The 110,215-nt window shown below is 67.2% G+C and carries 107 protein-coding genes; 44 read left to right on the top strand and 63 right to left on the bottom strand.

The genetic code is table 11. From position 1 onward, the window contains the following. Positions 1–72 precede the first annotated feature (72 nt). The 8 genes from L6D89_RS29265 to L6D89_RS29230 all read left to right on the top strand — a co-directional run bounded on the left by L6D89_RS29265 (position 73) and on the right by L6D89_RS29230 (position 8,895). Positions 73–501, top strand: coding sequence for a TOBE domain-containing protein (locus L6D89_RS29265; protein ID WP_236175125.1), 429 nt, complete (start codon positions 73–75; stop codon positions 499–501). Between the two features lie 278 nt (positions 502–779). Further along, entirely contained in the window at positions 780–1,055 is a 276-nt protein-coding gene (locus L6D89_RS29260; RefSeq protein WP_236175124.1) for a PepSY domain-containing protein, read from the top strand. After that, the gene (locus L6D89_RS29255; RefSeq protein WP_236201974.1) at positions 1,052–2,326 is read left to right on the top strand and encodes a sialidase family protein; all 1,275 of its coding nucleotides are present in this window, start codon (positions 1,052–1,054) and stop codon (positions 2,324–2,326) included. Before L6D89_RS29260 ends, L6D89_RS29255 begins: the two co-directional genes overlap by 4 nt. Next, a complete protein-coding gene (locus L6D89_RS29250) occupies positions 2,323–2,964 on the top strand; it encodes a hypothetical protein (protein WP_236201973.1) in 642 nt (213 codons plus the stop codon). Before L6D89_RS29255 ends, L6D89_RS29250 begins: the two co-directional genes overlap by 4 nt. Further along, positions 2,961–4,997 carry an LTA synthase family protein gene (locus L6D89_RS29245; RefSeq protein ID WP_236201972.1) on the top strand — a complete coding sequence of 679 codons (2,037 nt, stop codon included), beginning with the start codon at positions 2,961–2,963 and terminating at the stop codon, positions 4,995–4,997. Before L6D89_RS29250 ends, L6D89_RS29245 begins: the two co-directional genes overlap by 4 nt. A gap of 375 nt (positions 4,998–5,372) precedes the next feature. Further along, positions 5,373–5,588 carry a hypothetical protein gene (locus L6D89_RS29240; RefSeq protein ID WP_236201971.1) on the top strand — a complete coding sequence of 72 codons (216 nt, stop codon included), beginning with the start codon at positions 5,373–5,375 and terminating at the stop codon, positions 5,586–5,588. Positions 5,589–6,087: 499 nt separating this feature from the next. Next, the gene (locus L6D89_RS29235) at positions 6,088–7,593 is read left to right on the top strand and encodes an APC family permease (RefSeq protein WP_236201970.1); all 1,506 of its coding nucleotides are present in this window, start codon (positions 6,088–6,090) and stop codon (positions 7,591–7,593) included. 120 nt (positions 7,594–7,713) lie between these two features. Beyond that, complete coding sequence (locus L6D89_RS29230; RefSeq protein ID WP_236201969.1) at positions 7,714–8,895, top strand: iron-containing alcohol dehydrogenase; 1,182 nt, start codon at positions 7,714–7,716, stop codon at positions 8,893–8,895. Here L6D89_RS29230 and L6D89_RS29225 read toward each other — a convergent pair. Further along, positions 8,892–9,800: a LysR family transcriptional regulator gene (locus tag L6D89_RS29225; protein WP_236201968.1), complete on the bottom strand. Its 909-nt coding sequence runs from the start codon at positions 9,798–9,800 to the stop codon at positions 8,892–8,894. The two genes, L6D89_RS29230 and L6D89_RS29225, sit on opposite strands and share 4 nt — an antisense overlap. 130 nt (positions 9,801–9,930) lie before the next feature. Between L6D89_RS29225 and L6D89_RS29220 the strand changes: the two genes are divergently transcribed. Next, on the top strand, positions 9,931–10,416 hold the full coding sequence (locus tag L6D89_RS29220) for a GFA family protein (RefSeq protein ID WP_236201967.1): 486 nt from the start codon (positions 9,931–9,933) through the stop codon (positions 10,414–10,416). Between the two features lie 3 nt (positions 10,417–10,419). Here the strand turns inward: L6D89_RS29220 and L6D89_RS29215 are convergent, their stop codons facing one another. After that, positions 10,420–10,635, bottom strand: coding sequence for a DUF1127 domain-containing protein (locus L6D89_RS29215; RefSeq protein ID WP_236201966.1), 216 nt, complete (start codon positions 10,633–10,635; stop codon positions 10,420–10,422). A gap of 106 nt (positions 10,636–10,741) precedes the next feature. On the opposite strand from L6D89_RS29215, the gene L6D89_RS29210 reads away from it, so the two are divergent. Further along, positions 10,742–12,250 (top strand): winged helix-turn-helix domain-containing tetratricopeptide repeat protein, encoded by a 1,509-nt coding sequence (locus L6D89_RS29210; protein WP_236201965.1) that lies wholly within the window; start codon positions 10,742–10,744, stop codon positions 12,248–12,250. Positions 12,251–12,292: 42 nt separating this feature from the next. Here the strand turns inward: L6D89_RS29210 and dmpG are convergent, their stop codons facing one another. The 4 genes from dmpG to L6D89_RS29190 are packed head-to-tail and all read right to left on the bottom strand — an operon-like array spanning position 12,293 to position 15,872. Further along, positions 12,293–13,327 carry a 4-hydroxy-2-oxovalerate aldolase gene (gene dmpG / locus L6D89_RS29205; RefSeq protein ID WP_236201964.1) on the bottom strand — a complete coding sequence of 345 codons (1,035 nt, stop codon included), beginning with the start codon at positions 13,325–13,327 and terminating at the stop codon, positions 12,293–12,295. Next, complete coding sequence (locus L6D89_RS29200) at positions 13,324–14,247, bottom strand: acetaldehyde dehydrogenase (acetylating) (protein ID WP_236201963.1); 924 nt, start codon at positions 14,245–14,247, stop codon at positions 13,324–13,326. The genes dmpG and L6D89_RS29200 overlap by 4 nt, the downstream gene beginning before the upstream one ends. 9 nt (positions 14,248–14,256) lie before the next feature. Continuing rightward, positions 14,257–15,048, bottom strand: a complete 792-nt coding sequence (locus L6D89_RS29195; RefSeq protein ID WP_236201962.1) for a fumarylacetoacetate hydrolase family protein — start codon at positions 15,046–15,048, stop codon at positions 14,257–14,259. After that, complete coding sequence (locus L6D89_RS29190; RefSeq protein ID WP_236201961.1) at positions 15,045–15,872, bottom strand: alpha/beta fold hydrolase; 828 nt, start codon at positions 15,870–15,872, stop codon at positions 15,045–15,047. Before L6D89_RS29190 ends, L6D89_RS29195 begins: the two co-directional genes overlap by 4 nt. 378 nt (positions 15,873–16,250) lie before the next feature. On the opposite strand from L6D89_RS29190, the gene L6D89_RS29185 reads away from it, so the two are divergent. Together L6D89_RS29185 and L6D89_RS29180 are read left to right on the top strand one after the other, a co-directional pair. Then, positions 16,251–17,021: an SDR family oxidoreductase gene (locus tag L6D89_RS29185; RefSeq protein WP_236201960.1), complete on the top strand. Its 771-nt coding sequence runs from the start codon at positions 16,251–16,253 to the stop codon at positions 17,019–17,021. A gap of 4 nt (positions 17,022–17,025) precedes the next feature. Further along, positions 17,026–17,502: an SRPBCC family protein gene (locus L6D89_RS29180; RefSeq protein WP_236201959.1), complete on the top strand. Its 477-nt coding sequence runs from the start codon at positions 17,026–17,028 to the stop codon at positions 17,500–17,502. A 293-nt stretch (positions 17,503–17,795) separates the two neighbouring features. On the opposite strand, the gene L6D89_RS29175 is transcribed toward L6D89_RS29180, so the two are convergent. The 16 genes from L6D89_RS29175 to L6D89_RS29100 form a co-directional block, all read right to left on the bottom strand. Further along, complete coding sequence (locus tag L6D89_RS29175) at positions 17,796–18,179, bottom strand: nuclear transport factor 2 family protein (protein ID WP_236201958.1); 384 nt, start codon at positions 18,177–18,179, stop codon at positions 17,796–17,798. Continuing rightward, positions 18,179–19,381 carry an acetyl-CoA C-acyltransferase gene (locus L6D89_RS29170; RefSeq protein WP_236201957.1) on the bottom strand — a complete coding sequence of 401 codons (1,203 nt, stop codon included), beginning with the start codon at positions 19,379–19,381 and terminating at the stop codon, positions 18,179–18,181. Before L6D89_RS29170 ends, L6D89_RS29175 begins: the two co-directional genes overlap by 1 nt. A 226-nt stretch (positions 19,382–19,607) precedes the next feature. Then, a complete protein-coding gene (locus L6D89_RS29165) occupies positions 19,608–20,066 on the bottom strand; it encodes a MaoC family dehydratase (RefSeq protein ID WP_236201956.1) in 459 nt (152 codons plus the stop codon). Position 20,067: 1 nt separating this feature from the next. Further along, positions 20,068–20,850 carry an SDR family oxidoreductase gene (locus L6D89_RS29160; RefSeq protein ID WP_236201955.1) on the bottom strand — a complete coding sequence of 261 codons (783 nt, stop codon included), beginning with the start codon at positions 20,848–20,850 and terminating at the stop codon, positions 20,068–20,070. A 12-nt stretch (positions 20,851–20,862) separates the two neighbouring features. Next, positions 20,863–22,056 (bottom strand): acyl-CoA dehydrogenase family protein, encoded by a 1,194-nt coding sequence (locus L6D89_RS29155; protein ID WP_236201954.1) that lies wholly within the window; start codon positions 22,054–22,056, stop codon positions 20,863–20,865. After that, positions 22,053–23,219, bottom strand: a complete 1,167-nt coding sequence (locus tag L6D89_RS29150; RefSeq protein ID WP_236201953.1) for an acyl-CoA dehydrogenase family protein — start codon at positions 23,217–23,219, stop codon at positions 22,053–22,055. The genes L6D89_RS29155 and L6D89_RS29150 overlap by 4 nt, the downstream gene beginning before the upstream one ends. A 382-nt stretch (positions 23,220–23,601) precedes the next feature. Then, complete coding sequence (locus L6D89_RS29145) at positions 23,602–24,477, bottom strand: SDR family oxidoreductase (RefSeq protein WP_236201952.1); 876 nt, start codon at positions 24,475–24,477, stop codon at positions 23,602–23,604. Between the two features lie 165 nt (positions 24,478–24,642). After that, entirely contained in the window at positions 24,643–25,791 is a 1,149-nt protein-coding gene (locus tag L6D89_RS29140) for an acetyl-CoA C-acetyltransferase (RefSeq protein WP_236201951.1), read from the bottom strand. 10 nt (positions 25,792–25,801) lie between these two features. Next, on the bottom strand, positions 25,802–26,863 hold the full coding sequence (locus tag L6D89_RS29135) for an acyl-CoA dehydrogenase family protein (RefSeq protein WP_236201950.1): 1,062 nt from the start codon (positions 26,861–26,863) through the stop codon (positions 25,802–25,804). 11 nt (positions 26,864–26,874) lie between these two features. Then, positions 26,875–28,041, bottom strand: coding sequence for an acyl-CoA dehydrogenase (locus L6D89_RS29130; RefSeq protein ID WP_236201949.1), 1,167 nt, complete (start codon positions 28,039–28,041; stop codon positions 26,875–26,877). A 16-nt stretch (positions 28,042–28,057) separates the two neighbouring features. Continuing rightward, positions 28,058–28,810 carry an enoyl-CoA hydratase family protein gene (locus L6D89_RS29125; RefSeq protein ID WP_236201948.1) on the bottom strand — a complete coding sequence of 251 codons (753 nt, stop codon included), beginning with the start codon at positions 28,808–28,810 and terminating at the stop codon, positions 28,058–28,060. Next, positions 28,791–29,891, bottom strand: coding sequence for an NAD(P)H-dependent flavin oxidoreductase (locus tag L6D89_RS29120; protein WP_236201947.1), 1,101 nt, complete (start codon positions 29,889–29,891; stop codon positions 28,791–28,793). Before L6D89_RS29120 ends, L6D89_RS29125 begins: the two co-directional genes overlap by 20 nt. Further along, on the bottom strand, positions 29,888–30,745 hold the full coding sequence (locus L6D89_RS29115) for an enoyl-CoA hydratase (RefSeq protein ID WP_236175095.1): 858 nt from the start codon (positions 30,743–30,745) through the stop codon (positions 29,888–29,890). The genes L6D89_RS29120 and L6D89_RS29115 overlap by 4 nt, the downstream gene beginning before the upstream one ends. Continuing rightward, complete coding sequence (locus L6D89_RS29110; protein ID WP_236175094.1) at positions 30,742–31,557, bottom strand: CoA-transferase subunit beta; 816 nt, start codon at positions 31,555–31,557, stop codon at positions 30,742–30,744. The genes L6D89_RS29115 and L6D89_RS29110 overlap by 4 nt, the downstream gene beginning before the upstream one ends. 2 nt (positions 31,558–31,559) lie before the next feature. Next, positions 31,560–32,441: a CoA transferase subunit A gene (locus L6D89_RS29105; protein ID WP_236175093.1), complete on the bottom strand. Its 882-nt coding sequence runs from the start codon at positions 32,439–32,441 to the stop codon at positions 31,560–31,562. Between the two features lie 10 nt (positions 32,442–32,451). After that, positions 32,452–33,348, bottom strand: coding sequence for a VOC family protein (locus L6D89_RS29100; RefSeq protein ID WP_236201946.1), 897 nt, complete (start codon positions 33,346–33,348; stop codon positions 32,452–32,454). 261 nt (positions 33,349–33,609) lie between these two features. On the opposite strand from L6D89_RS29100, the gene L6D89_RS29095 reads away from it, so the two are divergent. After that, a complete protein-coding gene (locus tag L6D89_RS29095; RefSeq protein WP_236201945.1) occupies positions 33,610–33,861 on the top strand; it encodes a type II toxin-antitoxin system Phd/YefM family antitoxin in 252 nt (83 codons plus the stop codon). A gap of 9 nt (positions 33,862–33,870) precedes the next feature. Continuing rightward, positions 33,871–34,236 carry a type II toxin-antitoxin system RelE/ParE family toxin gene (locus L6D89_RS29090; protein WP_205335200.1) on the top strand — a complete coding sequence of 122 codons (366 nt, stop codon included), beginning with the start codon at positions 33,871–33,873 and terminating at the stop codon, positions 34,234–34,236. A 47-nt stretch (positions 34,237–34,283) separates the two neighbouring features. Here the strand turns inward: L6D89_RS29090 and L6D89_RS29085 are convergent, their stop codons facing one another. The 6 genes from L6D89_RS29085 to L6D89_RS29060 all read right to left on the bottom strand — a co-directional run bounded on the left by L6D89_RS29085 (position 34,284) and on the right by L6D89_RS29060 (position 41,083). Continuing rightward, positions 34,284–35,858: a FadD3 family acyl-CoA ligase gene (locus tag L6D89_RS29085; protein ID WP_236201944.1), complete on the bottom strand. Its 1,575-nt coding sequence runs from the start codon at positions 35,856–35,858 to the stop codon at positions 34,284–34,286. 71 nt (positions 35,859–35,929) lie between these two features. Continuing rightward, on the bottom strand, positions 35,930–36,676 hold the full coding sequence (locus tag L6D89_RS29080) for an SDR family NAD(P)-dependent oxidoreductase (RefSeq protein ID WP_236175089.1): 747 nt from the start codon (positions 36,674–36,676) through the stop codon (positions 35,930–35,932). 375 nt (positions 36,677–37,051) lie between these two features. After that, a complete protein-coding gene (locus L6D89_RS29075) occupies positions 37,052–38,128 on the bottom strand; it encodes a ferredoxin--NADP reductase (RefSeq protein WP_236201943.1) in 1,077 nt (358 codons plus the stop codon). 1 nt (position 38,129) lies between these two features. Continuing rightward, entirely contained in the window at positions 38,130–38,885 is a 756-nt protein-coding gene (locus tag L6D89_RS29070; protein WP_236201942.1) for a glucose 1-dehydrogenase, read from the bottom strand. 12 nt (positions 38,886–38,897) lie between these two features. Beyond that, positions 38,898–40,559: an FAD-binding protein gene (locus L6D89_RS29065; protein WP_236201941.1), complete on the bottom strand. Its 1,662-nt coding sequence runs from the start codon at positions 40,557–40,559 to the stop codon at positions 38,898–38,900. 5 nt (positions 40,560–40,564) lie between these two features. Further along, positions 40,565–41,083: a flavin reductase family protein gene (locus L6D89_RS29060; RefSeq protein ID WP_236201940.1), complete on the bottom strand. Its 519-nt coding sequence runs from the start codon at positions 41,081–41,083 to the stop codon at positions 40,565–40,567. 255 nt (positions 41,084–41,338) lie between these two features. Between L6D89_RS29060 and L6D89_RS29055 the strand changes: the two genes are divergently transcribed. Together L6D89_RS29055 and L6D89_RS29050 are read left to right on the top strand one after the other, a co-directional pair. Continuing rightward, positions 41,339–42,523 carry an acyl-CoA dehydrogenase family protein gene (locus L6D89_RS29055; RefSeq protein ID WP_236201939.1) on the top strand — a complete coding sequence of 395 codons (1,185 nt, stop codon included), beginning with the start codon at positions 41,339–41,341 and terminating at the stop codon, positions 42,521–42,523. A 229-nt stretch (positions 42,524–42,752) separates the two neighbouring features. Further along, on the top strand, positions 42,753–43,886 hold the full coding sequence (locus L6D89_RS29050) for an LLM class flavin-dependent oxidoreductase (RefSeq protein WP_054907172.1): 1,134 nt from the start codon (positions 42,753–42,755) through the stop codon (positions 43,884–43,886). 673 nt (positions 43,887–44,559) lie between these two features. On the opposite strand, the gene L6D89_RS29045 is transcribed toward L6D89_RS29050, so the two are convergent. Beyond that, positions 44,560–45,438, bottom strand: a complete 879-nt coding sequence (locus L6D89_RS29045; protein ID WP_236201938.1) for an SDR family NAD(P)-dependent oxidoreductase — start codon at positions 45,436–45,438, stop codon at positions 44,560–44,562. Continuing rightward, positions 45,431–47,146 (bottom strand): FAD-dependent oxidoreductase, encoded by a 1,716-nt coding sequence (locus L6D89_RS29040; RefSeq protein ID WP_236201937.1) that lies wholly within the window; start codon positions 47,144–47,146, stop codon positions 45,431–45,433. The genes L6D89_RS29045 and L6D89_RS29040 overlap by 8 nt, the downstream gene beginning before the upstream one ends. Before the next feature lie 285 nt (positions 47,147–47,431). Here L6D89_RS29040 and L6D89_RS29035 point away from each other — a divergent pair, with 285 nt between their 5' ends. From L6D89_RS29035 to surE, 3 genes are all read left to right on the top strand, one after another. After that, positions 47,432–49,054, top strand: coding sequence for a DUF1302 domain-containing protein (locus L6D89_RS29035; RefSeq protein WP_236201936.1), 1,623 nt, complete (start codon positions 47,432–47,434; stop codon positions 49,052–49,054). Positions 49,055–49,075: 21 nt separating this feature from the next. Beyond that, positions 49,076–50,452 carry a DUF1329 domain-containing protein gene (locus L6D89_RS29030; protein WP_233297706.1) on the top strand — a complete coding sequence of 459 codons (1,377 nt, stop codon included), beginning with the start codon at positions 49,076–49,078 and terminating at the stop codon, positions 50,450–50,452. A gap of 72 nt (positions 50,453–50,524) precedes the next feature. Further along, the gene (surE, locus tag L6D89_RS29025; RefSeq protein ID WP_236201935.1) at positions 50,525–51,499 is read left to right on the top strand and encodes a 5'/3'-nucleotidase SurE; all 975 of its coding nucleotides are present in this window, start codon (positions 50,525–50,527) and stop codon (positions 51,497–51,499) included. Positions 51,500–52,020: 521 nt separating this feature from the next. Here the strand turns inward: surE and L6D89_RS29020 are convergent. Genes L6D89_RS29020 through L6D89_RS29005 form a run of 4 tightly spaced genes read right to left on the bottom strand, consistent with a single transcriptional unit; the run spans position 52,021 to position 56,105 of the window. Then, positions 52,021–53,244, bottom strand: coding sequence for an NADH:flavin oxidoreductase (locus L6D89_RS29020; protein WP_236201934.1), 1,224 nt, complete (start codon positions 53,242–53,244; stop codon positions 52,021–52,023). 1 nt (position 53,245) lies between these two features. Beyond that, positions 53,246–54,352 carry a 3,4-dihydroxy-2-butanone-4-phosphate synthase gene (locus tag L6D89_RS29015; protein WP_236201933.1) on the bottom strand — a complete coding sequence of 369 codons (1,107 nt, stop codon included), beginning with the start codon at positions 54,350–54,352 and terminating at the stop codon, positions 53,246–53,248. 10 nt (positions 54,353–54,362) lie between these two features. Next, the gene (locus tag L6D89_RS29010; protein WP_236201932.1) at positions 54,363–55,280 is read right to left on the bottom strand and encodes an alpha/beta hydrolase; all 918 of its coding nucleotides are present in this window, start codon (positions 55,278–55,280) and stop codon (positions 54,363–54,365) included. 9 nt (positions 55,281–55,289) lie between these two features. Further along, positions 55,290–56,105 (bottom strand): SDR family NAD(P)-dependent oxidoreductase, encoded by an 816-nt coding sequence (locus L6D89_RS29005; RefSeq protein WP_236201931.1) that lies wholly within the window; start codon positions 56,103–56,105, stop codon positions 55,290–55,292. A gap of 193 nt (positions 56,106–56,298) precedes the next feature. Here L6D89_RS29005 and L6D89_RS29000 point away from each other — a divergent pair, with 193 nt between their 5' ends. The 4 genes from L6D89_RS29000 (at position 56,299) to L6D89_RS28985 (ending at position 60,043) form a co-directional block, all read left to right on the top strand. After that, positions 56,299–57,348: a 3-ketosteroid-9-alpha-monooxygenase, oxygenase component gene (locus L6D89_RS29000; protein WP_236201930.1), complete on the top strand. Its 1,050-nt coding sequence runs from the start codon at positions 56,299–56,301 to the stop codon at positions 57,346–57,348. A gap of 101 nt (positions 57,349–57,449) precedes the next feature. Next, positions 57,450–58,580, top strand: coding sequence for a helix-turn-helix transcriptional regulator (locus tag L6D89_RS28995; protein ID WP_236175073.1), 1,131 nt, complete (start codon positions 57,450–57,452; stop codon positions 58,578–58,580). Between the two features lie 76 nt (positions 58,581–58,656). Then, complete coding sequence (locus tag L6D89_RS28990; RefSeq protein ID WP_236175072.1) at positions 58,657–58,824, top strand: hypothetical protein; 168 nt, start codon at positions 58,657–58,659, stop codon at positions 58,822–58,824. 229 nt (positions 58,825–59,053) lie between these two features. Then, positions 59,054–60,043 carry an AraC family transcriptional regulator gene (locus L6D89_RS28985; protein ID WP_236201929.1) on the top strand — a complete coding sequence of 330 codons (990 nt, stop codon included), beginning with the start codon at positions 59,054–59,056 and terminating at the stop codon, positions 60,041–60,043. A gap of 704 nt (positions 60,044–60,747) precedes the next feature. Here the strand turns inward: L6D89_RS28985 and L6D89_RS28980 are convergent. From L6D89_RS28980 to L6D89_RS28970, 3 genes are all read right to left on the bottom strand, one after another. Then, positions 60,748–62,670 (bottom strand): tyrosine-protein phosphatase, encoded by a 1,923-nt coding sequence (locus L6D89_RS28980; protein ID WP_236201928.1) that lies wholly within the window; start codon positions 62,668–62,670, stop codon positions 60,748–60,750. Positions 62,671–62,811: 141 nt separating this feature from the next. Next, positions 62,812–63,204, bottom strand: a complete 393-nt coding sequence (locus tag L6D89_RS28975; RefSeq protein ID WP_236201927.1) for a GFA family protein — start codon at positions 63,202–63,204, stop codon at positions 62,812–62,814. A 60-nt stretch (positions 63,205–63,264) separates the two neighbouring features. Further along, on the bottom strand, positions 63,265–63,960 hold the full coding sequence (locus tag L6D89_RS28970; RefSeq protein WP_236201926.1) for an alpha/beta fold hydrolase: 696 nt from the start codon (positions 63,958–63,960) through the stop codon (positions 63,265–63,267). Between the two features lie 203 nt (positions 63,961–64,163). Here L6D89_RS28970 and L6D89_RS28965 point away from each other — a divergent pair, with 203 nt between their 5' ends. Then, a complete protein-coding gene (locus L6D89_RS28965; protein ID WP_236175067.1) occupies positions 64,164–65,387 on the top strand; it encodes an MFS transporter in 1,224 nt (407 codons plus the stop codon). A 194-nt stretch (positions 65,388–65,581) separates the two neighbouring features. Next, positions 65,582–67,852, top strand: a complete 2,271-nt coding sequence (locus L6D89_RS28960; protein WP_236201925.1) for a TonB-dependent receptor — start codon at positions 65,582–65,584, stop codon at positions 67,850–67,852. Positions 67,853–68,955: 1,103 nt separating this feature from the next. Here L6D89_RS28960 and L6D89_RS28955 read toward each other — a convergent pair. Together L6D89_RS28955 and L6D89_RS28950 are read right to left on the bottom strand one after the other, a co-directional pair. Beyond that, complete coding sequence (locus tag L6D89_RS28955) at positions 68,956–70,332, bottom strand: ATP-binding protein (RefSeq protein ID WP_236201924.1); 1,377 nt, start codon at positions 70,330–70,332, stop codon at positions 68,956–68,958. Then, a complete protein-coding gene (locus tag L6D89_RS28950) occupies positions 70,332–71,054 on the bottom strand; it encodes a response regulator (RefSeq protein WP_236201923.1) in 723 nt (240 codons plus the stop codon). The genes L6D89_RS28955 and L6D89_RS28950 overlap by 1 nt, the downstream gene beginning before the upstream one ends. Positions 71,055–71,243: 189 nt before the next feature. On the opposite strand from L6D89_RS28950, the gene L6D89_RS28945 reads away from it, so the two are divergent. From L6D89_RS28945 to L6D89_RS28935, 3 genes are read left to right on the top strand one after another with little or no spacing between them, the layout of a single operon-like run. Next, the gene (locus tag L6D89_RS28945) at positions 71,244–72,380 is read left to right on the top strand and encodes an ABC transporter substrate-binding protein (protein ID WP_236201922.1); all 1,137 of its coding nucleotides are present in this window, start codon (positions 71,244–71,246) and stop codon (positions 72,378–72,380) included. Then, on the top strand, positions 72,377–73,441 hold the full coding sequence (locus L6D89_RS28940) for a FecCD family ABC transporter permease (protein WP_236201921.1): 1,065 nt from the start codon (positions 72,377–72,379) through the stop codon (positions 73,439–73,441). Before L6D89_RS28945 ends, L6D89_RS28940 begins: the two co-directional genes overlap by 4 nt. Continuing rightward, positions 73,438–74,217, top strand: coding sequence for an ABC transporter ATP-binding protein (locus L6D89_RS28935; RefSeq protein ID WP_236201920.1), 780 nt, complete (start codon positions 73,438–73,440; stop codon positions 74,215–74,217). The genes L6D89_RS28940 and L6D89_RS28935 overlap by 4 nt, the downstream gene beginning before the upstream one ends. Positions 74,218–74,221: 4 nt before the next feature. On the opposite strand, the gene L6D89_RS28930 is transcribed toward L6D89_RS28935, so the two are convergent. Continuing rightward, the gene (locus tag L6D89_RS28930; protein ID WP_236201919.1) at positions 74,222–74,713 is read right to left on the bottom strand and encodes a DinB family protein; all 492 of its coding nucleotides are present in this window, start codon (positions 74,711–74,713) and stop codon (positions 74,222–74,224) included. A 106-nt stretch (positions 74,714–74,819) separates the two neighbouring features. Between L6D89_RS28930 and L6D89_RS28925 the strand changes: the two genes are divergently transcribed. Continuing rightward, entirely contained in the window at positions 74,820–75,662 is an 843-nt protein-coding gene (locus L6D89_RS28925) for a LysR family transcriptional regulator (RefSeq protein WP_236201918.1), read from the top strand. A gap of 3 nt (positions 75,663–75,665) precedes the next feature. Here the strand turns inward: L6D89_RS28925 and L6D89_RS32670 are convergent, their stop codons facing one another. From L6D89_RS32670 to L6D89_RS28910, 4 genes are all read right to left on the bottom strand, one after another. Then, entirely contained in the window at positions 75,666–75,791 is a 126-nt protein-coding gene (locus tag L6D89_RS32670; protein ID WP_276574850.1) for a hypothetical protein, read from the bottom strand. A gap of 100 nt (positions 75,792–75,891) precedes the next feature. Further along, positions 75,892–76,815 carry a 2-hydroxyacid dehydrogenase gene (locus tag L6D89_RS28920; protein WP_236201917.1) on the bottom strand — a complete coding sequence of 308 codons (924 nt, stop codon included), beginning with the start codon at positions 76,813–76,815 and terminating at the stop codon, positions 75,892–75,894. A 116-nt stretch (positions 76,816–76,931) separates the two neighbouring features. Further along, positions 76,932–77,954 carry a GlxA family transcriptional regulator gene (locus tag L6D89_RS28915; RefSeq protein ID WP_236201916.1) on the bottom strand — a complete coding sequence of 341 codons (1,023 nt, stop codon included), beginning with the start codon at positions 77,952–77,954 and terminating at the stop codon, positions 76,932–76,934. 185 nt (positions 77,955–78,139) lie between these two features. Next, the gene (locus L6D89_RS28910) at positions 78,140–78,433 is read right to left on the bottom strand and encodes a hypothetical protein (protein ID WP_236201915.1); all 294 of its coding nucleotides are present in this window, start codon (positions 78,431–78,433) and stop codon (positions 78,140–78,142) included. 449 nt (positions 78,434–78,882) lie between these two features. Here L6D89_RS28910 and L6D89_RS28905 point away from each other — a divergent pair, with 449 nt between their 5' ends. Further along, positions 78,883–79,290 carry a hypothetical protein gene (locus L6D89_RS28905; protein WP_236201914.1) on the top strand — a complete coding sequence of 136 codons (408 nt, stop codon included), beginning with the start codon at positions 78,883–78,885 and terminating at the stop codon, positions 79,288–79,290. Between the two features lie 72 nt (positions 79,291–79,362). On the opposite strand, the gene L6D89_RS28900 is transcribed toward L6D89_RS28905, so the two are convergent. The 3 genes from L6D89_RS28900 to L6D89_RS28890 form a co-directional block, all read right to left on the bottom strand. Further along, positions 79,363–79,983, bottom strand: coding sequence for a hypothetical protein (locus L6D89_RS28900; RefSeq protein ID WP_236201913.1), 621 nt, complete (start codon positions 79,981–79,983; stop codon positions 79,363–79,365). A 279-nt stretch (positions 79,984–80,262) separates the two neighbouring features. Continuing rightward, positions 80,263–82,284, bottom strand: coding sequence for an alkyl/aryl-sulfatase (locus tag L6D89_RS28895; RefSeq protein WP_236201912.1), 2,022 nt, complete (start codon positions 82,282–82,284; stop codon positions 80,263–80,265). A 124-nt stretch (positions 82,285–82,408) separates the two neighbouring features. After that, positions 82,409–83,077, bottom strand: coding sequence for a DUF3313 domain-containing protein (locus tag L6D89_RS28890; protein ID WP_236201911.1), 669 nt, complete (start codon positions 83,075–83,077; stop codon positions 82,409–82,411). 756 nt (positions 83,078–83,833) lie between these two features. On the opposite strand from L6D89_RS28890, the gene L6D89_RS28885 reads away from it, so the two are divergent. From L6D89_RS28885 to L6D89_RS28865, 5 genes are all read left to right on the top strand, one after another. Beyond that, entirely contained in the window at positions 83,834–84,421 is a 588-nt protein-coding gene (locus tag L6D89_RS28885) for a hypothetical protein (protein WP_236201910.1), read from the top strand. Then, positions 84,418–84,813 (top strand): hypothetical protein, encoded by a 396-nt coding sequence (locus L6D89_RS28880; protein ID WP_236175296.1) that lies wholly within the window; start codon positions 84,418–84,420, stop codon positions 84,811–84,813. Before L6D89_RS28885 ends, L6D89_RS28880 begins: the two co-directional genes overlap by 4 nt. A gap of 34 nt (positions 84,814–84,847) precedes the next feature. Further along, the gene (locus tag L6D89_RS28875) at positions 84,848–85,168 is read left to right on the top strand and encodes a hypothetical protein (RefSeq protein WP_236201909.1); all 321 of its coding nucleotides are present in this window, start codon (positions 84,848–84,850) and stop codon (positions 85,166–85,168) included. Positions 85,169–85,225: 57 nt separating this feature from the next. After that, positions 85,226–85,744 carry a hypothetical protein gene (locus tag L6D89_RS28870; protein WP_236201908.1) on the top strand — a complete coding sequence of 173 codons (519 nt, stop codon included), beginning with the start codon at positions 85,226–85,228 and terminating at the stop codon, positions 85,742–85,744. A gap of 120 nt (positions 85,745–85,864) precedes the next feature. After that, complete coding sequence (locus L6D89_RS28865) at positions 85,865–86,335, top strand: hypothetical protein (RefSeq protein WP_236201907.1); 471 nt, start codon at positions 85,865–85,867, stop codon at positions 86,333–86,335. 28 nt (positions 86,336–86,363) lie between these two features. On the opposite strand, the gene L6D89_RS28860 is transcribed toward L6D89_RS28865, so the two are convergent. Continuing rightward, positions 86,364–87,263 carry a LysR substrate-binding domain-containing protein gene (locus L6D89_RS28860; RefSeq protein WP_236201906.1) on the bottom strand — a complete coding sequence of 300 codons (900 nt, stop codon included), beginning with the start codon at positions 87,261–87,263 and terminating at the stop codon, positions 86,364–86,366. 105 nt (positions 87,264–87,368) lie between these two features. Between L6D89_RS28860 and L6D89_RS28855 the strand changes: the two genes are divergently transcribed. Further along, complete coding sequence (locus L6D89_RS28855; protein WP_236201905.1) at positions 87,369–88,343, top strand: DMT family transporter; 975 nt, start codon at positions 87,369–87,371, stop codon at positions 88,341–88,343. A 28-nt stretch (positions 88,344–88,371) separates the two neighbouring features. Here the strand turns inward: L6D89_RS28855 and L6D89_RS28850 are convergent, their stop codons facing one another. Both L6D89_RS28850 and L6D89_RS28845 read right to left on the bottom strand, forming a co-directional pair. Continuing rightward, positions 88,372–89,130 carry a class I SAM-dependent methyltransferase gene (locus tag L6D89_RS28850; protein WP_236201904.1) on the bottom strand — a complete coding sequence of 253 codons (759 nt, stop codon included), beginning with the start codon at positions 89,128–89,130 and terminating at the stop codon, positions 88,372–88,374. Positions 89,131–89,248: 118 nt separating this feature from the next. After that, entirely contained in the window at positions 89,249–89,998 is a 750-nt protein-coding gene (locus L6D89_RS28845) for an SDR family NAD(P)-dependent oxidoreductase (protein WP_236175289.1), read from the bottom strand. Positions 89,999–90,173: 175 nt separating this feature from the next. On the opposite strand from L6D89_RS28845, the gene L6D89_RS28840 reads away from it, so the two are divergent. Then, entirely contained in the window at positions 90,174–91,079 is a 906-nt protein-coding gene (locus tag L6D89_RS28840; protein WP_236201903.1) for a LysR family transcriptional regulator, read from the top strand. A 22-nt stretch (positions 91,080–91,101) separates the two neighbouring features. On the opposite strand, the gene L6D89_RS28835 is transcribed toward L6D89_RS28840, so the two are convergent. Further along, positions 91,102–92,055 (bottom strand): Dyp-type peroxidase, encoded by a 954-nt coding sequence (locus L6D89_RS28835; RefSeq protein ID WP_236201902.1) that lies wholly within the window; start codon positions 92,053–92,055, stop codon positions 91,102–91,104. A 132-nt stretch (positions 92,056–92,187) separates the two neighbouring features. Next, complete coding sequence (locus L6D89_RS28830) at positions 92,188–92,805, bottom strand: LysE family transporter (protein ID WP_236175286.1); 618 nt, start codon at positions 92,803–92,805, stop codon at positions 92,188–92,190. A gap of 202 nt (positions 92,806–93,007) precedes the next feature. Here L6D89_RS28830 and L6D89_RS28825 point away from each other — a divergent pair, with 202 nt between their 5' ends. From L6D89_RS28825 to L6D89_RS28805, 5 genes are all read left to right on the top strand, one after another. Continuing rightward, positions 93,008–93,697, top strand: coding sequence for a GNAT family N-acetyltransferase (locus L6D89_RS28825; RefSeq protein ID WP_236201901.1), 690 nt, complete (start codon positions 93,008–93,010; stop codon positions 93,695–93,697). Between the two features lie 154 nt (positions 93,698–93,851). Then, complete coding sequence (locus L6D89_RS28820) at positions 93,852–94,085, top strand: hypothetical protein (RefSeq protein WP_236201900.1); 234 nt, start codon at positions 93,852–93,854, stop codon at positions 94,083–94,085. A gap of 3 nt (positions 94,086–94,088) precedes the next feature. Beyond that, positions 94,089–95,429 carry a CHASE2 domain-containing protein gene (locus L6D89_RS28815; RefSeq protein ID WP_236201899.1) on the top strand — a complete coding sequence of 447 codons (1,341 nt, stop codon included), beginning with the start codon at positions 94,089–94,091 and terminating at the stop codon, positions 95,427–95,429. After that, positions 95,414–95,581 (top strand): hypothetical protein, encoded by a 168-nt coding sequence (locus L6D89_RS28810; protein WP_236175283.1) that lies wholly within the window; start codon positions 95,414–95,416, stop codon positions 95,579–95,581. Before L6D89_RS28815 ends, L6D89_RS28810 begins: the two co-directional genes overlap by 16 nt. Further along, the gene (locus tag L6D89_RS28805; RefSeq protein WP_236201898.1) at positions 95,578–97,164 is read left to right on the top strand and encodes a M48 family metallopeptidase; all 1,587 of its coding nucleotides are present in this window, start codon (positions 95,578–95,580) and stop codon (positions 97,162–97,164) included. The genes L6D89_RS28810 and L6D89_RS28805 overlap by 4 nt, the downstream gene beginning before the upstream one ends. Before the next feature lie 95 nt (positions 97,165–97,259). Here L6D89_RS28805 and L6D89_RS28800 read toward each other — a convergent pair whose 3' ends face one another. The 10 genes from L6D89_RS28800 to L6D89_RS28755 form a co-directional block, all read right to left on the bottom strand. Then, positions 97,260–97,910, bottom strand: coding sequence for a TetR/AcrR family transcriptional regulator (locus L6D89_RS28800; RefSeq protein ID WP_236201897.1), 651 nt, complete (start codon positions 97,908–97,910; stop codon positions 97,260–97,262). A gap of 77 nt (positions 97,911–97,987) precedes the next feature. Beyond that, a complete protein-coding gene (locus L6D89_RS28795; protein ID WP_236201896.1) occupies positions 97,988–99,469 on the bottom strand; it encodes an aldehyde dehydrogenase in 1,482 nt (493 codons plus the stop codon). A gap of 27 nt (positions 99,470–99,496) precedes the next feature. Beyond that, on the bottom strand, positions 99,497–101,110 hold the full coding sequence (locus L6D89_RS28790) for an ABC transporter ATP-binding protein (protein WP_236201895.1): 1,614 nt from the start codon (positions 101,108–101,110) through the stop codon (positions 99,497–99,499). A 35-nt stretch (positions 101,111–101,145) separates the two neighbouring features. Next, positions 101,146–101,961 carry an ABC transporter permease gene (locus tag L6D89_RS28785; protein WP_236201894.1) on the bottom strand — a complete coding sequence of 272 codons (816 nt, stop codon included), beginning with the start codon at positions 101,959–101,961 and terminating at the stop codon, positions 101,146–101,148. Positions 101,962–101,971: 10 nt separating this feature from the next. Next, on the bottom strand, positions 101,972–102,928 hold the full coding sequence (locus L6D89_RS28780; RefSeq protein ID WP_236201893.1) for an ABC transporter permease: 957 nt from the start codon (positions 102,926–102,928) through the stop codon (positions 101,972–101,974). 114 nt (positions 102,929–103,042) lie between these two features. Then, complete coding sequence (locus L6D89_RS28775) at positions 103,043–103,822, bottom strand: alpha/beta fold hydrolase (RefSeq protein ID WP_236201892.1); 780 nt, start codon at positions 103,820–103,822, stop codon at positions 103,043–103,045. Between the two features lie 11 nt (positions 103,823–103,833). Continuing rightward, a complete protein-coding gene (locus L6D89_RS28770) occupies positions 103,834–104,043 on the bottom strand; it encodes a tautomerase family protein (protein WP_236201891.1) in 210 nt (69 codons plus the stop codon). Further along, the gene (locus tag L6D89_RS28765) at positions 104,043–105,095 is read right to left on the bottom strand and encodes an LLM class flavin-dependent oxidoreductase (RefSeq protein ID WP_236201890.1); all 1,053 of its coding nucleotides are present in this window, start codon (positions 105,093–105,095) and stop codon (positions 104,043–104,045) included. The genes L6D89_RS28770 and L6D89_RS28765 overlap by 1 nt, the downstream gene beginning before the upstream one ends. Before the next feature lie 21 nt (positions 105,096–105,116). Further along, positions 105,117–106,112, bottom strand: a complete 996-nt coding sequence (locus L6D89_RS28760; RefSeq protein ID WP_236175274.1) for a flavin reductase — start codon at positions 106,110–106,112, stop codon at positions 105,117–105,119. A 14-nt stretch (positions 106,113–106,126) separates the two neighbouring features. Beyond that, positions 106,127–107,707 (bottom strand): ABC transporter substrate-binding protein, encoded by a 1,581-nt coding sequence (locus tag L6D89_RS28755; protein ID WP_236201889.1) that lies wholly within the window; start codon positions 107,705–107,707, stop codon positions 106,127–106,129. 363 nt (positions 107,708–108,070) lie between these two features. On the opposite strand from L6D89_RS28755, the gene L6D89_RS28750 reads away from it, so the two are divergent. Together L6D89_RS28750 and L6D89_RS28745 are read left to right on the top strand one after the other, a co-directional pair. Further along, a complete protein-coding gene (locus L6D89_RS28750; RefSeq protein WP_236175272.1) occupies positions 108,071–108,628 on the top strand; it encodes a helix-turn-helix domain-containing protein in 558 nt (185 codons plus the stop codon). Between the two features lie 90 nt (positions 108,629–108,718). Beyond that, complete coding sequence (locus tag L6D89_RS28745) at positions 108,719–109,285, top strand: HD domain-containing protein (protein ID WP_236201888.1); 567 nt, start codon at positions 108,719–108,721, stop codon at positions 109,283–109,285. On the opposite strand, the gene L6D89_RS28740 is transcribed toward L6D89_RS28745, so the two are convergent. After that, positions 109,282–110,184 (bottom strand): DMT family transporter, encoded by a 903-nt coding sequence (locus tag L6D89_RS28740; protein WP_236201887.1) that lies wholly within the window; start codon positions 110,182–110,184, stop codon positions 109,282–109,284. The genes L6D89_RS28745 and L6D89_RS28740 overlap by 4 nt on opposite strands. Between the last annotated feature and the right edge of the window lie 31 nt (positions 110,185–110,215).

Here is a 110,215-nt window from a genome sequence, read left to right as displayed (position 1 = left end):
TGTGGTGGTAATTCCATAGCGTTTCTTGACATTTTGGTCAGGATTTTTCTGAATCCAACATGGAGAGAAACGATGAAAGTCAGTGCACGCAATGTCTTCCAGGGCAAGGTTCGCGAAGTCCGCGCCGGTGCGGTCAACAGCGAAGTCGTGCTTGAACTGGCCGGCGGCGAAACCCTGGTGGCAGTGGTCACCGTGGAAAGCGTCAACAGCCTGAAGCTGGCTGCTGGCGCCGCAGCCGTCGCCCTGGTCAAGGCGCCCTGGGTCGTGCTGATGACCGAGGCCAGCGACATCCGCCTGTCGGCGCGCAACTGCCTGCCGGGCAAGGTCGTCAGCGTCACTGACGGCGCGGTCAACGCCGAAGTGGTGATCGAGCTGGCCGGCGGCACCCAGGTCTACTCCATCGTCACCCGCGATGCCGTCGAGGAGCTCGGCCTGGTGCCCGGCGCCGCCGCCACGGCGGTGATCAAGGCCTCCCACGTCATCCTCGGCGTACCGGCCTGACCCTCTGCAAGGGAGCGCCGCCCGGCGCTCCCTTGCGCGCGCACGATGCTCGACCGGCCTGCGCGTTGCGCCTCCTCCCGCCAGACGCCCCGCTGCGAAACAGAAAGTCATCAAAAGCGGTTTGGCGCGACGCCGAATCAGCCGTTAGGCTCGCCGGAAAGCAGCCGGAAACACCCGTCCCAGGCCACCAAAAAAGCAGTGTAACTGCTTGTTATATTTAACATTTAATTCACATTTCGGTTTCTAACTTGGCGCCTTCGACCTACCGGACAGGCCCCATGTGGAAGCTCATCCCGCTCGCTGCCGCCCTGGGCAGCACCAACCTCGCCTTCGCCGACGCGCAATGCACCCGCGCGGACCGATCCACCTGGCAACAGGAATCAATCTTCCGCTCGGCCATGAAGCAGCAGGGCTATCGCATCACCAAGTTCCGCGTGACACCGGGCAACTGTTACGAGATCTACGCCTTCAACCCGCAGAGCGATCGTGTCGAACTCTACTTCCACCCCGTCACCTTCGCCCTGGTGAAAGCCGAGCCGGTGCTGCGACGATGAACAGGCTGGCCCTCAGATCCGCAGGCGGCCTGCTGGTCGCCGCCGTCTTCGGCTTTGCCTGGTACCAGTCGCCCTCGTTCGACGTGGCCGATTTCGCTGCCAGCGCACCCGCCGGGGGCGCGGCGCCCGCCGAGTTGAGCCGACGCTTCGCCTCCTCGGACATGCGCGATTTCGTCCACTCCGCCTCCCTGACCGCCCTGCCCGACGGCGCGCTGATGGCGGCGTGGTTCGCCGGCACCCGCGAGGGTTCTGCCGATGTGCAGATTCGCGCCGCGCAATTCGATGCCGGCACCCGGCAATGGTCCAGCGAACGCGTGCTGGCCACGCGCATCGGCACCCAGCAGGCGGTACGCAAGCACATCCGCAAGCTCGGCAACCCGGTCATCGCCCTCTCGCCGGACAACCGCCTGTGGCTGTTCTACGTCTCCGTCTCGGTCGGTGGCTGGGCCGGCAGCGCGATCAATGCCATGCATTCGGACGACCTCGGCCTCACCTGGAGCAAGCCACGCCAACTGGTGACCACGCCCTTCCTCAATCTCAGCACGCTGGTGCGCGGCGCACCGGTGTTTCACCGCGACGGCTCCATCGGCCTGCCGGTCTATCACGAATTCATGGGCAAGTTCGCCGAGTACCTCTACCTCAGCCGCGACGGCGAGGTGCTGGACAAATTCCGCATCAGCAAGGGCAAGCATTCGCTGCAACCGACGGTGGTGGCGCAGGACGGCCGGCAGGCCATTGCCCTGCTGCGCTATGCCGGCGAGCAGCACCATCGCGTGCTGGCCAGCCGCACCACCGACGCCGGGCAGACCTGGAGCGAGCCGCAACCGGTGGAGCCGAGCAACCCCAATTCGTCGCTGGCTGCCGTTGGCCGCGCCAACGGCAACCTGCTGGTGGCGATGAATGACCTGGAGGACGGCCGTTTCCGTCTCACGCTCTACGAAACCGACGCGCAACTGCGCAACTGGCGGCTGGTCTCGCAGATCGACGAATCTCCCGACCCCTGGGGCGACCCGGTGCCGCCGCAAGTCTTCCGCGCGCTGATCGGCGCAACCTGGGACGAGGTCGATGCGCGGCAACAGCAGGCCCTGGAGCAGCACTTCCTCGCCAGCGTCAGCCAGCGCATGTGCGAATCCGGCCAGTGCCGCTTCGAGTACGAGTACCCCTACTTCGCCCGCGATGCCGCCGGTGCCTACCACCTGGTCTATTCGTGGAACGACACCTTCATCAAGCACGTCAGCTTCACCGACGCCTGGGTCGAGGGCAAACCATGACGTTCGGACTCTGGCAGGCGCACCTTGCGCTGGCGCTGTTGCTCTTCCTGCTTGTCGCGCCGTATGGCACCGCACGTCACTGGCAGGCGCTGAAACTGGCGGTGGCAGCCGCCCTGACCTGGCTTCCCGTGGATGGCATGCCGCTGGCCATCCTGGTGCGCAGCTTCACCCACGACCTGTCCAGCAGCCTGCTGGTGCTGCTGGCCGGCTTCAGCCTGGCGCACCTGGCCAGCGTACCGATCCGTGCCAGCCACCTGCGCGACGTGCTGCCGGCCTTCGCCGCGCTGGCGCTGGCGCTCTACCCGGCGTCCCTGGGCCTGAGCTATCTGGACCCGTTCCGCTGGGGCTACGAGCCGACCTGGCTGCTGGCGGCGATGGCCGTGCTGACCCTGCTCTTCCTGCTGCGCGGCAATGGCCTGGGGGCAGCAATGCTGCTGGTCGCGACGCTGATGTATGCCTTGCGCGGGGACGGCTCCGGCAACTACTGGAACTACCTGCTGGACCCGCTACTGGCGCTCTACGCCTGGGTCTACTGCCTCAGGCGGGCCGGCCTTGCGCTGCTGCGGCGCGCCCGCAGGCTGTTCGCCGGTGCGCGCACTGCGCAACGGCCCACGGATTTCGCCGAGATCGAACGATGAGTTGGATTCGCTCCAGACGCCTGCAATACCTCACCGGTGTCGCCGCCGTGCTGTTCTGCCTGTTCGCGCTGCTGCGCGGGGTCTTCCTGTTGGGCTTTTCCGGGCTGTCGTGGCAGGCCCTGGGAGAAAACCACAACATCCTGCGCACCCTCGGCATCGGTCTGCGCTTCGACCTGCGCCTGGCGCTGCTGATCGTCCTGCCGCTGATGCTGCTGGCCTGGCTGCCCCGGCTGAACCTGCTGCGCAGCCGCGCCGTGCGCTGCGTCGCCCGCGCCTACCTGGCGCTGGCCGTGGGCCTGGTGCTGCTGGTGCATATCCTCGACTTCGGCCACTACGCCTACCTCGGCGTACGCATCAATGCCACCGTGCTGCGCTTCATCGAGGACGCGCAGATCTCCACCGGCATGGTCTGGCAGACCTATCCGGTCATCTGGATCAGCCTTGGCTGGCTGGCCTGCCTGATGCTGACGCTCGCCGTGCTCTGGCAACTCGAACGCAGGACACTAAAGCGCCCTGGCACGCCGATCTCGCGTGGGGCGGTCGCCGCCGGTGCGGCGCTGGTCTCCACGCTGGTGTTCCTCGGCCTGCTCGGGCGGCTCGACAACCTCAACCTGGAGAACCCGGTGCCGCTGCGCTGGAGCGACGCCTTCTACAGCGGCGACGCGCAGATCGCCGCGCTCGGGCTGAACCCGGTGGTGTTCCTCTACGACACGCTGCGCGTCGACCCCGTCGCCTATGACGAGGCCGAAGCGCGCAAGCACTACCCGTTGATGGCGAGCTACCTCGGCATCGACAGCCCCGACCAGCAAGCCCTCGACTACCGCCGCCAGCAACCCGCGCAAGCTTCGGCGCTGGCCGGCGGACGCCAGCCGAACGTGATCTTCGTCATGCTGGAATCCCTCGGCACCAGCGCCGTCGGCGCCTACGGCAACCCGCTGAAGCCAACCCCGAACCTCGACCGCATCGCTCGCGAGGGCTGGTTCTTCCGACACTTCTACGTGCCGGTGACCGGCACCGCGAAAACCGTCTGGGCCAGCATCACCGGCGTGCCCGATGTGACCCGCGAACAGACCGCCACGCGCAACCCGCTGATCTCTCGCCAGCACAGCCTGATCAACGCCCTGGACGGCTACGAGAAGTTCTACATGATCGGCGGCAACGCCGGCTGGGCGAACATCAACGCGCTGATCCAGCGCAGCATCGATGGCGTGCGGCTGTACGAGGAGCGCCACTGGAAGGCACCGCTGGTGGACGTCTGGGGCATCTCCGACCTCGACTTCTTCAAGGAAGGCACGGCGATCCTGCGCCAGTTGCCGAGAGAGCAGCCGTTCTTCGCCTACCTGCAGACCTCCGGCAATCACCGGCCCTTTACCATCCCTCGTGACAACGACGGTTTCCGCGCGCTCGACCTGCCGCTGGAGCAGGTGCAGGCCGCAGGCTCGCGCAGCCTGGAGCAGTTCAACGCGGTGCGCCTGCTGGACTTCAACATCGGCAAGCTGCTGGAGATGGCCGAGCGCGATGGCTACCTCGACAATACGATCTTTGTGTTCTTCGGCGACCACAACACGCGCATCAGCCAGATTCCGCACATGGCGCCAGGCTTCGAACAGCTGGGGCTGGAGAGCAACAACGTGCCGCTGATGATCTACGCACCGGGCCTGCTGAAGCCCCGCGAGTTCAATGAAGCTGTAGGCTTGGCGGACCTGCTGCCCACTGTGCTCGGCCTGCTCGGCAAGCCCTACGTCAACGGCGGCATGGGCCGCGACCTGCAGCAACCCGCTCCGGAAGGCGAGCGCGTGGTGCCGCTGGTGCTGCGCGAAGGCACCTTCCCGCTCATCGGCGGCGTGACCCAGCGCTTCCTCCTGCAGATGCAGCACGATGGCAGCGCGCCAACCCTGCATGACATCTACTCGCCGACGCCAATGGACAACGTCGCGGGGCATCATCCGGAAGAATTCCAGCGCCTTGCCGCGCTGACCCGGGCGATGCACGAGACCTCGCGGGCGATGCTCTACCGCAACGTCCGCGAATGACCTGTTCACCCATGCAAAGGGGCCGCGCGATGCGGCCCCTTTTCTGTGCGGATCAACCATGCCGCGAAGGTCCTTGCAGGACAGCTCGCGACTCATTAGGCCGCTTGCATGGATTCGTTAGCCAGCCTTAATGATCGGTGTTTTTTCGATCAGTCCGAACTCAGCCGACTGCGCTCAACACCTGGCTGCAACCCAGAGCCTTCGGCGCATCCACGGATTTACCGGGCAGCACCGGTAGATACCGATGCGCTGGGCGCACGGCGATTCGATCATTTCCAGCAGTTTTCCTCACGGGTTCGCCCGGTGACCCATCAGTAGACTGTGGCCACTCGCGAGCAATCACCCACCAGAACTCCATTACCCGAGAATTTCCGCATGAAACTGCTCACTGCCAGTGCCCTGATCCTCGCCGCCCTGCTCGCCAGCCAGGCTTCCATGGCCGAAGAGTCACCGCTGATGACCAACCGCCTGACCCAAGCCAACTATCAGGCCATGCAGGCCACCCGCGCCAAGACCGATGCCGAGCAGCAGACCGCACAGAATGCCCAGCCCGACGCCGCGAAGAAGGCCGAGCAGGACAAGCACTGCTGATAGCGCTTCACACCGGGAGCGCGCCGCCGCTCCCGGTTCCCCATCCCCAGCATCGACCTGGTTGCCTTGTGCAGGAGCGAGCCTGCTCGCCAACCCGCATCCTTCCCGACGACCCCGGTGTGCGCCTGGCCTTTTCGCGAGCCAGCTCGCTCCTGCAGGTTGACCGCCCGACCGCCCATACCAGCACAGAACGATAGCGCCGACAGCGCGCGCACACAGGACAATCCATTGCGCCCCGGCGCTGCGCTGGCATCATTCCACGCACCAGGCCTTAAACATCAGCCCCAACTGATGTCAGCTCAATCAAATATGAATTTTCCCTGATGCGGCAGCCCCCTACTCTGGCAACGCGCTGCATTGACAGCGCCAGCTACTCAGTCGTCCTCTAGAGACGCGGGTTCTCGATAACAACTCCAACTGCCCCGAGGATCTCCCATGTGCCTTTGCCCGCTCATGCCTGGCCGTGAATCCCCCTTTGCCCAGAACACCGGAGGCCGGCATGTCTGACCTTCGCAACCCCGTGGCCCCCAACAGCAACGGCGACGAAAGCCTGCTCGCCAGCCACGGCTACCGCCAGGAACTGGACCGCGGGCTGAACCTGTGGTCGTCGTTCTCGGTCGGCTTCGCCACCATTTCCCCGGTCGTCGGCATCTACTCGGTAATGTCGCTGGGCGCCATGAGCGTCGGGCCGTCCTGGGTGTGGGTCGTGCCCCTGTGCCTGCTGCTGCAGTTGACCGTGGCCCTGGTGTACGCCGAATTGTCCTCGCAGTTTCCCCTGGCCGGCGGCTGCTACCAGTGGGTGCGCCGCCTCATCGGTGACCGCGCCGCCTGGTTCACCGGCTTCCTCTACCTCGCCTCCGCCCTCGCCTCGCTGACCACCGTGGCCTACCTCGGCGGTTTCTGGCTCGGCCTGCTGCTGACCGGCGAACCGCCGTCGGCCAACGCGCAGGTAGTCTGCGGCGCGGCGCTGCTGGCCCTGGGGCTGGGAGTGAACCTGCTGGGCATCAACCCGCTGAAGTACTTCGTCAACGCCGGCATCTTCGCCGAGGCCATCGCCTCCATCGGCATCGGCGTGCTGTTGCTGCTGTTCTTCCGCAACCACTCCTTCGCGATGCTGTTCAGCAGCCTCAACGCCCTGGAAGTTTCCGGCGGCACCTACTGGAGCGGTTTCCTTACCGCGCTGGCCGTGGGTGGCTGGGCCTTCCTCGGCTTCGATGCCTGCTCGCAGATTTCCGAGGAAACCACCGACGCCCGCGTCTCCACGCCCCGCGCCATCCTGCGTTCGATGCTGGTGGTCGGCCTGACCGTGATGCTCACCGCGTTCGCCGTCACCCTGTCGTACAAGGACCCGGCCGCCGTGGTCAGCGGGCAGATCATCGACCCGGTGACACCCGCCGTGGTGGACGCCTTCGGTGCCTGGGCCGAACAGCCGTTCGTGGCCATCGTGCTGGTCGCCTTCGTCGCCTGCGTGGTCTCGGTGCAGACCTACATCGGCCGCGCCATCTTCGGCATGGCCCGCGATGAAATCCTGCCCGGCTCCGCGCTGCTGCGCCGCGTCGACAAGCGCAAGGTGCCGATGGCCGCGATGGTCTGCAGCACCCTGCTGGCCAGCCTGGGCTTGGCGCTGGGGCTGAACGCCACGGCGGTCGGCACGCTGATCGCCTTCGGCAGCGGCGGCTTCTTCTTCGTCTTCCTGATCGTCGCCGCCAGCGCGCTGTACGCCCGCCTGAGCGGCCGCTGGGACCCGGACAAGGGCGCGCTGAAGCTTGGCCGCAAGGGCCTGCTGGTCAACGTCATCGCCGTGGTCTGGCTGGTGTTCGAGGCGATCAACGTGGCCTGGCCGCGGGAGATGCTCGCCCCGCCCGGCGCGCCCTGGTTCCAGGTCTGGGCAGTGGTCGTGGTGTTCTCCGCTCTCGCGCTGTTCGGCCTGGCCTACCTGTTCATCGCCAAGCCGCACCGCCGCATCGCCACCAGCCTGAGTTTCGCCGGCCGCGCGGTCGGCTGAGCCAGCCCGGCTGAATCATCGGCGCCGGTACAGACCGGCGCCCGCCTTTCCCCACCTTCCCGCCGCTGGCTTCATGAATAGCCGGCACGGGCAGGCCATGCCTGAAATCCGGAGCTTGTCATGTCCACCCTGAACTACTGGAACTACCCCACGGAAATCCTCTGCGGCGTTGGTGCACTCGACCAACTGGCCGAACGCTGCCGCCTCGCAGGCATGCGCAAACCGCTGCTGGTCACCGACCCCGGCATGCTCGAACTGCCGCCGCTGCACGAGGTGCGTCGGCGCCTGGAAGCCGCCGGCATCGATTACGCACTGTTCCACGGTTTCTCCAGCAATCCCGCGCTGGAGGAAGTCAACGCGGGCGCCCGCGCCCTGGCAGACGGAAAGCACGACTCGCTGATCGCCCTGGGCGGCGGCAGCGCCCTGGATGCCGCCAAGGGCATCGCCCTGCTCAGCCGCGACGCCAACGGTCTGCACAACTTCGAATGGTCACAGCTGATCGAGCGTTACCCGACCCTGGGCGACCACCCCGCCCTCGACCTGCCGCCGCTGATCGCCATTCCCACCACCGCCGGCACCGGCTCCGAGCTGGGCCGCGAGGCTGTGCTGACCGACACTGCACGCAACATCAAGATCGTCGTCGGCCACCGCGAGCTGCTGGCGCGCTCGGTGATCCTTGACCCGATGCTCACTGTCGGCCTGCCGAAATCGCTTACCGCCGCCACCGGCATGGACGCCCTGACCCATCACCTGGAATCGCTGTTCTCGCCGCTCTACCACCCGATGTCGGCCGGTGTCGCCATCGAAGGCGTGCGCCTGGTGAAAGAGCATCTGCAGCGTGCGGTGCACAATGGCACCGACCTCGCCGCGCGCGAAGGCATGCTGGTGGCCTCGGCCAGCGCCGCCGTGGCCTTCCAGAAGGGACTGGGTGGCGTCCACGCGCTGGCCCACCCGCTGGGCGCGAAACACCACAAACACCATGGCCTGCTCAACGCGGTGCTGTTGCCTTATGTGCTGGTGGCCAACCGTCCAGCCATCGAGGCCGACGCCACGCGCCTGGCCCGCTACCTGGAGCTGCCGGAGGCGAGCTTCGACAGCCTGCTCGGCTGGGTGCTGGAGCTGCGTTCGGCGGTGGGCATTCCCCACTCCCTGAAGGAACTGGGCCTGGATGGCGAGGATGCGCAGTGGGTCGGCGAACAGGCCGTGGCGGACATCTCATCCTCCGAGACCAACGCCCTGCCGCTGCAGGCCGAGGACTACTCGCGCATCTATCTCAACGCAGTCAACGGCGTCCTCGGCTAGACCCCAGGCCCGAGCCCGTGGACGCTCAGCAGGTCCTCGATGAACGCGCGGGCGGCCTCGCTGCGGGGCCGCCCGGCATAGGTGATCATGCTGTGAGTCACCTCGTAGCAGAGCTTTTCCGGTAGCAGCGGCTTCATGCGCCCGCGTTCGACCCAGATGTTCGCGTAGTGGGTCGGCAGGTAGCCCAGGTGCGTACCGGCCAGCACCGAATGCGCCACTGCCTCCATGTGATGCGCGGTGGCGCTGCTGCGTTCGGGGCGGAACGGCAGTTCCTGGTCAGCCGGCAGGAAGCCGTGGCGCACCCAGTTGCAGTCGGCGATCTGGCGCAGCGTCGGCTTGCGCGCGGTGAACAGCGGGTGGCGCTCGCCGCAGAACACGCCGATTTCCTCGGTGTACAGCGACAGGTAATCCAGGGTCGGCCGCGTGCGGCTGAAATACGAGATCGCCAGGTCCAGCTGGCCGTCGATCACCGCCAGTTCCAGTTCGGTGGGCGAATTTACGTAGAGGTTCAGCTGCACGTCCTGCTCGCGGCCATGGAAGGCCGCCAGGGTCTCGTCGAAGCGTGCCTGCGGCAGCGTCGTGACATTGTCCGCCAGCCCCAGGTACAGCTCGCCCACCAGCTTGCCGGAGAGCGCCTGTGCCTGGTCACGGAACAGTCCGATGGCATCGAACATCGCCTGCGACGCATCGAGAATCCGCTGCCCTTTCGCGGTCAGGCGGAAGCCCCCCTTGCCGCGCTCGCACAGCCGGTAGCCCAGGCGCTTTTCCAGGCTGCCGATGTGCATGCTGATGTTCGACTGGCTCATGTTCAGCTCGGCCTGCGCCGCGGTGAAGCCGCCGCACTTCACCACGGAGGCGAATATGCGCAGCAGGCGCAGATCGAGGTCGGTGAAATTCCTGAGCATGGGCAGAGTCCGGCGCTGGGCGGGCAGCTAGTCTACTGCACGGGGCACGACCAGTCCCGTTGCTGCGATGCGCTGGAATTCCCGGCGCGCCCGCATGTCTCTGCCCAGCTATCCCAGATGGAGAGAAGCCATGCTGCTCGAAGGTTCCTGCCACTGCGCTGCCGTGCACTTCAGCCTGCACAGCGCCCATCCCTACCCTTACCAGCGCTGCTACTGCTCGATCTGCCGCAAGACCCAGGGCGGCGGCGGTTACGCCATCAACCTCGGTGGCGACGCCGCCAGCCTCAAGGTGCGCGGGCGCCAGCACATCAGCATCTATCACGCGAAGATCCGCGAGGAAGGCCAGCGCACCCATACCAGCAGCGCCGAACGGCACTTCTGCAGCCTGTGCGGCAGCGGCCTGTGGCTCTACGACGCGCGCTGGCCGGAGCTGATCCATCCCTTCGCCTCGGCCATCGACACGCCCTTGCCGGTACCACCCGAACACACGCATCTGCTGCTGCGCTCGAAGGCCGACTGGGTCGAGGTGGCGGCCGGTCCGCAGGATCTGCAATTCGACGACTACCCGCAGGAGTCCATCGCCCAGTGGCATCAGCGGCTGGGTCTGGAAAAGTAAGGGTCACGCCCGCCAGAACGGTTTGCCGATCTCCAGCGCCACCTGGCGCCGCGTCAGGCCGATGTCCTCGATCAGGTGCGGATTGGCCCTGGCCATCCCGGCGAGTTGGCGGCGCAGCCGTGCACGCGCCTGCCAGAGGGCAAGCAATTGCCACAGGGTCGGCAGGCTGAGCGACCGCAGCGAGACTTCCGGCAGCAGCAGGCGGGGAGTATGGTTCATGGCAACCTCCGTTCATCTCGTGCCTCTTGGGCCGAGCATGGCGGTAGCCCGCAGCGCCGTCCTCAAGCGGCGCCAAACACTTGCAAAAACTTGCAAAGGGGGCGTCATGCAGCAAACGCGTCTGGCTTTCGGCCCCTTCGTGCTCGATAGCCCCGCCGGCCTGCTCAAGCGCGACGAGCGGCCCGTCGCCATTGGTTTTCGCGCGCTGAACCTGCTGCAGACCCTCCTCGACAGGCCGGGCGAGATTCGCACCAAGGCCGAGCTGATGGACGCTACCTGGCCCGGCCTGGTCGTCGAGGACGGCAACCTCACCGTGCAGATCGCCCAGCTGCGCAAGGTGCTGGGCGAGGCGCCTGACGGCGGCTCGTGGATCACCACCGTGCCGCGTGTCGGCTATCGCTTCAGCGGCAGCGTACAGCGCCTGGCGGATGCGCCACGCAGGCTGCCGGCCCCGCCGGAGGAGCCGTCGATCGCCGTGCTGCCCTTCGTCAACCTCGGCGACGACCCGCAGCAGGCACTCTTCGTCGACGGCCTCAGCGAGGACCTGACCACCGAGCTGTCGCGTGTCGGCGGGCTGTTCGTCATCGCCCGCACCTCGGCCTTCGCCTACAAGGGCAAGGCCATGGATGTGCGCGAGATCGCCCGCGAGCTGGGCGTGCGCTACCTGCTCGAGGGCAGCGCCCGGCGTGCCGCTGCACGGGTGCGGATCAACGCCCAACTGGTGGACGCCAGCACCGGCGAGCACCTCTGGGCCGAGCGTTTCGAGAGCCGCCTTGAGGACCTCTTCGACCTGCAGGACCAGCTCACCGGGCAAATCATCCAGGCCCTGCTCGGCCACCTGCGCACGCCACTGCCACGCAATCGCCCGAAGAGCCTGGAGGCCTACGAGCTGTGCGTACGCGCTCGCCGCTTGATGGACGATTCGCCGCTGGCGGCGCGCGAAGCGCAGCTGATGCTGAGCCGCGCCATCACCCTCGACCCGCAGTATGCCGAGGCACGACGCTGGCTGGCGATGAACCACTGGATGGGCTGGATACACAGCGGCGGTCCGACACCGCTCGAGCGCGAAACAGCCCTGGCGCAGGCGCGCAAGGCCGTGGCCATCGACCCCAACGATGCCGGCTGCCGCTGGAGCCTGGCCTACCTGCTGACCTACGAACGCCAGTACGAGGAAGCCGACGCGCAGTTCCAGCGCGCCATCGAGCTGGACCCCAACGATGCCGACGCCTGGACGGCGTTGTCCGATGTCACGGTATTGGCCGGGCGCATCGACGATGGCCTGGAGTACATCCGCCGGGCCTTTCGCCTCAACCCCTTCCCTGCCGGCTGGTACTACCTGACCCTCGGCCAGGCGCAGTACGCCGCGCGCGACTACCTGGGCGCCATCCAGACCCTGCGCCGCGACGAGACCTACCGCAGCAGCTCACGGCGCTTCCTCGCCGCCAGCCTGGCACAGTTGGGCCGGCTGGACGAAGCCCGTGCGGAGAGCGAATTCTTCCTGGTCAGCAATCCGGGCTTCACTATCCGTCACTGGGTGGAGACCGAGCCGCTGCGCGATGCGGCAGTGCGCGAGCACTTCGTCGCAGGCTTCCGCCAGGCCGGCCTGCCCGACTGAACACTGCGCCGGCTGCGCGCAACGCAGCCGGCGCGGCTCCACTCAGGTCGGCAGCAGCCCGGCCTTGGCCGCCATGGTCAGGGCCAGGTCCTCGATCATGTCTTCCTGGCCACCGACGGTGCCGCGCCGTCCCAACTCCACCAGCAGGTCGCGGGCAGAGATGGCATAGCGCGCCTCGGCACGCTTGGCGAACAGCAGGAAGGAGCTGTAGACGCCGGCGTAGCCCAGGGTCAGCGCGTCACGGTCGAGGCGGATCGGCTGGTCCATCATCGGCACCACGCGGTCCTCGGCGACATCCATGATGCCGTACAGGTCGACGCCGCAATCCACGCCCATGCGCTTGAGCACGGCGACGAAGACTTCCAGCGGCGTGTTACCGGCACCCGCACCCAGGCCGGCCACCGAGCCATCGATGCGCACAGCGCCGGCTTCGATGGCAGCCAGGGAGTTGGCGATGGCCATGCCCAGGTTGTGGTGGCCATGGAAGCCGACCTCGGTCTGCGGTTTCAGCTCGGCGCGCAGCAGGCCGATCTTCTCGCTGACCTCCGCCGGCAGCATGTAGCCGGCCGAGTCGGTGCAGTAGATGCAGTTGGCGCCGAAGCTCTCCATCAGCCGCGCCTGTTCCAGCAGCTGCTCGGCGCTGACCATGTGCGCCATCATCAGGAAGCCGACGGTATCCAGGCCCATCTCGCGGGACATGCCGATGTGCTGCTCGGAAACGTCCGCCTCGGTGCAGTGGGTCGCCACGCGGATAGTGGACACACCGCAACCGTGGGCCATCTTCAGGTGCTCGACGGTGCCGATGCCCGGCAGCAGCAGCGCCGAGACCCTGGCCTGCTTGAGCCTGGGAATCACTGCCTCGAAGTACTCGCGGTCAGTGTGGGCCGGGAAGCCGTAGTTCACCGAGGCGCCACCCAGGCCATCGCCATGGGTGATCTCGATCAGCGGCACGCCAGCCTCGTCGAGGCCGGTAGCCACAGAAACCATCTGCTCCAGGCTGATCTGGTGGCGCTTGGCATGCATGCCGTCGCGCAGGCTCATGTCGTGCAGGCGGACCTTCTTACCTTGCAGGTTCATGCTGTTACTCCTTGGCGGGCCGGCAATTGCAGGGCGCCCTGGTGGGCTTGTTCGGCGAACATCTCGGCGGTGCGCAGGCCGGCGGCGGTCATGATGTCGAGGTTGCCGGCGGACTTGGGCAGGTAGTCGCCCAGGCCTTCCACCTCCAGGTACACCGAGACGCGGTTGCCCTCGAACACCGGGCCGTTGATCAGCTTGTAGCCCGGCACGTAGCGCTGCACCTCGCGGATCATCTCGTGCACCGAGGCGCGGATCGCGCCCTGGTCAGGCGTGCCGGCGGTCAGGCAATGGATGGTGTCGCGCATCATCAGCGGCGGCTCGGCGGGGTTGATGACGATGATCGCCTTGCCCTGCTTCGCCCCGCCGACCTGCTCGATCGCCCCGGAGGTGGTGCGGGTGAATTCGTCGATGTTCTTGCGCGTGCCCGGGCCGACAGAGCGGGACGAAACGGTGGCGACGATCTCCGCATAATCCACCGGCTGCACTCGCGAGACCGCCGCCACCATGGGAATCGTGGCCTGGCCGCCGCAGGTGACCATGTTGACGTTCATCGCCAGGTTGCCGGCGTGCTCGGCGAGGTTCACCGGCGGCACGCAGAACGGCCCGATGGCCGCGGGCGTCAGGTCGACCAAGATCACGCCGAGGGCATTGAGCTTGCGGCTGTTCTCGGCATGCACATAGGCGGAGGTGGCATCGAAGGCGATGCGGATGTCATCGTCCAGCACATGCGGCAGCAGGCCATCGACGCCTTCGGAAGTGGTCTTCAGGCCGAACTCGCGAGCGCGCGCCAGGCCATCCGAAGACGGGTCGACGCCGACCATCCACACCGGCTCGATCCACTCGGACCGGCGCATCTTCATCAGCAGGTCGGTGCCGATATTGCCGGGGCCGATGATCGCGGCCCGTAGTTTCTTGCTCATGGATGACTCCTATGCACGGAAGGACACCCGGGCGCTGCCCAGGCCGTCGATATCCAGTTCGAAACGGTCGCCGACACGCGCCGGCTCCAGGGGCACCAGCGAGCCGGAGAGGATGATTTCGCCCGCCTTGAAGGGGATGCCGAAGGCGCCCAGAGTGTTGGCCAGCCAGGCCACGGCAGTGAGCGGGTTGCCCTGCACTGCCGAACCCAGGCCCTCGCTGATCGGCACGCCGTTCTTGCGCACGCGCATGCGCAGGTTGGGCAGGTCCAGCTCGCGCGGGTCGCGTTCCACTTCGCCAAGGACGAACACGCCGCAGGAGGCGTTGTCGGCGACGGTGTCCTGGATGCGGATCTTCCAGTCGTGGATACGCGAATCGACGATCTCGAAGCAGGCCATCACGCATTCGCTGGCCGCCAGCACATCGGCCTCGGTCACGCCGGGGCCCTTCAGGTCGTGCTTGAGGCGGAAGGCGATCTCGCCCTCGGCGCGGGGCTGGATCAGGCGGTTTTCCGCGAGCGAGATGTCGGCGCCATTGGCGAACCACATCCGCCGGGTGATGAAACCGAAGTCCGGCTGGTGCACGTCGAGCATGCGCTGCACGGCTGCGGAGGTGACGCCGATCTTCTTGCCCACCAGCTCGTCGCCGTCGGCCAGGCGGCGTTGCAGCATGTGCTGGGAGATGCGGTAGGCATCCTCGATGCCGATATCGGCCCAGCGCTCGGTCAGCGGCGCCAGGGTGCGGCCCTCCATGAGCGCGGCGTAGAGTTCATCGGCGTGCTGACGCTGGAGCAGCTCGCTCATGCGGCGTCCTCCGCGAGGAAGGCCAGTACTTCGCGATTGAACAGCGCACGGTGCTCCACCATCACCCAGTGCCCGCACTCGCTGAGCAGCACGAAGCGGATGTTGCGGCACGCCTGCAGCAGCGTCTGCGCGCCGCTGGCCGGGCAGAACTTGTCGTTCATGCCCCAGAAACCGAGGATCGGGCAGCTCAGCCCGGCCAATTGCGCCGACAGGTTCGGCACCTGCATGCGGGTCAGCACGCAACGCGGCTGCTCCTTCACCACGGCGACCCGCTCGTGCACCGTTTCATCGCTGATCTGTGTGGCATCGAAGAGCTGCAGCGAGAGCAGGCGACGCATGCCGGCGGCGTCGTTCAGTTCACCATTGGCAAAGGCCGCGCCCATCTTCTGGATGCCTTCCATCTGCAGGTAGTACTGCTCCTTCTCCATCAGGCCGCCGGGCGCCATCAGCACCAGGCGGGCAATGCGCTGCGGCTGGTCGAGGGCCATCCTGATGGCGATGGCGCCGCCCAGGGAGTTGCCCACCAGGGTGCAGCGGGCAATGTCCAGCGCGTCGAGCAGGCCGAACAGGGCATCGACGAAGAGATCCAGCGTGTAGTCGGTTTCCGGCTTGTCGCTGGCGCCGTAGCCCGGCAGGTCCGGCACCAGCACGCGGTGGCCGGCGGCGGCGAATTCCGGGTAGTTCTGCTTGAAGTTGCTGTGCCCACTGGCGCCGGGGCCACTGCCGTGGATGAACAGCACGGCGTCACCGCTGCCGCTGTCCAGGTAATGCAGTCGGAGTCCGTCGTTGAGGGTGACGAAGTGCCCTTGCGGCAAGGCGGCCATGGCGTCGCTCCTGGCATTGAGTGTGCCGGGATTATTTCGGCGCCCTGGCCAGAGCCACATCGTCCGAGAGGACTACGGCAGGCGTTCGCATGGACCGCCCTGCGTAGGATGGCGTGGAGCGCAGCGATACCCATCGAATCCGTGCACCGACAGCATGGGTATCGCTGCGCTCCACCCATCCTACGGGGCAGCGGCCCGGCCCCCTGGAACCGAACGGCTCTTCGTAGGAGCGAGCTTGCTCGCGAAGGGCGCTATCCAACGACACCTCACTGACCGCCCGCACCATGCTCGAACCAAGGCCTCGCCCTAGTCCCTTCGGACGTGGGCGCGCGAGGCCGCCGCGCCTAGCCTGCAAGCCTTTCCCAGAGAGGAACGGACATGACGAGAGCATTGGATTTCAGCGGCCAGGTGGTGCTGGTCACCGGCGGCGGCAAGGGTGTGGGCCGGGGCATCAGCCAGCGCTTCCTGGAACAGGGCGCCGCGGTGGTGATCTGCGGTCGCGAAGCACCCGAGCAACTGCCCAGCCACGAAGGGCGTGAGGCCTGGTTCATCCCCTGCGATGTGCGCGACTTCGAGCAGTTGCAGGCCCTGATGGAGGCCATCGATGAACGCCATGGCCGCCTGGATGTGCTGGTCAACAACGCCGGCGGCGCGCCCCATGCCAATGCCGCCGAGGCTTCGCCACGATTCTCCGAGGCCATCGTCCGGCTCAACCTGCTGGCGCCGCTCAATCTCTGCCAGCTGGCCAACCAGCGCATGCAGCAACAGCCAAGCGGCGGCAGCATCATCAACATCTGCAGCGTCAGCGCCACCCGCCCTTCTCCCGGCACCGCCGCCTATGGCGCAGCCAAGGCCGGGCTGCTCAACCTGGGCCGCTCGCTGGCGGTGGAATGGGCGCCGAAGGTGCGAGTCAACGCGGTGATCGGCGGGTTGATCCGCACCGAGCAGAGTCACCTGCACTACGGTGATGAAGACGGCCTGCAACGCGTCGCCAGCACCGTTCCGCTGGGGCGACTGGCCGAGCCCGGCGATATCGGCGATGCCTGCCTGTATCTGGCTTCAACGCTGGCGGCTTATGTCAGCGGCGCCGAGATTGCCTTGCACGGCGGCGGCGAGCGCCCTGCCTTCCTCGAAGCGGCCCAGGGATGACGCCATGCTCAGTGCCCGACACGAACTGATTCTCGACCTGCCCCACGCCGCCGCCTGGGCGCGCCTGCGCGACCTCAGCCTGGCACCGCACTATGTGCCCGGCCTGACCGGCTGCGACTTCCACCCCGGCCCGCGCGAAGGCCTCGGCGCCAGCCGGCGGGTGCACATGAAGCGCGGCTTCCTCGACGAAAGCGTGGTCGACTGGCGTGAAGGCCAGGGCCTGGTGCTGCGCCTGCACCGCGCCGAGCAGGGACCGCCCTTCCCGTTCCGCCAGGCCAGTTTCCGCTATGCGCTGCTTCCCGAGGGAGAGGTGCGCACCCGCCTGGTCCTGAGCCTGGACGGCGACCTGCGCGGCGGGCGCCTGGGTGAATGGCTGCTGGCCGGCGCGCTGCGGCGGACCGTGGCGAAGATCGCGCTGAACCTGAAAGCCTTCTACGAAACCGGCAAGACGCAGAACGCGGATTACGCGTCTGCTCCGTGAGATGAGCTGTGCGTAGGAGTAACAGTCTTTCTCGGGAAGCCCGTGCCGATGCTTTCCCCTCACCCCAGCCCTCTCCCCAGGGAGAGGGAGCCGATCGTGCCGATTGACGCTGGAGTGTCATCCTGCACCGTACGGTCCCCTCTCCCTCTGGGAGAGGGCTAGGGTGAGGGCTGACCGGAGCACGGACCGATCAGGCGGGAGTGGACTCTGTCCGCGATCGATTCCCATCGCGCCGGATGCCATCGCGGACAGAGTCCACTCCTACGGGTTACAGCCCGGCCCAGACGCAGCCTTCACTCCGGCCGCTGCTCCAGGTTGAGGTCCCCCCAGTACGCCTTCATGCGGCGAATAAGGCCGTGCTCGTCGAACTCCATCACGTCGATCACATGCAGGCTGCAAGGCGTGCCGTTCCAGTTCAGGTCGACGCGGAACGGCATGGCGCCGCAACCGTTGCCGGTGACCCGCACCGGCCCGGTGAGCTGGGCGCTGACTTCGGCGCGGCCGAGCCCTTCGCGGTAGAAGCGCGCGATGGCCTCGATCCCGACCTGCGCGGGCGAGCCCACCGGGTCCTCGACCACCGCGTCATCGGCATACAGCGCAAGGATGCCGTCGATATCACCGGCATCCACCAGTTCCACGTAGCGCGCCATGCGCCGGCGGATCAGCTGGACGTCCATCAGGCCACCTCGAATAGCGCGGCCGCGCCCATGCCGCCGCCGATGCACATGCTCACCACCACGTAGCGCACGCCACGCCGACGCCCTTCCAGCAGCGCGTGGCCGGCCATGCGTGCGCCGGACATGCCGAACGGATGGCCGATGGCAATGGCGCCGCCGTTGACGTTCAGGCGCTCATCGGGGATGCCCAGCTTGTCCTGGCAGAACAGCACCTGGCAGGCGAAGGCTTCGTTGAGCTCCCACAGGCCGATGTCGTCCATCTTCAGGCCATGGCGCTGCAGCAGCCTGGGGATCGCAAAGACCGGCCCGATACCCATCTCGTCGGCATTGCAGCCGGCCACCGCCAGGCCCCGGTAGATGCCCAGCGGTTGCAGTCCGCGTCGCTCTGCCTCGCGCGCTTCCATCAGCAGCGATGCCGACGCGCCGTCGGAGAGTTGGGATGCGTTGCCGGCGGTGATGAACCGCCCCACCTCGCTCCACTGGCCGCCCTGCCACACCGGTTCCAGCGCAGCGAGGCTGGCAAGCGTGGTGTCGGCACGGTTGCATTCGTCGCGGTCGATCAGCACGGTTTCGTGGCGGCTTTCGCCACTGGCCTTGTCCAGCACCAGGCGTTGCGCATGCAGGGGCAGGATTTCGTCGGCGAACAGGCCGTCGCGCTGCGCTGCCGCCGTGCGCTGCTGGCTGCGCAATGAATAGGCGTCCTGGGCCTCACGGCTGATGCCGTAGCGTGCGGCGACGATCTCGGCGGTCTCGATCATCGGGATATAGGCCGCCGGGTCGTGCGCCAGCACCGCCTGCGACTGGTTGCGGTAGGCGTTCTTGTGCTTGTTCTGCACCAGGGAAATGGACTCCAGGCCTCCGGCCACGGCGATGTCCAGTTCATTGCAGGCGATGGACCTGGCGGCGACGGCGATGCTCATCAGCCCCGATGCGCACTGGCGCTCCACAGCCATGCCGGCCACGCTCGACGGCAGGCCGCCGGCGATGGCGCAGAGGCGGCCGAGGTTGTAGGCCTGGGTGCCCTGCTGCGCGGCGGCGCCGATGATGACGTCCTCCACCTCGCCCGGCTCGACGCCGGCGCGGCGCACCACTTCGGCCACCACTGCGCCGCCCATGGCAGGCGCCTCGGTGTCGTTGAAGGCACCACGGAAGGCCTTGCCGATGGCGGTGCGGGCGGTGGAGACGATGACGGCTTCTCTCATTGCGAATCCTCAGGTTGTTGTAAGGGAACCCTGGGCGCGGGCGGCGGCTTTCGTAGGGCGCATAACGCGCCAGCGTTATCCGCCGGCCCAGGTTCGGCGAATAACCTGTTCCAGGTTATTCACCCTACGCACTGCAGGAGCGGCGGGGACGCCTGGTTCTTGCTCGCGAACCGCTCCTCACAGTGATGGATGTTCGCGAGCAAGCTCGCTCCTACGAAAAGCCTCTTCAGGCGGGGTAGTAACGGCTGATGGTGTCCACCACGCAGCCGGGGCGTTGTTCGCCCTCGATCTCGACACTGACGCGCACGGTGGCCTGTACCGCGCCCTTTACCGCCTCGGCGGCGACCAGCTCGGCGCGGCCACGCACGCGGGCGCCGGCCTTGACCACGTTGGGGAAGCGCACGCGGTCGCAGCCGTAGTTGACGCCCATGGCAATGCCACGCACCTCGACGATCTGCGGCAGGAACAGGTTGACCAGCGCCAGCGTCAGGTAGCCGTGGGCGATACAGGTGCCATAGGGGCCGCTGGCCGCGCGCACGGGGTCGACATGGATCCACTGGTGGTCGCCGGTGGCCTGCGCGAACTGGTCGATGCGCGACTGCTCGACGGTGAGCCAGGCACTCTCGCCCAGCGTTTCGCCGATACAGGCCAGGAGTTCTTCCGGATGCTCGAAGACACGCGCCATGTCAGGCCCTCTGGCTGGAGACCGACAGTACTTCGCCGGTCATGTAGGAGCTGTAGTCGCTGGCCAGGAACATCATCACGTTGGCAATTTCCCAGACCTCGGCGGCGCGGCCGAAGGCTTCGGTGGACGCCAGTTTCTCCAGCAGCTCCTGGGGAGCGGACCTGCGCAGGAAATCGTGCAGGGCGATGCTCGGGCTCACCGCGTTGATGCGCACGCCGTGCTCCGCCGCCTCCAGCGCGGCACAACGGGTCAGCGCCATCACCCCGGCCTTGGCTGCCGCGTAGTGGCTCTGTTCCTTCTGCGCGCGCCAGCCAAGCACCGAGGCGTTGTTGACGATGGCGCCGGCGCGGCGCTCCAGCATGTGCGGCAGCATGGCGCGGGTCATGCGCATGGTGCCGGTGAGCGTGACGTCGAGGACGCGGCTCCACTCCTCGTCAGTCATTTCCACCAGCGTGCGCGAGCCGCCCAGCCCTGCGTTGTTGATCAGCACGTCGACACCGCCCAGGCGTTCCTCGGCGGCGGCCACCAGGGCGCGTACCTGCTCCTCGCTGGTGACGTTGCACACCTGCCCGTACACCGCCTGCAGCCCGCAGGCCTGGCGGATGCGCTCCACCGCCTCGTTCAGCCGGCCTTCGTGGATATCACTGATCATCAGCGCGCGGCAGCCTTCCTCGGCAGCGCGCAGGGCGGCGGAAAAGCCGATGCCGGCGCCGGCGGCGGCGGTGATCAGCACCGACTTGCCGCGCAGCAGGCCGCGGCCGGATACGTATTCGGGTTTGAGCATGAGTGCGATCTCCTAGCGAGGCACCTTGGGTTCTATGGGCAGGCCGAGCGCACGCTCGGCGATGAGGTTGCGCTGGATCTCGTTGCTGCCGCCATAGATGGTGTCGGAGCGGCTGAACAGGAACAGGCCCTGCAAGCGGCTGAGCCGGTACGGCGAGCCGTCGAGGATTTCCGCCTCGGCGCCGAGCACGTCCATGGCCAGCTTGCCCAGCCGCGCGTGCCATTCGGACCAGCACAGCTTGTAGATCAGCGCCTCGGGGCGCAGGCCGCCGTCCTGCGCGCCGGAGAGCATGCGCAGCGAGTTGTAGCGCAGCACCTTGAGCCCGCCCCAGGCCTCGGCCAGGCGCTGGCGCAGCAGCGGATCGCGGGCGGCACCATTGGCGCGGGCAATGCGGATGATCTCGTCCAGCTCGTTGTGGAACTGCATCTGCTGGCCAAGGGTGGACACCCCACGCTCGAAGCCCAGCAGCGCCATGGCGATCTTCCAGCCATCCCCCGGCGCGCCGAGCAGGTTCTCGGCGGCGGTCTCGGCGTTATCGAAGAACACCTCGTTGAACTCCGACGTGCCGGTCAGCTGCTCGATCGGCCGCACGCTGATGCCCGGCTGGTGCATCGGCACCAGCAGGAAGCAAAGGCCGTGGTGGCCGACGCTGGCCGCCTCGCTGCGAGCGATGACGAAGCACCAGTCGGATTCGTGGGCCAGCGAGGTCCAGACCTTCTGCCCGTTGATCCGCCACACGCCACGCGCGGCGTCGAACGTGGCGCGGGTCTTGACCGCCGCAAGGTCGGAGCCGGCGCCCGGCTCGGAATAGCCCTGGCACCAGAACTCCCGGCCGCTGACAATGCCCGGCAGCAGCCGGCGTTTCTGCTCCTCATTGCCGAAGGCAGCGATGGTCGGCCCGGCCAGCCCTTCGCCGATGTGGCCCATGCGACCGGGGCCGCCGGCGCGGGCGTATTCCTCGTGGAAGATCACCTGCTGGTTGATCGACAGGCCGCGCCCGCCGTGCTCCCTGGCCCAGCCCACACAGGTCCAGCCACCCTCGGCGAGCTTGCGCTCCCAGGCTTTGCGCTCCTCCGGGAAACTGTGTTCGTCACCGGGGCCGCCGCGGAAGCGCAGCGGCTCGAACTCGCCGCGCAGGTTGTCCGCCAGCCACTGGGCAACTTCACCGCGGAAAGCTTCGTCGGCAGCGTCGAATCCGATCTTCATGGGCATTCCTCCAGGATCGCGGCAGCGATGCGCTCGCGGTGCCAGGCGGGCGTGCCGAACAGGCCCTCGCCGGCGCGGGCGCGCTTGAAGTACAGGTGCGGGTCGTACTCCCAGGTGAAGCCGACGCCGCCATGCAGCTGGATCGACTCGGCGGCGCAGTGGAAGAAGGCTTCCGAGGCGTGGGACTTGGCCACGGCAGCGGCCAGCGGCAGCTCGGAGGCGAGTGCCGAGTCGCCCTCGGCATCCAGCGCTGCCTGGGCCACGCACGCGGCGTGGTAGAGCGCTGAGCGTGCGCACTCGACCTTCACCATCATGTCCGCCATGCGGTGCTTGAGCGCCTGGAAACTGCCCACCGGGCGGCCGAACTGCTGGCGTTCGCGGGTGTAGGCAACGGTGAGATCGAGTACCTGCTGGGCGCCGCCGACCTGCTCGGCGGCCAGCGCGATGGCCGCCAGTTGCAGGACGGTCTGCAGTTTCGGCCAGGCACTGCCGGCTACGCCGAGCAATGCGTCGGCGGGGAGATAGAGATTGTCCAGTTCGATTTCGCCGAGCGGGCGAGTCTGGTCCAGCGTGGCCAGGGCGCGACGCTGCAAACCGCTGCTGAGCGCAGGAACGGCGAACAGGCAGATGCCCTCTTCGCCCCGGCTGCCGGCCAGCCGAGCGGGGATCAGCAGCAGGTCGGCGCTGTGGCCATCGAGCGCCGGGCGCAGGCGGCCATCCAGCACGAAGCCTTCACCCTCCTTGCGCGCCTGGACCTGAACCGCGCCGACGTCCGGCGCGCCTTCGGCGCCCAGCACCAGGGTGGCACTCAGGCTGCCCTCGGCGAATGCCGGCAACCAACGCGCCTGTTGCGCCGCGTCACCCAGCAGGCGCAGGGCGCAGATGGTGATGGCGCTGGCGAGGAACGGCAGCGACGCCAGGCGACGGCCCAACTGCTCCTGGACGATGGCCAGCTCGACGAAGCCCAGCCCCAGGCCGCCGTGGGCCTCGGGCACCAGCAACGCCTGCCAGCCGAGTTCATCGCGAATCCGCTGCCAGAGCATGGCATCGTGCCCGCCCGCGGCCATCGCCGCGCGCACGGCGCAGGTAGGTGAAGCATCGGCGAGGAAGCTTTCCGCGCTGTCGCGGATCATCAGCTGCTCATCGGTGAAGGCGAATTCCATGGAAGGCGGCCCTGTGGTGTCGGATGGGCGCAGTCTGGCGGGAGATGCCCGGGCGGGAATCGTCCGAATGGACGTGAGGCAATGCACTGCAGTGGGCCAGACGATGTAGGAGCGAGCTTGCTCGCGAACCGGCCCCGCAGCGGAGATTGGTTCGCGAGCAAGCTCGCTCCTACGAAGAGCAAGAGCAGGTCCCTACAACGCGGGAGGCCCCGCAGCGGCTGGTGGTTCGCGAGCAAGCTCGCTCCTACGAGGAGCAAGAGCAGGTTCCTACAACGCGGAGGCCTCGCAGCGGCAGGTGGTTCGCGAGCAAGCTCGCTCCTGCAAACAGCAGCAGAGGATGGGTGGAGCAAAGCGAAACCCATCCCGCAAAGCGGGGATGCGGTCAGCTGCCGTAGACCTTCTGCGCCGGCACGGCCTGGTCGATCAGTTCGTTGACCACCCCGCCGATTTCCTGCGGCAACCAGCGCTCGCCCTTGTCGCGTTGCGGGCCTCGGCGCCAGCCGTCGCCGAGGGAGAGCTTGCCGCCTTCCACCTCGAACAGGCAGCCGCTGACGTGCTGGGAGTCCTCGCTGACCAGCCAGGCCACCAGCGGCGCGACGTTTTCCGGGGCGAAGTGGTCGAAGCCATCGTCGGGTTTCTTCATCACCTCGGCGAACACCTGCTCGGTCATGCCGGTGCGTGCGGCCGGGGCCAGGGCGTTGGCGGTAATGCCGTAGCGCGCCAGCTCGGCGGCCTGCACCAGCGTGAGGGAAGCGATGCCGCCCTTGGCCGCCGAGTAGTTGGACTGGCCGATGGAGCCCTGCAACCCGGCGCCGGAGCTGGTGTTGATGATCCGCGCGCGCACCGTCGCGCCGGCCTTGGCCTGGTCGCGCCAGTGGTGCACGGCGTGGCTGGCGATGCAGAAGTGGCCCTTGAGGTGCACGTTCATCACCGCGTCCCAGTCGGCCTCGGTGAGGCTGGCGAACATGCGGTCACGGCAGATGCCGGCATTGTTGACCACCGCATGCAGGTCGCCGAAGGCGGCGATGGCGGCGCGAACGATCTCGCCGGCCTCGTGGTAGTCGGTGATGTCGTGGCAGTCGCCGATGGCCTGGCCGCCCTGGTCACGGATCAGCGCGACGACGCCGGCCACGGCTTCGCGGTTGATGTCGTTGACCAGCACTTTCGCGCCCTCGGCCGCCAGGGCCAGGGCGTAGGCGCGACCAAGGCCGCCGCCGGCGCCGGTGATGATGACGACGCGGTCTTTGCAGATGGACATGGGGTTCTCCAAGGGGTTGCGCTAGTACGCGCAGAACAGATCTTCGGGGCGTAGCGAGCGACGACCAGGCAAGGCGGAATGCGGGGCGGGAAGCGGAGTTGGCTGCAGCCAATGAGCATTCACGACCCGCATTCCAACGCCGCATGGCCTAGCGCAGCAGCCCCATCACAGTCTCTCGATGATGGTCACGTTGGCTTGCCCTCCGCCTTCACACATGGCCTGCAGGCCGTAGCGGCCGCCAGTGCGCTCCAGCTCATGCAGCAGCGTGGTCATCAGCCGCGCGCCGGTGGCGCCCAGCGGGTGGCCGAGGGCGATGGCGCCGCCGTTGACGTTGGTGCGCTCGTGGGGGTAGCCGGTTTCCTGCAGCCAGGCCATGACCACCGAGGCGAAGGCTTCGTTGATCTCCACCCGGTCGATGTCGTCCAGGCGCATGCCGGCCTTTTTCAGTGCGTAGGCGGTGGCGGGTATCGGCGCGGTGAGCATCCACACGGGGTCGTCCGCGCGCACGCTGAGGTGGTGAATGCGCGCTCGCGGCGTCAGGTTGTAGCGCTTGAGCGCTCGCTCGGAGACGATCAGCAGCGCGCTGGCGGCGTCGCAGGTCTGGCTGGAAACGCCGGCCGTGACGCGATCACAACCGAACAGGGTTTCCAGCTCAGCCATCTTCGCCAGGCTGGTCTGGCGCGGCGTCTCGTCGTGCACAACCCCGGCCAGCGGGATGATCTCGCGGGCGAAGCGCCCCGCCTCGATGGCGCGCAAGGCGCGGCGATGGGACTCCAGCGAATAGGCTTCCAGCGCCTCGCGGCTGATGCCCCACTTCTCCGCAATCATCTGCGCGGAACGGAACTGGCTCGGCGGCGTGGCGCCATAGCGCCTGACCCAGCCTTCCGAGCCGCTGAAGGGATCGCTGAAGCCCAGCGGCTCGGCGGCAGTCATGGCCGAGGAAATCGGAATCTGCGTCATGGTCTGCACGCCGCCGGCGATCACCACGTCCTGGGTGCCGCTCATCACCGCCTGCGCGGCGAAGTGCACGGCCTGCTGCGAGGAGCCGCACTGGCGGTCCACGGTGGTGCCGGGCACGCCCTGGTCCAGGCCGGCGGCCAGCCAGCAGGTGCGGGCGATGTCGCCGGCCAGCGGGCCGATGGTATCGACGCAGCCGAAGATGACGTCGTCGTAGTCCGCGTCGGGGATGCCGTTGCGCTGCACCAGCTCGCGCAGCACGTGGGCGCCCAGGTCGGCGGCATGGATCTGCGCCAGGCCGCCCTTGCGCTTGCCGGTGGGCGTGCGCAGGGCGTCGACGATGTAGGCTTCTGCCATTTCGATCTCCTCAGACCGCGAAGGTGTGGCCGGCGCCGGCGCTGATCGCCCCGCCGAACAGTGCCTGGCACAACCGCGCCTTGTGCAGGCTGCGGTCGCCCCAGACCTTGTCCAGGGCCCAGGCGCGCTTCATGTAGAGCTGCAGGTCGACTTCCCAGGTGTAGCCCATGGCGCCGTGCACCTGGATGGCGTTCTTCGCCGCCAGTTGCGCGGCTTCCGAGCACGCCAGGCGCGCCTGGGAAACGTGCAGCGCGGCCTGCGGGTGGCTCTCGGCGAGGGACTGCGCAGCGCGGTACAGCGGCGCCTTGGCGAACTCGATGAGCACCGCCACATCGGCCATCAGGTGCTTGACCGCCTGGAAGCTGCCGATGGGTTTGCCGAACTGCTTGCGCTCGAAGCTGTAGTCCACCGCCAGGTCGACCATGCGCCGGGCCAGCCCCAGCTGCTGCGCGGCGCAGGCCAGCGCGCCACGCTCGAAGGCCGCCGCCCACAAGCTGCGGGCCAGCTCGCCACTGGCCAGGCGAGTGGCGGCGCTGGGCGTCCAGGCGACGCTGAACAGCCGGCGTGCCGGATCGAGCGCCAGGCTGCGGGTCAGCTGCACGGCCTCGCGCGGGACGGCGTGGATGTCGTCGTGGTGACCGAGGATCAGCAGGTCGGCGACATGGGCGTCGGCTACCAGCAGGTTGTCCGGATGGCCGACCGCGAGCCGCGCCTGGCCGGCGGCGATGCGCCCCAGCCAGTCGGCCTTCAGCGCCTCGTGCTCGTCACCGAGCGCGGCCAGCAAAGGCGCGCCCACCAGCACGCTGTCGAGCAGTGGTTCGGCCAGCGCGGCATAGCCGCATTCCTGCGCCGGCAGCACCCAGTCGGTCTCATCCAGGCCCAGGCCGCCATAGGCTTCGGGCAGGTTCAGGGCGGTCAGGCCGAGTTCGGCGAGCTGCGCCCAGAGTTCGTCGCTGCGCCCGGTCTCGCTGCCCCAGAGTTCGCGCTGGCGCTCCGGGGTCACCTGGTTGGTGAGGAAGGCGCGCACGCTGTCGTGGAAGCTCAGCTGGTCGTCGTTGAAAGTGAAGTCCATGTCCCGGCTCCTCAGGCGCGCGGCATGCCGAGCATGCGTTCGGCGATGATGTTGCGCTGGATTTCGTTGGTGCCGGCGTAGATCGGGCCGGCCAGGGAGAACAGGAAACCGTCCAGCCAGCGCCCGACCTCACCGGCCAGCGGCTCGCCGGGCAGCAGTTCGGCGCGGGCGCCGAGGATGCTCAGGGCGGTGTCGTGCATGCGCTGGTCCAGCTCCGACCAGAAGATCTTGTTGGTCGAGGATTCCGGGCCGATACGGCCGCCCTGCTGCAGGCGCGAGGCGGTCATGTAGGTGCTCAGGGTGTAGGCCTCGGCGTCGAGCCAGGCACGCATCACCGCCTCGCCGATGGCCGGGTCGCGGTCGGCCGCCTCGCGGTTGTCCAGGTACAGCTGCAGCAGGCGCCGCGCGGTTTCCTGGAAGCGCGCCGGGGAGCGCAGCATCAGCCCGCGCTCGAAGCCGGCGGTGGACATCGCCACGTGCCAGCCCTGCCCTTCGCCACCGAGTACGTTCTCCACCGGCACCTTGACGTCGTCGAAGAAGATTTCCGCAAAGCCCGGCAGGCCGTCGAGCTGGGCGATCGGGCGCACGGTGATGCCCGGCGAGTCCAGCGGCACCAGGATGAAGGTCAGCCCATGGTGGCGGCTGGAGGCCGGGTCGGTGCGGAACATGCCGAACAGCCAGTCGGCCCAGACCGCACGGGTCGACCAGGTCTTCTGGCCATTGATCACGTAGTGCTCGCCCACGCGCTCGGCCCGCGAGCGGATCGCCGCCATGTCGGAACCCGCGCCCGGCTCGGACCAGCCCTGGGCCCAGACGTCCTGCCCGCGCGCCATGCGCGGCAGGAAGCGGGCCTTCTGCTCCTCGCTGCCGAATTCCATCAGCGTCGGGCCGAGCAGGAAGATGCCGTTCTGGTTGACCCGGCCGGGCGCGCCGGCGCGGTAGTACTCTTCCTCGAAGATCAGCCACTGGATCAGGTCGCAACCGCGGCCGCCGTACTCCTGCGGCCAGGTCACCATGCCCCAATGGCCGTCGTGCAGGCGCGCTTCCCACTCGCGGTGCAGGCGGAAGCCCTCCTCGGTGTCGTACGAGGGCAAGGGCTTCTGCGGCACGTTGGCCGCCAGCCAGGCGCGCGCTTCCTCGCGGAAGGCCTGTTGTTCGTTGTTGTAGTTCAGGTCCATGGGCTGCTGCCTGTGATCAGTTGAATTGCGCTTCGCGCTTCTCGACGAAGGAGTCGCGCGCTTCCTGGGAGTCCAGCGAGCGGTAGGCCTCGAGGGTGAAGCCCTGCTCCCAGCGGTACTTGTCTTCGAGGTTGCCGTCCTCGATGCCGGTCAGCGCCTCCTTGGCCAGGGCGATCATCGCCGGGCTCTTGGCGGCGATCCTGCGGGCCACATCGAGAGCCGCGTCGCGCAGCTGTTCGCGCGGCACCACGCGCTCCACCGCGCCCAGGCGATAGGCTTCGAAGGCATCGATGGGCTCGCCGGTGAAGTACATGTGGCGCACCTTCTGCACCGGGAACAGACGCTGCAGGTGCGCGCCGCCGCCCATGGCGCCGCGGTCCACCTCGGGCACGCCGAAAGTCGCGCACTCGCTGGCGACGACGATGTCCGCCGCGCCGCACAGGCCGATACCGCCGCCCAGGACGAAGCCATGCACGGCGGCGATCACCGGCTTGGGATTGCGGTGCACGGCCTTGAAGCTGTCGTAGTTGCCCTTGTTCACCGCGACGATCAGGTTGCCGTCGGCGGCCAGTTCCTTGATGTCGACGCCGGCGCAGAAGCCCCGGCCCTCGGCGCGGATGACGATGACCCGTACCGCGTCGTCGCGGCCCAGGCGTTCCAGCTCGGCGGCGATGGCGGCCCAGCCGGCGCAGTCGAAGGCGTTCACCGGCGGCCGGTCGAACACCAGCTCGGCGATGTGCTCGTGGATCTCAACGCGAAACGGCGACATGGCGGTTCTCCTGTGACGGCTGCGGTTCTACCCGGCGGGCCAGCTCGGCGAGGCGGACTTCGGCCTGGGTGACGATGTTCTGGATGATCTCGGCGCACGGCAGGCGGCAACCGAGCAACGCGGCGACCTGCCCGGCCGGCAGCACGCCATCTTCGGGCTGGCCGTCGACCATGGCCTTCTGGATCACCATGGGCGCGTTGGCCGCCAGCAGCGCCTGGGAAAGCGTCAGCTCGCCACGGTTGCGCAGGGCCTGGAGCATCTGCGCCAGGCTGATGCCGGAGTGGCGGCGGTAGGCCAGCGCGCACTGCACGGCCAGGCCCAGGCGGCGCCAGGGGCCGGCCGCTTCCAGGGCGTCGAGCAGTTCGTTGCGGATCATCCGTTGCGGCAGGCCGTCCAGCGCGCGGCTGACGATCACCTGCGCCGGGTCCTTCACGCCCAGGTAGCGCGCCAGGGTGGCGTCCGGCACCGGGCTTTCGCGGCTCATCAGGAAGCGCGTGCCCATGGCCACGCCCTCGGCGCCCAGCGCCAGCGCGGCCACCAGGCCGGCGCCGTCATGGAAACCGCCTGCCGCAACGACCGGCACCGATACCGCTTCGCGCACCTGCGCCAGCAGCAGCGAGGTCGGCACCGCGCCGGTGTGGCCGCCGCCCTCGCCGCCCTGCACGGTGACGATGTCGGCGCCCATCTCCACGGCCTTCTGCGCGTGCTTCAGCGCACCGACGGTGGGCATGCAGATCACCCCGGCGTCCTTCAGGCGGGCGATCATCTGCTTGCCCGGCGAGCGGCTGTAGCTCACCGCTTTCACCCCGTGGCGCAGCACCAGCTCGACGATCTCGCCGGCGTTGGGCTGATACATATGGAAGTTCACGCCGAACGGCGCCGCCGTCAGCGCTCGGGTCTCCAGGATCGCCGCTTCCATCCGCTGCGGCTCGATGGTCGCCCCGGCGAGGAAGCCGAAGCCGCCGGCATTGCCGGTGGCCGCCACCAGGCGCGGGTCAGCCACCCAGCCCATGGCGGTCTGGATGATCGGGTAGCGGCAACCGAGCAGCTGGCTGACGCGGGTGCCCAGGTCCGCACTCATCGGCCGCCCTCCACCGGCTCGCGCTGCGAGCTCGCCATGGCGCGGGCGTCGTAGCCGCCCAGGCGGTCGCCGCTGACCAGCTCGTTGTGGGCGTGGGCGAAGTGGTGCAGGCCGAACACCATGTCCATGGTGGCGCGCTTGCCCATCAGGTCCTCGGCGTTGTTCACCGCCTGCTTGGCCAGCTGCAGCCCGAGCCGCGGCATCTCGGCGACGCGGCGGGCCATGTCCAGGGTCACGTCCAGCAGCACGTCGCGCGGCACCACCTTGTTGACCATGCCCAACTGCCAGGCGCGCTCGGCGCCCAGGCGTTCGCCGAGGAAGAGGAACTCCTTGGCGATGCGCGGATTGAGTTCATGCACGTGGGCGAAGTACTCGACGCCGGGAATGCCCATGCGCACCACCGGGTCGCGGAAGTAGGCATCGTCGCTGGCGACGATCAGGTCGCAGACCCACGCCAGCATCAGCCCGCCGGCGATGCAGGCGCCCTGCACCATGGCCACGGTCGGCTTGGGCATCTCGCGCCAGCGCCGGCACATGCCCAGGTAGACCTCCTGCTCGCGGGCATAGAGGAACTCGCCACCGGGCTTGTTCACGTGGTCGTACCACAGGCTGGCGCGCTCGAAGCTCTGGTTGACGTCGCGCCCCGGCGTGCCGATGTCGTGGCCGGCGGAGAAGTGCTTGCCCGCGCCGCGCAGGACGATGACCTTGACCGCATCGTCGTCGCAGGCCCGGCGAAAGGCCGCGTCCAGCGCGTAGGTCATTTTCGAGTTCTGCGCGTTGTGGAACTCGGGGCGGTTCATGCTGACCAGGGCCACCGGGCCCTGGACTTCGTAGAGGACCACCTCTTCGCTCATGACCGCACTCCTTCGGCGCTGCGCACGGCCGGCGGATTGTCCTTGAGCTGGCGGCTGCGCAGGTTGTGCGGGTCCAGGCGCTGGAGGATTTGCAGCTGCGCCGCCGTGGGCAGCGCGGTGGTCGGGATCTGCGCCGGCAGCGCCAGGTCGAAGCTGGTGTTGTCCAGCACCTGCGCCAGCTCCACGCCCGGATGCAGCGAGCGCACGCGCATCTGTCGCTGCGGGCCGGCGAAGTCGAGCACGCAGAGGTCGGTGACGATCAGGCGGATGTCGATGTCATCCAGCGACCAGCCACGCGCCAGGCGCGCCGGGTTGTAGCCGACCGAGGCAACCATGTCGACCTCGCCTTCGACGAACACCCGGCGGCTGTGCGCCGGCACGAAGAACGAGTTGGCGTGGCTGATGGAGTTGCCGGGGAAGCCGCGCACGCCGAGCATCTGTGCCTTGGGCCTGGCGTAGTCGCCGATGCAGGAGATGTTCGCCTGGCCGAAGCGGTCGATCTGCGTCGGCCCGACCAGCGCATGGCGGCGGCCGCCCCAGACGTTGTCGAAGATGCGCGAGAAGCCCATCCAGCTGTCGAACTTCGGCACGTAACCGTTGCGCGCGCCCAGCGGCACCGGCTCGGCGACCATGAAGGCCTCGGAGTCAGTCATCAGCAGGTCAGGGTTGCTGCTCAGCATGGCCAGGGAAGCGGCCAGGCGGGGGACCACGCCGATGCCGGTGGCGAGCACTTCGCCGTCGTCGCGCCAGCACTCGCTGGCGGCGCAGATCAGCAGCTCGGCGAGGCTGCAGGAAGCGGTAGCGTCAGTCATGATCAGAACACCGGTAGGGGCAGCTTGCGGAGTGCGTCGAGCCCGCCGACCTTGTCCAGGTAGGCGGCTTCGCCGTCGCGGATGAATTCGTCGTAGTAGCGCTGCCAGCCGCCCTCTTCCTGGGCCGAGGCGTTGTAGCGCTGGAAGTGCGCCACGTCGAAGCCGTACAGCGGTGCGCAGGAACTGGGGTGCGCGCCGCCGGGGACGTGCACTACGCCATCGGTCAGGTTGCGTTCCCAGAACACCTGGCGCGGCGCCTGCGGGTTGGCGTGGAAGTGCGCGGACTCCACCAGCTCGTCGCAACTGACGAAGGTCTGCCTGGCGGCACGCACGAACAGGTCGTCCATGTAGTGGTCCGGCCCTTCGATCTGGCAGACGCCACGGGCATCGGCGCGGTCGACGTGGACCAGCGCCGCGTCCAGCTCCAGCGCCGGCATGGCGACCCAGTCGCGGCCGTCAGCGTAGGGCGAGGCAACCAGCCTGATCTGCGGGTTGTGCTTGAGCACGTCGGTGCCCAGGCCCACGGCGGTGGGCAGGAACGGCACCTTCATCGCCGCTGCGCGCAGGCCCAGCAGCAGCATGCCTTCGTCGATTTCCATCACCTCCAGCTCGCCGGCCTGGCGGGCCTTGCGGAAGTAGGGTTCGAGCGGAATGAAATCCAGCGAGACGAAGGCGAATACCAGCTTCCTGACCTTGCCGGCAGCGCAGAGCATGCCGACGTCAGCGCCGCCGTAGGCGACGACGGTGAGGTCCTTGAGCCCGGAACGGAGGATTTCGCGGATCAGCGCCATGGGCTTGCGGCGCGGGCCCCAGCCGCCGATGCCGATGGTCATGCCGTCGCGCAGCCGGGCGACCGCCTCGGCGGCCGTCATGCATTTGTCCATGTTGCGCTCCTTACTGGCGGCCGACGCTGAAGTCGTGGCCCCAATGGCTGACCACGGTGCTTTCGAACGGCGTGTGCGCCGCCCAGTCCACTTCCAGCCCGCCATGGCCGTACTCGATGTCGAAGCCGCCGGGGCTCTGCATGTAGAACGACACCATCTGGTCGTTGGTGTGCTTGCCCAGGGTCGCCGAGAGCTTCACGCCGCTGGCGTGCATGCGATCCAGCGCGCGGCCGACGTCGTCGAGGGCGGCGGTTTCCAGCATCAGGTGCACGCAGCCGCTGGGGATCGGGCATTCGAAGATCGCCAGGGAGTGGTGGCGGGCGTTGTTGCAGTGGAGGAAGTGGATGCGCTTCTCCGGCTCCTGCGGGTCGGGGGTGAAGCGCACCTTCATCAGGTCGGAGAGGCCGAAGCCCAGCACCTGCTCGTAGAAGTCCCGGCAGCGCTCGAAGGCCGGCGCCGGCAGCACCACGTGGCCCATGCCCATGGCGCCGGTGACGAAGCCGCTGACGCCCGCCGGCGAGACGAACGGGCGGAAGTCCTGGCACGGCCCCCAGAACAGCTCATGGCGATTGCCGTCCGGATCGCGGAACAGCGCCAGTTCCTGGACCTTGCGCAGCGCGCAGTCGGCAGCGCTGCCACGGGCTACCTCGACATCCGCCTGGGCCAGCTCGGCGATGGCCTGCTCGAAGGCGGCCTTGCCGGCCACTTCCCAGCCGCTGGCGCCGTAGCCGTCGCGCTCGTCGCGCAGCACCAGCAGGCGGTAGTGGCGCTCGTCCATCTTCAGGTACAGCGCGCCCTCGGGAGCGGCGGTGTCCACCATCATGCCCAGCACGTCGCTGGCGTAGCTACGCCAGCGCTCCAGGTCGCTGGCCAGGACGGTCACGTAGCCCAGTCCGCGGATATCCATGGTGTTCTCCTCATCGTCATCGCCGATGCGTCGTGCGGATCGGCTGGTGATGAGGATTCAAACAGCGCGGGCGGTGGCCAACATCGTCCAATGGGACTAGCGCAAAAGGGCCGCGGGGAGCAGGTTTGAATGGAGCTCGGCGGGGTGTGCCACCTACTGGTGAATACGGTCAATGGTCAGCCGGAATTGACCATGAATCCATATACAGTCTAAATTTGGACCACTACGTTTCAGAATGCGCACGCAATCGAGGTACGCTCCATGCGAATCGAGACCATCAGTTTCCTGAAGAAACACGCCGCGGATCTGGACCTGTCGGAGCCCATGGTCGTCACCCAGAATGGCCTGCCCAAGTTGGTGGTGGAGTCCTACGAGGAGTCCGTCAGACGGGAGAAGGCGCTCGCGCTGGTCAAGCTGCTCGCCATCAGTTCGCGGCAGCACGCCGAGGGGAAATCCAACACCGTGGACGACCTGCGCAGCCGGCTGGCCAAGAGGCGCTCCAGCGAGCCGTAAGGGAATCCCATGAGTCAGCGCCGACCTGTCCTCACCACGCCGATCGCCGACAGCCTGATCATGGACCGGGAAGATTTCCTGGCTGCGAGGGCTGGGAAAGAAAAGGCCGCGCAGCACATCGATGCACTCCTGGATGAGCTGGTGCAAGCGCTATCGAACGCACCACTGGGCTATCCGATCTCCCGCGAAGTCGCCGAGCACACCGGCCTGACGGAGTTCCGCGAGTACGTTACGCAGGACGGCTATCGAGTGTTCTATCAGGTGTTGAACGACGCCGTGGTAGTCCACCTGGTGATCCATGAGCGGCAGGATGCGCGCAAGGTGCTGGTCGACTACTGCACCTACCTCGCACACGATCCGTTCCTGAACAATTAGCGTCCGTCTGATTCCAGGAAAGCCGCGTCCAAGTGGGGCTTGTGCATTCAGGAGCTCGCCGCCAACTCCCGCAACGCCGCCTTGGTCACCTTGCCGGCGGCATTGAGCGGCAGTGCATCGAGCAGCATGGCCCGGCGTGGCGCCTTGTAGTTGGCCATGCGCTCGCGGCACCAGGCGAGGAAGGCGTCCAGGTCGATCGCCTGGCCCGAAGCCGGCAACAGGAACGCCATGGCCACCTCCCCCAGGCGCTCGTCGGGGATGCCGATCACTGCGGCCTGGGCCACGCCGGGGTAGCCGAGGATGGTCTGCTCGACTTCCGCCGGATACACGTTGAAGCCGCCGTTGATGAACATGTCCTTGAGCCGGTCGGTGATGCGCAGGTAGCCATGCTCATCGAGCACGCCGACGTCGCCGGTGTGCAGCCAGCCGTCGCAGTCAATTGCCTCGGCGGTCGCTTCGGGATTGTTGAAGTAGCCGCGCATCAGGTTGTAGCCACGCACCACCACTTCCCCCGGCTCGCCCGGCGCCACGCTGCGCCCGTGGGGATCGATACAGCGCACCTCGACGTTGGGGAAGGCCCGGCCACTGGTGGTGGCAATGGTCTCGGCGGCGTCGCCAGGGCGGCAGATGGTGACGAAGCCGCAGGTCTCGGTGAGGCCGTAGGCGGTGACGATGGTCTCGAAGCCCAGCTCGCTGCGCATGCGCCGGACCATCTCCACCGGCACCGAAGCAGCCCCGGTGACCGCCACGCGCAAGGAAGACAGGTCGAACTCGCTGCGGCGCGGATGGGCCAGCAGTGATTGGTAGAGCGTCGGCGGGCCAGGCAGTACAGTCACCCGTTCGGCGGCCACGCGCTGCAGCAGCAGCGGCACATCGAACAGCGCTTGCGGCAGGATGCAGCACCCGCGCATCAGTGCCGCCAGCCAGCCGGCCTTGTAGCCGAAACTGTGGAAGAACGGATTGACGATCAGGTAGCGGTCGCCTTCACGCAGGCCGACCATTTCACTCCAGTCGCGCACCAGCTGCAGGTTCTGCCCGTGGGCGGTCATCACGCCCTTGGGCTTGCCGGTGGTGCCGGAAGTGAACAGCAAGTCGCACAGATCGTCGGCGTGAATCGCCGCCTGGCGCTGTTCCAGGGCGCTGTCGTCGATGTCATCGGCCAATGCGAGGAAGCTTGGCCAATCCAGCGCGCGCTCCCGGGAACCACGCAGGATCACGCGCTGGCGCAACGCCGGTAGCTCTTCGTCGTCCAGCAACGCCGGGAAGTCGATGCCGAGGAACTCGCTCATCACGAACAACAGGCTGGCGCCGCTTTCGCGCAGCACCAGGGCCGCCTCGGCGCCCTTCATCCGGGTATTGAGCGGCACCAGCACGGCGCCGACACTTTGCAGCGCCGTCGCCGCGACTATCCATTCCCAGACATTCGGCGCCCACAGCGCGACCCGTTCGCCATGGCCGACGCCCAGCGCCAGCAGCGCCCGCGCGGCGCGCCGACGTGCATCGTCGAGCTGGCGGTAGCTCAGGCGGACGTCGCCATCCTCGATGGCCGGCAGGCCAGCATAGGTGGACGCCGTGGCGGCAAGCAGTTGGGGAATGGTCAGGGCGGACGGCGGGCAGTTCATGGCGGGCAGCTCAAGGCGAACGGAAATCGAAAGTGGGCCGGCATCGCGCCGGCCCGCTGACAAGGCCGGTATCAGGCCTGGGGCGGCGCGAAGCGGCGGCCGGCGGAGAAACCACCGTCGACGGCAATCATCTGCCCGCTGACAAAGGACGCGTCGTCGGAAGCCAGGAACAGCGCCACCTTGGCTACCTCCTCCGGCTGCCCGGCGCGGCACAGCATGTGCTGCGAGGCGAAGAAGGCGTGGAAGGCTTCCTGCTCGCGGACCATCTGCGTCATCGGGGTTTCGATCAGCCCCGGGCAGAGGCCATTGACCCGCACGTTGGCGTGGCCGTAGTCAATGGCCATGGAGCGCGTCAGCTGGTTGATGCCGCCCTTGGCGACGTTATAGGCCGTGTTGCCGTCGCAGCCCTGCAGGCCGAAGATCGAGCCGATGTTGATGATCGAACCGCTGCGCTGCTCGACCATCTGCGCTACCGCGTGCTTGCTGGTGTACATGGTGCCGGTGAGGTTGATGTCCAGCACACGCTGCCACTCGCTGGTGGGCGACGCGGTGACGCTGCCCTGGCTGGCGACGCCCGCGGCGTTGACCAGTACGTCGAGGCGGCCGTGGCGCGAGACGACTTCACCCATCACCTGCTGCACGTTGTTCTCGTCGCGCACGTCCAGGGCCATGAACAGGCCGGGGAAGTCCGCCGGCGCCTGGCCCACGTCCAGGCCGACGACCTGGGCGCCCTCTTCGGCGAAACAACGGGCGCAGGCCAGCCCGATACCCGATGCCGCACCCGTGACCACGGCGATCTTGCCTTGCAGTCGATTCATTCGCACACCTCTGCTTGTTGTTGTCGGTTTGCTCTGCGCCGCAGACTAGCGAGCCGGCGGCGGCGGCAAATCGTCCATTGGGACTAGCCGCTGCGCAAGCCCCGTTTTTCGTAGGGGCGCAGCAGACCGCGCAGGCTGGAACAGGTCATCCGCCGGCACCCGCACGGCGAAGAACGCTGGCGCCCACACGAGATTCAGCAAGTGCCGCTTTTTGTAGGAGCGAGCTTGCTCGCGAATCCCGCACACACTGGGACAGGCGGCAGAGTGCGTTCGCGAGCCAGCTCGCTCCTGCAGGAAGAAAAAAAGCCCGGCAGAGCCGGGCGAAAAAGGGGGCAGGCACCGCCCCTCACTCGAGAGCAATCTTTCTATCCGGCCTCAATCCGGAAAGCACACGCGCACCTCGCGGCTGCCCGCACGCCCCTGACAAGCCAGGGTCCAGCCTTCGGCCAGCTCGGCGGCGCTGAGCACATCGTTGCGCGGCAGCAGCACCTCGCCCTGCTCCACCCGGCACATGCAGGCACCGCAGAAGCCCTCCTCGCAGGACGCCGGTGGCGCCAGCCCGGCACGGCGGCAGCTTTCCAGCAGGGTTTCGCCGGCGGCGCAGGCAATCTCATGTTCGGCGCCATCGAGGCTGACGGTCAGCCGCTCCACCTGCAGCCCCGCGGTGGCGCGCCGGGCCTGCTCGTCGGCGGCTTCCAGCTCGTCCGGATCGGGCGGCGAGACGAAGCGTTCGACGTGCACCCGCGCCGACGGCACGCCCGCCGCCAGCAGACCGTTCTCCACGGTATCCATGAACGGGCCGGGGCCGCAGATGAAACACTCGGCATCCTCCCAGCCACGCAGCAGATGGCGCACATCGCTGGCGGCGAGAAAGCCCTGCACGCTGTCCAGCACATGGATCACCTGCAGGCGCTCGCCATGCTCGCGCAGCAGGCTGCGCAACGCCTCGCGGAAGATCACCGAATCGGTATCACGGTTGGCGTACACCAGGCGGATGCGGCAATCGCGGCTGGCCAGTCCCTCGCGCAGGATGGAAAACACCGGCGTGATGCCCGAACCGCCACCGAACAGCAGCAGGTCACGCTGCTCCGCGCCCAGGTGGAAGTGCCCCGCAGGCGGCAGCACCTCCAGGCAATCGCCGGGGCGAATGTTGTCGTTCATCCAGTTCGAGACACGCCCGCCCTCGACGCGCTTGATCGTCACCCGCAGCGCCGCGTCGAGCCCCGGCGCGCTGGACATGGAGTAGCAGCGCAGCAGGCGCTTGCCCGCCACGCTGACGCGGAAGCCGAGGAACTGCCCGGCCTGGTAGGTGAAGCGCTCGGCCAGTGGTGCCGGCACGCGCAGCACCAGCGAGCGCGCATCGGCGGTTTCCTCGATGACCTCGGCCACCTCCAGCTGAAAGCTGCCGGCAACGCTCGATGCCTGGGGCGCCAGGGGCTGCGCGCTACCCATTTCAGATACCGCTGATCAGCTGGGCGTTGTCCACGCGGATCTCGGCGCCGTTGATGAAGCGCGACTCGTCCGAAGCGAGGAACAGCACCACATTGGCGATATCCTGCGGCGCGCACATGCGGTTCATCGGGTCGGCGTCCAGCGCCTCCTGCGGGATCGGCTGGCCGCCGGCCAGGGCCTGGGTCATCGGCGTGTTGACGCCGTCCGGGTGCACGCTGTTGCAGCGGATGCGGTAGCCCTGCTGCTTGCAGTGCAGGGCAATGGAACGGGTCATCGCCGCCACTGCGCCCTTGGACGCGGAGTAGGCGCAGAACGCCGGCATGCCGCCCAGCGCCGCCACCGAAGACATGTTGACGATGGAACCGCCGCCGCTCTCCTTCATGGCCGCGATGGCGTACTTGCAACCGAGGAAATAGCCCTCGCCGTTGATGGTCTGCACCTTGCGCCACAGCTCCAGGCTGGTGTCCTCGATGCTGCCCAGGGCGAGGATCGCGGCGTTGTTGACCAGCACGTCGAGGCGGCCGAAACGCTCCAGGGTGGTCTTCACCACAGTCTGCCAGTCGCTCTCGCTGGCGATGTCGTGGCGGATGAACAGCGCGTCGCCGCCGATCTGCTCGGCCAGCGCGTGGCCGGCCTCCTCGTTGAGGTCGGTGAGGACCACGCGGGCGCCCTCGCCGGCCAGCAGCAGCGCGTCCTCGCGGCCGATGCCGCTGGCGGCGCCGGTGACGATGCAGACCTTGCCTTGTACTCGATTCATGCTTGTTTTCCTTCAGGCGGTTTCGGGAGTGGCGGCCTGCACGCGCACCGCCATGTGGGCGGCGGCGCGACGGCCGGAATACACGCAGTCGGCGATGGACAGGCCGGATACGTAGAGGTTGGAAGCGACACCCACCGCGTTGCGGCCGGCGCTGTACAGCCCTGGAATCGCCGCGCCAGCATGGTCCAGCACGCGACCGCTGCGCTCGCACACGCGCAGCCCGCCGAGGGTGATGGCTGGACAGGGGAAGAGCTTGCTGTCGAAGGACAGGTCCAGGGCGTACCAGGGGCCATCGTCCAGATCGGCGAGCATCGCCGCAGACTTGCCGAAGGCGTCGGTGTGTTCACCCCGCGCGGCGCGGCTGTACTCCTCCAGCGTGTGCTGCAGGTTCTGCGCCGGCACGCCGATGGCGCGGGCCAGCGCTGCGGGCGTGTCGCCCCGGCGGCGGTTGAACAGCAGGTTGAGCAGCACCGGCAGGCGCTGGAACGACCAGACCTTGCCCGGCCCGACCTCGCGCAGCGACTCCCTGAGCAGCGCCCGGTCGAGGATCAGGATGGCGCGGCCGCCCTGCTCCTCCACCATTGCGTGGCCGAGGGTGGCGCCGTAGACCTCTTCGTTGCAGTAGCGCTCGCCCTGAGCGTTGACGATCACGCCACGGGCCCAGGCCAGCGGCGGATTGATGAAGCGCCAGGCACTGACCTTGTCCAGGCGTTGCGTCGCAGCACCGGCGCCGAGCCCCAGGCGGATGCCGCTGCCATCGCAGCCCGGCGTCCCCAGCGGCAGGCCGGCCAGGTACCGCGGCGCATGCTCGGCGAGCATCTCGCGGTTGAAAATGAAACCGCCGGCACTGAGCAGCACGCCCTTGTGCGCGCGGATCAGCAGCGGCCGCGCATGACGCTCCTCGATGCGCCGCAGGGCAGCGATCAAGCGCTCGGCCAGCGGCGGCGCATTGGGGTGCAGGCCGGTTGCCAGGCGGCTCAGCCAGGCATGCCGGCGCGCGGCGAAGCTGCCCGGCGGCAGGCGCCAGGCCTCGACGCCGACCACCGCGCCGCTGGCATCCTGCACCAGCCGACGTACTTCGCACTGGCGGTAGAGCTGCACGCCTTTCTCCCGCGCCGCAGCACGCAAGGCCGCGAACAGCGCCGCGCCCGACATGCCGCGGCCCTTGCTGCGGTGCCCGCGCGGCGCCGGTTGCGCCAGGCTGGCGTAGGCCGGCACGGCTTCATTGCCCGAGTAATAGAGGTAGAAACGGTCGCTGGGATAGGACGTCTTCTGCGGCGGCAGGCTGGCTTCGAAGCGCGCGCCCTGGCGCTCCAGCCAGGCGAGCTGGTCGACGCTGCGCTCGCAGAAATCGCGCAAGGTGTCGCCCTGCACGGCGTCACCGACTTCACCCTGCAGGTAGCGGAACATCGCCTCGGCGTCGTCGCTGTAACCGGCCTCGCGCTGGTACGGCGTGCCGCCACCGGCATAGACCACCCCGCCACTGCGCGCGGTAGCGCCACCGCCGGCGAAGCGGTCCAGGGCCAGCACTTCAAGGCCGCGTTCGCGGGCCTCCAGGGCGGCACAGGCGCCGGCGCCGCCGAAGCCGACCACCAGCAGGTCGGTCTCGGCGTGCCAGGCCAGGCGCTCGCCTGCTTCCAGGCGCAGCGGGGCGATCGGCAGTGTGCCGGCCATGGCGATCAGCCCGCCGCCGCCACGCTCGGCGCCTGCACGGCGACGGCGGTGGTGTAGGTGCCGTTCACGTAGATCAGCGGGGTGATGCGCGGGGTGTTGCGAATCTCGCGGATACGCCCGATGAACACCGTGTGGGTGCCGTAGGTGAAGCGCCCGTCCTGCTCGCAAACCACGCTGGACTGCGCGTCCGCCAGGTACGGCACGCCACACTCGGAGGTGCGCCAGTCGCCGCTGGCGAAGCGCCCCTCGCCTTTCACCGGGCCACTGCACAGGTGCGACAGGTGCTCCTGCTCCTGGCCGAGGATGTTCACGCAGAAGTCCGCGCCGGCCTCCAGTACGCGGTGCAGCGAGGCGGTCTGGTTCACGCAGATCAGCAGCGACGGCGGCTCGGTGGACAGCGAATCCACCGCCGTGGCCGACATGGCGTAGCGCTCGCGGCCATCGCTGGTGGTGATGATGGTCACCGACTTGGCGAGCCGGCGCATGGCCTGGAGCATGTCGGCTTTCAGAGTGTCCTGGTTCATCGCACGGGGCCTCGCTGGGTCTTGTTGGACTGAGGTGTTGGGCTGAGGTGTTGTGCGATGGATTCTGTGGTGGTGCCCGCTGCGCAACATCGTCCGAGGGGACTAGTCGGTGCCGCGCCCGAGCAGCGCGCCGATATGGTCCGTTTGTGGGATGTGGGCGAATTCCCGCGTTGTTCAAATGCCCGCGAAGGCCCCTGCGATCCGACGCGGGAGACCGAGCACCGCCCCACCGGGCGACCACAGGAGAACAACAAGATGCTCGACCACGACCTGATCCGTCAGCGCCTGCGCCAGCGCGCCCGCGAGCTGGTGCCGGTGCTGCGCGAACGCGCCGCCGACGCCGCCCGTGAAGGACAACTGCCGGAGGCAACCCTTCGCGACTTCCATGAAGCCGGGTTCTTCCGCATCCTCCAGCCGGCGCGCTGGGAAGGCTACGAGCTGGAGCCGAAAGACTTCTTCGACGTGCAGATGACCCTCGCCGAAGGCTGCATGTCGTCGGCCTGGGTGCTGGGCGTGGTGGCCATCCACAACTGGCAGCTGGCGCTGTTCGACGACCGCGCCGCGCAGGATGTGTGGGGCAAGGATTCCAGCGTACTGATCTCCTCGTCCTACATGCCGGTGGGCAAGGTCACGCCGGTGGAGGGCGGCTTCCGCCTCTCCGGACGCTGGGGTTTCTCCAGCGGCAGCAAGCATTGCCAGTGGGCCTTCCTCGGTGCGCTGGTGCCGCCGAGCGAGCCGGGCGGCGCGCCGGACTACCGTACCTTCCTGGTGCCGCGCAGTGACTACCAGGTGCTCGACAACTGGAACGTGATGGGCCTGGAGGCGACCGGCTCCCACGATGTGCTGGTGGAAGACGCCTTCGTCCCCGAGTACCGCACGCACCGCGCCCTCGACGGCTTCATGCAGAACAGCCCGGGCAACGCAGTGAACAGTGCGCCGCTGTTCCGTCTGCCATTCGGGCAGATCTTCGTCCGCGCAGTGTCCTCGGCGGCCATCGGCGCGCTGCAGGGCGCGGTGAACCTGTTCATCGAGCACAACCGCGCCCGCGTGGGCGTCAACGACGGCCGCAGGATGGGCCAGGACGCCGGCGCACAGCAGGCGCTGGCCGATGCCATGGTGGTCGCCGACGAGTGCCGCACCGTGCTGCTGCGCAACTTCGAGGTGATGATGCAGCGCGCCCGCGACGGCGAGCCGCTGAGCATGCCCGAGCGGGTGAAGATGCGTTACGACTCCGCCCTGGTCGCGGACAAGTGCGCCCGCGCGGCGAGCACGCTGATGTTCAACAGCGGCGCCGCCACCATCTTCCGCGAGCACCCGATCAACCGCGCCTTCCGCGACATCCACACCGGCCGCGCCCACGTCGCCAACAGCCCGGCCAAGTACGCCTGGAACCTCGGCGGCGTGAGCATGGGCCAGGACTCCACGGACTTCTTCCTCTGAGCCCGGCCCGGGAGCACCCGTAGGATGGGTGGAGCCTGCGATACCCATGCAGCGGCTGTCGACAGACAGCATGGGTATCGCTCCGCTCCACCCATCCTACGTCCCGACTCCCCTGCCCCCCGGCACTTCGGCGTAGTCCGTTCGGGCGATTCCGCGGCGCCGGCGAACATCGAACATGGCCACGAGGCAGAGCCCGTCGGCCCGCCAAACCTGACAAGGGACGCATCCCATGAAATTCTCTCTGATCTACGAAGCGCAGACGCTGGACAGCACCCGCGAAGGCGACCGCCGCATCTTCGAGGAAACCGTCGAGCAGGCCGTGCTGGCCGACCAGCTCGGCTTCGACACCTTCTGGTGCGTTGAGCACACCGCGCTGACCAACTACTCGCACATGTCCGCGCCGGAAACCATGCTCGCCTTCGTCGCCGGCAAGACCCAGCGCATCGGCATCGGCCACGGCGTGGTCTGCCTGCCGCCGGCGATGAACCACCCGGTGAAGGTCGCCGAGCGCATCGCCACCCTCGACCTGCTGTCCGGCGGCCGCGTGCACTTCGGCGTCGGCAAGGGCGGCACCCAGCAGGAAGCCGGCACCTTCGGCTACGACCTGGCGACCCTGCAGCCGCAGATCGACGAAGCCATGTACCTGATCCCGAAGATGTTCGTGCAGGACGAGATCGAGCACGACGGCGTGTACGTGAAGATTCCCCGGCGGCCGATCCATCCCAAGCCCTACCAGGACCCGCACCCGCCGATGTACCTGGCCTGCACCAACACCGAATCGCTGAAGAACGCCGGCGGCCGCGGCATGGGCGCGCTGGTGCTGGGCTTCGGCGGCCCGGAAGAGATCGCCAAGAAGGTCGCGGTGTACCACGAGGCCTGGGACAACCGTGACGAGGCCAACCAGGTCGGCTTCCGCCCGAACCGCCACATCGCCGCGCTGTGCCCGGCCATTGTCCTCGACGACAACGAGAAGGCCCGCGCCATCGGCGTCCGTGGCCAGCGTTACTTCATGGAATCGCTCGCCTACTGGTACGCCGGCGGCGAGCGCCCGGACCCGGCCAAGTGGCAGGACGATACCTTCGTCGACGGCAACGGCCAGGCGGTGATCCGCTCGCGCTTCGCCTCCGAGGAAGTGACCGTGGACTTCTCCGATCCGACCATGGCGATGATGAACCCCAACCACGCCTACGGCACGGTGAACGACTGCATCGGCTACGTGCAGCGCCTGATCGACGCTGGCGCCGACGAGATCCTGTTCATCTGCCAGATGGGCACCGTGCCGCAGTGGGCACAGATCGAGACGCTGAAGAACATCGGCGAGAAGGTCATCCCCTACTTCCGCGACAAGCTGCAGATCGCCTGAGGCTGGAGCGGAACCACCAGGACGGGCCCTTCGGGGCCCGTTTTGTTTTGCTGCGCAGAACTTGCCTGGCCGATCATCGTCGAAACCGGCAGCTGGCAAACGGCGTGCAACACCGGGCGTAGTAAGCCCTACGGATTGGCATCGAGCAGGCTCTGTTCGCGAGCAAGCTCGCTCCTACAAAGAGCTGCGCGGATGCAAATGGTCACTGTAGGAGCGAGCTTGCTCGCGAACCGCTCTACCGAAAAGCATGCCGCCCGCGAACGCAAACGCCCCACGCCGAATCCCGGCGTGGGGCGCAACAGGCGCATCGAGCGGGTTCTGTTCGCGAGCAAGCTCGCTCCTGCAAAGAGCTGCGCGGATGCAGGTGGCCACTGTAGGAGCGAGCTTGCTCGCGAACCGCTCTACCGAAAAGCATGCCGCCCACGAACGCAAATGTCCCACGCCGGGTCACGGCGTGGGGCGCACAACAGGCGCATCGAGCAGGCCCTGTTCGCGAGCAAGCTCGCTCCTACAAAGAGCTGCGCCTGATGCAAATGGTCACTGTAGGAGCGAGCTTGCTCGCGAACCGCTCTACCGAAAAGCATGCCGCCCACGAACGCAAATGCCCCACGCCGGGTCACGGCGTGGGGCGCACAACAGCTGCGGCATTTCTACCGCCGCGCAACCACTCGGTTCAGATCACCCGCGCCGGATGCTGCACCCGTGGCGCGCCCAGTTGCTCGCGCCAGGACGGTGGCTGGCGGCCGTCGGCTTCCTGGATGCCATAGCGCAACGCCAGTTCGGCGCTGACCAGGGTCTGCCCGGAGAGCTGCGCGAGTTCCGGGTCGGCGAGCAGCGCCTGGATGATCCGCCCATTGAACTGCGGCGTTTCGGCCATGGCGAGGAAGGCCTCGTACTGCTCGGCGCGGGCCTGGCCGGCGATGGCGGTGCGCTCGGTCAGTTGCGGGCCGAGCCAGAGGGACAGCGCCGCCACGCCGGTGCCTTCGAAGTCGATGGCCATGTCTGCCGCGAGCTTGTCCACGCCGGCCTTCTGCGCACCATAGGCCGGGCCGTGCATGTAGCAGCCGGCGCCGAAGGATGAGGTGAACGCCACCAGGGCCTTCGGTGCGCGCAGCAGCAGGGGTGCGGCGTGGTAGCTGGCGACGTAGGCCGAACGCAGGCCGATGTCGAGGATGTCCACCAGCTCCAGCGGCTTCTCCCAGAATGGGCCGGGATCGATCAGTTGTTCGTGGATGAAGGCGACGTTGTTCACCAGCAGGTCGAGGCGGCCGTGCTCGGCGTCGATGCGCTGGAACAACCCGCGCACCTGCTCGTCATCGGCGTGGTCACACTGCACGGCGATGCCCTTGCCGCCGGCGGCGTCGATGGCCGCCGCCGTCTCGTGGATGCTGCCGTGCATCACCTGGCCGCGCAGGCGTGCGTTGCCCGACTCGACCGAGCGCCCGGTGACGTAGACGGTCATGCCGGCAGCGCCCAGAGCCTCGGCGATGCCCTTGCCGACACCACGGCTGGCGCCGGTGACGAGGGCGATGGGGGAAGTGGACTCAGGCATGGCGCGATACCTCCGGTTGGGCGCGGGCCTGCCCGGCCTGCTGCTGGATGTGTTCGGCGGCGAGGAAGCCGAAGGTCATCGCCGGGCCGATGGTGGAGCCGGCGCCGGGATAGGTGGCGCCCATCATCGAGGCGGCGGAGTTGCCGATGGCGTAGAGGCCGTCGATGGCGCTGCCGTCCTCGCGCAGTACGCGGGCATGCACGTCGGTGAGCAGGCCGCCCTTGGTGCCGATGTCGCCGGCGTCGATCTTCACCGCGTAGAACGGCGCCTTCAGCAATGGCGCCAGGCACGGGTTGGGCTGCACGTGCGGGTCGCCGTAGTAACGGTCGAACAGGGATTCACCCTTGTGGAAGTCCGGGTCCTGGCCGAGCACGGCGTAGCGGTTGAAACGCTCCAGTGTGCGCGCAAGCCCGGCGGCATCGACGCCGATCTCGCCGGCCAGCGCCTGGATGCTGTCGGCCTTGTGGTAGTAGCCCAGCAGATGCTTCGGCACCCGGCTGTCCGGCTGCGCGTAGCCCGGTAACAGCGCGCCGCAGGGGTATTTGCGGCGGAATTCGGCGTCGAAGATCATCCAGCACGGCACGCTGCGCGCCTGCTTGCTGTCGTGGGCATACATGGCGTAGACGATGTCGGTGTAGGGCGCGCCTTCGTTGACGAAGCGCTGCCCGGCCGAGTCCACCATCACGCAGCCGGGCAGGTTGCGTTCGACGAACAGCACGCGGGCCTTTTCCTCACCGGCGACCTGTGAGCTGGGCGCCCACCAGCTGTGCTCCATCAGTGCGGTGGCCGCGCCGAGCTGCTGGCCGGCGCGGATGCCGTCGCCGGTGTTGTACGGCGGCGTGGCAGTCCACTGGGTATTCGACGGCTGCGGATGGTACTGGCTGCGCATCGCCTGGTTGCGTTCGAAGCCGCCGGCGGCGATGACCACGCCGCGTCTCGCATGAAGCCGAAGAACCCGACCTTCGCGCTGCAGCACCGCGCCGATGACCCGGCCGTCTTCCTCGATCAGTTCCTGCAGCGAGGTGTTCAGCCATAGCGGCACCTGGCGATCCAGCAGCGAACGGCGCAGCGCGGCAATCAGCGCGTTGCCCAGGGTCAGGAAGCGATCACGCGGCGAGCTCAGACGCGCGGGCAGGTCGCGCCAGTAGCGCCAGAGGATGCGCATGGTCAGGCCAACCCAGCCGGGGCCACGGCAGAGCAGCACGCGGGCTTCCTTCATGGTCATGGCGACGCGCCCCATCATCAGGGTGCCGGGGGACGGCTCGCGCATCCGCGCGAATTCCTCGCCCAGTTCGCGGGCATCGAAGGGCAGCGGGTCCATGGAGCGGTAGCCGGGCTTGCCGCCGGGCACTTCCGGGTAGTAGTCGGCGTACTCCGCCTGGGCCTCGAAGCGCACCCGGCTGTTGCCTTCGAGGTATTCGACCATGCGCCGGCCGTGCTCGACATAGGCTTCGACACGGCCGTCATCCACCAGGTCGTGGCTGACGGTGCGGATGTAGCGGATGGCTTCCTGCGCCGAATCCTGCCCGCCCAGGGCGGCGATCCGGTGGTTGCAGGGAATCCAGATACCACCGCCGGATACCGCCGTGGTACCGCCGTAGCGGTCGCTCTTCTCCACCAGCAGAACGTCCAGCCCGAGGTCGCGGGCGCGCAGTGCGGCGGTCATGCCGCCCGCGCCGCTGCCCACCACCAGGACGTCGCATTCCATGTCCCACTCGCGGCTTCGCTGGCCGCTCGCCCTTGCGTTCATGCGCTTGTTCTCCGGGATCTGGCGTGGCGGAAAACCACGCTCGCCCGGCGATTGTTCGCGCCCCCGCCAAGCCCCGGCATCGTCCGATGGGACTAGCGCCAGAGCGGCCCGGCCCCGTCCCGCCGGCTTAGTCTTTTTGGACGATGTTGACGCACTCGGGTGACCACATAGTCAGCCCCGCCACTTTCCCGCCAACACCGTTTCCGGGTCTGGCCGACAGCGCCTGCCCGAGCAGAGGACGAGATGACAAGAATAAGAATCGCCTTCCCGCCGTTGCCCCTTGCCCTTGCGATCAGCACCAGCGGCCTGCTCCTCGCCAGCCAGGCGCAGGCGCTGTCCTACCAGTTCAACGACGACCTGCAGGTGAACTGGGATACCACCCTGAGCTACAGCCTGGCCTGGCGTACCGAGAAGCGCGCCCATGCGCTGTCCAACGGCGGCAGCAACGCGGCCATCGCCAACGGCGACGACGGTGACAACGCCTTCGACCGCGGCGCGCTGATCAACAACCGCGCCAGCTTCCTCACCGAAGCGGACTTCAAGTTCCGCCAGGACTACGGCCTGTTCGTCCGCGCCACCGGCTTCTATGACGATGTCTACCAGCGCGGCAACGACAACGACTTCGGCACCTCCAACTGCTTCGCCGGCGGCCGCTGCTCCAAGCCCGACCACTTCTCCGGCGAGACCGAGGACCAGGCCGGCGACGACCTGCGCCTGCTCGACACCTACGCCTACGGTACCTGGGACCTGAACGGCCATACCCTCAACGCCCGCGCCGGCAACCAGGTGGTGGCCTGGGGCGAGAGCCTGTTCAACGGTTTCGGCATCTCCGGGGCGATGAGCCCGGTGGACGCCACCAAGGCCAACACGCCGGGTATCGAGGTGAAGGAACTGTTCCTGCCGGTGGGCCAGGTCTTCACCCAGTACAGCCTGACCGACAACCTCGGCGTGCAGCTGTATTACCAGTACCAGTGGAAGCGCAACGAGCTGACCCCGGTCGGGCACTTCTTCTCCACCACCGACTACATCGACGAAGGCGGCTTCAACGACTCCACCGGCCAGCAGCGCCGCCTGGGCGACGAGACGCCCGGCAACAGCGGCCAGTACGGCGCCGCGCTGACCTACACGGTGGAGCAGCTGAACAACACCGAGTTCGGCCTGTACTACCTGCGCTTCAGCGACCACAGCCCGCAGCTGGACTTCCTCAGCGACTGGAACACCGGCAATTACCGGGCGATCTTCTACGACGACATCAAGCTCTACGGCGCGAGCTTCTCCAGCATGCTCGGCGAGACCAACGTCAGCGGCGAGATCAGCTACCGCGACGGCCAGCCGGTGCTGGTCGACACCGGCCTGACACCGCAACCAGTGCGCGCCAACGTCGCCCAGGCGCTGGTGTCGTTCATCCACTCCTATGGCGCCCTGCCCTTCGCCGACAACACCACGCTCACCGGTGAGGTCGGCTACAACCGCGTGATGGACAACGACAAGGCGCCCAGCTTCGACGTGTTCGTGCCCACCGGCGCCGGGGTCGCGCAGATCCGCACGCCCAACAGCGACAAGCTCTACTACGACCGCTCCGCCTGGGGTTACACCCTCAACCTGACGCTGGACTACAACAACGTGTTCAACGGCTGGGACCTGAGCGTGCCGATCATCTTCAGCCAGGCCGTCAACGGCAACTCGTCCATGCCCGGCAGCTTCGGCCTGGGCGAAGGCGACGACCGCTTCGCCGTCGGCACCACCTGGCGCTACCTGAACAATTTCAGCCTCGAAGCCCGCTACAACATGTTCCTCGGCAACCCGAGCGAAACCACGCTGGCGGACCGCGACAACCTTTCGCTGACCGCGAAATACAGCTTCTGACCCAGCCCAAGGAGCCAGACCATGAACCGCAAGACTTATCTGCCCGCCCTGCTGCTGTCCGCCGGACTCGCCTGCCTGTCCGCCCAGGCCCAGGCCAAGGTCAGCCCCGAAGAGGCCGCGCGCCTCGGCCAGGACCTCACCCCGATGGGCGCCGAGAAAGCCGGCAATGCCGAGGGCACCATCCCCGCGTGGACCGGCAAGTGGCGCGGCGCGCCGCCCCAGGTGAAGTACGACGGCCCCGGCAGCCGCTATGCCGATCCCTATGCCGACGAGAAGCCGTTGTTCGTCATCACCGCGCAGAACATGGAGCAGTACTCCAAGCACCTCACCGATGGCCAGCGCGCCCTGTTCAAGCGCTATCCCGACACGTTCAGGATGCCGGTCTACCCCTCGCACCGCGACTTCCGCTTCAGCGAGAAGATCGAGGCCAACATCAAGGCCAATGCCACCAGCGCCGAACTGGTGGACGGCGGCAACGCCGTGCGCAACGCCTTCGGTGCGTCGCCCTTCCCGATCCCCAAGGACGGCTACGAGCTGATGTGGAACCACGCCCTGCAGGCCCGCGCCAACAGCGAGGAAGCCATCTACGACCAGGCGGTGATCTACTCCAACGGCAACCAGGCGTTGCAGACCGTGCATTACCAGATCCTCGCGCCCTGGTGCTCGCCGACCGGCTCGCTGCAGAGCTATGACGGCGGCGTGATGAGCCACTTCATGATCACCACGCTCAAGCCGGTACGTTCCAAGGGCGAGATCATCGGCGGCAACGAGTTCTTCGACCCGGTCGCCAGCCCGCGGCAGAGCTGGCAGTACCTGCCCGGAACCCGCCGGGTTCGCCGTGCGCCCACCGTCGGCTATGACACGCCCACGGGCGCGGGCGGCTTCCGCACCATCGACGAGGACCGCCTGTTCAACGGCGCACCGGACCGTTACGACTGGAAGATGCTCGGCAAGCGCGAAATCTATATCCCCTACAACAACTACAAGCTCGACGACCCGGCGCTGAAGTACTCGCAGATCCTCACGCCCAATCACGTCAACCCGGACTTCATGCGCTACGAGCTGCACCGCGTGTGGGTGGTGGAAGCCACGCTGAAACCGGGCGCACGGCACATCTACGGCAAGCGCACCCTGTACCTCGACGAGGACAGCTGGTCCGCCGCGCTGGCCGACAACTACGACTCCCGTGGCCAGCTGTGGCGCACCAACATGCAGACCACCGTCTACGCCTACGACATCCAGGTGAACCAGGCGCGTGTGGCGCTGTTCCACGACCTCATCGCCGGCTCCTACCTGGCCGACCGCATGGCCAACGAACAGCCGGCGCCCAAGCTCAACAGCGCCGACTACGACGCCAACTACTTCACCGCCGCCAACATGCGCAAACTCGGCCAGTAAGGTCGCCTTCGAAAGCCCGCGCGGGGCACCGCGCGGGCTTTGTCTTTTGCTCCGCAGAACAAGGAAAGCTCCATGCACAACCTCCTCCGCGCCGCCATCGCCATGGCCGGCCTGTGCCTCGCCCAGCAGGCCAGTGCGCTGAACATCCTGCTCACCAATGACGACGGCTGCCGCACACCGGGCATCCAGGCGCTGTACCGCGAACTGAGTGCCGCGGGGCACCACGTCACGCTGGTCGCGCCGGACACCGACAACAGCGGTATCGGCGCCGCCAGCGTGGTCGCTCCCGGGCAGGCGCTGGCCATCAGCCGCCTCGCCGACCAGCAGTACTGCGTTGGCGCTCCCGCCGGCTTCGCCCTGCCGCCGGGCAAGAACATGGCTATCGGCACACCGGTGGATGCGGTGAACGCCGGTCTCGACCTGCTGCTCAAGGACAATCCACCGGACCTGCTGGTCTCCGGCAGCAATTTCGGCGACAACGCAGGCCCGCTGATCCAGATGTCCGGCACCCTCAACGCCGCACTCTGGGCCATGCGCCGGGGCGTGCCGGCGCTGGCGGTGTCCACCGCCATCGACCTGCCGCTGATGCAGCGCGATCCCCAGGCCGGGATGCAGCGCACCCGAGATGCCCTGGACGACAGCGCACGCCTCGCCGTGCGCGTACTCGACCACGCACTCGCCGCCGGCCAGGCTGCGCAGAAGGCATGCGGGAAGAAGCTAGCGTGCGACTTCAACCTGCTCGGCCTGCCCGTCGGCCAGGGCCTGAACCTCAACTACCCGGCACGCCCGGCGGCCCAGGTACGCGGACTGGTATATGCGCCGGTGAGCGACTGGTCGCCCATCGTCTTCGCCGTGCAGGCGGACAAGGATGGCGGTGCACGCGTGAACCTCAGCACCGCGAAAGCACCGAACGAGCGTCAGCGTCGGGAGGATGCCTACCTGCTGACCCAGGGCTATGCGGTGCTCAGCGTGGTGGGGACGGACCTCAATGGCAGCCGCGAGGCTGTGCGGCAGGTACAGGAAATATTGAAGGGCATGAAACCCTGAAGTCGGCGGATGCCGGGCAGGTGCGGATTGCAGCGTATGACGCGGGGCTCATACGCCCCACTGTCCGTCCGAGTTGGCTGACACGGACACCGGGCAGCGCCTTCTCACGCGGAGAGGCTCGGGGCCAGCCCAGGTGCAAGAGCCTCTCGCAGGAGCAACTGCCTTGCACAGGGTATCGGTGCGCGATCGGCCAGCCGCCGTGCCCGCTCGAACAGGTTCGCGAGCAAGCTCGCTCCTACAGGTCGGGCCGGTACGGTGCGTCCCTGACAGCAAGCGCGAGCATGAGCCAGCCGCTGCAGGAGCAACTGTCTATTGATGGAAACGTCCGCGGCTGTGTTTCCACTCATCCCAGCCCTTCCCTCAGGGCGAGAGGGCATATCGCACCGGCTGACGCCGAAGATTCATCCTGCACCACACGAGCCCCTCTCCCGCAGTGGGAGAGGGGCTCTTGATTTTGTAGGAGCGAGCTTGCTCGCGAATGGGCTGGCGCCGGGCGCTCAGGTTCGCAAGCAACCCTGCGCCTAGAGGTGGGCGAAGCTGTCCGGCTGGTTGAGCACGCAGCGAATGCCGCCCGGCAAGGCCATGCTCGCCACGCACTGATTGCAGTGGTTGCAGCCGTTTGCGTAGGCCTCGCCCTGGCTGCGCACCCGCTTGACCAGGTCCGGATCGCGCAACAGCGCACGCCCCAGGGCGACGAAATCGAAACCCTCGGCCATCGCACGCTGCAGGCTGTCGCGCTGGCTCACGCCGCCCAGGTAAACCAGCGGCATGTCGGTAGCCTGGCGTACCCGGCGCGCCTGGTCGAGGAAGTACATCTCGGTGTACGGCAGGCTGGAGAACAGCCGCCCGCCGAACCACTTCATCGCCGTGCGCTGCAGCGGGTTGGGTTCCAGCGGGATCATCTGCGCCAGCGGGCTCTCGCCGCGGAACAGGTACATCGGCGAACGGCTGGTGAAGCCGCCGCTCATCACCAGCGCATTCAGCCCGTGCTCGGCCAGTCGCCTGGCGGCGTAGCAGCAGTCGTCGATCTCCAGCCCGCCGGCAAAGCCATCGCTGAGGTTGAGCTTGGCGAGGATCGGGAAGTCTTCGCCCACCGCCTCGCGCACCGCCGCCAGGACTTCCAGCGGCAGGCGCAGGCGATTGTCCAGGCTGCCGCCGTAGGCATCGCTGCGGCGGTTGGTGGCCGGCGAGAGGAACTGGCTGAGCAGGTAGCCGTGGCCCATGTGGATTTCCACGGCGTCGAAGCCGGCGCGCTTCACCAGCGCCGCCGCATCGCGATACTCGGCCAGGGTCTTGCGGATGTCCGCCGCGCCCATTGCCCCGGCGAACGGCACGCCGCTGAACAGCCCGTACTGGTTGATCCCGGCACTGGGCCCACGCGGGCGCGGAATGTTCTGCGGCCGCGTGCGGCTGAAGAAGCCGCAGTGCGCGAGCTGAGCGGAGATCGCGCCGCCCTCGCGGTGCACCGCCTCGGCTAGCCCGCGCAGCTGGCTGAAGATGCCTTCGTGCATCCACATCTGGTCGGCGAAGGTCAGGCCGTCCGGCGATACGCCGCAATAGGCCACCGTGGTCAGACCGACACCGCCGCGAGCCATCCGCGCGTGGTGCGCGGCCAGGTCGGCGCCGGAAATACCGCCTGGGCACATGCCCTCGAAGGTGGCGGTCTTGATCACCCGGTTGCGCAGCGCGAGGCCGGCCAGGCGAGTGGGAGCCAGGACTTTGTCCAGTGCTTCCTGCGGGGTCATCTCAGTCCTCCTCGGGCTGGGTGAACGGGACGAATTCAGCGACTTCCAGCTCGAAGCCAGAGACCGCCTTGTAGGGTACCGGGAAACTCATCAGGCGCATCTTGCGGACGCCCTGGTCGCGGAGGATCTGCGCGCCGACACCGAGGGTGCGCTGGGCAAACTTCGGTGCCTGCAGCCCCGGCCCGCGCGCCAATTGCTCAAGGATGGCGGCGGCGCTTTCCTGCTGGGCCAGCAGCACCAGCACGCCGCTGCCTTCGGCGGCGATGCGTGCCAGCGAGCGCTCGAGGTTCCACTGCTGCGGCCCGCGCGGCGGCTCGCCGGCGAGCAGGTCGCGGAGGGTCTCCACCGCCTGCACGCGGACCAGTACCGGCCGGGTCGAATCGACCTGGCCACGCACCAGGGCGAGGTGCACCACGTCCTTGAAGGCATCGTGGTAGGTGCATACGCGGAACGGCCCATGGCGGGTATCGATACGGTGTTCGGCACCGCGGGCGATGGTGCCTTCATGGAGGATGCGGTGGTGGATCAGTTCGGCGATGCCGCCGATGGCCAGGCCGTGGCGCTGGGCAAACGCACGCAGTACCTCACCACGGGCATTCTCGCCCGCTTCGTCGAGGATGCCGGCGAGCAACGCTGCCGGTTGCAGCCCGGCCAGCCGCGCCAGGTCGCAGGCCGCCTCGGCATGCCCGGCACGGCTCATCACCCCGCCGGGCAGTGCGCGCAGCGGGAAGATATGGCCAGGGCTGACCAGGTCGGCCGGGCTGCTGGCCGGGTCCACCGCGACCTGCACGGTGCGCGCGCGGTCGGCGGCGGAGATGCCGGTACTGATGCCCTGCGCGGCCTCGATCGAGACCATGAAGCCAAGGCTGTCGCCGCGCGGGCTGTCGCTCATCGGGCGCAGGCCGAGCGCCGCGCAGCGTTCGTCGGTGAGCGCCAGGCAGACCAGCCCGCGCGCCTCGACGGCGAAGAAGTTCAGCGCGGCGTCATCGATGAATTCGGCAGCCTGCACCAGCATACCGTCGCCGCCCTCTTCCTCGCCGTCGACCAGGATCACCGGCCGGCCCTGGCGCAGCGCTTCGATCAGGTGCAGCGGACTGTCCAGCGTCATCCCCGGCACCTCAGCGCAGCACGTCGCGCAGCCAGGCGGCCGCGTCGTCGAGGTAGGCCTGGGCGCGCGGCACGAAGGGCGCAAAGCTGGCGAAGCCGTGCAACATGCCCTCGGCACGCACGCATTCGACATCGGCGCCGGCCGCACGAGCGCGCTCGGCGAAGGCTTCGCCTTCGTCGCGCAACGGGTCGCATTCGGCGCTCATCAGCAACGTCCGCGGCAGTGCGCCCAGGTCGGCGGCATGCAGCGGCGAAGCCAGGACATCCAGCGGCGCCGGCCAGCTCCCCAGGTACTGTCGCCAGAACCAGTGCATCATCGACGCTTCGAGGAAGTGGCCGCTGGCGAACTCGCGGTAGGACGCGCTGCCGCAGCTCTGGTCGGTCACCGGGTAGAACAGGCACAGCGCGCCGGGAATAGGCCCGCCGCGCTGGTTGAGCAGGCGCGCAGCGGCGATGGCCAGGTTGCCGCCGGCGCTGTCGCCGGCCAGGGCCAGGCGCGTGGCATCTACCTCCAGTTCGGCAGCACGTGCCACCAGTTCGGCCACCGCCTGGCAGCAGTCGTTCGGTGCCGCCGGGAACGGCGCTTCCGGCGCCAGCCGATAACCCACCGACACCACCACCGCGCCACTGCCCAGCGCAATGCGCCGGCAGAGGTCGTCGTGGGTGTCGACAGTGCCGGCGACGAAGCCGCCGCCGTGGAAGAACACCAGTAGCGGCAGGCCGGGCTCATGACTGGGACGATAGAGCCGCGCGGGCAGCTCGCCGGCCACGCGCAACTCGCGCACTTCGGCCAATGGCAGCGGTTCACCGGCAGCCAGCCCCTGATCGGCAAAGCGCCGGTAGGTCACCGCGTCGAGCTGCTGGAAGTCCAGGTCGAAGGCGCCGGCGAACTGCTCCAGCAGTGCCTGCATGTGGGGATCGAGGGCCATATTGTTTCCTTATACGTCGGCCAGCAGGAAGACCGGGTTGGTCTCGTCGAGGATGCTTTGCGTGCGCGCCTGCAGCGCAGGCTTGAAAACAGGGTGCGGAAGAATCCAGAAGCGCTTGTGCTCGATGGCCTCGAACACCCGCGCGGCCAGCTCCTCGGCCGGCATGCCGGCGCGGATGCTCTGCTCCAGCAGCGCGCCGAGGGCGGAACCGGCGCCATGGCTGGCCTGGTCCGAGTCCATGATGCGGCTAGCCACCGGCCCCGGGCAGAGCACCGAGACGCCGATGGCCGCGCCGGAGGCGGCCAGCTCGTGGTGCAGCACTTCGGACAGCGCCACCAGCGCCTGCTTGGTCACCGTATAGGCGGCCAGGAACGGGCTGGCGAGCAGCCCGGCCAGCGATGCGGTGTTGACGATATGCGCGGGCCGCCGCTGGGCCAGCAGCGTGGGAACGAAGGCGCGCAGGCCATGGGTGACGCCCAGCAGGTTGATGTCGAGCATGCGCCGCCACTGCGCCTCGCTCAGCTCCCAGCTGGCGCCGGTCTGCATGATGCCGGCGTTGTTGAACAGCAGGTCGACGCCGCCGAAGCGCGCCAGGGTGGCATCGCGCAGGGCGAACAGGTCCTGCTCGCGGCTGACATCGGTGACCTGCGCCAGGACCTCGCAGCCGCCGGCCGTCAGCTCGGCGGCCAGTTCGTCCAGGCCAACGCGGTCGCGGTCGGCCAGCACAATACGCATGCCCAGGCCTGCCGCGTGCCGTGCCAGGCCACGGCCAATGCCACTGGCAGCCCCAGTGATGACCGCCACGCGGCCCTGCTGCTCGCTCATCGTTCCACCGTTTGTCGTTGTTGTCGGTCGGTGCCGCCGTTATCGCCGGCCGCAGCGGCGCCGGCATCGTCCACCCGGACTAGGCGGGCGCCCTCGTCCGTTCAGACGATGCCGCGAACGCCCTGGCTTGCAGAATCCCATCCAGGCTCGTGCCGCCCCTCTGCCTGCGGCAACCTGATGGGAGAACAACAAGATGAGTACGCTGCACCGTATCGAAGCGCGCCCGCTGGAAGACCGCTACGCGCGCGGCTGGCACTGCCTCGGGCTGGCCAGCCAGTACCGCGACGGCAAGGCCCACCGCCTGGACGTCTTCGGCACCCGCCTGGTGGCCTTCCAGGGCGAGGATGGCCAGCTGCACATCCTCGATGGCTACTGCCCGCACATGGGCGCGGACCTGAGCGACGGCTGCGTGGAGGGCAACAGCCTGCGCTGCCCCTTCCATGAATGGCGTTGGGGCGCCGATGGCGTGTGCAACGACATTCCCTACGCCAAGCGCATCCCGCCGCGGGCGAAGATCAAGTCCTGGCCGGTGATGGAGCAGAACCACCTGCTGTTCGTCTGGAACGATCCCGAAGGCAACCCGCCCATCGCCGAGCAGGCGATCCCGCGCATCGACGCCTGCTACGACGCCGAATGGGCCGAGTGGGAAGTGGCCGAACTGAAAATCGAGACCAACTGCCGCGAGCTGGTGGACAACGTCTCCGACATGGCGCACTTCAAGAGCGTGCATGGCGCGCCGATCGACGAATTCAGCAACCACTTCGAGGCGCACACCGCCTCCCAGGTGATGCGCGGCCGCAGCGCGCGGCTGTCCGGCGACAGCGAGCTGCGCACGGTGGCCACCTATTACGGCCCGGCCTACCAGATCACCTGGATGACCGGCGCCATGGGTGGCCAGCCGATCGAATCGATCCTGCTCAACTGCCACGTGCCCATCGACCAGAACAGCTTCACCCTGCGCTACGGCGTGCTGGTGAAGAAGCTGCCGGGCCTGTCCGCCGAGGACAACCGCGCCATGGCCCTGGCCTACGTCGAACAGGCACGCGCCGCCTTCTACGAGGACGTAGCCATCTGGCACAGCAAGACCCGCGTCGACAACCCGCTGCTGTGCGACGGCGATGGCCCGGTGTACCAGCTGCGCAAGTGGTACGAGCAGTTCTACATCGACGTTGCCGAGCTGCCGGCGGGCCTCGCCGAGCGCAAGAGCTTCGTGGTGCGGGCGGCGCAGGCGGAGCCGGCCTGAGCCACCGGTCCCCTGCCTTGCGGGACCGATTGCCTTTTGCGGAAAGCGCCTATTAATCTCCTCGGCGCTTTCCTACAACAACAATAAGAATGGTTCTACCGATGGCACAGTCGCTCGATCTCGACCAGTTCAGCGGGATGCTCGGCAATCTCTACCAGGGCCCCCTTGAGCCCACGCCGTGGCAATCCTTCCTCAACCAGCTCAACCAGTTCCTCGAGGCCAAGTACGTCACCTTCATCCTGCGTCCGCCCAGCGACCAGAGCGAGGGCCTGATGGTCAACACCAACGGCAGCTCGGCCGAGGTCGTGGCCTCGTACAACCAGTACTATTTCAACCTCGATCCCTTCGTCGACCTGCCCAGCGGCCAGGTGGTGATACTCGAGGAGTTCGTCTCCAAGGAAGCCTGGCTGGCCTCGGAGTTCTACCGTAATTTCCTCGAACCGGTCGGGGTGTTCCACATCCTCGGCGCCGATATCCGCACCAGCGACGGCGCGCTGTGCCGCATCCGCGTCAGCCGCGGCGTGGAGTCGCCCGGCTTCACCGAGAACGACAAGGCGCTGCTGGCCTACTTCGTGCCGCACCTGGAGCGCTCGGTGGCGCTGCACACGCAGATCAACCGCATCGAGACCGAGCGCAACCTCTACGCCGGCGCGGTGGACCAGTTCGCCGTCGGCACCATCATCCTCGACGAGGCCGGCAAGATCCTGCAGACCAACCAGGTGGCGGAGAACCTGCTGCGCGAGAAGGACGGCCTGAAGATCAGCGCGGACAGCCTGCAGGTCGGCACCCCGCGCGACTGCCAGGAGTTTCGCCGGCTGGTGAAGCAGGCGCTGCAATCACAGAAAGGCGCGCAACCCTCGGTGGTCGAGGCGATGCGCGTGCAGCGCCCGTCGGGCCGTGCGGACCTGGGCATCATCGTGCGCTCGGTGCCGCTGAGCGAATGGAACGAGGGCAAGCACTGCCCTTCGGTGGTGATCTTCGTCAGCGACCCGGAACAGGAATCCCGCGCCCCGCAGGAAATCGTCAAGGCGCTGTTCGACCTGACCCCGGCCGAAGCGCAGCTGGCCATGCTGCTGGCCAACGGCCTGACCCTGGACGAAGCCTCGGAGGAACTGGGCATCAGCCGCAACACCGCGCGCGCCCACCTGCGCTCGACCTTCTCCAAGACCGGGGTGACCCGCCAGACCATGCTGGTGCGCCTGATCCTGCGCAGCGTGGCGACCCTGGGCTAGTCCGAGCGGACGATTTGTCCGGCGATCCCGGCGACTAACGTGGGGCAAACCCCAGTTGGTCGACGAGGTCGCCAGCATGTCCCGACTCATTCCGCTGTTCGTCGCGCTGACCATCGGCAGCTGCCTGTTCACCGCCCACCTGATGCTGGACATCCACGAACGCTCGCAGCAGATGCGACTGGCAGCGCAGCGCGCGTTGCCGGCGCCCTGCGACCTGGGGAGTTGTCTGCGGGCGGTGCCGTAAGCCGCGCAGGACGCATGCCCCGAAACGGCTTATGCGCCGGCCAGCCTGGCGGATAACGCCGTTGGCGTCAGGTGCCCAGCGCAGACACCCTCCGCGATGGAAACGGCATGCGGGCGCCGCATCGGCATCACGGATTTGTAACCCGCGACCGCTAACTTGCTCGCCCACATTCCGCGCCCTGGCGTGCCACGCCCGGAGCGGCTCCTACGGCGCTGCCAGAAGACGGACCATGACGGTAGACACGAGCACTTCCCGCAAGCAGTTCCTGATCCGTTCGGAAAGCATGAGCGCCGACGATTTCGGCGATCTCTACACGCGCCTGTTCGGCAACCTCTATTCGGCCATGCCGCGCCCCGAGCGCCCCATCGCCATCGGCGGCGTCTACGGCCGCTACGAGGGCGTGAGCTTCCGCCGCCTGAGCTTTCGCGGCGACCTGCTGACCGCAATGCCGGACCTCGACGACGAGATCACCTTCATCTTTCCCAGTGCCGGACGCGTGCTCTTCAACCAGTCCGACGAAACCGTCGGTACACCAGGCGTCGGCCTCGCCATCGAGAAGGCCTCGGTGCGTTCGGTGGGTTTCATCGATGGCCACGCACACCACGGCCTGTCGGTGCGCCGCTCGCTGTTCGCGCGCCGGCTGGCGACGCTGCTGGGCCGGCCGATCAGCCACAAGGTGCGCTTCCAGCCACGGGTGGATTTGAGCAACGAAGCCTTCCAGGGCATCAAGGCGATCGTCGCCATGGCCACCGGCAACGAATTCGACCTGCTGATCAATTCCAGCGCGCTGATGCCGGCACGCCTGCAGGAAATGCTGGTGGATTCGGTGCTGGAAATCTGGCCACACAACTACAGCGACGCGCTCAGGCGCCCCGCTCCGCAGATCGCGCCGCGCCACGTGAAACTGGCCATGGACTACATCCAGGAGCATCCGGACGCCCTGCTCAGCGGCAGCGACCTCGCCGAGTTGACCAACGTCAGCCTGCGCGCCCTGCAGGAAGGCTTCCGCCGTTTCGTCGGCAGCTCCATCGTCGCCTACCAGCGCGAGGTGCGCCTGCAGCGTGCCTATGACGCGCTGCAGCAGGACGGGTCGCAATCGGTCAGCGAGATTTCCCTGGCCCTGGGCTTCAGCAACGTCGGGCGCTTCTGCCAGTACTTCCAGAGCGCCTACGGCATGAGCCCGGCGGACCTGCGCAGGAACCTGTCGGCACCGGCCTAGGGAAACCCTGGACTCCCCTAGGGCGTAGGAGCGGACTCCGTCCGCGATTGGCCCGAGGCCGCTCAGTGGGCGGAAAATCATCGCGGACAGAGTCCGCTCCTACGCGTCCGGTTATTTCCGCGTGTCCACGGTCCGGTCGTGCTGCCAGGTAGCCACGCAGGGCGCACAGCCCGGTTCGCGAGCAAGCTCGCTCCTACAGGATTCCGAGCTCTTCGTAGGAGCGAGCTTGCTCGCGAACATCTCCACTAACACGGCAATGCCGATCCGCCCTGCTTGCTGTTCGCGATGCCGACCTCGTTGCCACAAGGAAGCTCCGGGCCACCCTGGGGCGTAGGAGCGGACTCCGTCCGCGATAGGTCCGCATCGCCGGAGGACATCGCGGACAGAGTCCGCTCCTACGCGTCCGGTTATTTCCGCGCGACCACGGTCCGGTCGTGCTGCCAGGTAGCCGCGCAGGGTGCACCGCCCGGTTCGCGAGCAAGCTCGCTCCTACAGGATTCCGTAGCTCTTCATAGGAGCGAGCTTGCTCGCGAACATCACCACCAACACGGCAATGCCGATCGGCCACGTAGAGCGCATAACCCGGCACGGGTTATCCGCCGCCATGGTGGATAACGCCGTGGGCGTTATCCGCCCTACTTGCTGGAAAGCAAAACGGCCCGCCGCGTATTCCGCGACGGGCCGTTTGTTCATGCCAACGCCGATCAGAACTGGTAGCTGGCCTTCAGGCTGCCACTGGCGCCATGGCTGCCGCTGCCGCCCAGCGCGCCGACTTCGGCGCCGACGCTGAACTCGCCCTGGCTGGCGGTGAGGCTGAACGCGCCGCTGAACTGGTCGCGGTTGTCGAAGGCGGCGCGCTGGGAAACGTCATAGCCCAGCAACTGGCCTTCGCTGTCGACCTTGTAGTCGCCCAGCGCATGGTCGTAGCCGACCTCCAGGCCCGGCACCATCTGCCAGCCACTGCCCAGCGCCACCGGGGCGAATGAGGCCTTGAGGTTGGCGTAGGCGCTGCGGCGGTTCTCGCTGATATCGTCGACGTCCAGCGCCAGTTCGCTGCCCTTTTCCTGGAAGCCGTCCAGGTCCAGGTGGCTGTAGCGCAGGCCGATGCTCGGCTCCAGAGTCACGCTGGACACCGCCGTGCGGTAGCCCAGCGCAACACTGGCGCCGCTCAGGTTGCCGCTGGTGTCGCCCTTGGCCTTGCCCAGGCCGCCACCGATATCGCGCTTGCTGTCGTAGTCGAGCCAGCCGTAGCTGAGGTCGGCGTCGACGAACAGGCCCTGTTCCAGACCGTCGAGGGCGAAGCGCGCGCCACCGCGAACGAAGGTCAGGTCGGTGTCCACGTCGCCACCGGCACCACCGATGCTGCCCTTGCTGTAGCCGAAGCCGGCGTTGCCGCTGAGCTGCTCGGAGAAGCGCTGGGTGACGCCGACCATCAGGCCCTGGGTGTGCTCGTTGCTGCTTTCGGCGCTGGAGGTCGCGGAGTTGCCCTGGTAGCCGGCCAGTGCCGTGGTCCACAGGCGGGTCTGCCCGGTCTTCAGGTCGACACCGCTGGCATAGGGCGCGGCGGCGCGGTCGATCAGCGCATCCTGGCGCAGCAGGTAGCTGGCCGCGTCGGCGTGCACCTGGCCGCCGACGGTGGACTCGACACCACCGAGCGTGCCGGCATCGATGGCCGACTGCAGGTAGTAGTTGTACGCGGTGTAGTTGCCGGAGAGGCTGCTGTTCTGCAGCTGGGTCAGCAACTGCGCGCCCGCGGCGGCGTTGCCCGAGAGGCCGAGTGTACCCGGCAGGCTGTTGTAGTAGACCATCTTGCCGCGCAGCACGTAGAGGGTTTCCTGGGACAGGCCGAGGCCTTCCTTGAGGTAGTTGTCCATGCTGCCGTACTGCGCGGTGACTTCGTCCAGCCCAGCCTGCAGGTAGCTGGCCTGCACGCCGATCAGCGGCTCGTAGATGGCCGCCATGCTCGCCGGCATCATCGCCAGGGTCGCCTTGATGCGGGCGGCGGTGTAGTCGTTGGTGGCCAGGTAGTTTTCCATGATGGTCTGGCTGTCCACCCCGGCGATGCTCAGCAGCACGGCGGCGGTCCAGCCGGTGCGGTCCTTGCCGGCGGTGCAGTGGAACAGCGCGGCGCCGTCGGCGCCGGCCAGTTCGTTGAAGAGCACGGTGAACTGGCTGCGCATGCCGGCGTCGCTGACGAAGGCACGGTTGGTTTCCTCCATCATGGCCACGGCCTGGGCCGCGCTGGTGAAGGAGACATTGGTGATGTTGGCGCCCGAGGTGGTGCTGCCGATGATGTCGATGTTCTGGTAAACCGCGCCGGCTGGCAGGGTGTCCGGCGTGGCAGCCGCCTCGACCGGTGTACGCAGGTCGTAGACGTTGCTGATGCCCAGGCTGTTCAGTACCGCCAGGTCGGTGCCCTTGGGGGTCAGCGCGTTGGAGCGGTAGAACACGCCCGAGCGCATCACACCGTCGTTGGCAGTGGTGTAGGCAGTGGTGGTACCGGCGATGTCGCGGAAGTTGTCGATGCCGGTCAGCCGTGGGGTGTCCAGTGTGTAGGTCTCGGCCGCGTTGGCGCAGGCGATGGACAGACTGAGCAGGGACAGGGAAAGCAGAGCACGATGGAACACGATGTAGCCTCTTTGAGCTTTGTTGGCGGGGCTACTATCGGCAGGGTTTTCGACCGCGAATATGACAATCCTGCAGCAAAGGGAAATGCCGGCGCGATCTGTCCGCGGGTTGCGTTTTCTGTCCGTGATCGACGCTTTTCTCTAATCCTCGCGCCGCTCGGACGACTCACGGTCGCGCACGTAACGATGGCGCAGGGGGAATGCCGGGAGCCAGGCCTCGCGGCGGCAGGTCCACAGCTCATAGGTGGGCTGGAAGCGGTCCGGCTCATCCAGCGCGCCGAGGCTCACCTCCACTTCGTCGCCGCTGCAGCCGAACACCGATGATCCGCAGCGCGGGCAGAAGCAGCGCCCGGCGTACTCGCGCACCTCGCCCTCGATGCGCACGGCGTCCTCAGGGAAGATCGCCGACGAGTGAAACAGCGCGCCGTGGTGCTTGCGGCAGTCCAGGCAATGGCAGATGCCGACCCGGTATGGCTGGCCGAAAGCTTCGATGCGCACGTTGCCACACAGGCAGCCACCGGTGACCTTGTCCATGCTGCAGCTCCTCTGGAGACAGGGTTGACCCTGTCACCCTAGCAGCCCGGACTCCGCCATTCAGTCCTGCAGACCGACGCACTCCAGCAACGACGCGTGCCATGCCGGGTTGTCCAGCAGCACCGGCAGCAATCCGCTATGCCCGGCGCCGGGCACCACCAGCAATTCGCGCCGACTGGCACGGGTGGCGGCGGCGTGCAGGCGTTCGGGGATTTCCAGGGGGATCACGCTGTCCTGCTCGCCGGCAATCACCAGCAGGCGGCCACGGAAGCGCCTGAGAATCTCCCAGGCGTCGCTGTCCACCCAGCTGCGCGGGCGGCGGATGATCGCCGAGAAGTCCGGGCCGAACGGCACCTCGTGCGCTTCGGGGGTATAGATGCCTGGGACGATAAGGATCAGCGCCTGTACGTCCAGCTCTTCGCTCAGGCGCAGGGCGTTGTAGGCACCCATGCTGATACCGGCCAGCGCGGTGGGGCGCACGCCGGCATGCGCGATCACCGAGCGCGCCTGGCGGCTGCGGCCATGCAGCGAGGAGTCGGCGAAGACGCCACCGGTGCGGCCATGGCCGACGCAGTCCAGCGCCGTCGAACCCACGCCACGCTGGCGCAGAGACTGGCGCAGGCCATCCCATACCGAGCGGTTGCTCGCACCACCACCATGAATACCGAACAGGTGCAGCGGCGAGTCGCCACTCAACGTATCGGCATGGAGCTCGCGCCCTTCGAAGGGCACGCGGAGGGCAACGGCGGACGACATGCGGCGGACCTGGCGAGATGGGTTTGCGGAAAGGCAGCGAGCATAGCCGATCCGGAAGGCATGCGGCCGATTTGGCCGTTTCGCGATATTCGTCGTCCGGATCGCGTGAGACAGCCGACGGCAGCGCGCCTAGCATAGGCCGGCCAACATGAAGAACCCGGCGCGCCCTGCCCGCGCGCCACACCTTGCTGCCCCGGAGTCCCATGTCTACCACCGCTTCCCCCCTGGCCACGTCGTCCGTCGCCAGCCAGGCCAGCCCGCTGGTCATGCGCGTGATCGGCGCCTGCGCCCTCGCCCACCTGACCAACGACCTGATCCAGGCCGTGCTGCCGTCGATCTACCCGGTGCTCAAGGCCAACTACGGCCTGAGCTTCACCCAGGTCGGCCTGATCACCCTGACCTTCCAGCTCACCGCCTCGCTGCTGCAGCCCTGGGTCGGCTACCACACCGACCGTCATCCCAAGCCCTGGCTGGCACCGCTGGGCAGCGTCTGCACGCTGATCGGCATCCTCATGCTGGCCTTCGTCGGCAGCTTCCACGCCATCCTCCTGGCGTCGGCACTGGTGGGCATCGGCTCGTCGACTTTCCACCCGGAAACCTCACGCATCGCGCGGCTGGCCTCCGGCGGCCGCTACGGGCTGGCGCAGTCCACCTTCCAGGTCGGCGGCAACGCCGGCAGCGCCTTCGGCCCCCTGCTGGCGGCGGCCATCATCATTCCCTATGGCCAGGGCCACGTGGCCTACTTCGGCCTGTTCGCGGTGTTCCTCGTCGGCGTGCTCTGGGGCCTGAGCCGCTGGTACCGCAACCACCTCAGCCTGTTCAAGCTCAAGGCCGGCGGCGTGGCCACCCACGGGCTGTCCAAGGGCCGGGTGACCGCCTCGCTGGTGGTGCTGGCGCTACTGGTGTTCTCCAAGTACTTCTACATGGCCAGCTTCACCAGCTACTACACCTTCTACCTGATCGAGAAGTTCGACCTTTCGGTGGCCAGCTCGCAGCTCTACCTGTTCGGCTTCCTCGGCGCGGTGGCGGCCGGTACCTTCTTCGGCGGCCCGGTGGGCGACCGCATCGGCCGCAAGGCGGTGATCTGGTTCTCCATCCTCGGCGTGGCGCCCTTCACCCTGGCGCTGCCCTACGTCGACCTGTTCTGGACCAGCGTGCTGAGCCTGGTGATCGGCTTCATCCTCGCCTCGGCCTTCTCCGCCATCGTGGTCTACGCCCAGGAACTGGTGCCGGGCAACGTCGGCATGATCGCGGGCGTGTTCTTCGGCCTGATGTTCGGCTTCGGCGGCATCGGCGCGGCGTTCCTCGGCCACCTGGCGGACATCCATGGCATCGAGTACGTCTACACCCTCTGTTCGTTCCTGCCGCTGATGGGCTGCATCACCATCCTGCTGCCGTCGACAAAACCGGCCGCGAAGAAGGCCTGACCGAGCGCTGCCGCCGGCCCCGGGCCGGCGGCAGACCCTTTGCCCGGCCGTTGGTGCCCGGGCAAATGTAATGGATTGTTGTAAAGCGCCTGGCGCTTCGGCGGCGATACATTTGCGCTGCCTGGGCCCCGGGCCATCACTGTTAGCCTTTCCGCAATGCAAATAACTCGCATTTGCCGGAGAGCTTTCCGTCCATGTCGTCCCGCCTGAACCTCACTCCCGTTACCCGTTCCGACGCACCTCTCACCCTCGCCCCCATCGTCGGCCTCGCCACCTTCATGGCGATCCCGCTGAGTGCCTGGGCAGATCAGCCGCCCACTGCCGACGATCAGGACGCCCTGGCCCTGCCCGACAGCACCGTGCAGGCCACCCAGGAGTCGCCCTACAAGGTCGACCGCGCCAGCTCGGCGAAGTACAGCGAACCGCTGCGCGATACCCCGCAGAGCGTGACCGTGCTTTCCGAATCGCTGCTCAAGGAGCAGAACGCGCAGAGCCTGAAGGACGCCCTGCGCAATGTGCCGGGCATCACCTTCAACTCCGGCGAGGGCGGCGGTGGCGTGGGCGACAGCCTGACCATCCGCGGCTTCAACGCCGACGGCAACATCTACCGCGACGGCGTGCGCGACCCGGCCAAGTACTCGCGCGACGACTTCTTCAACACCGAGGGCGTGGAGGTCTTCAAGGGCTCCAGCACTGCGGCCTGGGGCGTCGGCGCCGTCGGTGGCGCGGTCAACCTGGTGACCAAGACCCCGCAACTGGACGACTTCAACCTGCTCAGCGGCGGCGTCGGCACGGCCAACTTCAAGCGCGGCACGCTGGACGTGAACCACCGCATCGACGGCCTCGGCGAAGGCGCCGCCTTCCGCGTCAACGTGATGGGTGCCAACACCGGCACCGATGGCCGCGACTGGGTCGGCGACGAGCGCTACGGTTTCGCCCCGTCCCTGGCGCTGGGCCTGGGCACCGACACCCGCGTCACCCTGGCCTACGAATACCTGCATGACAACGCCACGCCCGACTACGGCATCCCCACGGTCAACGGCAGCAACGGCAGCTCGCCGCACCGCGCCGGCGGCGCCAGCTGGAGCAGCTACTGGGGCTGGCGCAACCTCGACTACGAGAACAACGAATCGCACCGCGTGAATCTGAAGTTCGCCCACGACTTCAACGATGCCCTGAGCCTGGACAGCCGCTTCACCTGGTTCCACCTGGACCACGACTTCTTCGTCACCACCCCCGGCGGCGACCCGAACGCCGGCGCGCCGGGCATCCAGGCCGGCAAGGGCATCTACCGGCGCAACATCAACACACCACTGCGCGAGCAGACCAACGACACCTACAGCAACCAGACCAACCTGACCTGGCGCGTCGACACCTTCGGCATCGGCCATACCCTGGTCGGCGGCGTCGACCTGAGCAAACAGACGCTGGACTCGAAGACCGGCGCCCTGAGTGCCGCCAGCCGCACCGCCATGGGCAACCTGCCAGTGGCCAGCAACGACTGGTCGAAGTACCCCTATGCGCTGGATACCTACACCTCGGCCAAGCAGTCGGTGGAGCAGCTCGACAAGGCCTTCTACCTGCTCGACACCCTGAAATTCGACGAGCAGTGGCAGTTGCACCTGGCCGCGCGCCAGGACCACTTCGACACCCGCGTACTGGACAGCCAGACCCGCACCAGCCAGAGCGCCGCCTGGGTCGACAAGGGCAGCTCCTCGCAGAACGAGAAGCTCACCAGCGTGCACACCGCGCTGACCTACAAGCCGGTGGAGAACGGCAGCATCTACCTCAGCTACGCCAACGCCAAGCAGCCCTCCGGCGTGCTCGCGGTGGCACAGACCGGCAGCATCGCCTCGACCAAGGGCGACCGTGGCAAGACCTATGAAGTGGGCAGCAAGTGGGAGCTGCTCGATGGCCAGCTGGCGCTCAATGGCGATGTGTTCGAGACCAGGCGCCAGCTGACCTACATCGATGACGAGGAGCTTTCCGCCTACACCGGCGGCGAGGAGCGGGTGCGCGGCATCGAACTGTCGGTCAGCGGCAACATCACCCGAAACTGGTCGGTGTACGCCGCCTACGTGCACCAGAACAGCAAGCTGATCAAGCCCTACAACGGCTCGGACAAGGGCGTGCAACTGGCCAACACGCCGCAGAATGCCTTGAGCCTGTGGAGCACCTGGCTACTGCCGGACGACCTGGCGCTGAGCTACGGCGTGCGCTACGTGGACGACGTGAAGATCTATCCGGGCCTGGGCTCCACCCTGACCCGCGCCGGCCAGACCACCGTGCCCGGCTACGTGGTGCATGACGCCATGCTCAGCTGGCAGGCGACCCAGGACGTGCAGCTGCGCCTGAACGTCAACAACCTGTTCGACAAGCACTACTGGAGCCAATACAACGGCCGCGGCTACGGCGTGCCCGGCGCAAGCCGCGGTGCGGTGCTGAGTGCGGATTATTCGTTCTAGGCCGGACCGCCTGGGCTTGCGTAGGAGCGGACTTCGTCCGCGATGATGTCCGGCGCGATGCAGACCTATCGCGGACGGAGTCCGCTCCTACGGGGTATTTCTGCGCTGGGGCCGCCCCTCACCCTAACCCTCTCCCAAGGGGAGAGGGAACCGTTCAGAGCAGGCTGAAACCATCGCATCAGCCGGCACAATCTGCCCCCTCTCCCTCGGGAGAGGGCTGGGGTGAGGGGCAAGCGTCGGTACAGATATCCCAGCAGCGATTAGTTGCTCTACGCGAGCAGCACCTCAACCGCGACCCTGTCCGCCATCAGGACTCCCTCCCCGGAAACCCGGCGGACAGGTTCGCGACCCAATCCCCACGGCGATGTTTCCCTTGTAGGAGCGAGCTTGCTCGCGAACCTGCACGGCACGCTGCCAAGCGGTTCGCGAGCAAGCTCGCTCCTACACGGAGACCTGGCGCCGCATGATGCCGAGCGGTGGCGCGTCAGGTTCAACCGCGAATCTGTCCACCATCAGGACTCCTCCCCGGAAACCCGGCGGACAGGTTCGCGACCCAATCCCCGCAGCGATGTTTCCCTTGTAGGAGCGAGCTTGCTCGCGAACCTGAACGGCAAGGCGTCAAGCGGTTCGCGAGCAAGCTCGCTCCTACACAGAGACCTGGCGCGGCATGATGCCGAGCGGTGGCGCGACCCGCTCAACGGCGAACCTGCCCGCCATCAGGACTCCCTCCCCGGAAACCCGGCGGGCAGGTTCGCGACCCAATCCCCGCAGCGATGCTTCCCTTGTAGGAGCGAGCTTGCTCGCGAACCTGCACGGCACGGCGTCAAGCGGTTCGCGAGCAAGCTCGCTCCTACACAGAGACCTGGCGCGGCATGATGCCGAGCGGTGGCGCGTCAGGTTCAGCCGCGAATCTGTCCACCATCAGGACTCCTCCCCGGAAACCCGGCGGGCAGGCTCGCGACCCAATCCCCACAGCGATGCTTCCCTTGTAGGAGCGAGCTTGCTCGCGAACCTGCACGGCACGGCGCCAAGCGGTTCGCGAGCAAGCTCGCTCCTACAGAGAGGCCCAGCCGGCAGGGGCGGAGATCGTGGACATCAAACACTCAGGCGCCGCGGTCGAACAGCAGCGTCGCCTCCAGCCCTCCGCCTTCGCGGTTGCGCAGCTCCAGCCGGCCATGGTGCGCCGCGGCGATGGTCTGGGCGATGCTCAGGCCCAGTCCATAACCGCCGGTGGAACGATTGCGCGACTGTTCCAGCCGGTAGAACGGCTCGGTTACCCGCTCCAGTTGTTCCGGGGGAATGCCCGGCCCGCGATCCAGCACGCGGATACGCAGTGCCTGCGTACTGTCCTCGATCTGCACCTGCGCGCCGCCGGCATAGCGCACGGCGTTTTCCAGCAGATTCAGCAAGGCCCGCTGCAGGCTCAGCGGATACCCCGGAAGCGGCTGCAGCGCTCGACCTGAGACGGAAACCGCTGCGCCCTGCTCCTCGAAATCCGCCTGCAGGCTCTGCAGCAGCGCATTCACGTCGAGGTTCTGCCGCGCCTCGTCGAGGTCGCTGCCACTGATGAAGTCCAGGGTGGCGGTGACCATCCCTTCCATGTCATCGAGGTCCTTGCGCATCTTCTGCCGCGCACTGTCTTCCTCGAGCATCTCGGTGCGCAGGCGCAGGCGGGTGATCGGCGAGCGCAGGTCGTGGGACACGGCGGCAAGGAAGCGCATGCGCTCGCCGAGGTTATGGATCAGTCGCTGCTGCATGGCGTTGAAAGCGCGGGCGGCGCGGCGCACTTCCAGCGGGCCTTCCTCGGCCAGCGGCGGGCGCTGGATGTCCTTGCCCAGGGCTTCGGCGGCACGGGCCAGCTTGTCCAGCGGGCCGATGGCCAGGCGCACCGCCAGCAAGGCCAGCAGCACGACGACGAGGATGCGCAGCAGGTACAGGCGCAACAGGTAATCCAGCGCCACGTCGAGGGTCGACTGGCTGCTCCAGCCCTGCCCTTCGACCATCGAGATACGCAGCCAACTGCCTTCGCCCAGTGGCGCCGCCAGCAACAGATGCGCCTTCGTTCCATTGCCGGTGAACCATCCGCTCAGCCCAGTGCGCTCGTCGACACCATCGCGCAACTCCACGCTCAACAAGCGCAAGCCCTGGGCATCGCCGCCCTGGTCTTGCACGGCACGGCGCAACAGACGTTCGGCCGCCGGGTCGAAGGAGCCGTCGGGGTCCTCCGGCGCATCGACCTGGCGCGCTTCGAATCCCGGCCTGTCGAGTGCACTCAGCGCCTGCGGAAAATCCGCCGGCTGGCGCTGGTGCAGGTGCTGCAGATCAGTCAGCCGCGCCGCCGCCAGGCGCAGCGGAATCTCCAGCGCCTGGGTGTGGCGCACGTCGTACCAGATGCTGCCGGTGAGCACCTGGGCGGCGATCATCCCGCCCACCAGGATCACCACCAGCCGGCCAAACAGCGTGCGCGGCCACAGGCGCATCAGGCGCTGACCACGTCGTCGGCGGTCAGCACGTAGCCCTGGTTGCGCACGGTGCGGATCAGCCGGGGCGACTTTGGATCATCTTCCAGGTGCTGGCGCAGGCGGCTGACGCAGACGTCGATGGCGCGGTCGAACGGCAGGCGCTCCTTGTCGAACACCTGGCGCAGCAGGAAATCCCGGCTCAATGGCCGATTGGGGTGCTGCAGCAGCAGGCGCAGCAGGCGGAAGTCCGAGCCGGCCAGGGCAATGCTGAGCCCGGCGGGCGAACGCAGGTGGCGGGCACGGGTGTCCAGCTCCCAGCCGGCGAAGCGCATGGTCGCTGCTTCATCCACCTGGGCGCGCTGCGGGAAGCTCTGTACCCGGCGCAGCACCACCTTGATCCGCGCCAGCAATTCGCGCGGGTCAAAGGGCTTGGGCAGGTAGTCGTCGGCACCCATCTCCAGGCCGATGATGCGGTCGATCAGCGTGCCCCGCGCGGTGAGCATGATCACCGGCACGTCGCTGCGCGCGCGCAGGTCGCGGCACAGGGTCAGGCCGTCCTCGCCGGGCAGCATCAGGTCGAGCACCACCAGGTCTACCGGCTGCACTTGCAGCTGGCGCTGCATCTCGCGGCCATCGGCGGCGGCGGACACCTGGTAGCCCATGCCCTTGAGGTAGTCGGCCAGCAACTGGCGGATCTCGGGGTCGTCGTCGACGACGAGGATGTGGTCTGGCCTGGACATCGGAAAACTCGCGGCGGGGCGCTATCGGTACGGGCTGGCGACACGGGTTGCACGGCGCAAATGTAATGGATTGTTGTGGCGCGGGATTTCACGCCGATCCGATACATTGCCGCCCGGCTCGCCCGCGGCGGCAGCGGTAGAGTGGATTGCAAATGCGATTAATTCTACTTCATGCCCAGGTCGTTCCGCATGCCCTTCCTGTCGTCCCGCTCCCGTCTGCTCCGTTCCCTCGCCACCCTCGCCCTGCTCTGCCTGGGCTGGCTCGGCCTCGCCGTGCCCGCCGAAGCGCTGAGCGTCACCGACGTGCTCGGGCGCAAGGTCGAGGTCAGTGGCAATGCCCAGCGCGTCGTGCTGGGTGAAGGCCGCCTGTTCTTCGCCCTCGCCCTGCTCGACCGCGACAACCCCTTCCAGCGCGTGGTCGGCTGGCAGAACGACGTGCGTCTGCTCGACCCGCACACCTTCGACGTCTACGCCCAGCGCTTCCCCCAGGTGCAGCAGATCCCGCTGATCGGCCAGGCCTCGGAGCAGAGCGTCAGCGCCGAGCAGATCCTCGCGCTGAAGCCGGACCTCGCGGTGTTCAGCATCGCCGGCGAAGGTCCGACCCAGCACAGCCCGATCGCCGATATCCTCGCCGCCGCCGGCGTCCCGGTGCTGTTCGTCGACTTCCGCGTGCACCCCATCGAGGGCGTGCGCACCAGTCTCACCGCGCTGGGCGCGGCGCTCGGTCGCCAGGCCGAGGCGGACCAGTACCTGAAGTTCTACGACGCCCACCTCCAGCGCATCCGCGATGGCGTGGCCGGGCTGGATGACGCGCACAAGCCGAGCGTGTTCCTCGAACTGCTGGCGGGCGTCTGGCAGGCGCCGGGGCACACCACCGGCAAGAGCGGCCTGGGCAGCGTGATCGACACCGTCGGCGGGCGCAACATCGCCGCCGGCGTGGTGCCCGGCGCGCTGGGCGACATCAGCGTGGAATACGCACTGTCGGCGAAACCGGACCTGTACATCGCCACCGGCAACCGCCAGCCGGGGCTGATCCTCGGCGCCGGCGTCAGCCAGCAACAGGCCCGCGAAAGCCTGGGCAAGGTCCTGCAGCGCCCCGAGTTCGCCAGCCTCGACGCCATCCGCAACGGCAAGGCCCACGGCCTCTGGCACGACTTCTACAACTCGCCGTTCAACATCCTCGCCATCGAGGCCATGGCGCGCTGGGTGCATCCCGAACGCTTCGCCGACCTCGACCCGGCGCAGACCCAGGCACAGATCAACCAGGACTTCCTGCGCATCGGCCTGGACGGCACCTACTGGGTCGATGCCGGCCAGCCGGAATGAACGCCGCCGTGGACACGATCGACCTGCAGCTGGCGCGCCACGAGCGCCGGCTGCAACTGCGCCGCCGCGGGGCGGTGCTGGTCGTCCTGCTCGCCCTGCTGCTGGGTTCCCTGGCCTGGGACCTGCTCAGCGGGCCGTCCGGGTTGACGCCTTCCGCGCTGTTCCACGGCCTGCTGCATCCGGCTGAGCTGGAGCCGAGCCAGCGAGTGATCATCTGGAATGTGCGCCTGCCCTACGCGGTGATGGCGCTACTGGTGGGCGGTGCGCTGGCGCTGGCCGGCGCGGAGATGCAGACCATCCTCGACAACCCGCTGGCCAGCCCCTTCACCCTCGGCGTGTCGTCTTCGGCTGCGCTGGGCGCATCCCTGGCAATCTTTTTCCACCTGGGCAACGCCTGGCTGTCGGCCAACACGGCCGTCTCATTGGCCGCCTTCGTTTTCGCCTGCCTGTCGCTGGTCCTGCTGCAAGGGCTCTCGCGCCTGCGCGGTGGCGGCGTGGAAAGCCTGGTGCTGTTCGGCATCGCTCTGGTGTTCAGCTGCAACGCGGCGGTGGCGCTGCTGCAGATGATGGCCAGCGAGGACGTGCTGCAACAGCTGGTGTTCTGGACCCTCGGCAGCCTCGCCCGCGCCGACTGGCACAAGGCCGGCGCGCTGGCGCTGGTGCTCGCCCTGTGCCTGCCCTTCTCCCAGGCTGCCGCGTCGAAGCTCACCGTGCTGCGCATGGGCGAGGACCGCGCCCGCAGCCTGGGTGTGGACGTGCGCCGCCTGCGCCGTTTTGCCCTGCTGCGCATCTGCCTGCTGTCAGCCTGCGCGGTGGCTTTCGTTGGCACCATCGGCTTCATCGGTCTGGTCGGCCCGCACATCGCGCGGCTGCTGATCGGCGAGGACCAGCGTTTCTACCTGCCGGCCAGCGCCCTGGTCGGTGCGCTGCTGCTGTCGCTGTCGTCGGTGGCGAGCAAGTTGCTGATGCCGGGGCTGATCGTACCGGTGGGCATCGTCACTGCACTGGTCGGCGTGCCGGTGTTCGTCGTGCTGGTCTGCCGCGGAGGACGCCACGCATGAGCTTGCTTGCGCAGAACCTGACGGTCGCCTACCGCCGCCATGCGGTGGTCCACGAGGTGACCTTGCCGGAACTGAAACGCGGCACCCTCACCGCACTGATCGGCCCCAACGGCGCCGGCAAGTCGACCCTCCTGCGCGGTCTCGCGGGCCTGGAGAGCGTACGCGGTGAGCTGAGTCTCGACGGCCAATCCCTGACATCGCTGTCGGTCGGCGAACGCAGCCGGCGCATCGCCTACATGCCGCAGCACCTGCCCGGCGGCATCGCCCTGAGCGTACTCGATGCGCTGCTGGCCAGCCTGCGGGTCAACCCCTTCGACACCGATCTGCGCCGCGCCGACCCGCTGGCCGCTGCCCTCGAAGCGCTGCGCCGGGTCGGCATCCTGCACCTGCGCGACCAGCGCCTGGACCGTCTCTCCGGCGGCCAGCGGCAGATGGTCAGCCTGGCCCAGTTGCTGGCACAGCGCCCACAGGTATTGCTGCTGGACGAACCGACCAGCGCGCTGGACCTCAACTATCAGCTGCGGGTCATGCAATGCGTGCAGGAAGAAGTGCGCCAGCACGGCCTGATCGCCATCGCCGTGCTCCACGACATCGGCCTCGCCGCGCGTTACGCCGATCAGTTGGCGGTGCTGCACCGGGGCCGCTTGGTGGCCGCCGGCGATGCCGAAAGCATCCTGACGCCAGCGTTGTTCGGCGAGGTCTACGGCGTCCGGGCGCGGGTCGAACGCTGCTCGCGGCAGACGCTGCAGATCATCATCGACGAGGTGGCCTGCTGAGTCCTCAGCTCTCGCGGCGCTGCGGTTGCGTGGCGTGCACGAATACCGTGTAGGTGTCGGCCGGGTGCGCCACGCCAGCCTGGTCCAGCGCGCGGGCGATGGAGCCGCGGTGGTAGGTCGCGTGGTTGAGGATGTGGAAGAACATCTCTTCGCGAGTCAGGCTGCCACTGCGGCCGTCGGTGAAACGGAAGCGAATGACTTCACGTCCCTGCTCCGGGGTCAGCGCGGCGAGCTGCTCGACGTACCACTGGGCGGAGCTCAGCAGGCGCTCGCGCAGCTCGTCGTAACCGGGCAGCGTCGCGCTGTTGGTCGCCGGGTGCGGGTCCGCTTCACCGTTCAGCCGTGCGCGGAACAGCTCCTCGACGATGGCCATGTGATTGAGCTGCTGCAGAGCGAAGGCGTGCTCGGCGGGAAAGCGCTCGCGGTCGATCAGGGCGACGGCGTCCAGTGTCCGGCGGTCCGACCAGCATTTGTAGGCGAAGGCCTGGGTCAGCATCGCAGCTCCTTGTCAGTCTCGAAGGCGGCACTGTAGCGCATCCGGGGCTTGGGTTGTGCCCGCCCAGCTGCCAGACTGGCAGCAGCCCCAAGGACGCTTCGCTGCCATGAAAACCCCCGATATAGAGGCCATCCGCGCTTTTGTGCTGGTCGCCGACCTGAAGAGCTTCACCCGCGCCGCCGAGGTTACCGGCACGACCCAGGCCGCCATCAGCCTGAAGATCAAGCGCCTGGAGGAAACCCTCGACCGCGCCCTGCTGGCGCGCACCCCTCGCCGCGTCACCCTGTCCGCCCACGGTTCAGTATTCCTCGCCAGCGCCCGCCACCTGCTGCAGAGCTACGACGAAACACTGCGCTGCTTCGACACGCCACGACGGACCCTGCGCATCGGCGTGAGCCACCACATCCTCGGCGCAGACCTGAGCCACTGGCTCAGGCGTCTGGCCCAGGCCGATCCGCAAGTGATCGTGGCCTTCAGCCTGGGCACTTCACGGCAGATGCTCGAGAGCTACGAGGAAGGCGCACTGGATATTGCGCTGATCCTGCGCCACGACAACCGCCGCCAGGACGGCGAGCTGATCGGCAGCGCACGCTTCGGCTGGATGGCTGCCAAGTCGTTCGAGCTGGAGGCTGGCGCGCCGCTGCCACTGGCGATCCAGCCGGCGCCCTGCGGCATGCGCAGCATGGTCAGCAGCGCGCTGCAGGGGCAGAACCGCAACTGGCGCGAAGCCTTCGTCGGCTCGGGCATTCTTGCCATAGGAGCGGCGGTGTCGGCCGGTATCGGCATTGGCGCGATGGTCGAGCGCATGGCGCCGGCGGGCTGCGTCGATGTGCGCGAGCGCCTCGGCCTGCCTGAATTGCCACCCCGCGATGTGGTGCTCTATTGCGCCCAGCGTGACGCGCAGACGCGCGCGCTGATCGACGCACTGAGCCAGGCCGTCAGCACCTGAGCCTCAGTGCAGGAGCACGCCCAGCCGCGCCAGGAGCAGCGCCAGGGCGGCGATCAGTGCGCCGCACCAGGCAACGGCAGCGAAGTGGATGAAGGCGAAATCGCCGGCTTCGATCGGTTCGTGATCCATGAACGGCACTTCCTGAACAGCGGTTGGGAGCCGCCAGTATCGAAAGTGCCGATCCGGACAAACAGCTTGCGCCGGCTATTTCAGTGATAAGCCAAACGCCTCAGTAGCCCGCCTGCCGGTCCACGGTATGCAGCAGTTCGGCGCCTTCGAGGTCACGCAGGATATTCTTCGCCACCACCGCTGCACCGCCTTCCACCTGCATGGTGCTGGCAATGTGCGGCGTGACCCACACCAGCGGGTGCGACCACAGCGGATGCGCCTGCGGCAACGGTTCCTGCTGGAACACGTCGAGGATCGCCGCCCCCACCTGCCCCGCATCCAGCGCGGCGAGCAGGTCGGCTTCCACCACGTGCTCGCCGCGGCCGACATTGACCAGCCCCGCGCCCCTGGGCAACTGCGCCAGCGTCTCGCGGTTGAGGATGCCGCGCGTGCTGTCGGTCAGCGGCAGCAGGTTGACCAGGATGTCGCACTGGGACAGGAAGCTCGCCAGCTCCCCGGGACCGGTGTAGGTCGTCACGCCGTCGATCTGTCGCGCGGAACGGTTCCAGCCCAGCAGCTGGAACTTCAGGTGGCGCAGTTGCGCCAGGCAGGCCTGGCCCAGTTGGCCAAGGCCCATCACGCCGACCCGACTGGTCGCGGCCGGGAGGATGCTCAGCGGCTCCCACACCTGGGCGGCCTGCGCCACGCGGTAGGCCGGCATCTCGCGGTGCAGCGCCAGCGCGGACATCACCACGAACTCGGCCATGATGTCCGCCAGGGAGTCGTCGACCATGCGCACCAGCGCCACCGATTCGGGAATCTTCGACAGGTCGAACTGGTCCACCCCGGCGCCCGCCGCGAACAACACACGCAGGCTGGTATAACGCTCGATATCGGCGACCGCTTTCCAGGTCAGCAGGTAAGTGACACGCGCCGGGTCGACCGATTCGAAGCCTTCGACGAACTCCAGGTCCGGTACCTGGGCGGCCAGCAGGGCACGCCACTGGTCCGCGTGTTCGGGTTCGGCGTTGTAAAGAAAGATCACGTCCTGTTCCTCGCTCTTGTTCTTCGCACGTCCGGCCAGTTAACCAGCCGACCCACCCGGGGAACACCACCGGCAAGGCACTGCGGGCACGCAGACCGACGCACCGGGCACCCGCGCTATCTGGCGGAACGTACGCAGCCCAGGCGCACTTCCTTCGACGGCGAATGGCCGAAGAACGAGGTGTAGCACTTGCTGAAATGGCTGGGCGAGACGAAGCCGCAAGCCAGCGCCACCTCCACCAGCGACAGGTCCGAGTGCTGCAGCAGGCGCCGGCTCTCGGTGATGCGCAGCTCCAGGTAGTAGCGTACCGGCGAGGTGCCCAGCTGCTCCTGGAACAGCCGCTCGAGCTGGCGTTTGGAGCGGCCCACGTAGGCGGACAACTGGTCGGTGCTCAGCGGCTCCTCGATGTTCGCGCTCATCAGGTTGAGCACCTCGCGCAGCGGCTCGGTCATCTTTTCGTGCAGCGCCGGGCGAGTCCGGCGGTAGCGCGATTCCTCGAAGGCAAGAATGTCGACGATGCCTTCGACCAGCTCGCGGCCGTGCAGGCTGTGAATCCACTCCAGCACCAGGTTGAAGGCGCCGGTCGGGCTGCCGGCGGTCAGGCGGTTGCGCTCGAGGATGTAGCTTTCGGCAGTGACCACGCAGTGCGGCGCGACCTCCGCCAATGCCGCACGATTCTCCGGATGCACCGCGCACTGGTAGCCATCCAGCAGGCCGGCCTTGCCGAGGAACCAGGCACCGTTCCACAGACCGGCCAAGGCGATGCCGCGCTCGTCGGCGAGCTGCAGCAGGCGGCTGAGAGCCGGCATGTCCCTGAGCGGCGTGCGCAGACCACCGCAGACCACCAGCAAGTCCATGTCCAGGTCCTTGCCCTGCAGTGCGGCCGCCGGGCAGATCAGCAATCCGAGGTCGCTGGTGACCGACTCGCCATCGAGGCTGAAGGTCCGCGTGGTGAATGCCTCTTCGCAGATCAGGTTGGCCGTGACCAGGGTGTCCAGCGCCTGGGTGAAGGCTGGCAGCGAAAAGTGCTCCAGCAGGACGAAACCGACCTTGTGCTGGCGCTGCGGCTCGCCCTTGCGCGCGCTGACGAAACGCAGGTTCTGCCCCTGCATCGATTCGCTGAACTGCCTTCTTTCCACGGTTGCGTACCCTTGCGAATGCTGGCCGGCAGTCGCCGCGGCCGGGCGTCCACCGGTGTGACCGCCCGGCACAGAGCCGACCTGCCGCTTCTGGCAGGGATTATACAAACGCCTCCGCGCCGGGCCAGTTCATCCACACCACCATTCACCGCAGCCGTCAGGGCATGCACCTCGCCGGGCCGACATCAGGCCACGCCCGACTCCTGCGCTGCAGCAACGCGCTTGCCCAGCGGCGTCCTGCCGAAGCCGTCGGCGGCAATCCGCTGCTGTTCCGGCGTTGGCGAATCTACCCGCATGCCCAGGGGTGTCCGGCTGAAGCCATCTTCGGCCAGTTGTGGCGTCACGCTCCGCTCGGCCAGGGGCGTCAGCTGGAAACAGGTGGCCGCATGGGCGCAGCTCGCCTCGGTTGCATTGGCATGGACAGCCACGCCGGCCAGGGAGAAGGCAACGGCGGTCACGAAGGTCTTCAGGTTTTTCATGGCATCGATCCTCAAGGGTCCAAAGGGGGCAGTTCAACGCACTGGGGAACCTTGGGTTCCTGCCATGTCCGCTGAACTGTTGGAGCTCATTGAGGACTCGCGGAGTATCTGCAGCGTGTCGAAAAGCGCCGTGGTCATCTCGCCACGTGTCTCGGCGCTCGGCAGATACAGTGGGATACAAGGCCCGCACGAGGGCCGCAGGCATGGCGTGCAGACGCGCATGTTCGCGCGGCGGTGCTTGAGCAGAAGGCGCGCCTCCCGCCGCGGAGCCCTCGTCGGCCGATCGGCCTGCGCCGGAATCGCTGCCGTGAGGGCACACAACGAAGCGATGGGCGGAAGCATTCAGGACAGTTTCATTGACCCAGGTCGATGAAGCCTGGAGGTCGGTTTGTCGGTCATTTCCGCATCCTACAGACTGGGTCTCTTGTATACAGTTTGAGGAACGAATGATGCGAAAGTCACTCTCCGCGCTTGCGCTCACTATCCTGGCGTCGCAAGGCGTCATGGCTGGCGAAACGGCCAGCACCGCCGTCGGTGGCGGGCTGGGCGGCGCACTGGGCAGCGTTGTCGGTAATGCCGTCGGCGGCAGCACTGGCGCAGCGATCGGTGCGGGTGTCGACGGCGCGGCCGGCGGGGCCATGTCGGCGAAGAACGGCAAGAAGACGGAAGCGGCAATCGGCGGCGGCCTCGGGGCAGCCGGCGGACAGGTGATCGGCAACAATCTCGGTGGTTCCACCGGCGGCGCGGTCGGCGCGGGCCTCGGGGGCGCTGCGGGCAGCGCGGTTGGCAACAGCCTGGCCGACGATCATGGTGGGCATGGCAACCACAAGCACAAGCACAAGCACAAGCATCACTGACGGCTTGCATCGCCGCCGGAAGGCCCGCTGCCGGGCGGGCCTGGTCGAATCCCGGGCGCCGGCTGCGGCCAATCAGTCGGCCGCTGGTGGATTTCTCAGGGCACTGACATCCAGGTGGCGGGCCGCCAGTTCCAGGGTACCTCTGCCACCTCGCCGCAGGCAGGCCAGCAGGGACAGCCAGGGAATCTCTGTGAGCATGACTTCCGTCGCCGGCAGGGCCCGCACCTCACCGGCGGTGCCTCCTGCGGGGCCGCCGTCGGGAAGATAGAGCAGCACCCAGTCGCCCTGGGTTTCGAGAATCAGCCCGAGGCGGAAGCCACCGCCCTCGCTGACCATACCGACGCGCGCACCTTCGATCTGCTCCAGCCCGGCAAAACGGGCGGTGGCATCCTTGAGCAGCTGATACCCAGGAAGGTTGCCGAGCAGGCGATCCTCCAGCGTCTGCAGCCCCTTCGATGCCAGTCGGGTCCGCGCCAGCAGGCCGGCAACAAAGCACAGGGCGGCCAGCGCCAGGACAGCGGCCAGGGTGACGGAGGTCGCCGCCGCCACGCCGAAACCGTCGAACAACGGCAGCACCTTCTGCAGCGGACCGCTGAGCAGGTGGATTGCCTTCTCGATGAGGATGACCACGAGGACCAGGGGCAGGATCAGCAGCAAGCCACCGGCAATGGTTGTCTTGATGAACTTGAGCATGCTTCCTCCTGGCCGCATCACGCTACCCGGCCGTCGCTGGCTGCATTCGTTGAGTGGCCGTCCGGGCTCGATGGGCGGCTGCGCACGGCAACAACCGATGGTGCGCCAGTTACCCGGCGCCGCGTCGACCTGCCCAGGGTTCGGGTCCGACTTGCCGGACTGCGGGAGCACCGTCCGCGAATGGCGGCCATGCCACTGGCCGCCCCGCTGAAAAAGCCGGCAAGCCATCCGCCGTCGCGGATGGCTTGCCGTTGAACCCTTCAGGCTTCGGAGGGAGCGTCAGGGCGTCACGATGTTGAACCAGAAGTCGAAGTTGTCCATGTAGCTCATCAGCTCGTCGAGCTTGCCCGCGTCGCCCTGCACCTTGATCTCGCCCGAGCCTTCCGCATCCTTCAGCGTGGTCTGCTTGAGCATCAGCTTGTTCAGGGTGTCGCGGGTCAGGGTGATGGTGGCGTCGGCATCCTTCGCCTGCGCGCCTTCGGTGTGGTTGAGCACGCCGTTGACCATCTCCAGGCTGTACTTCTGCTTCAGGTCGGTGAAGTCGAAGTTGAGGGTGATGTGCTTGTCGGCGACTTCAGGCCCTTTCAGGCGCATGGCCAGGTAGTCGAAGAACAGGTCCAGGTCCATCGCCTTGACGGTGTCGGGGCTGGCGGTGTCCGGGGTCGGCAGCTTCTGCACGCCGTTGCGCAGTTCCTGCGCGCCGGTGAGGTAGAAGTTGCGCCACGGGCCGCTCTCGGCCTGGTAGCCGAGCTGTTCCAGCGCATCGGCTTGCAGGTTCTTCGCCGCCTGGTTGTTCGGGTCGGCGAAGACCACGTGGTTGACCACCTCGGCCACCCAGCGGAAGTCACCCTTGTCGTAGTACTCCTTGGCCTTCTTCAGCACGGCGTCTGCGCCGCCCATCATGTCGACGTAGCGCTTGGCTTCCTCTTCGGGCGGCAGTTCCCACAGGGTCGCCGGGTTGCCGATGAACCAGCCCAGGTAGAGCACATAGGTGGCCTTGACGTTGTGGTTCAGCGAGCCGTAGTAGCCACGGTTGGAGAAGCGATCGGCGATGCCCTTGGGCAGTTTCACCTGCTCGGCGATCTCGGTCATGGTCAGGCCCTTGTTGGCCAGGCGCAGGGTCTCGTCGTTGATGTAGCGGTACATGTCGCGCTGCGAGGAGAGCTGGTCGCGGACCTCCTTGTTGCCCCAGATCGGCCAGTGGTGCATGGCGTACATCACCTGCACATCGTCGCCCCACATCTTCAGCGCCTCGTTGAGGTACTTCGACCAGGGCAGCGGCTCGCGGATCTTCGCGCCGCGCAGCGAGTAGGTGTTGTGCAGGGTGTGGGTGGAGTCCTCGGCGGTGTTGAGCGCCTTCTTCTCCTTGATGTAGTACATCATCTCGGCCGGCGCCTCGCTGCCCGGCGCGTAGAGGAACTCGTAGGTAAGGCCGTCGATGACGCGTTTCTCGCCGGTCTTGGAGATGATGTCGGTGGGCGGGATCAGGGTCACGGTGCCGGCGGAAGTCGTGGTGCCCAGGCCGGCGCCGAGCTGGCCGGTTTCGCTGGGCGGCAGCAGGTTGCCGTACATGTAGCTGGCGCGGCGGCTCATCGCGGTGCCGGCCATGACGTTCTCCGCCACGGCGTGTTCGAGGAAGCCCAGCGGCGCGTAGATCTTCACCTTGCCGGCCTTCACGTCCTTCTCGTCGACCACGCCGCGCACGCCGCCGTAGTGGTCGACGTGGCTGTGGGTGTAGATCACCGCGACCACCGGTTTCTTCGGCCGGTGCGCGTAATAGAGGTCGAGCGCCGCCTTGGCGGTCTCGGCGGAGATCAGCGGGTCGAAGATGGTGATGCCGCTCTTGCCTTCGACGATGGTCATGTTCGACAGGTCGTAGTTGCGCACCTGGTAGATGCCGTCGGTGACCTGGAACAAGCCGGAGATGTTGATCAGCTGCGATTGCCGCCACAGGCTGGGGTTGGTGGTGGCCGGCGCGGCTTCACCTTCCTTGATGAAGTTGTACTTGGCCGGGTCCCAGATCAGGTTGCCTTTCTCACCCTTGATCGGCTCGGCGGGCAGCGGCGCGATGAAGCCCTTGTGGGCCAGTTCGAACGAGGTCTTGTCGTTGAACGGCAGCTCCTGCAGCAGTGCGTCGTTGGCTGCCTTGGTGGCATCGGTGGCCGGCTTGGGCGCTTCGGCGGCCCAGGCCTGGGTGGTCATGGAGATGGCCGCGGCCAACAGGAACGACGAGCTGAATTTCCACAGCCTGGCAGTGCCCTGGCCATCCAGAGGGTTCGAAGATTGCGCGATCAGTTTCATCTCAAGCTCCTTCTTGCTTGAAGCGCTGTACCCTTCGAGGCAACTGCCAGCAGTGTTGTTGTGATGTTTGCTGTGTTCAGTCCGGCCAGGAGCGCGCTCCTGGCCGCCCCTTTCGCACCAAGGCTTACTTCTTCAGTTGCTCGTAGGACTTGACCATGTCCCGTGCCCAGCCATCGAGAACGGCCTTGGCGTCGTTGGCGGTCATGACCTGGGAAGAGTTCTCCAGCTCGGCACCAGCCCCCTTGCGCACGACCTGCGCCACCACCTCGCCGCTGCCGCCGTCGAGGAAGGCCGCTTCGGTGGCGAGGCTGGTGTCCTGGTCACGGATGCCGGTGGCGGTGCTGACGCCAGCAGCGATCAGGGCGATGGGAATCACTTCATACGGCTGCAGGCCCTTGGTCGAGGCGCTGACGGCGGTGATCGCCGGACGAACCACCAGGACGTTCGGCCCGGGGCCGTTGGCCAGCGGCAGAGCCTTGGAGAATTGGGTCTGGAGCACCTGGTCGTAGTAGTCCGTGATGCCTTGCAGGGTCTTCTGCGGAATCTTCTCGGTCGGCTGCGGCTGCGGGTAGAGCTGGCTGCGCTCGACATAGACGCTGGTGAAGCTGTTCACGTCCACGCCCGGTTTGATCCAGCGCATCACCGGGGCGCCCGACGGTGACGTCTCTTCCTTGAGTGCCTTGTAGTTCTTCAGGAACCCGGAATACTCCTCGGGCGCCACGTATTTGCTCGCGCACCCGGCCAGCGTCAATGTCGCCAGGCACAGCGGTAACGCCATCGTCTTCCAGTTCATCGAGTTGCTCCTTGTGGATTTTTCCGCTCGGTTTCGGGGCCGAAATCTTTCTGCCGCACGCTATCCGGAGCGCAGCTCGCGCCCCTGTCGATGAGGTGCAGGGTGATGTAGTGGTGGGTGGCGGAAAGGCGTGCAGTGCAACGGCGCTGGAGTTGCCGCCTGGGAAACGCAGATCGCCAGGAACCACCGGCGAGTTGACGCCCGGTCGAGCCGGGGCCGGTTTCCCCTTGGCCCGCCTCGCCGGCCAGGGAAAGCCCACCAGTCAACGAGGCTGCGGCGTGTCCGGCTTGGCCATCGACTGAACTCATCCAGCGCTCCCTGCCCATTCGTTTACCCACCGCCACACACGCAAGTGAGTGGCGAACCCAGGCTCCGAATGCTCTCTGGAGACGACTGCTGACTTTCCCGTACAGGATCGACGACTGTGCAGGAGAGCCTAGATAACCAATCGCGATGTGCAAGCTGACTTTCTGTTCAGGAAGCGATCAGAACGGATTGAGAGACAGGTAGGAGGCGTTCAGGCATGGCCTGCGCCGCGCGGCGAAACTGCAGCGGCACTCGCCCGCTGATGGCCGCTGGTGGAGTGGCTCGGCCTACACAATCTGGTGCCTTGTCGACCAGGAAAGTTCGCTGCCGCTCGTCACAGAATTCAGACACCCAGGTTGACCGTCCCTCCCCGCGTCACTAGATTCCTACCCTTCTTTCGCCGGGGTGCGCTGCGCCCTGGCGATCACAACGGCAAAGGAATGTCCCGTTATGTTCAAGCCTCTCAGGCCCTGGCTGCCTGCCATGCTGCTTTGCAGCCCTCTCGCCGCGCAAGCGGAAGGTCCCTCTGGCGACTTCTGGCTGATTCACCAGCAGGGCAGCCTCTACAAGAACGAAATCTTCGTCATCGATGGCGACCCCGCCAACATCTATGACCGCAAGAACGGTGTGCGCTCGCTGGGCGTCTATCAGTTCTACGAGGAAGGCGCCAAGCCGACCTTTACCGCCTATGACGTCGAGGTCGACTGCGCGAAGAACCGCGTGCGCCTCAACGGCGCGCAGAACTACGACAAGTTCTACAACGACATCCGCCCGAAGAAGGTCTCCAAGGAGTGGCAGAAGAAGCCTGAGGCGTGGATCGCCCAGAGCCGCGACTTCCTCTGCAAGCCGGACGCCCACGTGGAGCAGAAGATGTATCCGCTGGGCAAGATGCCCACTGCGCAGTTGGTTTCGGCCGCTCCCGGCCTGTTCCAGTTGCGCAACCGCGAGCACGCCAAGAACCTGATCCTGGAAATGGTCGACAAGGGCTTCGAACAGATGCCCGTCAAGAACGCACCGGCCAAGGAGGGCGTGCAATGAAAGGGTTACTCGCACTGGGGATGATTGCCATCCTGCTCGGCGGCTGCTCCGCCATCCCCACCCTGCCCGAGGCGCAGGCCCGCAGCTACTGGAAGGGCCGCCCGGCCGGCGACGCCATCGACCACTTCGGCGCGCCCAGCGACATCGGCCTGGCGCCGGAGAACGACTGGGTCGTGCTGATCTATCGCCGCGACACCTCCTACGTCTCCCGTGAAGCGCTCGGCACCTACACCGGCCCGCAGAATGGCCAACTGGTGCATACCGAGTACTGGGGCGACGTGGTCCACTCGGCCAGCTGCGAAATCCGCGTCGCGATCAACCGCGCCCGGCAAGTGGACTACCTGCTGACCCGCGGCAATTGCGGCGGCATTCCGCTGAAACCGGAAGCCTGAGGCCAGGCATCGCCATCAAGGAGAAAGCGAAACCATGCCAACCATGAACTACCTGGCGCAAGCCGCCGTTGTGCTGCTCGGCCTCCTGGCCATCGCCTCGCCGGCGTCTGCCGAAGAGGTGAAGGTGACGGAGCTGCTGCGCGGCGGCTATGAGGTGAAGGCGGCCTACGTGGCCCCGGGGCGGGTCACGCAGGTTCACTTCCTGATCCTGCAGAAAGGCACGTCGGTCTACCAGTGCGGCACCTACGAGAGCAACACGCCGCTGGAGCGCTACTACGACTACTCCAACACCTACTCCTGTTCGGCAGTCGGTGACTGGGTGCCGAAGAACAGCGTGCCCGGCCTCAAGCCGTAATACCGCGAAGGTCAGCATCCACCGCTGCTGACCGGAGCACTGCCTGGATTTCCCCCCATGACACTGCGTCTGCTATCCGCCAGCCTGCTGCTGGCCTGCACCCTCGCCCACGCCGCCGAGCAGCCGGCCATCCCCAGGCCGCTGGAGGAGCAGGTCGGCCGCCTGGTGGAGCTGTACAAGGACAGCTTCGCCATCGGCTACCCCGCAGCCACTCGCGTGCAGACGCTGAAGATCGGCAAGGGCACCGAACTCACCCTGGCAGTCTTCACCATCGAAGGCTTCGACATGGGCAACAACTACAACCAGTACCTCGCGGTCTTCTCTTCCACCCCGGACGAGGAAGGCCAGGAGCACTTCAGCCTGCTGGACGCGATGCAGATTGGTGGCGGTGGCTGGCGCTCGATCGAGAAACTGGACGCCAGGCTAGTCGGCGAAGCAACGCAGCAGCGCACCCTGATCGATATTCCCGTCATGCAGAACAGCGACGACGACTCACCGAACTTCCCCAGCCGTGCCGGCGTGATCCACCTGTCCCTGCAAGGCGCGCAGACGCCGCGCCTGGTCGAACTGAACTGACGCCCGCGCCGGGCTGGAGCCGAACGTACCAGGGTTGATACCAAGTCGATAACAAACCGCGCTAAATTTCCTCGTGCGACGGCCGCCACAGCGGATATCCACCCTCAGCGGAAGATATCCATGACCAGCATCGGCACCGTCAGCACCACCAGCATTCGCTATCCGGCCACCGCCGGAGCCGCCTCCAGCAACTCCACGGCGAACGGCGAAGACAGCACCACCAGCGACGCCACCAGCAGCACCCAGGCTTCCCCGAGCGCATCCGCGCAGGGCGCTTCCGGTGGCGCCGGCGCCACGGCCAGCGGCAGTTCGGAGAGCAGTTCCGACAGCACCCTGGAGAAGCTCAAGCTGGCCCTGGAGCAGGCGCAGAAGGAACTGCAGGAGGCCGAGAAGGCGGCCGCCAAGGCCACCCAGGGCGGTGCCGGCCAGACAGAAGAACAGAAGCAGGCCCAGCAGGTCGCGGCACAGGCCGCGCAGGCGCGTGTGTCGTCCGCGGCAGCGGCGGTAGCGGCGGCCACCGCGGCCTATTCCGAAGCACTCAGCGATTCCGGCAACAGCACCAGCGGAACCGCGGTAAACACCACCGCCTGACCCCGTGCGGCCGGCCTGGCGCCCTTCCCTAGCGGGCGGTGGCGCCCTCGTTCATCAGGTAGCTCAGCAGTTGCCGGGCGTGGGAGGACAGTGCATCCCAATCGCTGACGCAGATGCGCAATTCGCGGGTCGCCCAGGCATCTTCCAGCGCCACCACCGCCACCGGCAGCTCCTGTGCCAGGCGTGTCGCAGCGGCCTCCGGCAGCATCGCCACGCCGACCCGCTGGGCGACCAGCTGGGCAATCGCATCGAAGCTCGGTGCCCGCACACGGACCCTGAGCGGCAGCGCGTTGCGCACTGCCATCGCCTCGACGAAACGCTGCATGGCGCGTTCGGCGGGCAGGCAGACAAAGGCGAAGCTCAGCGCATCGCGCAGGCTGGGCAGGTGCTGGCTGGCCAGCGGGTGATCCTGCGGCACCAGCAGCACCAGCTTGTCGTTGCGGAACGGCAGCGACAGCAGGCCGGCGGTGGGCAGGTTGCCGTCGTAGACACCGATGTCGATCTCCCCGTCCTGCACCGCACGCAGTACGTCCTTGCTGTTCTGCTCAGTCAGTTGCAGGTCGACTTCCGGGTAATCGGCCAGGAAAGGGCCCAGCGCAGTCGGCAGGAAGGTGCTGTTGGCGACAGTCGAGGCCGCCAGGCGCAAGGTGATGCGCCGTTCGCCGCTGAGCTCCTGCAGAGTGTCCCTGAGCTGACGCGCCTCCTTCAGCACCCGCTGGCTGGCCTCCAGCACCAGGCGGCCGCTGGGCGTGAGAGTCATGCCGTCGCTATGCCGGACAAACAGCGAGAGCCCGCAGCGCTCCTCGAACAGGCGCAGGCGGTTGCTCGCCGCCGACACCGCTACCGGCACCGAGGCCGCCGCCTTGCTCAGGCTGCCGCTGCTGGCGATGGCGGCGATCAGGCGCAGGTCGGCAAGATCAAAGTGCATTGAGCGTTCTCCAAAAACGAAAGCAATGTTCGCCAAGATGCGATTCTAGTGGAACAGCCTTCTCTCTAGAATAAAGCCTTTCCCCTGCCTTGCAGCCGTGCCGCGATGACCAGCCTGACCTCCCTCTACCAGCGCAGCCTGCGCAGCGGCGTACTCTTCGCCGTACTTTCCGCCACTGGCTTCAGCCTCAAGGCGGTCTTCGTGAAGCTGTCCTACGCTGCCGCGCCGGTGGATGCGCTGACGGTGCTGGCCATCCGCATGGGCCTGGCGCTGCCGCTGTTCCTCTGGCTGATCTGGCTGAGCCGCAGCCCCGAACAGGCTCGCCTGACGCTGGCCGATGGCGTGCGCATCCTGCTCCTCGGGCTGTTCGGCTACTACCTCTCCAGCCTGTTCGACTTCTACGGCCTGCAGTACATCAGCGCCGGGCTGGAGCGTTTGATCCTGTTCACCTACCCGACCCTGGTGCTGCTCCTGCAGATGGTCGTGACCCGCGAGCGCCCCGGCTCCCGCACCCTCGCGGCAATGGGCCTGTGCTACCTCGGCCTGGGCATCGCCCTGGTGCATGACCTGCGTGTGGAGGGCAGCGACGGGCAGATCCTGCTCGGCGCTCTCTGGGTGTTCGCCAGCGCCGTGACCTATGCCCTGTACTACATGGGCACCGCCGCCGTGGTGCGCCGCGTCGGCTCGATGCGCCTGGCCGGGCTGGCCGGTGGCGCATCGTCGGTGATGGTGCTGATGCACTACGCCGTGAGCGGCAACGCCGAGCAACTGGTAACGCTGCCCGGTGCGGTATGGATCCACGGCTCGCTGATGGCGCTGATCTCCACCGTGCTGCCGATCTACTGGATGGCACTGGCTATCCAGCGCATGGGCGCCACCCATGCGGCGGCGTTCGGCAACCTGGGCCCGGTGCTGACCGTCTTCGCCTCCTGGGCGCTGCTCGGCGAGGCGATTACGCTCTACCAGATTGCCGGATTGGCACTGGTGCTGTTCGGCGTTTCGCGGTTGTCGGGAGCCAAGGCAGCGGCCGCTCAGGCGGTGCCGAAGCAGCAGGCCGAGAGTTGCCGGGGTACCGGCTGAACAGCTCAGCCTGCCATTGCCGCCGGCTTCACAGGCGACCGATCCTCATGTTGATCGGCCAGCTCAGCGCGTGGCGTGTCGCAGGGTCGCCCCAGCGCTCGGCCATGTCGGCGGCGAAGCGCTGCAACAGGTCCTCGCGCCCGGCCTCGCGCGCGCTGCGCAGCGCCGACCAGGTGGAGACGTAACCGAGGAACTCCGCGAGATTCCACTCCAGGCGGATGGCAATCTCCGGCCCGGCAAACTCGCCGAAGGGAAAGTCGAGGGTGGCGTAGCCGCTGTCCACCAGCTTGCGTTCGGCGGGCCAGTAGGGGCCGATCTCTTTCCAGTAGAACTGCTCGAAGCGCTCGCCCAGCGCGCCAGCCAGGCGCAGCACGCCGTAGCTGATCAGCGCCAGGATCGCCTCGGGCTGGGCAACCCGCCGCACCTCGGCATAGAACCTCGGCAGATCGAACCAGTGCGCGGCCTGGGCGGCGGTGATCAGGCTGGTGCTGCGCTCGGGCAGCGGGAGGTGTTCCGCTGGCGCGCAGACATAGCTGACGTTCTGCTGCGCCGCCGCGTGGGCGATCTGGTCCGCGCTGGGATCGAAGCCGATCACCGTCTGGAAATGCTCGGCCAGTTGCCGGGTCAACTGGCCGCTGCCGCAACCGACATCCACCGCGAGCGCCCGCTCGGGCGTCACCGAGGCCAGGTAGGCGGCCAGCTCCGCCGGGTACTCGGGACGGAAACGCGCGTAGGCTTGCCCGCCCTGGTCGAACCAGTTGCGCAGGTCGGTAGACGAATCATTCATGGCTGGCGGCTCCTGTCTGGAAGACTTGCTTCACGCCAATGTAATGGGCGAACGGACAAACAGGCCAGGGCCAGGCGGGCCGGCGCAGGACTTGAGCCTTGCCCGACCCGCTGCACTGTCAGACCTGCGCCATGCCGCCATCGACGAACAACTCGATGCCGTTGATGAAGCTGGCCGACTCGGAGGCCAGGAAAGCCACCGCCTTGCCGACTTCCCGCGGCTCGCCCAGACGGCCCAGCGGCACCTGGCTGGCCAGCGCATCGAACAGGCCCTGGCGTGCCTCCTCGGGCACCAGGTCGCCGAGGCCGGGAGTGCGCACCGGCCCGGGGCTGACGACGTTGACGCGAATGCCACGCTCCTTCAGGTCCAGCGCCCAGGAGCGGGCGAAGTTGCGCACGGCGGCCTTGCTCGCGCTGTAGACGCTGAAGTTGGCGGTGCCCTGGATCGAGGTGGTGGACGCGGTGAGGATCACCGACGCGCCATCGCTCAGCAGTGGCAGTGCCTTCTGCACGGTGAACAGCACGCCGCGCACGTTGGTACCGAAGATACGATCGAAATGCTCCTCGGTGATCGCCCCCAGCGGCAGCATGTCGCCGCCGCCGGCGTTGGCGAAGAGGATGTCCAGGCGGCCGGCGGATTTCGCGATCTGCGCGTACACCGCATCGAGATCGGCAAGCACCGAGGCGTCGGCGCGGATGGCCGTGGCGGCCGGCCCGATGGCTTCGACGGCGGCCTCCAGTTCGGCCTGGCGGCGGCCGGTGATGAACACCCGGGCGCCTTGCGCGGCGAGTTCCTGTGCGGCGCCGAGGCCGATGCCGGTGCTACCGCCGGTGACCAGTGCAACTTTACCAGTGAGGGACTTGTTCATGATGAGCTCCAGGGTTTTCAGGATGTCGGGTTCTGCCTCCTGGCCGGCGTCTGGCGCGGCTTTGCGGTGAGGCATGGCGCTACTCTAGGGCCCGTCGATTAAGCGAAAAAGCGCCTACAATGGAATGACTATCCACACCCATGGATAATCACCTGATCCCTCCAGAGGAACTCCCATGGATCAGCTCCAGGCCATCCGCGCCTTCGCCCGCGTGGTCGAGGCCGGCAATTTCACCCGCGCCGCCGACTCGCTGGACATGCCCAACGCCACCCTGAGCAAACTCGTGCAGGAACTGGAGGCGCACCTGGGGGTGCGCCTGCTGCAGCGCACCACGCGGCGCGTCACGGTGACACCCGAAGGCCAGGACTATTACGCCAAGGCCAGCCGCGTGCTGTGCGACCTGGAAGACATCGATTCGTCCTTCAACATCGCCCGCAGCAAGCCGCGCGGGCACCTGCGCATCGACGTCGGCGGCTCGACGGCGCGCGACGTGCTGCTGCCCCTGCTGCCGGACTTCCTCGCGCGCTACCCGGACATCCGCATCGACCTGGGCGTGTCCGACCGCTCGGTAGACCTGATCGGCGACAACGTCGATTGCGTGATTCGCGGCGGCGCGCTGGACGCCTCGTCACTGGTGGCACGCGGCATCGGCCAGGCCAGCATGGTCACCTGCGCAACTCCCGAGTACCTGCGCCAGAACGGCATCCCTGCGTACCCGGAGGAGCTGCGCAACGGCCATCGGCTGGTCAGTTACCTGTCACCACAGAATGGCCGCGCGGTACCGTTCCGCTTCGAGCGCAACGGCGAACGCAGCGAGCTGAAGATCGAGCACCGCATCGGCGTCAACGAAAGCAATGCACACCTGGCGGCCTGCGTCGCCGGCCTCGGCATCATCCAGACTTTTTCCTACGCCGCCGCCGGCGCCCTGCGCGACGGCACGCTGGTGGAAATCCTCGCCGACTGGCGCCCGGCCCCCTACCCGTTCCACGTCGTCTACCCGCAGAACCGCTACGTCACGCACCGTCTGCGGGTGTTCATCGACTGGCTGGTGCAGTGTTTCCCGGCGAAGGTCGGCGCTTGAGCGCTCAGGGGCGCTGGGGCGCTCAGGGCTGCTTGTCGGCCAGCGCTTCGAGCAGGTCGGCCGACGGCACGAAGAACAGGCTGCCCGTCACCGCCTTGCTGTAATCCAGCAGGCGGTCATAGTTGCCGGCCGGGCGGCCGACGAACATGTTCTGCAGCATTTCCTCCAGCGGCGCCGGCGAGCGCGCGTAGCCGATGAAGTGGGTGCCGAACTCCCCGGCCCCGGGGCGGCCGAACGGCATGTTGTCACGGAGGATCTTCACCTCCTGGCCGTCCTTCTCCAGGGTGGTCAGCGAACTGTGCGAGCAGCTCGGCTTCACGTCGTCGCCCAGTTCGATATCGGCCAGCTTGGTGCGGCCGATGATGCGCTCCTGGGCTTCGGTGGAAAGCTGGTTCCAGCCGGTCATGTCGTGCAGGTACTTCTGCACCAGCACGTAGCTGCCGCCAGCGAAGCCGGCATCCTCGTCGCCGATCAGGGTGAAGTGCGGGACTTCACGCCCTTGCGGGTTCTCGGTGCCGTCGACGAAGCCGATGATGCTGCGCATGTCGAAGTAGCGGAAACCCTGGACTTCATCGACCACCGTGACCGCCTCGCCGAGCCGCGCGAGCAGTTGCGTGGCCAGCTCGAAGCACAGGTCCATCTGCTCGGCGCGGATGTGCAGCAGCAGGTCGCCCGGCGTGGATACGGCGACACGCGCGCCGCTGCCGATCTCGCGGAAGGCGTGCAGCGAAGCCGGGCGCGGAGCCCCGAACAAGGCGTCCCAGGCCGCCGCACCGAAGCCCACCACGCACGACAGGTTGCCCGTCGGCACGCGCTTGCCGACCGAACGCACCAGCGCCGACACGTCTTCGCACAGCGAGCGTAGCGGGCTCCAGTCCTTGCCCGGCGTCAGGGTGGCGACCAGGAAGATCGCGCTGCGGGTGATCGGACTGTCGACCGACTGAGGTTCCGGGGATTCGTCGAGCATGGTTTCCATTCGCCGCCATCGAGGTTGGGTGGTGGGGTTATCAAAGCAGGTCGCCTGTCGCGCTGACAACACACGCTGCACATGACAAAGGGCCGGTCTTTCGAGCCGGCCCCTGGAAAAACCGATTAGCGTGTCGCGGCCCTAGCGCATCGCCGCCAGCTTGATGCCGAAACCGAGCAGGCAGGCCCCGGCCAGGCGTTCCAGCAGGTTGGCCACGCGCGGATTGGCGCGCATGCGCTCGGCCAGCCGGTGGGTCAGCAGCACGGCTATCAGCCCGTAGAGGAAGGTCACCACGGCCACGGTCGCCGCCATGAAGGCGAAGGTCACCAGCCCCTGGTGCTTCACCGGGTCGACGAACAGCGGCAGAAAGGCCATGTAGAACACGATGGCCTTGGGGTTGAGCAGGGTGATCAGCATGGTCTGGCGCAGATAGTGGCCGTTGTCCATGCGGCTCTGCCGCGGTGCATCGCCCGGCTTGCTCATCAGCATGCGCAGGCCCAGCCAGGCCAGGTAGGCCGCACCCAGCCACTGCACTGCATGGAAGGCCGCCGGGTAGGTGGCCAGCAGCGTCGCCACGCCCGCCACCGCCATCCACAGCAGCACCTGGTCGCCCAGGATCACCCCGCAGGTGGCCGCCAGCCCCGCCCGCACGCCGCCCTTGCCGGTCGCGGTGATCAACGCGAAGTTGCCCGGGCCGGGGATGGCCAGGAGCACCACGAAGGCAATCAGGAAGGCGCCGTAATCGGTCACACCGAACATGGGAAATACTCCTGGGCAGGTCAGGCCGGGCGAAAAATCCGAGTCTATCACCGGTTTCGCACGCTGCTCCCTCGCTCCGTGCTTCCTGCAGACTGCCCGCCTGACAGCGCTCGTGCACGAAGAGAACGCTCGACGCACACGGGCGCTACAATGCCGCCATCGCCGATTCCCCCGGATCGGGCAATCCCGGAGCCAGCTTCAGATGTTCACCCTTGCACGCCTCGACACCTCTCCCCCCGAATCCCTGAAGAGTCAGGTACTGCAGATGGTGGTGGACTACTTCAGCGACATCAGCCCGGTGCCGCTGACGCCGAGCAATCCGCTGTTCCAGCTGTACCAGTACGTGATCGGCTACGAGGTGCACCTGTACCTGCAGGCCATGGACGCCGCCTCGGACAGCTCCGCGCGCCTGATTCTCGCCCTGGATGACGAAGACCCGTCGCGCGTGCTGGGCTTCGCCCTGTACCTGCCGAGCCAGGATGATGCCGAGGCCTGCACCCTCGCCTATCTCGCTGTCCAGGCCAGCCACCGCCGGCGCGGCATCGCCCGCGCCATGCTGCAGAAGATGATCGGCGAGCGGCCCCATGCGGAACTGGCCTGCGCCTCGGGCAAGGTCCCGGTCTTCGAGGCGATGGGCTTCCGCGTCCTGGCGGCGCAGGGGCCGCACGTGCTGCTGAATACCCGCGAGCAGCGCTCCGACGGCATGGTCGCGGTGCAGGACCTGGCGCCGATCTACCAATCCAAGGAGGTGCGGCAGATCCACGCCTACCTGGTCAAGCAGAATGGCAGCAAGGCACTGCGCGAGGCCGAGAAGAAACGCGACCGCCTGCTCGACCAGATGACCTGGCAGGCCGAGGAACTGGTCAAGGCGCGCTTCCCGACGCTGCACTGAAAGCGACAGTAACCGGCCGATCCGTCAGAAGCGACGCTGCTCTATCGATGCAGATGTTTGGCCAGTCGATCGGGCGAATAAGATGGCACTTTCACATCACGCAGCAATGATGGCAAAATGACGCCAGTTAGCCGTCATGTGCAGGGAAGCCAGGTTGCTGCAGTCGCTCAAATCTACCGTCTCGCGTAACGCCCGCACGATCCTCTTCGGTCTTTCCGTCGCCTTCATTGCCCTGCTCGACCCGTTCGGCCTGGCCAGCTCATCGAGCGCGGCCTCGGCCCGCTGGCTGAATCGACTGCTCGCTCAGGACTACCCGGACAAGGGGCAGGACCAAGTCGTGGTGATCCTCCTCGACGACGCCTACCTGCAACGCCACCAGACCTACTGACCGTTGCCCTACAGCGAGCAGGGCAAGCTGTTCAAGCGCCTGTTCGCCTACCAGCCCGGCGCAGTATTCGTCGACCTTTTGTACAGCCACGACCACTCCCGCGCAGTCTCTGGCCAGCCTGCGCAGATGGAGAGTCAGTTGCTGGCCAATGTATTCGATCGCTACCAGCGCAAGGGGATCACCCTGCTCCTGGCCAACAGCGGGTCAGCGCTGGATACGCCTGGAGCGGTCAATGTACTGCCGCGATTCGCTAGCGTCAGCCGGCCGGCACTAGTGTCCTGGAATGGCTTCGGCGACCAGTATCCACTATCGGTGCAAACTCCCCTGGGCGCGCTCGAGAGCCCGGCCCTGGGGCTCTACCGCGAATACTGCCGGCGCCATTACTGCCCGGGGCTACCGGTCGACGCCGAAGCCGCCGCGCAGCAGCCGGCGATGACTGTGCAATGGGGACTGAAGCTTTCGCCGCGACAGCAGTTGATCTCACGCATCGAGGATTGCAGCGCCCCCGGAGTGCTCTGGCAGATGCTCCAGGCCATGTTCTGGAAGCTCGGCAATTCGGCCCAGGCCACCTGCCCTTACAGCCTGACCCTCTCTGCCAGCGACCTTGAGGCCACCTCCGAAAAGGACCGCGAATTACTCGGCAGGCTGCTGCGCGGCAAGCTGGTGCTGGTTGGCGCCAGCATCGCCGGTACCGGCGACCTAACCCTCTCGCCGCTACATGGCAAGCTTCCTGGCGTATACCTGCACGCTATGGCGCTGGACAACCTGATCGTCCAGGGCCAGCACTATTATCGCGACCCGCCAGTACTGCCCCTCCTCCCCGGCTCACTGAACTGGGTAGACCTGTTGCAGCTACTCATGCTCGGCGTAATCGCCGCACTCAATGCCATACAGGAACGACCGGCTGACAGTTGGCCGCGCCAACGCTGGCTGCGCTCTCCGTTCCTCGGGCTGGCCCTCACGACTGCACTGCTGATCCTGGTGAGCTACGCGCTGTACTGGCTGAACATGACCCCGGTAAACGTGCTCGGCATCCTCCTGCTGTCTCTTTCCCTGTTCACCGAGCGAATCCGCGAATTCCTCCAGCCCCGCCCTCGTAAAGCGTTCGAAAACTGCCTCAAAGGAGCCCAACGATGTACAAGACATCCCTTTTCCTGTGCTGCGCCCTGCTCAGCCAGAGCCTGTTCGCTGCCAACATGGTGGTGGGGTACCTCGAAGACACGGTGGAGCTTCTCGACGACCAGGGCAAAATCCAGCGTGAAGTGCCTGTCGCCAACTTGCCGCGGCAAGCGCTGCCAGTGCTGCAATACGACCAGGAAACCGACCAGGTGCAGGTCGAAGTGAGTGGCCAGAAGGTCTGGATGGACAGCATGGCGGTACGTGTCGACCCGCCGCTGCACGTGGTCGAATTGCCCTGCGAGAAGCTCACTCGCAGCCAGGCCGAAGACCAGCAGAACAACTCCACCATCGGCTTTGGCGCCGGGTGCAGCAAATGAGCTCGGCACGGATCAAGCGCCCGCTACTGGCCCTGCCGCTGCTAGCTCTGCTAGCCGGCTGCCAGACCCTCGACGGGGCCAACAAAGCGGTGCAGAACCTGGTAGGTTCCTCCACCCAGTCGCGCGTGCAGGGCCGCTATCTGGACCAGGCAGAAGTCCGCGACTACTACCACCTGGACCTGCAGCACGCCAGCCAGCAACGCCTGAGTTTCGACGGTCGCAACCTGCCGGCCAGCGAGATTCGCCAGCAGAACCTGGTGCAGATTCCGCCACTGCAGGCCTACCTGCAGGGCATCGTCGACCGCCTGGCCAAGGGGTGGCCCGGCGAAGTGCCGAAACTCCAGGTGCGCATCGTCGACAGCTATGCCTTCGGCCCCTCGGCAGATCCCTTCGGCAACGTTTTCGTCCCGCTGGGCATGCTCGACAACGTCCAGAGCGAGGACGAGATCGCTGCCATGCTTGGCCACGAGATGAGCCATGTACTGTTGCGCCACCACGATCGGCTTGCAGCTTTCCAGGAACAGAAGGAAATGATGACCACCCTGGCTGGCACCGTGGTACTCGCCGCGGTGGCCTCCAACACCGGGGTGGATCGCAGCACCGGCAAGCTCAAGCTGATCAGCAAGGACCCGCTGGGGACCCAGAAGACCATCGGCAATACCGTGCTCTATACCGCGCTGGCCAACAGCTTCTCGGATAACGTCTGGAGTACTGCCTGGGGCCGTGCGCAGGAAGATCAGGCGGACCTGCTGGGCACCGACCTGATGATTCGCGCCGGTTACGCACCGCGCGCCGCCAGCGTCAGCCTGCAACGCCTGAGCGACTTCCAGGGCAAGCAGGAACCGCTGCTTGGCAGCTTCCTCAAGGCACGCCAGGGCGCCATGCAGGAGTCACTGCAGCAATTCGACCTGAATCGCTTCAGTCGCGAGATCAACACCGTCCTCAACCAGGGCCTGGGCACCGCCATCTCCGCCACCGGGCAATATTTCACCCGTTCGCACATGTCGCCCACCGACCGTGACGAGGAACTGCGCAAGTACCTGCAGCGCGAGTACCGCCAGCAGGCCCGAGCGCGGGTCGATCGACGCAGTTGGCCGAAGGTGCGCGACTCGGCGCCGGTCCACGCCGCCTTGCAGGGCTACAAGGACGCCTACGCCGCGACCGCGGCACTGGAGCAGAAAAGGCCTGACCAGGCGCAGGGCTTCATCGCCCGCGCACTGGCCTCGCCGGTGGGCAACCAGCCCGGTGTGCGCCGCGCGGCGTTCAACGTGCATCTGGACCGCGGCGACGGCCGCGCCGCACTGGCCGACCTGGAATCGATCAACGACTGGGCACTGGCCAGCCCCTCGATCTATGACCTGATGATCAGCTACCACCTCAAACGGAATGACCCGCAGGCAGCGCTGAGCATGATCGACAAGGCCGAGCGCAACCTCGGTTCGGAGGAACTGTTCATTACCGAAAAGATGTTGGCCAACCGCCAGCTCAAGGCCGACAGCCAGTTGCCGGTCCTGCTGCGCAAGTGCCAGCAGTATCCCAGCCGCAAGCAAAGCTGCCAGAAGCTCATGCCAGGCGCGGCCTGAGGGGCAATCTCCCCTTGGCGGCCCTTGCCGCCAAGGGGTCATGCATGCACCCGCGAGATCAGGCGCGCTGGAACTTCCTCGCCGCTACACGCGTCTCAGCGCCCGGCCTCGGGCATGTAGAAGGCCACCAGGTCGAGACAGGCACCGATGCCATGCTCGATGGCTTTCATGTTGCGCCGGCGCTGCCAGTCCAGCCAGAGGCCGTCGAGCATGGCCATGATGGCGTCGGCCGACTTCTCGATGCGCTCGGCGCCGACCTCGCGCTCCTCGGCGATCCGCCGCAGGATTTCCACCAGGCGTTCGCGGTAGATGGCGTAGAGCTTGCGCTCGGTATCGGCGATGTCTTCCTGGAACAGCGAGGCGGACCACAGGTCGATGCGCACCGAGAGGTAGCTGCGGTCGAGGAAGGTGGCGGTGAAGCCGCTGCGCAGGAACACTTCCAACTGCGCCATGGCGGTGCGCGGCTCGGCCACCAGCCCCGCGCGGGTGGCTTCGTAGAGCTGGTGCGAGGCGTACTTGTAGGCCTCCACCAGCAGTTCGTTCATGTCCTTGAAGTGGTAGCTGATGTGGCCCAGCGCCATTTCGGCGCGCGCCGCCACCTTGCGCGCGGAAAGCTTGGCGTAGCCCTCTTCGCTCAGGCAGAGGAAGGCCGCCTTGATGATTTCCTCGCGGCGCGTTTCAGGGTCGTAGACCTTCCTGGTTTTCGGCTGGGCCGCTTTCGGTTGTGCCGCTTTCTGCTGGGGCATGGCGTGCCGGTTCCAAGGTTGGCAGTTCGGGGCGGATTATTCCGCCCCCTATCCGTGATGGTCAAAAGTTAGTTGATTCAGAGCCTGATCCAGGTCGCCTTGAGTTCGGTGTACTTGTCGAAGGCATGCAGCGATCGGTCGCGCCCGTTGCCGGACTGCTTGAAGCCGCCAAAGGGCGCGGTCATGTCGCCAGCGGAATACTGGTTGACCCACACCGAACCGGCCCGCAGCGCACGTGAAACCTGGTGCGCACGCGACAGGCTGGACGTCCACAGGGCCGCCGCCAGGCCGTAGGGGGTGTCGTTGGCGATGGCCACGGCCTCGTCGGCATCCCTGAAGCTGATGACCGAGAGCACCGCGCCGAAGATCTCTTCGCGGGCGATGCGCATGTCGTTTCGCACGCCATCGAAGACCACCGGCGCCAGGTAGCAACCCTCGCTTTCGCCGCTGCCGGCCACCAGCCGGGCACCCTCTTCCAGGCCGCTGGCAATGTAGCCCTGCACCAACTGCAGATGCTGACTGTCGACCAACGCGCCATAGCGGCTGGCCGGGTCGAGGGCGTCATTCGGCGTCCACGCGGCCAGTGCTTCACGCAGATGCTCGAGGAACTCTTCGCGCACCGACTCCTGCACCAGCAGGCGCGAACCGGCAGTGCAGACTTGGCCCTGGTTGTAGGCGATGGCGGAAGCGGCGCTGATAGCCGCTGCGCGCAGGTCGGGCGCATCGGCGAAGACGATGTTCGGGCTCTTGCCGCCAGCCTCGGTCCACACGCGCTTGAGGTTGGACTGCCCGGAGGCGACCATCAGCCGCTTGGCCACGCCGGTCGAGCCGGTGAAGGCGATGGCGTCGACGTCCATGTGCCTGGACAAGGCGTCGCCAGCCTCGGCGCCGAAACCGGGCACCACGTTCAGCACACCGGCGGGAATGCCCGCTTCACAGGCCAGTTGTGCGATACGGATGGCGGTCAGCGGCGAGCGCTCGGACGGCTTGAGCACCACCGAGTTGCCGCAGGCCAGCGCCGGGCCGAGCTTCCAGCTGGCCATCAGCAACGGGAAGTTCCACGGCACTATCACCCCGACCACGCCCACCGCTTCGCGGGTGACCAGCCCCAACTGGTCCTCGGCGGTGGCGGCAATCTCGCCGTAGACCTTGTCGATGGCCTCGGCGGACCAGCGAATGGCGTTGGCCGCCCCCGGCACGTCGGTGGCCAGGGAATGGGCGATGGGCTTGCCCATGTCGAGGGTTTCCAGCAGCGCCAGTTCCTCGGCGTGGCTTTCCAGCAGATCGGCGAAGCGGACCAGGATGCGCTTGCGCTGCACCGGTGCCATGCGCGACCAGTGCCCCGACTCGAATGCCTGTCGCGCGCTGGCCACCGCGCGCTCGATATCGGCGGCACCGCCACGGGCGATGGCGGCCAGGCGGCGCCCGTCGAGCGGGCTGGCCTTGTCGAAGGTGCGCAGGCCCTGCGCGCTGCAGTAGTCACCGTCGATGAAGCAGCGGCCTTCGATGGCGAGCGTTGCCGCGCGCGCGCTCCAGTCCTGCAGGGTTGTTGCGGTCATGGGTTTGCTCCTTGAGCGGAAATGAGTTCAGGCCACGCCCCGTTGCGCCAGGCCGTCGAGCCAGTCCGGGTCCATCTGCGGCATGCTCTCGAGCAGGCGCGTGACGTAGCTGTCGCACGGCGGCGTGAACACCCGCTGCTTGTCACCGAAGTCGACGACCTTGCCGGCCTTGAGCACCAGCACGTCGTCGGCGATGGACTTCACCACCGACAGGTCGTGGGTGATGAACAGGTAGGTGATGCCCAGGCGCTGCTTGAGGTCGTCGATCAGCCGCAGGATGCCCTCCGCCACAAGCTGGTCGAGAGCGCTGGTGATCTCGTCGCAGACGATCACCGCCGGGTCCGCCGCCAGGGCGCGGGCAATGCCCACCCGCTGCTTCTGCCCGCCGGACAATTCGCCCGGCCGCCGGGCCATGAAGCGGCCGGGCTCCAGGCCCACGGCAGCGAGCAGTTCGCGGGTTCTTGCCTCGCGCCGCGCAGCGTCGAGGCCGCCGTAGAACTGCAGCGGCCGCCCGACGATGTCACCGATACGCTGGCGCGGGTTCAGCGCGGTATCGGCCATCTGGTAGATCATCTGGATCGAGCGCAGCTCGTCCCGGCTGCGCCTGGCGTAGTGCGCCGCGAGCGGCTTGCCCTGGAACAGGATGCTGCCCTCGCGGCTGGGCAAGGCCCCGGTGATGCAGCGCCCCAGCGTCGACTTGCCCGAACCGGACTCGCCGACGATGGCCAGCGTGCGCCCCGGGAAGACCTTCAGCGACACGTCGTCGAGCACCTGCTTGTTACCGTAGCCGGCACGGATGCCGCGCAGTTCCAGCAGCGGCTGCTGGTCGACGGCCACCGGCGGGCTCGCCTCGCAGGCCAGGTTGCGCACCGCCCACAGCGAGCGGGTGTAGTCCGCCTGCGGCTCGGCGATCAGCCGGCGCTTGTCGCCGCGTTCGACCAGGTGGCCGTCCTTGAGCACCATCACCTCGTCGGCCATCTGCGCCACCACGGCGAGGTCGTGGGAGATGTAGATGGCCGCCACCTGGAACTCGCGGACCAGTTCGCGGATGGTCAGCAGGACGTCGATCTGGGTGGTCACGTCCAGCGCCGTGGTCGGCTCGTCGAAGATGATCAGGTCCGGCCGGCAGGACATCGCCATGGCCGTCATGATCCGCTGCAGCTGGCCGCCGGAGACCTGGTGCGGATAGCGCTCGCCGATGGACTCGGGCTCGGGCAGGGCAATCTTCCGGTACAGCTCCACCGCATCCCGGCGCGCCTGCTCGCGGGGTACCAGGCCGTGCTCCAGGGCAGTTTCGCAATGCTGGTCGATCAGCCGGTGCGCCGGGTTGAAGCTCGCCGCCGCGGACTGCGCCACGTAGGCGATGCGCGCGCCGAGCAACTCGCGATGCTGCGCCTCGGGCACCTGGCGCAAATCGATGCCGTCGAAGAGGATTTCGCCGCCGCTGATGCGGCAGCCATCACGGGTGTAGCCCATGGCGGCGAGGCCGATGGTGGACTTGCCGGCGCCGGATTCGCCGACCAGGCCGAGTATCCTGCCGCGCTGCAAGTTCAGGTCGATGCCGTGGACGATCTCGTTCCAGCCATCCGCACCGCCGGCCTCGATGCGCAGGCCGGTAATCTTCAACAGGGGTTCGCTCATGCTGCGGGTCCTCGGACAATACGTGGGCGGGACGGTCATCGCCGCTGGGCGAGGAACCAGTCGGCGACGAAGTTGACGGCGATCGCCAGCACGCCGATGGCGGCGGCGGGGATAAGGGGCGTCAGGTCGCCAAAGGAAATCAGCGAGGCGTTCTCGCGGACCATGCTGCCCCAGTCAGCCAGCGGCGGTTGCAGCCCCAGGCCGAGGAACGACAGCGAGGAAATGGTCAGGAACACGAAGCAGAAGCGCAGGCCGAATTCGGCCACCAGTGGCGCCCTTACATTGGGCAGCAGCTCCACCGCCACCAGCCAGAACAACCCTTCGCCGCGCAGCCGGGCGACTTCCATGTAGTCGGTCACCACCACGTTGAGCGACACCGAGCGCGCCAGGCGGAAGATGCGCGTGGCGTCCACCAGGGCGATGACGAATACCAGGTTGGCGATGCTGGTGCCGAAGATGGTCAGCAGGAGCAGCGCGCAGATCAGCTGCGGCACTGCCATCAGCACGTCCACCAGGCGCGACAGGGCGCTGTCCACCCAGCCCCCCAGGGCAGCGGCGATCAGCCCCAGCGAGCCGCCGATGAAGAACGCCAGCGCGGTGGACAGCAGCGCAATGCCGATGGTGTTGCGCGCGGCGAAGATCACCCGAGACAGCATGTCGCGCCCCAGCGCATCGGTGCCCAACCAGTGCTGCGCGCTCCAGGGGTCGTACTCGCCGCCGACGATCTCGGTTTCGCCGAACGGCGCGACCAGCGGGCCGAACAGCGCGAGAAAGGTGTAGAAAAGGATGATCAGCAGGCCGATGCGTGCGGTCCAGGTCATCTGTTTGAAGGTTGCGATCAAGGCATTCATCGATTCGCCCTCACTGGCGATGCAGCAGGCGCGGATTGGTAACGATGGACAGCACATCGGCGAGCAGATTGATGCCGATGTAGACCACCGCGAAGATGCAGCAACAGGCCTGGACCACCATGACGTCGCGCTTGATCACCGAGTCCACCATCAGTTGCCCGAGGCCGGGGTAGACGAACACCACCTCGACCACCACCACGCCGGTGATCAGGTACGCCAGGTTCACCGCGATGACGTTGACGATCGGCGCCCAGGCGTTGGGCAGGGCGTGGCGCAGGACGATCTTCAGCCGCGACAGGCCCTTGAGCCGGGCCATCTCGATGTAGGGCAGCTGCAGCAGGTCGAGCACCGCGATGCGCGTCATGCGCATCATGTGCGCGGTGATCACCAGGGTCAGCGTCAGCGCCGGCAGGAAGGCCGCCTGCAGGTGGTCGAGCAGGCTCGCCGAGGCCGGTACGTCGGCGATGGAAGGAAACAGCGGGTGCTTCACCGCCAGCCAGAGGATCAGGATGTAGCCGATGAAGAACTCCGGCAGCGACACCGCCGCCAGGGACACGATGTTCACCACGCGGTCGTAGATCGAGTCCTTGTAGAGCGCCGCGAACAGCCCCAGCAGCAGCGCCAGCGGCACCGCGATCAGCGCCGTGTAGCCGGCCAGGAACAGCGTGTTGAGCAGGCGCTGGCCGATCAGTTCGGACACCGCACGGCCGTTGGACAGCGAGGTGCCGAAGTCGCCCTGCAGGCTGCCCAGCAGCCAGTGCAGGTAGCGGCTCAGCGCGGGCTGGTCGAGCCCCAGCTCGTGGCGCAGGGCATGCAGCGCCTCGGGCGTGGCGGACTGGCCGAGCAGCTTCTGCGCCATGTCGCCGGGCAGCAGCTGCACCGCCGCGAAGATGAGTGCGGAGACGCCCAACAGGGTCAGGGCTCCGAGAAGCATGCGCCGCAAGAGAATGGGATAAATCAAAGCCATGGTGTCGACCTGCTGATCGGTTGGGCAGTTGTTGTTCTTATGGTTTTGCTGATCTTTGCGCGGTTACGGGGAGGGTCGGGCAGTGCCCACCCTCCTCCGGCGTATCGGCAGGTGTTAGTGCGAGGCCTTGTCCAGGAAGGCTTTCAGGTGGGGCACCACCTGGTCGCTCGCTTCGATGAGGATGGCGTGTTTGAGGTCCGGCAGTACCACCAGCTGCGAGTGCGGCAACGCCTCGGCGATCTGCCGGTTCAGGCCCGGATTGCAGCCGCCGTCGAACTCGCCGGTGAGCACCAGGCACGGTTGCGTCACCTCATGCAGCCAGGGCGCCATCTCGGTCTCCGCGTAGATGTGGAAGACGTTGAGGAACACCGCGGCCGGCGTGTCCATCACCTGCTGCTTGCGCCATTCGATGACCTCCGGATGCGCCGCGCAGAAGCGCTCGGTGAACCAGCGCTGGGTCAGGGTATCCAGCACCGGGCCGATGCCCTTCTCTTCCATGGCGCGAACCACCTTGCGCACGTTCTCGCTGTCCTGCGGCGAGCGGAACGCCGCGGTGGACAGCAGCCCGACGCTCAGCACGTGCTGCGGATACTTATGCGCATAGGCCGGGCCGATCATCCCGCCGAGGGAGTGGCCGATGATGTGCATCTGCTCGATGCCCAGGCGTGCACGCAACGCTTCCAGGTCCTCGACCAGTTCTTCCAGGCCGAAGTCTTCGCTCGGCAGCGGCGACTCGCCGTGGCCGCGCAGGTCGTAGCGGATGCAGGTGAAGCTGTCCTTCAGCGCCTCGGTGACCTTGTCCCAACCGGTCTTGCGCGCGCCGATGCCGTGCACCATCACCAGGGCAGGCCCCTGCCCGTCCACCACATAGGCGCAATCGATTGCCTTGCTCATCACGCGCCTCCTCAGCCCTGGGCCTTTGCTTCTGCGATGATCTCTGCGTAGCTGCGGCCACCCACGCCCCAGTCCGCCGGGTCCACCTCCTTGAGCAGGATGGTGACCGCCTGGGCCTTGCCGCCGCAGACCTGGAGGTAGGTGTCGGTCAGCGCCTGGATCAGCTCGCGTTTCTTTTCGGCGCTACGTCCGGGGAAGAGCTCTACGGTAAGCAGGGGCATCAGCCGGTCCTCTTGTTCAGGTTGGGTTGGATCGAGCGGGAACTGAAGTGCGGAATGATCTGCTCGCCGAAGCGCCGCATCATGTCCAGGCTGTCCGCCTGGGACTGGCCGAAGTTGGCGGTCATGATCACCTCGTCGATGCCGGCCTCGGCGTAGGCGGAGAGCTGGTCGAGCATCTGCTCGCGGGTGCAGATCAGCAGGTTCCTGCCCAGCTCCTCGATGGATTGCTGGCGTGGCAGCGCTTCGATGCCACCGCCATGGACGATGCCCGGTCCGGTGAACACGTTGTCGAAGCGGCGGTAGTACTCGTAGGCCAGTTGCAGCTTCTCGCGGGCATCGGCTTCATCGCGCGCCAGGTAGGTCGCACGTTGCAGCGACAGCCGGGCGCGGCTGGCGGATTTCGCCTTCGCCTCGGCCTTGCCACGGCGGAAGGCATTCACCTGGTCCAGGAGCATCTGGTGGTCGCCGCTCAGCGGCGTGGTCTGCACCGAGAAGCCCTGGCGCGCGCAGGCCTGGATGCCCTCCGGCGCCATGCTCGCCACGACCAGCGGAATCTCCCGCTCGGGGCGCGGCATGACGGTCAGCGGGCCGAACTGGTAGTACTTGCCGTCCCAGCTCACTTCCTTGCGCGTCAGCAGGGCCTGCAGCACGGCGAGGGATTCGTCGAAACGCTCGCGGGTCTCGCCCATCGGTACGCCGAGCATCTCGATCTCGTACTTGAAGGCGCCACGCCCCACCCCCAGCACCAGCCGGCCGTCGCAGAGCGCGTCGGCCTGCACCACTTCGCCGGCGAATACGCGCATGTCGCGGATCGGCAGCACGGCGATGGAGGTCGCCAGTTCGATGTGCCGAGTGACCGCCGCGATCTTCACCGCCATCTGCAATGGCGAGGGCACCAGCAGGATGTTGATCAGGTGGTGCTCGGGGATGGAAATACCGGCATAGCCGACCTCTTCGGCCACCACGGCCTGCTCGACCATGTGCTCGTAGAGCTGTTTGCCGGAGGCGTCCGGATCGGGCAGGTAGGAGCTGAGGAAATGGTTGAATTGCATGTTGTTATCTACTCGGTGGTCTTAGTGTTTCCAGTCCAGCCAGTGCACGGGCTTGCCCGCGATGCCGGCGATTCGTCCGCCGTCGGCGGTGTCGCAGTAGATGCCGAAGCTGTCGGCCTGGCGCTCGCTGAAGAAGCGGTGGAGCATGCTGGTGCAGTAGTCGCCGCGGACCTGCAGCCAGGGTTCGTCCTCGGCGCGGAACAGGCGCACTTCGCGCCCGCTGCCGGCGCACGGAGCCAGCTCGGCGCTGGCATCGGCACGGAAGATCAGGCGGGTGAAGTCATCCCCCGCTTCCTCGAACATCGAGTAGATGAACGACACTTCGCCGACCAGGCCAACCCGCCGGAACACTTCGTCGATGACCGCCTTCTGGCTCACCCCGGCGCGCCAGAACACTTCCGGAATGCTCCAGTGCTCCTGGCCCGGCTCGCGCACCAGCAGCACGCCGTTGTCGCGAGTGATCAGGCAACCGACCTTGAGCGCACTGCCGCGCTCCACCTGGATCGCCTTGGCACCTTCGGCAAAGTCGATGTAGCTGCCGCGGAAATAGCCCAGCGGGCTGCCGACGCTGCTGCGGTAGCGCTGTACCTCGCCGATCAGGATCACGTGGTCGCCCGCCTCCACCAGGCTGTGTCGCCGGCAGCTGAGCACGCTGAGGCTGTCGGCCAGGCACGGTACGTCGGCCTCGCAGGACAACAGCTCGACCCCGGCGAACTTGTCGGCCGCGCGCCCGGCGAAGCGGTTCGACAGGTCGCGCTGCCAGTCGCCGAGGATGTTGATGGCGAAGCGCTCGGCGGCGCTGAACACCGCCAGGCTGCCGGCGCTTTTGGCAATGCACACCAGCACCAGCGCCGGGCTCAGCGACACCGAGGTGAAGGAGTTGGCGGTGAAGCCGCGCGGCGTGCCGTCGGCCTCGCGGGTGGTGACGATGGTGACGCCGGTCATGAAGGTGCCGAAGACGTTGCGCAGGCTGCGGGTGTCGTCGGCGCTGACCGAATGCCAGTCGAGGTTGCTCATCTCGCTCTCCCGTCTCACGCCAGCGACCAGCGCTCGATGGCGCGCATGCCGTCCAGGGCCATGTCGCCGGCCACGGTCGGCGACGTCACCACGTCGTTGCCCATGCCCATGATGTGGTTCATGAACATCGGCACCACGGTGGAGCCCTCGTCGTGCAGCATCGCCTGCATGTCCCAGTAGATGGCCTTGCGCCGGGCCTCGTCGAGCTCGGAGCGGGCCTGCAGCATCAGCTTGTCGAAGCGCTCGTTGTTCCACTGGGTGTCGCCCCAGGACGCGCCGCTGGCGTAGATCTGGCTGAAGATCCAGTCCGGTGTGGCGCGGCCGGTCCAGTAGCACATGCACATGGGTTTCTTCGCCCAGACGTTGATCCAGTAACCGTCGTTGGATTCGCGCACCACCTTGAGGTTGATGCCGGCCTTGCGCGCGCTATCCTCGAACAGCACGCCGGCATCCACCGCCCCGGCGAAGGCCGCATCAGCGGCGCTGATGCTGATGTCCAGGCTGTCCAGCCCGGCCTGCTTGAGGTAGAAGCGCGCCTTGTCCGGGTCGTACTGGCGCTGGGCGAGTTCGCTGTTGAAGTACTTCTGCTGGCGGCCGATGGGGTGGTCGTTGCCGACGCTGCCGTGGCCGCGCAGGATCGACTTCACCCACTGTTCGCGGTCCACCGCGTACTTGAGCGCCAGGCGCACGTTGTTGTCCTGGAACGGGCTGAGCTTGGCGATCATCGGCATGGTCGCGTGGTTCAGGCCGGTGACCTCGGCAATGCGTACCTTGTTGCTGCGCTGCAGCAGCGACAGGGTCTTGATTTCGACGCGGTTGATGACGTTGACCTTGCCGGTGAGCAGCGCGTTCTGCCGTGCCACGGAGTCGGCGATGGCGATCAGCTCGGCTTCCTCGACGTGCGCCCGGCCCGGCTTCCAGTAACTGGGGTTGCGCACTACAAAGGCACGGACGCCGGGGTTGTACTCCTTGAGCATGTAGCCGCCGGTGCCGATGCCGGAGCGCCAGTCCACCTGGCCGTCGGCGCCCCGCGGGAGGATGCTCAGGTGGTAGTCGCTCATCAGCACCGGGAAGTCGGCGTTGCCGCCCTTGAGGCTGACGCGCACCGTCGAATCATCGATCGCCTTCACTTCGTCGATCTGCGAGACGATGGACTTGGAGAGAGACTTGGAGCCGTCCTTGCGGTGGTAGTCGAGCGTCGCCACCACGTCATCGGCGACGAAGGGCTTGCCATTGTGGAACTGCACGCCGCTGCGCAGCTTGAAGGTCCAGACCCTGGCGTCCGGCGAGGATTCCCAGGACTCGGCCAGCTCGGGAATGGCGTTGCCGCTGCTGTCGATCTCCACCAGGTTGCCGCGCAGCGCCTGGCTCAGCAGCATCATGAAATCGTCTTCGGCCAAGCCCGGGTCGAGGCTGTCGGTGGTCGACGCGCCAGCCAGGCCGAACACCAGCCGCCCGCCCTTCTTCGGCTCGGCGAAAGCCGGCAGAGGCAGGCCGCCGAGCAGAACGCCCGCCCACAACAGCCCCATCGTCCCCTTCACCAGGTCACGACGGGTTACGCCGGAGGATGGCTCCCCAGGTTGCTTTTGCTTCATCCCACACCTCGCAAGACACTTGAGTTTTGTACGACCGTACAGGACCAGGACGAAGTAGTACCTGCGGTCTTCTGGTAGTTGTTATTGCCTCAAAGCGGCTGCCAAGGCGTTCTCTATCGGAGCACTCTTGGACAGTCGTACAGATTATTAACAACAAGATCCGGGGCGCGCAAGAAATTTCTGTACAGTCGTACAATCGATTCCCGAGAGCCCTGGGGGCTGGACTGATGAAAGGCAAAGTCAGGCGCCCGAGCTTGCCCGCGCGTCAGAGCAGCGGCTCAGTCGCTCCCGTGCATCGCCCTTTCCGCCGAGCGCCTGGCAAACCGAGCTATGCTGGCGCGCTACGCACACAGACACAGCACCATGACCTCAGCGCAACTGCACAAGACTCCACTGGGCCCCCTGTTCCGGCGCTGGCGCCTGTTGCACCGGATCAAGCAGGACCATGCGGCCGAGCTGTTCGGCGTCAGCCAGTCGACCATCTCGCGCTGGGAAGCCGGCACGCAGGAAGCCGAACCGGAACAGCGTGCGCGCATCGAAGCGCTGCTGCGGGCGCGCCTCGATAACGCGGCGGACCATGCCCTGGCACGCCTGGTCAGCGGCAGTTCGCAGCCGATCCACCTGGTCTGCGACCTCACGCACCGCCTGCTCGCCTGCTCCGCCCCGCGGGCGGCGGAGTTCGGCGTGGCACTGGGCGATCTGCTGGGGCGCTCGCTCTGGCCATTCGTGACCGAGGCCATCGCCACCCAGGAAGCGCGACTGGACACACTCGGGTGGCGCGAGGGCATCGCCGCGCCGGCCCTGGAGTTCGCCACCGGCACCAACGCTTCCCTGCTGGTGCCGATTCGCCAGAGCCAGTGCCGCTGGACGCGACTCACACTGTCGGACGGTTCCACCGCCCGCCTGGTCGAGACACTCTGACGGCCGCCTGCCACGCATATTTCATGCGTGGACAGCGCCGGGCGCATGGGCACAGGATGTCCGTCCGACGTATCAGACAGGGCCACTCCCATGCGCAACCAGGGCATCCACGACAAGCTGGCGTTCCTTCGCCAGGCGGAAAAGCTCAAGAGCGTGCTGCGCAGCGCCCACACGTCCAGCGGCCGGCGCGAAAGCACCGCCGAGCACAGCTGGCGCCTGGCACTGCTGGCCATAGTGTTCGCCGAGGACCTGGGCGAGATCGACCTCGGCAAACTGCTGCAACTGTGCATCATCCACGACCTGGGCGAAGCGCTGGGCGGCGATGTGCCGGCCGTTGACGTGCAAGCGCACGGCAGCAAGGGTGATCGCGAGCGGCAGGACCTGCTGAGCATGACCGCGACGCTGGCGGCGCCGCTGCGTGAACGGATCATTTCGCTGTACGACGAGTACGAGGCCGCCGCCACCGCCGAGGCACAGGCAGTGAAGGCGCTCGACAAGCTGGAAACCATCCTGCAGCACACCCAAGGCCTGAACCCGCCCGATTTCGACTACCAGTTCAACCTCGACTACGGCCGCCAGTACACCAGCGCCACGCCGTTCCTCGCGGCGCTGCGCGAGGTTCTCGATGCGGAGACGCGCAAGCGCGCGGCCGGCTAGCCCGGCGTTGCGTCAAAAGCCCTGGGCCTGATCGAGTACAACCCCGCGAGCAGGATCAGCAGCGCACCGCTGATCGTCCAGAGGGTCGGCGCCTCGCCGAAGACGATGAGGCCGATCAGCGTGGCAAAGGCCAGCAGCGAATAGTTGAATGGCTGCAGCGTAGAGGCCTGGGCGTACTTCAATGCCTGGATCAGCAGCAACTGCGCGATCACCCCGGAGACGGCGACGATCGACATCAGCACGGCCTCGCGGGGCGTGGGCGTGACCCAGGCGGGAAGGCCGACGAAAGTGGCGGCCACGGCGCCGACTACGGCCATGTACAGCGTGGTGGTGGCGAAGGAATCGGTCTGGCCGATACGCCGCGAGAGGATGTTGAAGAAGGCGAAGGTCAGCGCCGCCGCCAGGGGGATCAGCGCCGCAGGCTCGAACACGCCCATGCCGGGGCGCAGGATCAGCAGCGTGCCGCCGAACCCGACAGCCGCCGCCAGCCATTGCCGGCCGACCAGCCGCTCGCCGAGCAGCAGCCGCGCCAGGCCCAGCGTCATCAGCGGGAAGACCGCGTAGAGCGCGTGGGTCTCGGCCAGCCCGAGGTAGCGCAAGGCCAGGCCGAACAGCGCTATCTCACCTACCCCCAGCAGTGAACGCACCACCTGCTGCCAGCGACTGGCGCTGCGCACCGCCCGGCGCACGCCTCCCTGTGAACGGCAGACAATCAGCGCGAAGAGCACGAATACCCAGTAGCGCACCATCACCAGTTCGCTCACCGGCAGGTGGCGGACCAGTACCTTGGTGATGCCGTCCTGGCAGGCGAATATCAACATCGACAACAGGCACAGGGCAATGCCCAGGCGCGGGTTGCTGGTAGCGGCCAGCGCGGCGGCGGTGGTCTTGCTGGTCATGGCGGAAGGCTCTTGGGCGGTGGCGGCCTCG

The organism is Pseudomonas pseudonitroreducens, assembly GCF_021603645.1.
GTDB classification, from domain to species: Bacteria; Pseudomonadota; Gammaproteobacteria; order Pseudomonadales; family Pseudomonadaceae; genus Pseudomonas; species Pseudomonas pseudonitroreducens.
The sequence above is the reverse complement of the archived record's forward strand: the minus strand, read 5'-3'. Positions and strand labels throughout refer to the sequence as shown.

Bases quoted from the DNA above. Each gene is read 5' to 3' on its own strand.
- surE (WP_236201935.1), top strand. From the start codon at position 50,525: ATGCACAACCTCCTCCGCGCCGCCATCGCCATGGCCGGCCTGTGCCTC.
- L6D89_RS29020 (WP_236201934.1), bottom strand. From the start codon at position 53,244: ATGACCCCGCAGGAAGCACTGGACAAAGTCCTGGCTCCCACTCGCCTG.
- L6D89_RS29010 (WP_236201932.1), bottom strand. From the start codon at position 55,280: ATGGCCCTCGATCCCCACATGCAGGCACTGCTGGAGCAGTTCGCCGGC.
- L6D89_RS29145 (WP_236201952.1), bottom strand. From the start codon at position 24,477: ATGTCCATCTGCAAAGACCGCGTCGTCATCATCACCGGCGCCGGCGGC.
- L6D89_RS28930 (WP_236201919.1), bottom strand. From the start codon at position 74,713: ATGCTGACCCAGGCCTTCGCCTACAAATGCTGGTCGGACCGCCGGACA.
- L6D89_RS29040 (WP_236201937.1), bottom strand. From the start codon at position 47,146: ATGGAATGCGACGTCCTGGTGGTGGGCAGCGGCGCGGGCGGCATGACC.
- L6D89_RS28905 (WP_236201914.1), top strand. From the start codon at position 78,883: ATGCGAAAGTCACTCTCCGCGCTTGCGCTCACTATCCTGGCGTCGCAA.
- L6D89_RS32670 (WP_276574850.1), bottom strand. From the start codon at position 75,791: ATGGATCACGAACCGATCGAAGCCGGCGATTTCGCCTTCATCCACTTC.
- L6D89_RS29070 (WP_236201942.1), bottom strand. From the start codon at position 38,885: ATGAATCGAGTACAAGGCAAGGTCTGCATCGTCACCGGCGCCGCCAGC.
- L6D89_RS29115 (WP_236175095.1), bottom strand. From the start codon at position 30,745: ATGAGCGAAGAGGTGGTCCTCTACGAAGTCCAGGGCCCGGTGGCCCTG.
- L6D89_RS29175 (WP_236201958.1), bottom strand. From the start codon at position 18,179: ATGGACGTCCAGCTGATCCGCCGGCGCATGGCGCGCTACGTGGAACTG.
- L6D89_RS29130 (WP_236201949.1), bottom strand. From the start codon at position 28,041: ATGGACCTGAACTACAACAACGAACAACAGGCCTTCCGCGAGGAAGCG.
- L6D89_RS28985 (WP_236201929.1), top strand. From the start codon at position 59,054: ATGACGGTAGACACGAGCACTTCCCGCAAGCAGTTCCTGATCCGTTCG.
- L6D89_RS28885 (WP_236201910.1), top strand. From the start codon at position 83,834: ATGTTCAAGCCTCTCAGGCCCTGGCTGCCTGCCATGCTGCTTTGCAGC.
- L6D89_RS29060 (WP_236201940.1), bottom strand. From the start codon at position 41,083: ATGAACCAGGACACTCTGAAAGCCGACATGCTCCAGGCCATGCGCCGG.
- L6D89_RS29225 (WP_236201968.1), bottom strand. From the start codon at position 9,800: ATGCTCAGGAATTTCACCGACCTCGATCTGCGCCTGCTGCGCATATTC.
- L6D89_RS28830 (WP_236175286.1), bottom strand. From the start codon at position 92,805: ATGTTCGGTGTGACCGATTACGGCGCCTTCCTGATTGCCTTCGTGGTG.
- L6D89_RS29210 (WP_236201965.1), top strand. From the start codon at position 10,742: ATGCAGCAAACGCGTCTGGCTTTCGGCCCCTTCGTGCTCGATAGCCCC.
- L6D89_RS29260 (WP_236175124.1), top strand. From the start codon at position 780: ATGTGGAAGCTCATCCCGCTCGCTGCCGCCCTGGGCAGCACCAACCTC.
- L6D89_RS28745 (WP_236201888.1), top strand. From the start codon at position 108,719: ATGCGCAACCAGGGCATCCACGACAAGCTGGCGTTCCTTCGCCAGGCG.
- L6D89_RS29095 (WP_236201945.1), top strand. From the start codon at position 33,610: ATGCGAATCGAGACCATCAGTTTCCTGAAGAAACACGCCGCGGATCTG.
- L6D89_RS29075 (WP_236201943.1), bottom strand. From the start codon at position 38,128: ATGGGTAGCGCGCAGCCCCTGGCGCCCCAGGCATCGAGCGTTGCCGGC.
- L6D89_RS29050 (WP_054907172.1), top strand. From the start codon at position 42,753: ATGAAATTCTCTCTGATCTACGAAGCGCAGACGCTGGACAGCACCCGC.
- L6D89_RS28925 (WP_236201918.1), top strand. From the start codon at position 74,820: ATGAAAACCCCCGATATAGAGGCCATCCGCGCTTTTGTGCTGGTCGCC.
- L6D89_RS28975 (WP_236201927.1), bottom strand. From the start codon at position 63,204: ATGGACAAGGTCACCGGTGGCTGCCTGTGTGGCAACGTGCGCATCGAA.
- L6D89_RS28765 (WP_236201890.1), bottom strand. From the start codon at position 105,095: ATGCAATTCAACCATTTCCTCAGCTCCTACCTGCCCGATCCGGACGCC.
- L6D89_RS28750 (WP_236175272.1), top strand. From the start codon at position 108,071: ATGACCTCAGCGCAACTGCACAAGACTCCACTGGGCCCCCTGTTCCGG.
- L6D89_RS29080 (WP_236175089.1), bottom strand. From the start codon at position 36,676: ATGAATCGACTGCAAGGCAAGATCGCCGTGGTCACGGGTGCGGCATCG.
- L6D89_RS28825 (WP_236201901.1), top strand. From the start codon at position 93,008: ATGTTCACCCTTGCACGCCTCGACACCTCTCCCCCCGAATCCCTGAAG.
- L6D89_RS28880 (WP_236175296.1), top strand. From the start codon at position 84,418: ATGAAAGGGTTACTCGCACTGGGGATGATTGCCATCCTGCTCGGCGGC.
- L6D89_RS28770 (WP_236201891.1), bottom strand. From the start codon at position 104,043: ATGCCCCTGCTTACCGTAGAGCTCTTCCCCGGACGTAGCGCCGAAAAG.
- L6D89_RS28875 (WP_236201909.1), top strand. From the start codon at position 84,848: ATGCCAACCATGAACTACCTGGCGCAAGCCGCCGTTGTGCTGCTCGGC.
- L6D89_RS28780 (WP_236201893.1), bottom strand. From the start codon at position 102,928: ATGGCTTTGATTTATCCCATTCTCTTGCGGCGCATGCTTCTCGGAGCC.
- L6D89_RS28865 (WP_236201907.1), top strand. From the start codon at position 85,865: ATGACCAGCATCGGCACCGTCAGCACCACCAGCATTCGCTATCCGGCC.
- L6D89_RS28800 (WP_236201897.1), bottom strand. From the start codon at position 97,910: ATGCCCCAGCAGAAAGCGGCACAACCGAAAGCGGCCCAGCCGAAAACC.
- L6D89_RS28895 (WP_236201912.1), bottom strand. From the start codon at position 82,284: ATGAAACTGATCGCGCAATCTTCGAACCCTCTGGATGGCCAGGGCACT.
- L6D89_RS28855 (WP_236201905.1), top strand. From the start codon at position 87,369: ATGACCAGCCTGACCTCCCTCTACCAGCGCAGCCTGCGCAGCGGCGTA.
- L6D89_RS28790 (WP_236201895.1), bottom strand. From the start codon at position 101,110: ATGAGCGAACCCCTGTTGAAGATTACCGGCCTGCGCATCGAGGCCGGC.
- L6D89_RS29215 (WP_236201966.1), bottom strand. From the start codon at position 10,635: ATGAACCATACTCCCCGCCTGCTGCTGCCGGAAGTCTCGCTGCGGTCG.
- L6D89_RS28990 (WP_236175072.1), top strand. From the start codon at position 58,657: ATGTCCCGACTCATTCCGCTGTTCGTCGCGCTGACCATCGGCAGCTGC.
- L6D89_RS29265 (WP_236175125.1), top strand. From the start codon at position 73: ATGAAAGTCAGTGCACGCAATGTCTTCCAGGGCAAGGTTCGCGAAGTC.
- L6D89_RS29200 (WP_236201963.1), bottom strand. From the start codon at position 14,247: ATGAGCAAGAAACTACGGGCCGCGATCATCGGCCCCGGCAATATCGGC.
- L6D89_RS29155 (WP_236201954.1), bottom strand. From the start codon at position 22,056: ATGAAGATCGGATTCGACGCTGCCGACGAAGCTTTCCGCGGTGAAGTT.
- dmpG (WP_236201964.1), bottom strand. From the start codon at position 13,327: ATGAACCTGCAAGGTAAGAAGGTCCGCCTGCACGACATGAGCCTGCGC.
- L6D89_RS28910 (WP_236201915.1), bottom strand. From the start codon at position 78,433: ATGAAAAACCTGAAGACCTTCGTGACCGCCGTTGCCTTCTCCCTGGCC.
- L6D89_RS28740 (WP_236201887.1), bottom strand. From the start codon at position 110,184: ATGACCAGCAAGACCACCGCCGCCGCGCTGGCCGCTACCAGCAACCCG.
- L6D89_RS29100 (WP_236201946.1), bottom strand. From the start codon at position 33,348: ATGGATATCCGCGGACTGGGCTACGTGACCGTCCTGGCCAGCGACCTG.
- L6D89_RS29255 (WP_236201974.1), top strand. From the start codon at position 1,052: ATGAACAGGCTGGCCCTCAGATCCGCAGGCGGCCTGCTGGTCGCCGCC.
- L6D89_RS29185 (WP_236201960.1), top strand. From the start codon at position 16,251: ATGACGAGAGCATTGGATTTCAGCGGCCAGGTGGTGCTGGTCACCGGC.
- L6D89_RS29235 (WP_236201970.1), top strand. From the start codon at position 6,088: ATGTCTGACCTTCGCAACCCCGTGGCCCCCAACAGCAACGGCGACGAA.
- L6D89_RS29105 (WP_236175093.1), bottom strand. From the start codon at position 32,441: ATGGACAAATGCATGACGGCCGCCGAGGCGGTCGCCCGGCTGCGCGAC.
- L6D89_RS29190 (WP_236201961.1), bottom strand. From the start codon at position 15,872: ATGGCCGCCTTGCCGCAAGGGCACTTCGTCACCCTCAACGACGGACTC.
- L6D89_RS28795 (WP_236201896.1), bottom strand. From the start codon at position 99,469: ATGACCGCAACAACCCTGCAGGACTGGAGCGCGCGCGCGGCAACGCTC.
- L6D89_RS29150 (WP_236201953.1), bottom strand. From the start codon at position 23,219: ATGGAATTCGCCTTCACCGATGAGCAGCTGATGATCCGCGACAGCGCG.
- L6D89_RS29140 (WP_236201951.1), bottom strand. From the start codon at position 25,791: ATGGCAGAAGCCTACATCGTCGACGCCCTGCGCACGCCCACCGGCAAG.
- L6D89_RS28775 (WP_236201892.1), bottom strand. From the start codon at position 103,822: ATGAGCAAGGCAATCGATTGCGCCTATGTGGTGGACGGGCAGGGGCCT.
- L6D89_RS28935 (WP_236201920.1), top strand. From the start codon at position 73,438: ATGAGCTTGCTTGCGCAGAACCTGACGGTCGCCTACCGCCGCCATGCG.
- L6D89_RS28960 (WP_236201925.1), top strand. From the start codon at position 65,582: ATGTCGTCCCGCCTGAACCTCACTCCCGTTACCCGTTCCGACGCACCT.
- L6D89_RS28850 (WP_236201904.1), bottom strand. From the start codon at position 89,130: ATGAATGATTCGTCTACCGACCTGCGCAACTGGTTCGACCAGGGCGGG.
- L6D89_RS29160 (WP_236201955.1), bottom strand. From the start codon at position 20,850: ATGCTCAAACCCGAATACGTATCCGGCCGCGGCCTGCTGCGCGGCAAG.
- L6D89_RS29120 (WP_236201947.1), bottom strand. From the start codon at position 29,891: ATGAGTGCGGACCTGGGCACCCGCGTCAGCCAGCTGCTCGGTTGCCGC.
- L6D89_RS28845 (WP_236175289.1), bottom strand. From the start codon at position 89,998: ATGAACAAGTCCCTCACTGGTAAAGTTGCACTGGTCACCGGCGGTAGC.
- L6D89_RS29195 (WP_236201962.1), bottom strand. From the start codon at position 15,048: ATGAGCGAGCTGCTCCAGCGTCAGCACGCCGATGAACTCTACGCCGCG.
- L6D89_RS29045 (WP_236201938.1), bottom strand. From the start codon at position 45,438: ATGCCTGAGTCCACTTCCCCCATCGCCCTCGTCACCGGCGCCAGCCGT.
- L6D89_RS29250 (WP_236201973.1), top strand. From the start codon at position 2,323: ATGACGTTCGGACTCTGGCAGGCGCACCTTGCGCTGGCGCTGTTGCTC.
- L6D89_RS28760 (WP_236175274.1), bottom strand. From the start codon at position 106,112: ATGAGCAACCTCGACTGGCATTCGGTCAGCGCCGACGACACCCGCAGC.
- L6D89_RS29030 (WP_233297706.1), top strand. From the start codon at position 49,076: ATGAACCGCAAGACTTATCTGCCCGCCCTGCTGCTGTCCGCCGGACTC.
- L6D89_RS29055 (WP_236201939.1), top strand. From the start codon at position 41,339: ATGCTCGACCACGACCTGATCCGTCAGCGCCTGCGCCAGCGCGCCCGC.
- L6D89_RS28870 (WP_236201908.1), top strand. From the start codon at position 85,226: ATGACACTGCGTCTGCTATCCGCCAGCCTGCTGCTGGCCTGCACCCTC.
- L6D89_RS29125 (WP_236201948.1), bottom strand. From the start codon at position 28,810: ATGTCGCCGTTTCGCGTTGAGATCCACGAGCACATCGCCGAGCTGGTG.
- L6D89_RS29005 (WP_236201931.1), bottom strand. From the start codon at position 56,105: ATGAGCGAGCAGCAGGGCCGCGTGGCGGTCATCACTGGGGCTGCCAGT.
- L6D89_RS28995 (WP_236175073.1), top strand. From the start codon at position 57,450: ATGGCACAGTCGCTCGATCTCGACCAGTTCAGCGGGATGCTCGGCAAT.
- L6D89_RS28840 (WP_236201903.1), top strand. From the start codon at position 90,174: ATGGATCAGCTCCAGGCCATCCGCGCCTTCGCCCGCGTGGTCGAGGCC.
- L6D89_RS29180 (WP_236201959.1), top strand. From the start codon at position 17,026: ATGCTCAGTGCCCGACACGAACTGATTCTCGACCTGCCCCACGCCGCC.
- L6D89_RS29035 (WP_236201936.1), top strand. From the start codon at position 47,432: ATGACAAGAATAAGAATCGCCTTCCCGCCGTTGCCCCTTGCCCTTGCG.
- L6D89_RS29110 (WP_236175094.1), bottom strand. From the start codon at position 31,557: ATGACTGACGCTACCGCTTCCTGCAGCCTCGCCGAGCTGCTGATCTGC.
- L6D89_RS29135 (WP_236201950.1), bottom strand. From the start codon at position 26,863: ATGGACTTCACTTTCAACGACGACCAGCTGAGCTTCCACGACAGCGTG.
- L6D89_RS28955 (WP_236201924.1), bottom strand. From the start codon at position 70,332: ATGCGCCTGTGGCCGCGCACGCTGTTTGGCCGGCTGGTGGTGATCCTG.
- L6D89_RS29170 (WP_236201957.1), bottom strand. From the start codon at position 19,381: ATGAGAGAAGCCGTCATCGTCTCCACCGCCCGCACCGCCATCGGCAAG.
- L6D89_RS28945 (WP_236201922.1), top strand. From the start codon at position 71,244: ATGCCCTTCCTGTCGTCCCGCTCCCGTCTGCTCCGTTCCCTCGCCACC.
- L6D89_RS29230 (WP_236201969.1), top strand. From the start codon at position 7,714: ATGTCCACCCTGAACTACTGGAACTACCCCACGGAAATCCTCTGCGGC.
- L6D89_RS28900 (WP_236201913.1), bottom strand. From the start codon at position 79,983: ATGCTCAAGTTCATCAAGACAACCATTGCCGGTGGCTTGCTGCTGATC.
- L6D89_RS28970 (WP_236201926.1), bottom strand. From the start codon at position 63,960: ATGTCGTCCGCCGTTGCCCTCCGCGTGCCCTTCGAAGGGCGCGAGCTC.
- L6D89_RS29085 (WP_236201944.1), bottom strand. From the start codon at position 35,858: ATGAACTGCCCGCCGTCCGCCCTGACCATTCCCCAACTGCTTGCCGCC.
- L6D89_RS28835 (WP_236201902.1), bottom strand. From the start codon at position 92,055: ATGGAAACCATGCTCGACGAATCCCCGGAACCTCAGTCGGTCGACAGT.
- L6D89_RS28950 (WP_236201923.1), bottom strand. From the start codon at position 71,054: ATGTCCAGGCCAGACCACATCCTCGTCGTCGACGACGACCCCGAGATC.
- L6D89_RS28860 (WP_236201906.1), bottom strand. From the start codon at position 87,263: ATGCACTTTGATCTTGCCGACCTGCGCCTGATCGCCGCCATCGCCAGC.
- L6D89_RS29065 (WP_236201941.1), bottom strand. From the start codon at position 40,559: ATGGCCGGCACACTGCCGATCGCCCCGCTGCGCCTGGAAGCAGGCGAG.
- L6D89_RS28965 (WP_236175067.1), top strand. From the start codon at position 64,164: ATGTCTACCACCGCTTCCCCCCTGGCCACGTCGTCCGTCGCCAGCCAG.
- L6D89_RS29220 (WP_236201967.1), top strand. From the start codon at position 9,931: ATGCTGCTCGAAGGTTCCTGCCACTGCGCTGCCGTGCACTTCAGCCTG.
- L6D89_RS28890 (WP_236201911.1), bottom strand. From the start codon at position 83,077: ATGAACTGGAAGACGATGGCGTTACCGCTGTGCCTGGCGACATTGACG.
- L6D89_RS29090 (WP_205335200.1), top strand. From the start codon at position 33,871: ATGAGTCAGCGCCGACCTGTCCTCACCACGCCGATCGCCGACAGCCTG.
- L6D89_RS29245 (WP_236201972.1), top strand. From the start codon at position 2,961: ATGAGTTGGATTCGCTCCAGACGCCTGCAATACCTCACCGGTGTCGCC.
- L6D89_RS29165 (WP_236201956.1), bottom strand. From the start codon at position 20,066: ATGGCGCGTGTCTTCGAGCATCCGGAAGAACTCCTGGCCTGTATCGGC.
- L6D89_RS29015 (WP_236201933.1), bottom strand. From the start codon at position 54,352: ATGACGCTGGACAGTCCGCTGCACCTGATCGAAGCGCTGCGCCAGGGC.
- L6D89_RS28785 (WP_236201894.1), bottom strand. From the start codon at position 101,961: ATGAATGCCTTGATCGCAACCTTCAAACAGATGACCTGGACCGCACGC.
- L6D89_RS28940 (WP_236201921.1), top strand. From the start codon at position 72,377: ATGAACGCCGCCGTGGACACGATCGACCTGCAGCTGGCGCGCCACGAG.
- L6D89_RS28805 (WP_236201898.1), top strand. From the start codon at position 95,578: ATGAGCTCGGCACGGATCAAGCGCCCGCTACTGGCCCTGCCGCTGCTA.
- L6D89_RS28755 (WP_236201889.1), bottom strand. From the start codon at position 107,707: ATGAAGCAAAAGCAACCTGGGGAGCCATCCTCCGGCGTAACCCGTCGT.
- L6D89_RS29000 (WP_236201930.1), top strand. From the start codon at position 56,299: ATGAGTACGCTGCACCGTATCGAAGCGCGCCCGCTGGAAGACCGCTAC.
- L6D89_RS29240 (WP_236201971.1), top strand. From the start codon at position 5,373: ATGAAACTGCTCACTGCCAGTGCCCTGATCCTCGCCGCCCTGCTCGCC.